This is a genomic window from Streptomyces morookaense, from assembly GCF_013030945.1.
Taxonomy (GTDB): Bacteria; Actinomycetota; Actinomycetes; order Streptomycetales; family Streptomycetaceae; genus Streptomyces; species Streptomyces morookaensis.
The window spans coordinates 115,344-228,216 of sequence record NZ_JABBXF010000010.1; the positions used below are offsets into that span (position 1 = coordinate 115,344).

The following is a 112,873-nucleotide window of genomic DNA, read 5'->3' on the forward strand; positions in this document are numbered from 1 at the left end:
GGCCAGCAGTTCGGCGAGACGGCACTCGAGAGCCTCTGGGCCGAGGAGGATTTCGAGGAAGTCGGGCAGATGATCGAGGAGGTTTCCGACAGATTCTTCCGACACCGCCACAAGTCAAGTCCTTGCCGAATCGCAGCTGTTCTCCGTGCGTGATGTTCTACCTACAGCACTCGGAACCTATTCGGCGGACAGCCGAGACCGGGCCAGATCTACGTCACCGGCAGACACTTCCGGTGCTGCCGGTTTCACCGGGGGCACCGTGAACAATGCACGGAAATAGCCTGCGGGCACCGATTCGTCCACGAGGCGGCCCTGTGCCTCCACCCAGGCGTGCGCACCGGGCGGCGGCAGCGCCCGCACCCCCACGCACCAGCTCGGCCAGGTGCCGCGCACCCTGCACACCAGGACCGTCGCCAGGGAGCGCGGCAGGCACCCCTTGGGGCCGCTGCACCGCAGGCTGGCCGCGAGGACGGCGTTGCGCGCGGCGCTCGCCTGCGCGTACGTGGCGGGACGGGCACCGTGCCGCAATGCGCCCAGGACAGACCGGAGACGGTACGGCGGTAACAGGGCCAGCAACCGGGCGGCCACCACCGCGACGCGCGCGAGCATCCTGGCCCGCCAGGGGACCGGGTCGGGGCGGAGCAGCGCCGCGGGCGAACTCACGAGGTCACCAGCCTGGCCTCGTGGAGGGCGGCCACCAGGGCGGCCACGTCGCTCCGCGCCTGCTCCGCGCCCACGTCGAACGTCGTGATCAGCGCCTCCGCGGCCTCCTCCGGATCATGCCCTTCGAGCAATATTCGGATCACCGTGGCCCCGGTGCGGTTGAGTTGCCAGTACGCACCGGTGCGCTCGTCGAGCAGCACCGTGCCGTATTCGGTGTCCACGGTGGAGAGGTGGGATCGGAAGTGCAGAGCCATCGGTTCCAGCCTCCTGCTCAGGATGTGCCGGCGGTCGGCAGTACGGCGGACGGTCGGTTGTCGAGGGTGCGCAGCCAGATCTCGCACGCGATCGTCGAGTAGAGGACGGACTCGCGCAGTTCGGGCGTGTCCGGCCGCAGCGCCAGGTCACGCAGCCGTCCGGCGTCGACCAGCCCCATCCGGGCCAGCCTCGACCCGCCCCACAGCGCCAGCAGGTCACCACGGTGCCGGCGCAGCCCCTCGGCTGCGTCCAGGGACGCGTGCGCCTTGGTGGAACGGGCCAGGCACTCGTCCGGGACGACCCCGCGCATCGCCGCCACCAGCAGCGGCTTGTACTCCCAGGGCGATACGCGGTCCTCCGGGCGGACCGCCAGGCACTCCCCGATCACCTGGTCGTCGAAGTACGGGTGGGAGGTCGGCAAGCCCTCCCGCACGCACGCCCAGTCCCACTGGCGGATGATCCGCGTGGTGCTCCTGATCTGCGAGATGTCCAGGTGCTCGCCGCGGGTGGGGGCCATGGGCTCGGCGGACCCGGCGGCCTCGCGGAGGAGTTCCCGGACCATCCGGTGCGCCTCGGGCGTCACCCAGGGGAAGAGCCGCGGCGGCATGCCCCAGCCCAGGGCCCCGGCCACCCCGGAGGGCCGGGCACTCCCCAGCTCGCCGGCGGCGTCCCGCAGATACCGGCGGTACGGGCGCGCATCGGCGAGTTCCCGCACCATGCCGGTCAGCGGCCAGGTCCACAGGGCGCGGAACCCGCGCAACTGCCGCAGCGCGAAAAGGGGTTTGCGCCGCAGCAGCGTATGGAAATGCGCCTCGGCCGACCAGGCCACGTGATCACCGCCGATGCCGGTGAGATGACGCCGGCTGCCGCGGGCGAGCAGGGCGGGGAAACGGGTGACCAGCCGGGCCCGGTCCATCACCCCGATCGTCGGCTCGTCGAGCGCGTCGTCGATCCTCAACAGGTCCTGGTAGACGAAGGGCTTGGCCTCGGGCGACCAGACCACGTGCTCCACGTCGGGCAGGTGGGTCATGGCGAGCCGCGCCCACGCCAGGTCGTCGTCCCCGGGGTCCCGGCCGGGCCGGGTGCCGGCCACGACACGGGCCTTGCCATGCGCGGCGAGGAAGGTGATGGAGGTGGAGTCGAGGCCGCCGGAGAGATCGCAGCTGACCACGCCGCCCGCATCGGTGCGCACCTGTACGGCCTCGGCGAGGACGTCGCGTATGGACTCGGCCTGCGCGGCCAGCGGCCGCACCGGCTCCGGCGGCGTCCACCAGCGCGTCCGCCGGTGGTCGCGCCCGCCGGGCGTGATCTCCAGCGCTTCGCCGGCCGGCACGGACTCGACGCCGCGCCAGAGGCACTGGTCGGGCAGCGGATGCGGCATCGGCCACAACAGCCGTGCCGCGACCTGCCGTTCGTCGACCTGCGCGCCGGTGAGCGCCGCCAGGGTGTCGGCCCGGTCGGCGGCGATCTCCATGCCGCGTATGCGGGTGTGGAACACCAGGCGGAGGCCGGAAGCGGGACCCTGGATCCGCGTCACCCCGTCGACCAGCGCCACCAGATGGAAGCAGCCCGGCAACCGCCCGGCCAGCGCGCCGAGTCGGGCGGTGTCGCGCAGCCGCACGGCCTCGGCCTCCAGCCACGCCTCGTCCACCGCATGGTCACCGATCACGACGAGCCGGGTGCCGCGGACGGCCGCGGCCACCAGCTCGCCCTCGGCCCACCGCCCCACCAGCCATGGCCGCCCCGAGGGGTGGCACAACCGTGGCGCTTTCGCGCCGCCCATGAGCGGAGCCACGGCGAGCGCGGCGGCACGGTCCGGCAGGACCGCGAAGCACGACTCGCCGTGGCCCGGCATGACGCTCGGTTCGGACATCGCAGTCCTCGGCGTCTCAGCCGTTCGTCCCGTCAGACGTGCTTGTCCAGGACGAGCTCGTCGTTGCCCCTGAGCCCGAGGAGACCGGTGATCTCGCGGAATTCGCCCATCGCGACGAGCATCGGGGGCTCGTAGGCCTGCTTCATGGTGTCCTCCTCTTTCCCGGTGGATCGGGCCGGCCGGCCCGAGAGCAGCGGTCCGGAGCGCTCAGCTCAGAAGGTACGAGGACGCCCGGTGCCTCCGGAAGGTTGAGAGGGCTTCCGGAACCGGCAACTGCCGGAAGCGGAGAAGCGCTTGGCAGGGGGCGCGTCCAGTGGGTACGGCGGTCGTGCGGCTGCGGGTTCGTCGTGGCCGGAGTCCCCACGCCCCGGCGGAGCCGCCCCCGTGTTTGGATGCACCATGCGTTTCATGTTCGTCGGCGACTCCATGACCATCGGCAGCGCCGGTGACCTCACCTGGCGGTACCGCATGTGGCAGCACCTGTGCGCCACCCACGGCCGGCCGTTCCGGATCGTCGGGCCGCGGAGTGCGCTCTACGAGCCCGCCGCCGACGCGGCCGTCTCGCACGCCTACGGGGCGCCCGAATTTCCCGAGCGGTACCGGGCGCATCTCGCCGGGTGGGGCGAGGGATGGTGTCATATGGCGCCCCTCATCCAGGACGCCGTGCGCACGCACCGGGCCGACACGCTGTTCGTCTCCCTCGGGCTCATAGACCTCGGCTTCTACACGAACCCCGAGCAGACGGCCGGCAATGTGCACCGCTTCGTCGCCGAGGCCCGCGCCGCCAATCCCCGTGTACAGGCCGTGCTGCTGCCCGTGCTCCCCAACGTGCGCATCCTCGGCGACCCGGCCTTCGCCGCGCAGTGCGAGCACTTCAACGAGCTTCTCGCCAAGGCCGTCGCCGACCTCGACCGGCCCGGGTCGCCGCTGCTGCTCGCCTCTCCCCCGCCCGGCTGGGACGTCACGCTCGACACCTACGACGGCACCCACCCCGGTCCGCACGGCGAACACCGCCTCGCCGCCGCCTTCGCGGACGCGATGCACCAGGCCTGGGGAATCGGCGGGCCCTACGCCCCCGCCTGACCCCGCCCGACCCGACCGTTCCGGGCACAGGATGTCGGGTCCGGCAGGACGCGTCCTCCGTAGCGTGAACGACCGTAGGAAGGAAGGAGGACCGGGGACATGCTGGAGCACCTGAACCGGGCCCTGGAGCACATCGAGGAGCACCTCGACCGGCAGATCGACGTGGCCGAACTGGCCCGTATCGCCGTGACGTCGGAGTACCACTTCCGCCGGATGTTCTCCGCGCTGGCCGGGATCCCGCTGTCCGAGTACATCCGGCGCAGGCGGCTCACCGTCGCCGGTGCCGAGGTGCTCGCCGGGGAACGGACCCTGCTCGACGTCGCCGTGCGCTACGGCTACACCTCGGGCGAGGCGTTCGCGCGGGCGTTCCGCGCCGTGCACGGCATCGGCCCGGGCGAGGCCCGGCGAACCGGTGCGGCCCTGTGTTCCCAGCCCCGGATGTCCTTCCGTCTCGTCGTCGAAGGGATCAGCAGCATGCAGTACCGAGTCGTGGAGAAGGACGAGTTCCGGATCGTCGGGCGGAAGGCCCGGGTCCCGCTCGTGCACCAGGGCGTGAACCCCGCCATCGCCGAGTTCGTCAAGGGGCTGGGGCAGGAGACCGTGCAGCGCATCACGGCACTGTCCGACGGTGAGCCCGGGGGGATCCTCGCCGTGAGCGACGACCTCGACCCCAGCCGTGCGGAGGGCACCGAACTCGACTACTGGCACGGCGTGGTGAGCAGCGCCGACGTGCCGGAGGACCTGGAGGCGCTCACCGTCCCGGCGGGCACCTGGGCCGTCTTCGAGAGCTCCGGCCCGTTCCCGCAGGCACTCCAGTTCCTGTGGCGGGACGTGTTCACCCAGTGGTTCCCGTCGAACCCGTACCGCAGCCGGCCGGGGCCGGAGATCCTGCGCGTGCGGGTCCTCCACGAGGGCCGGGCCGACGCCGAGCTGTGGATACCGGTGGAGCGGGAGTCCGACCGCTGACCATGAGCGGCCCATCCGGGTGTGCACACATACGTGCACACCCGGACAGCCTCTTGAATCGAGCGTACGCAAGGGCGTTGGCTAGGGGCCCATGGAGTACACGCAGCTCGGACGTACGGGACTCAAGGTCAGCCGGATCGTTCTCGGCACGATGAACTTCGGGCCCCGCACCGACGAGGCCGACAGCCACACCATCATGGACGCCGCGCTCGACGCGGGCGTCAACTTCTTCGACACCGCCAACGTCTACGGCTGGGGCGTCCACAAGGGCCGCACCGAGGAGATCATCGGCACCTGGTTCGCCCGCGGCGGCCACCGGCGGGACCGGGTCGTCCTGGCCACCAAGGTGTTCGGCGGCATGCAGCCCGAGGGCGAGCCATGGCCCAACGAGGACCGGCTCTCCGCGCTCAACATCCGGCGCGCCGTCGACGCCAGCCTGCAGCGGCTGCGGACGGACCACATCGACCTCTACCAGTTCCACCACGTCGACCGGGCCACGCCCTGGGACGAGATCTGGCAGGCCATGGACGTCCTCGTCCAGCAGGGCAAGATCCTCTACGTCGGCTCCTCCAACCACGCCGGCTGGCACATCGCCCAGGCCAACGAGGCCGCCCGGCGCCGCAGCACGCTCGGCCTGGTCAGCGAGCAGTGCCTGTACAACCTCGCCGAGCGGCGCGCCGAGATGGAGGTGCTCCCGGCGGCGGAGGCGTACGGGCTCGGGGTCATCCCCTGGTCACCGCTCGGCGGCGGCCTGCTGGGCGGCGCGATCCGCAGGGCGGCGGAGACCGGCAGGTCGGCGGACGCGCTGGCGAAGACGGGGATCCGGGAGCGGATCCAGGCCTACGAGGACGTGGTCGACAAGCACGGGCTGGAGCCGGGCGAGGTGGCGCTGGCGTGGCTGCTGACCCGGCCCGGGGTCACGGCGCCGATCATCGGGCCGCGAACCGGGGAGCAACTCGACTCGGCGCTGCGGGCCGTCGAACTGACCCTGCCCGAGGAGCTGCTGGCGTCCCTCGAAGAGATCTTCCCCGGGCCGGGGCCGGCGCCGGAGGCGTTCGCCTGGTGACATCGGGTGCGGGTTCGTCGTGGCTGGTCGCGCCCGCGCGGCGGAGCCGCATGGTGTAAGCGTCCCGCGCCCCTGACGGGGCGCGGACGCCGTCACTTCACGGCTGCCACCACGGCGACGACGACGAGTATCACGGCAAGCGCACCGGTCATGATCCGGTTCCTGGTCTTGGGGTCCACCCGACGAGCGTAACCGGCCGGACGGCCGACCCGTCATCGCCCCAGGTCCCAGGCCTCGACGAGCTCGTAGCGAGGCCGCTCGCCGGGCACGCCGCCGGCGGGCAGCCGGCTGCGGATCAGTTCCAGGCGCCCCGCCGTCCACGGGGTGCCCCGGAAGTCGGCGAGCCCTGCCGCGTACGGTGCCAGGGCCACCCGGCCCGTGGCCGAGCGGGCGAGGGTGAGGTGGGGGTGGAAGGGGCGCCTGTCGTCGACCGCCACCCCGGCCCGGCGTGCCCCCGCCGCGGCCGAGCGGGCCAGCCCGCGCAGGGTGTCCGTCTCGCCCTGCACCCCCGCCCACAGGATCCGGTCCCCGAACCGCCCGCCGCCGGCGAACCGCAGCTCGTGCGGCGGATGCCGGTGCGCGGCACGGGCGAGCCGCTCGGCGAGCTCCGGCAGCCGCTCCTCGTCGACCTCGCCGAGAAACGCGAGCGTGAAGTGCCAGGTGTCCGGCCCGGCCCAGCGCAGCCGCCCGGCCCCCGGCAACGAACGCAACGGCGCCACGGCGGCGGCCAGTTCCGCGACGGCGGAGGGGGGTGGGGTCACGGCGACGAACAGACGCATGGTGTCAGTGTGACGCGGATCCCCTGGAGGCGCGGTTCTTCGACTGCGGGTCGGCTTCGGTTGCTCGCGCAGTTCCCCGCGCCCCTACGGGGCACGGATGCCAGGCGCCCCGTAAGGGGCGCGGGGAACTGCGCGACCAGCCACAACGGGCCCGCACCCGAACTACCGGGCAAACGCCTCCGGCGCCACCGCCTGCCGGGGCACGAACGTCAGATGCGGCCGCCCCGGCCGAAGGTCCACCCTCAGCCGCAAGCCCCCGGCACGGGCGAGCGCAAACCCCACCCCACCGGCAGCCGCCAGCGAGATCACCCCGCCCGAGATGAACCCGACCCGCGGCCCGTACGCATCCGTCACCCACCCCACCAGCGGAGCGCCCAGCGGCGTGCCGCCCATGAAGACCATCATGAAGAGGCTCATGACCCGGCCCCGCAGCGCAGGGTCGGAGGCCAGCTGGATGCTCGAGTTCGCGGTGACGTTGATCGTCAGGCCGAACATCCCTATCGGGACCAGCAGCACGGCGAAGACCCAGAAGTCCGGCGCCAGCGCCGCCACGACCTCCAGCACGCCGAACGCCGCGGCCGCGCCGATCAGCAGCCGCTGCCGCGAGCTGCCGCGCCGCGCGGCGAGCAGCGCGCCCGCCAACGACCCTGCCGCCATGAGCGTGTTGAGCAGGCCGTACGTCCCGGCTCCCGCGTGGAAGACGTTGTTGACGAACGCCGTGAGCCAGATGGGGAAGTTGAAGCCGAAGGTGCCGATGAAGCCGACCAGCACGATCGGCCAGATCAGTTCGGGCCGTTCGGCGACGTGCCGCAGCCCCTCCCTCAACTGGCCCTTGCCGCGCGGGGCGCGCTCGACCTTGTGCAGCTCCGAGGAGCGCATCATCAGCAGCGCGGCGACGGGCGCGGCGAAGGAGAGCCCGTTGAGCAGGAACGCCCAGCCGCTGCCCACGGCGGTGATCAGCACACCGGCGACGGCGGGGCCGACGAGCCGGGCCGACTGGAAGTTGGCGGAGTTGAGGCTGACCGCGTTGCGCAGGTCGGCGGGACCGACCATCTCGGAGACGAAGGCCTGACGGGCGGGGTTGTCCACGACGGTCACCACGCCCAGCACGAAGGCGATGAGGTAGACATGCCAAACCTGGACATGTCCGGAGAGCGTCAGCACGGCGAGGGCGAGTCCGGTGGCGCCCATCGCGGCCTGCGTGACGACGAGCAGGCGCCGCTTGGGGAGCCGGTCGGCGATGACGCCGCCGTAGAGCCCGAACAGCAGCATGGGCAGGAACTGCAGGGCCGTGGTGATGCCCACGGCCGCGGAGGAGCCGGTCAGGCCGAGGACCAGCCAGTCCTGGGCGATGCGCTGCATCCACGTGCCGGCGTTGGAGACGACCTGTCCCCCGGCGTAGAGGCGGTAGTTGCGGATGCGCAGTGAGCTGAAGGTGCCCCCCTTGGCGGGCGCGACAGGCGCGGCGGGCGCAGCGGATGCGTCCTCGCCCTGCAGGGAGGTGGTGCGGGTGTCGTCGTCGTGGCGGTTCGGTGCGGGTGCGGAGTCTGCTCCGGGTCCCGTACTCAAGGTGGGTTCGCCTCTCTCTCCGTGCGGCGTACTCCGTGCGTCGTGCGGCAGGCCCCCGGCCCGGCCGGGTCCGAGGTCCCTACAGGTGTGCGAGCTTCTCCAGGACGGGTGCGGCGGCGCGCAGCGTCGCCCACTCGTCCTCGTCGAGCTTTCCGGCCAGTTCGGCGAGCCAGGCATTGCGCTTGCGCCGGCTCTCCTCGAGCATCGCCTCGGCCTGTTCGGTCTGCCGGACCACCTTCTGGCGGCGGTCCTCGGGGTGCGGTTCCAGCCGGACCAGGCCCTTGGCCTCCAGCAGCGCGACGATGCGCGTCATCGACGGAGGCTGTACATGCTCCTTGCGGGCGAGCTCGCCCGGGGTGGCGGAGCCGCAGCGGGCGAGGGTGCCCAGCACCGACATCTCGGTGGGACTGAGCGACTCGTCGACCCGCTGGTGCTTGAGCCTCCGGGAAAGGCGCATGACACCCGACCGCAGTGCGTTGACGGCGGCCGTGTCCTCGGAGCTGGTGCGGGATGAATCCGGCATGTTCATTAGATTAACTCATTACCTGGACTAAGGAAAGTGGGGCACGAAGGGCGCACCGGTGCAGGAGGAAAGCACATGGGCGGCCGGGCACGCGGCCCGGCCGCCCGTCGCGGCCTCGTACGCTGCTGAGCGCGGCTTGACTACTTCACGCCCAGCGCCTGCTCGATCGGGTCGAGCATGAAGTACACGAGGAAGCACAGCCCGACCGCGTTCAGCAGCCAGGGGATCTCCCGCGCCCGCCGGTCGGCGATCCGCAGCAGGATGAAGGCGAGGACGCCGATCCCGATCCCGTTGGTGATCGAGTACGTGAACGGCATGGAGATGACCGTCAGGAACGCCGGGATCGCGATGGTGAAGTCGCTCCAGTCGATCTCCCGGACGTTGGACGCCATGATCAGGAAGCCGACGACCAGCAGGGCCGGGGTCGCCGCCTGCGAGGGCACCACGGTGGCGAGCGGGGTGAAGACCAGGGCCAGCAGGAACAGGCCGCCGGTCATCAGGTTGGCCAGGCCCGTGCGGGCGCCCTCGCCGACGCCGGCCGTGGACTCCACGAAGCAGGTGTTCGCCGAGGACGAGCCGAGGCCGCCGGCCGCGACGGCGATGCCGTCGACCATGAGGATCCGGCCCATGTTCGGCAGCTGGCCCTTCTCGTCCATCAGCCCGGCCTCCTCGCCGACGCCGATGATCGTGCCCATCGCGTCGAAGAAGCCGGACAGCAGCACCGTGAAGACGAAGAGGCAGCCGGTCAGCAGCCCGACCTCGCGGAAGCCGCCGAAGAGGCTGATGTGGCCGATGAGCCCGAAGTCGGGCGCCCCGACGATGTGCGACGGCATCTTCGGCACGCTCAGGCCCCACGCGGTGTCCGGCAGCCCGGCGGCCGCGTTGACGACGATCGCGAGGACGGTCATGGCGACGATGCCGATGAGGATCGCGCCGCGCACCTTGCGGACGACGAGGACGAAGGTGAGCGCGAGCCCGAGCACGAAGACCAGCACCGGCCAGCCGTGCAGCTGACCACCCTGGCCGAGCGAGAGCGGGACGGTGGTGTGCGCGGCGTCCGGGTTGCGGGAGACGAAGCCGGAGTCGACCAGGCCGATCAGCGAGATGAACAGGCCGATGCCGATGGCGATCGCGCGGCGCAGCCCGCCCGGGATCGCGTCCATCACCCGCTGCCGCAGCCCCGAGGCCACCAGCAGCATCAGCACCAGACCGGCCAGCACGACCATGCCCATGGCGTCGGGCCAGCTCATCTTGGGGGCGAGCTGGAGCGAGACGACGGCGTTGATGCCGAGGCCCGCGGCGCAGGCGATCGGCACATTGCCGATCACGCCCATGAGGACCGTGGAGAGCCCGGCCATCAGGGCGGTGGCGGTGACGAGTTGGGCGTTGTCCAGCTGGTGACCGAACTTGTCGTGACCAGCCCCGAGGATGATCGGGTTCAGCACGACTATGTAGGCCATCGCAAAGAACGTGGCCAGACCGCCGCGGAGTTCACGGGAGACGCTGGAGCCGCGCTCGGTGATCCGGAAGTACCGGTCGAGGGCGTTCCGCGGCTCGGGGGCAGGGTCACCGGCCGGGCCGGTGGATATCTGGGACGGGGCGACCGCAGGGCTGGCCGAGGTGGTCATGCATGGACCTCAGTCGTTCGGGCCGGGGAGGGCCGGGACAGAAAGAAAAGGATCACGATTGGAGGATCAAACAAAACCACTCAATCAAATCCGGGCTTATTCAGTATGAACAAACAAAGCCTGGATGGCGAATCCCGTGCTCAGCGCCCCGCAAGGGGCGCTGGGGATACCCCAGCGGTGGCTGGGGGAGGAACTGCGCGACCGGCCACAGCGGACCCGCACCCGCAGAACCCCGTTTCCGGCGGAGCGCATAGGCTGAACGCCATGACGAAGTGGACTCCCCGGCACGAAGCGCCCGAGCCCCTGGAGGGCCCGGTCGTCGGCACGATCACCGGCGGCACGATCCTGTGGTTCGTCCTCTTCCTCGTACAGCTGCCCTTCTACGGCTGGTTCCGGGACCACGGACACCTGTGGTGGCTGTGGACGTGCCTGGCGGGCGGCGGGCTCGGCCTCATCGGCATCTGGTACGTCCGCAAGCGGGACGCCGCGATCAAGCGGCACCGGGCCGCGCAGGGCTGAGCGACCGCTCCAGCAGGTGAACGGGCCCGTCCGCCCGTACCGTCGGATCCATGAGCGATCCGGTTCACACCAGGACCCCCGCTCCCGGCCTCACCGCCCGCGAGGTCGCCGAGCGCGTCGCCCGGGGCGAGGTCAACGACGTGCCCGTCCGCTCCTCGCGCTCGACGGCGGACATCGTCCGCGCCAACGTCTTCACCCGGTTCAACGCGATCATCGGCGTGCTCTTCCTGATCATCCTGGTGGTCGGACCGATCCAGGACGGTCTCTTCGGGTTCGTGATCGTCGCCAACACCGCGATCGGCATCTTCCAGGAGCTGCGCGCCAAGAAGACCCTGGACTCCCTCGCCCTCATCGGCGAGGTCCGGCCCACCGTGCGCCGTGACGGCGCGCCCGTCGCGGTCCACACGGGCCAGATCGTCCTCGGCGACCTCATCGAACTGGGCCCGGGCGACAAGTGCGTCGTGGACGGCGAGGTCGCCGAGGCCGACGGGCTGGAGATCGACGAGTCGCTGCTGACCGGCGAGGCCGACCCCGTGCTGAAACGGCCCGGCGACCCCGTCATGTCCGGCTCCTTCGTCGTCGCCGGGAACGGTGCCTTCACCGCGACCAAGGTCGGGCGCCAGGCCTACGCCGCACAACTCGCCGAGGAGGCCTCCCGCTTCACGCTCGTCCACTCCGAACTGCGCACCGGCATCAGCCAGATCCTCAAGTTCGTGACCTGGATGATGGTCCCGGCCGCCCTCGGCCTCATCATCAGCCAGCTCGTGGTGCAGGGCCACGACTGGCGCGAGGCCGTGCGCCGCATGGTGGCCGGCATCGTCCCCATGGTCCCCGAGGGCCTCGTCCTGCTGACGTCCGTCGCCTTCGCCATCGGCGTCATCCGGCTCGGCAGGCAGCAGTGCCTCGTCCAGGAGCTGCCCGCGATCGAGGGGCTCGCCCGCGTCGACACCGTCTGCCTGGACAAGACCGGCACCCTCACCGAGGGCGGCATGGACGTCAGCGAACTGCGCGTGCTGCCCGGCGCCCGCGCCGACGAGACCTATGTGCGCCAGGTCCTCGGCGCCCTGGGCGAGTCCGACCCGCGCCCCAACGCCAGCCTCCAGGCCATCATCGACGCCTACCCCGACGGCTCCGGCTGGCGCTGCACCGCCGCACTGCCCTTTTCCTCCGCCCGCAAGTACAGCGGCGCGGCCCTCGACGGCCCCGGCGCGGAGAGCGGCAACTGGCTGCTGGGCGCCCCCGACGTGCTGCTCCCCGAGGGCGACACGGCGCTCACGGAGATCGAACAGCTCAACGCCCAGGGGCTACGGGTCCTCCTGCTGGCCCGCGCGGCAAGGGAGCTGGACGACCCCCAGGTGGCCCAGGGGGCCCACCCCACCGCCCTGGTCGTCCTGGAACAGCGGCTGCGCTCCGACGCGGCCGACACACTGCGCTACTTCGCGGAGCAGAACGTCGCCGCGAAGGTCATCTCCGGCGACAACGCGGTCTCCGTCGGCGCCGTCGCCGCCAAGCTGGCACTGCCGGGCGCCGACGCACCGGTGGACGCGCGACGGCTGCCCGCCGAGCGCGAGGCGATGGCCGAAGTCCTCGACCGGGGCGCGGTGTTCGGCCGCGTCACCCCGCAGCAGAAACGCGACATGGTGGGCGCCCTGCAGTCGCGCGGCCACACGGTGGCCATGACGGGCGACGGCGTCAACGACGTCCTCGCCCTCAAGGACGCCGACATCGGCGTGTCGATGGGCTCGGGCTCGGAGGCGACGCGGGCCGTGGCCCAGATCGTGCTGCTGAACAACAGCTTCGCGACCCTGCCGTCCGTGGTGGCGGAGGGCCGCAGGGTCATCGGCAACATCACACGCGTGGCAACCCTGTTCCTGACGAAAACGGTCTACTCGGTGCTGCTGGCGATCCTGGTGGTCTGCACGAGGGTCCCGTACCCCTTCCTCCCCAGGCACCTGACACTGCTCTCCACACTGACGATCGGCGTCCCGGCGTTCTTCCTGGCACTGGCGCCCAACAAGGAACGCGCGAAGCCGCACTTCGTGCGCCGGGTGATGCGGTACGCGATCCCGTCGGGCCTGATCGCGGGAACGGCGACGTTCGTCGCGTACGTGCTGGCCCGCGCCCATTACGCGGGCCAGGACGGGGCGTTGGCGGCGGAGACGAGCGCGGCGACGCTCACGCTCTTCCTCGTCTCCCTGTGGGTCCTCGCGATCATCGCGCGCCCGTACACGTGGTGGCGCGTCGCCCTGGTCCTGGCCATGGGCGCAGGCTTCCTGATCGTGCTCCTGACGCCGTGGCTGCAGCGTTTCTTCGCACTGCGGCTGGTAGGGGACACGATGCCGTGGGCCGCCGTGGGGATCGCGGTGGCGGCGGCCGGTGTGCTGGAGCTCGCGTGGCGATGGGTGAGCCGCCGCTGGCCGGCGTGAGCCGCCGCTGGGGTGGCACAAATCCTCACTTGACGCGGCGTGGCGTGAGGATTTGGGCTGGCGGAGCGGTGGGGCATATGGCGAGGCGGTCGACAGCCCCCCCCCCTCCAGCAGGTGCCGCAGCTGTCACCGGTGCGCCTCGGGGCCCCCGATCTGGTGGCGCAACACGGCTTCCTGGGTGATGAAGTTGAATGATGTTGCCGACTTCTGCAGAAGCGGCTGCCGAGCCGGCCTCCTTGGCCAGCTCTTCCCGTGTGAAGCCGGCGCCGGTCCGCCACAGCTTGATCTGGTTCCCGACGTACCGCCGGCCGAGCGGCGGCTGGGACGTCTCGTCCGTCACCGCACCCCACCTCCCCGGTGCCCGAGGGGAACGGGCCCGTCGCCCGTACCCACCTCGCTACCGCGGATCCTGCTCGACGACCAGCCCGTTTCAGCCCGAACGGCCGAACTCACTGCGCAAGGGTGACTCTCGGCGGGAGCTGTCATAGCCCCCTACTCGAACCACCGCAGCCGCCCCAGCTCCTCCCCCCGGTCCGGGTCCTCCAGCAGTGCCGCCACCTCGAAGCGGCGGGACCATGCGCCCGCCGACCAGGCCAGGCCCGCCGCCACGCCCTCCAGGGTGGACGCGTGGAGGATGCCGTCCGGGCCCAGGCGCCAGTCCAGTTCGACCCCGTCGACCACCAGCTCCTCGTGCTCCACGTACGTCGCCGGGGCGCCCGGCAGCAGCAGCCGCAGGCCCTCCGGGACCTCGCGGGGCTCGCCCGCGTCCGCGTCCGCCGTCGCCACGACGAACTCGCCGAGGCGGCGCACCTGGAGCAGGTCCGCCAGCTCCGCCGCCCAGGCCGGCGGGACCGGGAGCAGGGCGTGCCCGGACGCCAGGGGGAGCAGGTCGGGGGCGTCCGCGACCAGTGCCTCCGCCGCGTCCACGACGCGGACTTCGCCGTCGACGACGGCGCGCAGTTCGTCGGGGAGGGTGACCTCCTCCGGGTCCATCGCCGCCAACGCGCCGTACAGGCCGTGCAGTTGGGACGCGCTCACCTCGCGCTCCGGGTCCGCCAGGCGGGAGAGGAGTTCCGCCGCGCCGCCCGGTTCGTCCAGCAGGGACGCCACCGACGTGCGCACGCCCAGCGCGCGCAGCACCTGCTCGTCGGCCAGGCCCGCCGCGTCCGCGGCCTCGTACAGGCCCGCCAGCAGCGGGTCGCCGCCTGCCGCGCGCAGGCCGGCGGGGCGGCGGCCGTCCAGGACGGGGTGGCCGCGCAGCCACCACGCCGTGTACGGGCGTACGGACTCGGTCGTTCCGTCGGGCAGCAGGACGCGTACGGGGGCCGTCAGCGCGTCCCGCAGCGGGGGCTGTGCGAGCAGGGCCAGGGCCTGCGGCCAGGCGTCGTCGTCGACGAGGTCGAGGTCGCGCACGGCCACGATCTCGGTGGCGACGGGCGGCACGGGGGTGTCGGGGAGGCGGTCGAGCACGTCCTCGCACCACACGTCGACGGCGTCGAGCAGGCCCACGTCGTCCGGTTCGGCGAAGTCGCCGTCGCGGGGCTCCAGTTCGTCGGGGTCGAGGACGACGTCCGTCGCGCGTACGAGCGCGAAAGTGGCCAGCACGCCGACGGCCGTGAGGGGCTGTTCGCCCCAGCGTTCGGCCAGCTCGGCGTCGCATGCGGCGAGTTCGCCGGGGCGGATGACCTGCTCGAACGGGCTGCCGGGGAGGACGAGTTCGCCTGCCGGTGCCAGTTCGCCGTCCTCGTCGGGGAGGGCGAGGGCGGCGAGCCAGGGCTCGTCGCCGGGGGCGAGGTCCGCGTCGCGGACGAGGGTGAGGACGGTCTCGATCAGCGCGTCGGGGTCGAGCGCCTCGTCGTCCCAGATCTCCTCCGCGTCCAGGGAGGCCGCGACCGCCGCCCGGAGCTGAGGCGTCGTCAAGATGGCGCGGGGCGACGCCGGGGTCGCGCCCAGCTTCTCCAGCAGCGGGTGGGCCGCGTCGGGGTGGACGACCTTGAGGCCGAGCCGGGACAGGCGCTGCGACCCCGTCTCGTCCGCGAGGGGCAGCAGGACCTGACGGGGACCGACGGCGGTGCGTCCTCCCCCAGAGCCTTCGGCCTGGGAGGTCCCCCCAGCGAGCGGGACGGGCAGGCCCGTGAGCCGGTCCGGGTCGACGCCGGCGAGGCTGTCGTAGAGCCGCCACCACCACTCCGGGTCGCGCTCCACGCCGGCCAGCCGGTCGACGACCTCGCCGAGCGGGACGCGGGCCACGCCGAGCGCGCGCAGCTCCTGGCGGCGCTCCAGGCCCGCGGGCAGCAGGCTGGGGAACAGTTCGCCCAGGACGGCGACGGTCCCGGCGCCCGCGCCCTCGGCGATCTCGGCCTCCACGGGCCGCAGGGCGTGCGGCTCCTCAGCGGTCTTCCCGGTATCCCCGGTATCCCCCTCCTCCGGCTCCCGGGCCGTGCCCGCGCTCGGCAGGAACGCCACGCGGGGCAGCCGGTCCAGGATCCGGCGGCGCAGCTCGGCGTCCAGCGGGCTCGCCGCGAGCGGCGACGGGACGAGGTCGAGGGTGCCGGCGGAGACGGGGTGCCAGTCGGCCAGCAGCGCCGCGTACGTCTCGGCGGCGCGCTCGGTGAGGAAGTCCGTGAGCGGGCCGGGGGCCGTGCGGCGGCGGGTGGGCTCCAGCGGGAAGGTGGCGATCAGCAGCGCGGGCAGGCCCAGCGGCTCGTCGGTGGGGGTCGGGGCGTGCAGCACGGGCGCCGTGCCGGGACGGACCGGAGCGCCGTCCGGGCCGGCCGGGACGGCCCAGGTCAGCGACCAGGCGGGGCGCAGGCGTTCCTCGACGGGGCGGTCCGCGAGGAGGGCCGCGTCCAGCCGGCCCCCGGTGTGCTCCACGCGCCAGCGGGTGGCCGCGCCGCGGTCCGAGTCCTCGATCAGTACGTACGGGCCGTCCTGACCGCGCGTCAGGGTGCGGATCCGCCCGTCCTGGGTCTCCACGGCGACCTCGGCCAGACCGGGCAGGGCGAGCAGGAGCGCGTCGTCGACGTCGCTCAGCAGCCGCGCGGCGAGGTCCTCCGCGGCACCGTCGCGCAGCGGCATGACCACGACCGTGTCGTAGCCCTCGGGTGCGGCGCCCTCGGCGGGCAGCGGCAGGCGCAGCAGGGGGACGTGGCCGTCGCGGCGGCGGATCTCCTCGGCGAGCCCGGGGGTGTCCCCGGCGGCGGCCACGGCCAGGTCGCGCGCCTCCGACAGGGACCAGCGGACGCCGCCGGTACGGCTGATGACGGCGGGTTCGTCGGTGACGGAGAGGACGGCGGAGAAGCCGACGCCGAACCGGCCGACGGTCCCGGCGAGCTCCGCGTCGTCCCGCTTGGCGGAGGCGCGCAGCGTGGAGAGGGACTCGACGCCTGCTGCGTCGAGCGGGGCACCGGTGTTGGCCGCGGCCAGGACCGGCCGCCCGCCCGGTCCGCCGGCGCGCAGCGTCAGGCGCAGGCGGCCGGGGACGCCGGCCCGGGCGGCGGCGTCGGCGGCGTTCTGGGCGAGCTCCACCACGAGCCGGTCGCGGTAGCCGCCGAGGACGAGGTCCTCCTCGGCGTTGGCGTCCTCCCGGAACCGCGCGGGGGACGCGACCCACGCGTCCAGCACTCCGCGCCGCAGACGTCCGGTCCCGAAGAGGTCGGCGTCGGTCACGTTGGTGGTCTCCTAGCTGCTGAGCCGACTGATACCGCGCCCCGTCAGGGGCGCGGGGAACTGCGCGACAAGCCGCCGACGGCCCGCGGCCGAAGAACCGCGTCAGGAGTGCCCGAGGTCTTCCTCGCCCCCCGCGGCCTCCGGCCGCAACGGCATGAGATCGACGAGCGTCTCGTCGATGACCGGCGGCGCCGGCCGCGGCGGCTTCGGCATGACGGCCGCCTCGGAGTGCCCGCCGCAGCCGTAGGACAGGGACACCACATGGCCGTCCGCCGGACCGAACTCGTTGCCGCAGATGCCGAACGCCTGGCCGAGCGAGCCGCCGATGGGGATCAGGAAGCCGCAGCTGACACAGGACGCGGGCGCCGCCTGCGCCATCGGGGTCTTCGCACCGTGGGACTCGTCCCAGCGGTCGGCCGCGGTGTGCAGCCCGTAGCGGGACAGGACGCGGGCCCGGCGCATGCCGAGCTCCTCGGCCAGGGAGGCGATCGAGCCGCGCGCGGGCGCGGTCGGCTGCGCGGACGGCGGCCCGGCGGAGACCTCGGCGTCCTCCGCGTCGACCAGCTCGGTCATCTCCCGGGAAACGGCGGAGTTCGGCGGCGGCACGTCCTCGCCGGTCCAGCCCGGCTCCAGGCGCAGGTCCTCCGCGTCGGTGGGCAGCAGGTCGCCGGGGCCCATGTCGCCGGGGCGCAGGCGCTCGCTCCACGGCACCCATTCGGGGGCGAGGAGGGCGTCGGGGCCGGGCAGCAGCACCGTCTCGTCGACGGTGACGGCCTTGGCGCGGGAGGCGCGGGCGACGGTGACGGCCCAGCGCCAGCCGCGGTAGCCGGGGTCCTCACAGGCGAAGTAGTGCGTGACGACCCGGTCCCCGTCGGCGAGGGCCTCGACGTGCTCGCCGACCTTCCCCGGGCGCGCGGCCTCCTCGGCGGCCTCCCGGGCGAGTTCGACCGCCTCGGCGCACAGGCGGTCCGGGGTACGGCTTCGCATCGCAGCACTCACAAGAATCGATTCTCTCTTCCACGCCGTCTCACGAGTGCGCCTGCCGGACGAACGGGGCGGCGGACGGAGCGGACCGGGGGACCGCGTCGACGTCCGCGCCCGATCGGTTCGAGCGCACCTGGTCCTACCCATTCTGCGGGATCAGGGCCCGTAGTGCGGCCAACCAAGCGGCCGGCGACGGCGCGCTGTGCACGCTACCCCGCAAAGCCGCTCCGGGGATACCCGGGCTCCACCGAGCGCCCCCTTCGGCGTCCGGTACGCCCCGCAGGCGGGCGGAAAGCGCCGTACCCGGTTCCGGTTGGGGCAGTATGGCGTGGTGGCAGGCATCCGCCGTACGGTCCGGGACGCGGGCCGGGCGCTGCGCCGACCGGTCGCCGGGGCCGTGCGGGGCGTCCGGAAGGCCACGCACGCGCACGGCGCGGGCGAGTCGGGCCTCGCCAAGCTGATCGAGCTGCACGCGGTCAACTCCGCGGGCGACATGCTCATCACGGTGGCCCTGGCGTCCACGGTGTTCTTCTCGGTGCCCACGGACCAGGCCCGCGGGCGGGTCGCCCTGTACCTGGCGGTCACGATGGCGCCGTTCACCCTGCTGGCCCCGGTGATCGGGCCGCTGCTGGACCGGCTCCCGCACGGCCGCCGGGCGGCGATGGCGGGCGCGATGCTGACGCGTGCCGTCCTGGCCCTGATGATGTCCGGCGCCGTGGCGAGCGGCGGACTGGAGCTGTATCCGGCGGCGCTGGGCGTGCTGGTGGCGTCCAAGGCGTACGGGGTGGTGCGGTCGGCCGTGGTGCCCCGGCTGCTGCCGCCGCGGATCTCGCTCGTCAAGGCGAACTCCCGGGTCACCCTCGGGGGCCTGCTGGCCACGGGCCTGGCGGCCCCGCTCGGCGCGGGGCTGCACATGATGGGCCCGGCCTGGCCGCTGTACGGGGCGTGCGTCGTCTTCGCGGGCGGCACCTACCTCTCGCTCTCGCTCCCGCCCAAGGTCGACTCCGCGAAGGGCGAGGCCCGGGCCATGCTCGCCTCGCCCGACCACCAGCGCCGTACGACGCGGCGGACGAAGCCGGGGCTGCGCACGGTCGGCAGCTCCGTGCTGCACGGGCTGCAGGCCAACGGGGCCCTGCGGATGCTGTCCGGGTTCCTCACGTTCTTCCTGGCGTTCCTGCTGCGCGTCCACCCGCTGGGCGGGCTGGGCCCTGCCGTCTCGCTGGGCATCGTGGGGGTGGCGGCGGGCGCGGGCAACGCCCTGGGGACGGCCATCGGGGCGCTGCTGCGCTCGCGCGGCCCGGAGAAGACGATCGCCGCGGTGCTGACGGCCGCGCTGGGCATGACGGTGGCGACGGCCGTACTCTACAACCCGCTCTTCGTGGTGGCCGTGGCCGCCGTGGCCGGGATCTCGCAGGCGCTGGGCAAGCAGTCGCTGGACTCGCTGATCCAGCGGGACGTGCCGGAGCAGGTGCGCACCTCCGCCTTCGCCCGCTCCGAGACGCTGTTGCAGATGTGCTGGGTGGTGGGCGGCGGCATCGGGATCCTGCTGCCGCTCAACGGCGTGGTGGGCATGTCGGTCGCGTCCGCCTTCCTGGCCCTGGGCGCCGCCACAGCCGTCCGGGGCCTGCTGACGGCGGCCCGGCGCGGCTCGCCGCACCCGCGCGTGGCCTGACCGGGAGGGCCCGATAGCCTGCCCCCCATGACCGCTGCCATTTTCCAGGGAAGGCGCCGCCGCGCCGCTGCCGCTGCGGGCGTCGTGGCCCTCGGGCTCGTCGCCCTCTCCGCCTGCGACAAGCCGACGCCGCTGGCGACGGTGACCGTCGGTTCCACCACCGTGACGTCCGAGGCCGCCTGCTACGAGGGCGGCGACGCGATCGCCAACGACAAGCTGCCCGCCTGCTTCAAGTCCGAGGGCAAGACCGTCAAGGCGTCCATGGAGGACAAGGTCCGCTTCGGCGTCGACCCGAAGATCGCCGACGAGGGCTGGACGCTCTTCATCAACGGCCAGCCGGCCGAGCAGGAGCCGAACAAGAAGACCTTCCGGACCATCCCGGCCAGCGCCTTCTTCTCCTCCGGCCAGGGCGCCATGGTGAAGAACACCCAGGTCAGCATTGTCGAGGCGAGCTCCGGCAAGGCCCTGGGCATCTGGAACTTCACGCTCGAGAAGACCTCCTGACGATCCGTCCCATGCGCGTTCTGGTCGTCACCGCCGTGGCCGCCGAGGCGGACGCGGTCGTCCGTGCCCTGGCGGCGGAGCCCGTGGAGGTCTCCGTGCCGGGTGCGGTGCTGCGCCGGGCGGACGCCCCGTCCGCGGCCGTCGACGTGCTGGCGGCCGGGGTCGGCCCCGCCGCGGCCGCCGCCGCGGCCGGGTCCGCGCTGGCCGCCGCCGCGGCCGCCGGGCGTCCGTACGGCCTGGTGGTCTCGGCCGGGATCGGCGGCGGCTTCGCACCGGGGGCGCCGGTGGCGTCCCTCGTCGTCTCCGAGGCGATCGTGGCGGCCGACCTGGGCGCGGAGACCCCCGACGGTTTCGTGCCCGTCACCGAGCTGGGGTTCGGTGCCGTCGAACACACGCCGCCGGCGGCCCTGGTGGCCGCCGTGGCCGGCGCGACGGGTGCCGCGCGCGGTGCCGTGCTGACCGTGTCGACCGTGACCGGGTCCGCCGAGCGGGCCGCCGGGCTGACGGACCGCCATCCGCGGGCGCTGGCCGAGGCCATGGAGGGCTTCGGCGTCGCCGAGGCGGCGGCCGCGCACGGCGTGCCCGCCCTGGAGATCCGCGCGGTCTCCAACCCCGTCGGCCCGCGCGACCGTGCCGCCTGGCGCATCGGGGACGCGCTGGCCGCGCTCACGGACGCCTTCCGGGCGTTCCCGTTCGACCGGCTTCCGGCCGTCCTCCAGGAAGGGACCGTCTCCCCATGAGCGAGATGACCGACCCGATCCGCATCGCGTACTCGCCCTGCCCCAACGACACGTTCGTCTTCGACGCGTGGGCCCACGGCCGCGTCCCCGGGGCGCCCGCCCTGGACGTCACCTTCGCGGACATCGACGTCACGAACGGCATGGCCGAGCGCGGCGAGCTCGATGTGCTGAAGGTGTCCTACGCGGTCCTGCCCTGGGTGCTGGACGAGTACGCGCTGCTGCCCTGCGGCGGTGCGCTGGGCCGTGGCTGCGGCCCGCTGGTGCTCACCCGGGAGCCCGGGAAGCCCGCGGACCTGGCGGGGAAGACGGTGGCGGTGCCGAGCGAGCGCTCGACCGCGTATCTGCTGTTCCGCCTGTGGGCGGCCGCCGAGGTGCCGGGCGGCGTCGGCGAGGTCGTCGTGCTGCCGTTCCACGAGATCATGCCCGCGGTGCGCGACGGCAAGGTGGACGCGGGCCTGGTGATCCACGAGGCCCGCTTCACGTACCCGGACTACGGGCTGAGCTGCCTCGCCGACATGGGCAAACACTGGGAGGACACCACCGGCCTGCCCATCCCGCTCGGCGCGATCATCGCCAAGCGCTCGCTGGGCGAGGAGATGCTGCGGCGGCTGGCGGACGCCGCCAAGGCCTCCGTGCTCATGGCCTGGGACGACCCGGAGGCCTCCCGGCCGTATGTGCTCGCGCACGCGCAGGAGATGGACCCGGCGGTGACGGAGCAGCACATCGGGCTCTACGTCAACGAATTCACCGCCGGACTCGGGGAGGCAGGTTATGCCGCGGTGCGCGGGCTGCTGACCCGCGCGGCGGCCGAGGGGCTGGTGCCGCCCCTCGGCCCGGGCGCACTGGAGTTCGCCGGAAAGGCCTGACCGGCCCCGTCAGACGTCCAGCTGGTCGGCCACGGCGCGCAGCATGCCCGCGATCTTGGAGCCGTGGGCCTTGTCGGGGTAGCGGCCGCGCTCCAGCTGCTGCGTGACGTTCTCCAGGAGGGTCGTCAGGTCCTGGACGATCGAGGCCAGTTCGTCCGGCTTGCGGCGCTGGGCGGCCGCGACCGAGGGCGTCGGGTCGAGAAGGGTCACCGACAGCGCCTGGTCACCGCGCTGGCCCGCGACGACGCCGAACTCCACGCGCTGGCCGGGCTTCAGGGCGTCGACCCCGTCGGGGAGCACCGAGGAGTGGACGAAGACGTCTCCGCCGTCGTCGCGGGAGAGAAAGCCGAAGCCCTTCTCGCTGTTGAACCACTTGACCTTGCCGGTAGGCACGTCTGTCCTCGTCCTCGTGTCTCGTCGGAATTACGGAAACTTCTGCAATCAACAGAAAAACAGCTCTGGATAGCACTACAGCGGGTCGCAGGACCCGCCACCCCAAGGCTAATGGTCCCGCGCCCGGTGACAAGACGTCCCCGGGCCGTACCTCTGCGCGTCCGCTCCCGTCCCCGTCCATCCGGCCGTCACCCCACCGGTGAGGGATCTACCCTGGTCAGGTGAGCAACGAAACGCCCCGAGCCGGGGATCTGCTGGTACGCACCGGTGCCGTCGTGTTCCTGGTGGGCGCAGTGGCCACCCTGGCCACGGTGGCCCCGCTGTTTCTCGGTGCCGATCCGCTGCCGCCCGTCGCGTACTTCGTGTGCATGCTGATGGGCGTCGGCTTCCTGATCGCCGGGGCCGGGGTGCTGCGCTCGGTGGCCGAACAGCGGCGTCAGGCCCGCGAGGCCGCGTCGGGGACGGCGCCCGCCGCCCGGTAGCGGCGCAGCCAGGCGGGGAAGCCCGTGAGGTCCGGGAGGACCACGTCCGCGCCCTCCGCGCGCAGTTCGGCCGCGGTGCACGGTCCGGTGGCCACCGCCACCGACAGCGCACCGGCCGCCCGCGCACCGCGCACGTCGCCGACGTGGTCGCCCACGTAGACGCCCGCCCCGTGCTCGCGCAGGGCGGTCGCCTTGCCCTCCGCCCAGAGGCCGGCGCACAGTTCGTCGGGCCGGATGCCCAGGTGCTCCAGGTGCAGCCGGGCGTTGGTCGCGTACTTGGCCGTGACGACGATCGCCCGCCCGCCCAGCTCCTGCACGGCGGCGACGGATTCGCGGGCACCCGGCAGCGCGGCCGAGGGCTCGATGCCGTGGGCGGGGTACGAACCGAGGTAGATCTCCTCGGCCTTCGGCACCTCGTCCGCGGGGAACCAGTTGGCCAGCTCCCAGGTCAGCGGCGGGCCGATCCGGCTGACGACCAGGTCGACATCGATGGGCCGGCCGGTGGCCGCGGCCAGGGCCTCGTACGTGGCCCGGATGCCGGGGCGGGAGTCGACCAGGGTGAGGTCCAGGTCGAAGCCGACGGTGAACGGGGCTTCCGGCTGCGGGGTTTGGGGCTGCGGGGATTCCGGTTTCGGGTTCATGCCCCACATTGTGCTGCCGTCCCTGCCGGCCCTGTCGTCCCGGCCGCCTCTGTCATCCCGGCCGCCTCGCCCGCCACAGGACGAACGCGGCCGAGGCCACCGCCGCCACCCGCACCACCACGGGCCACGTCGCCGACAGGGCACCCGCCATCGCCCCCTGCGGTATCGGTTCTCCCCAGCGCCCGTCCATGCGGCCCCACAGCCACACGACGCCCCCCGCCACCACCAGCCCCGGCACCCCCATGACCGCCCACTTCGACTCGGCCTGGGTCAGCCGGCGCGTCACATACGCCAGCGCCCAGCCCGCGGCCAGCACCAGCAGGTTCCCCAGCACCGCGCCGGTGACGAGCAGCACCGCGACCAGCACCAGCAGCGGGCTCATCGGCACCGTCCCGCCGGGGCCGGGGCCCCGGCGGCGGCGCAGGCGGGCGAGGCCGCGGGCCGGGGGCTCGTCGGCCTCGACGGCGTCCTCCTGGCCCGGAACCGCACCCTCCGGATCCTGCTGCGCGGGCTGCACGCGCTGTGCCGGCACCTGCGCGGGCGTCCCCGGCGCACCCGGCGGCTTGAGCATGTCCGGGATCTCGATCCCGCCGACGAAGCCGTGCACCGCGTCCCCGGCCGTGAACGGCCCCGGCTCCACCCGCCACCAGTCCGGGCTGCCGCCCGTGCCCAGTTCCTCCTCCGTCGCCAGGTGCGGCGGCCGCGCCGCCCCCGGCGGCGTCCGCTGCGCCGGCACCTTCCCGGCCGGCTCCCCCGGCCGGCCCGCCGCCCCGGCGACCGCCTCCGACGGAGTCCCCAGCCCGTCGAGGATCCGCTGCACGGCGGCCGGCGTCTCCGCGCCCTCCACCGCTCTGCGCTGCTCGATCTCGGTGCGCAGCCGGGTGACCAGCCGCATCCGTTCGCCGGAGGTGAGCGACTGCCGCTGCGCCAGGTCCCCGACCCTGCTCAGGTAGTCGTACACAAGCTGATCACTCTCGATCCCCACCCGACCGACGGTACCGTCTCCCTCCCGCCCCCGGACCGGGAACGGACACCGCGCACCCCTCCCGGCGGAGCCGTTGCGCCGGGCACCCGAACGGAGCCGCGGCGACCCGGTACCGTAAGCAGAATGACCACTTCGCGGGAGACCGGCGCCCCGCGCACCCTCGCCGAGGAACTGCGCACCCGTCCCGACGACGCCCTGGCCGCCCTCCTGAGCGCCCGGCCCGACCTGCTGAACCCGGTGCCCGGCGACCTCACCCAGCTCGCCACCCGCGCCGCCACCCGGGCCTCGGTGGTCCGCGCCCTGGACCGGCTGGACCGCTTCACGCTGCAGGTCGCCGAGGCGCTCGCGGTGGCCCCGGACCCGTGCCCGTACCCGGTCCTGGCCGGGCTGATGACCGGATGGGGGCACATCCCAGGCCGTTCAGGCTCCGGGGGACTGCCGGAGGACCCCCGCATCGCCGAGGCCCTCCCCCGCGCCGTCGCCGCCCTGCGCGACCAGGCCCTCGTCTGGGGCGGCGAGGACCGGCTGCGCCTCGTGCGCACCGTCCGCGAACTGCTCGCGCCCAGCGCCGCGCGCCCCTCGCCCACCGGCCTCGGCCCCACCGTCGCGGAGGCCACCGCCGGGATGTCCCCCGGCAGGCTGCAGCAGATCATCGCCGCCGCGGGGCTGCCGGCCACCCACGATCCGGTGACCGCCGTCACCGCCCTGACCGCCCTGTTCGAGGACCGCACCCGCATGGCGGAGCTGCTCGCCACGGCACCCGAGGAGGCCCGTGCCGTCCTCGGCAAGCTGCTGTGGGGGCCGCCCTACGGCACCGTCACCGCCGAGCCCGCCCCGCATCTGCGCTGGCTGCTCGACCGCGGGCTGCTGCTGCCGACCGCACCCGGCAGCGTCGTCCTCCCCCGCGAGGCCGCCCTGCACCTGCGCGCCGGCCGCGCCCACCGAAACCCCGAACCCGCCGCCCCCGCGCTGGAACCCGTCACCGCGCACGCGGAACAGCTCGCCGACGCCACCGCCGCCGGGCAGGCGTTCACCGCCCTGGCCACCGTCGAGGAGCTGCTCCAGACCTGGGAGACCGACAGCCCCCTCGTCCTGCGCGCGGGCGGCCTGAGCGTACGGGACCTCAAGCGCACCGCCGCCGCCCTGGACACCACGGAGACCGCGGCCGCCTTCTGGACCGAACTCGCCCACGCCGCCGGGCTGCTCGCCTCCGACGGCGACGTCGACGAGCGCTACGCCCCCACCCCCGCCTCCGACGACTGGCTCGCCCTGCCCGCCGAGCACCGCTGGGCGCACCTGGCCGGCGCCTGGCTCGCAGCCACCCGCACCCCCGGCCTCGTCGGCGACAAGGACGCCAAGGGCCGCACCCTCGCCGCCCTCGGCCCGGACCTCGACCGCTCACCCGCCCCCGAGGTGCGCCGCCGCGTGCTGGAGCTGCTCGCCTCGCTGCCCGCCGGGGCGTCCGTCTCCCCCGACGCCCTCCTCGCCCGGCTGCAGTGGGAACGCCCGCCGCGCACCGCCACCGACGACCTGCGCGCCCGGCTGGCCCAGTGGACCCTGGACGAGGCCGAACTGCTCGGCGTCACCGGCCGCGGCGCCCTCTCCGCCCACGGCCGCGCGCTGCTGGACGGCTCTGAGGCGACGGCCGCGAACCTGCTCGCACCGCTGCTGCCCGAGCCCCTGGACCACGTCCTCCTCCAGGCCGACCTGACGGCCGTCGCCCCCGGCCCGCTCCGGCGGCCCCTCGCCCAGATGCTGGGCGTCCTCGCCGACGTCGAGTCCAAGGGCGGCGCCACCGTCTACCGCTTCACGCCGGATTCGGTGCGCCGCGCCCTGGACGCGGGCCGGACCGCCGGGGACGTCCTCGCCTTCCTGCAGGAACACTCGCGCACCCCCGTGCCGCAGCCCCTCGCCTACCTCGTCGAGGACGTGGCCCGCCGGCACGGCCGGCTCCGCGTCGGCGCCGCCTCCTCGTACCTGCGCTGCGACGACGAGGCCGTCCTCGCCGAACTCCTGGCCGACCGCCGCTCCGCACCGCTGCGCCTGCGCCGCCTCGCCCCCACCGTGCTGGCCTCCCAGGCCGCGCCCGACGCCCTGCTGGAGGGCCTGCGCGCCATGGGCTACGCGCCCGCGGCCGAGTCCGCCGAGGGCGACGTGCTCATCGCCCGCGCCGACATCCACCGCACCCCGCCGCGCACCGCCCCCGCCCCCGTGCCCGAAGGTCCGCCGGTCCCCGACGAGACCCTCCTCGGCGCCGCCGTCCGCGCCATCCGCGCCGGCGACATGGCGGCCACGGCCGAACGCAAACCGATCGCCGCCCCCGCCCCCGCGGACGGCGGCCTCCCCCGCACCACCTCCGCCGAAACCCTGGCCACCATGCAGGCGGCCGTCCTCACCGGCGCCGCCGTCTGGATCGGCTACGTCAACGCCGAGGGCGCCGCCAGCCAGCGCGTCATCGCCCCGGTCCGGGTGGAGGGCGGCTTCGTCACGGCGTACGACCACACGGCGGACGAGGTGCGGACGTATCCGCTGCACCGGATCACCGGCGTGGCCGAGTTGGCGGACGACCACGCGTAGGGAATCTCGCGCCCCGTCGGGGCGCCGGGGTGCGGCACACTTGAGGTTTGGGCCCGCGCGGAAGGGATGTACGTACGTGAACGGTCCACTGATCGTCCAGAGCGACAAGACGCTCCTGTTGGAGGTCGACCACGAGCAGGCCGAGGCCTGCCGGCGGGCCATCGCCTCCTTCGCGGAGCTGGAGCGTGCCCCCGAGCACATCCACACCTACCGGATCACCCCGCTCGGCCTGTGGAACGCCCGGGCCGCCGGGCACGACGCCGAGCAGGTCGTCGACGCGCTCGTCACCCACTCCCGCTATCCCGTGCCGCACGCGCTGCTCGTCGACATCGCCGAGACCATGGCCCGGTACGGGCGGCTGCGGCTGCTCAAGCACCCCGTGCACGGGCTGGTCCTGGAGACGAGCGACCGGCCGGTGCTGGAGGAGATCCTCCGGTCGAAGAAGATCCAGCCGCTCGTGGGCGCCCGCATCGACCCCGACACCGTCGCCGTGCACCCCTCCGAGCGCGGCCAGATCAAGCAGTCGCTGCTCAAGCTGGGCTGGCCCGCCGAGGATCTCGCCGGGTACGTGGACGGCGAGGCGCACCCCATCGAGCTGCGCGAGGACGGGTGGGCGCTGCGCCCCTACCAGCGGCAGGCCGTCGACGGGTTCTGGCACGGCGGGTCGGGTGTGGTCGTGCTGCCGTGCGGTGCGGGAAAGACGCTCGTCGGCGCCGGCGCCATGGCCGAGGCGAAGGCCACCACGCTGATCCTGGTCACCAACACCGTCTCCGCGCGGCAGTGGAAGCACGAGCTCGTGAAGCGGACGTCGCTGACCGAGGACGAGATCGGCGAGTACAGCGGGACGCGGAAGGAGATCCGCCCGGTCACCATCGCGACGTATCAGGTGCTGACCACCAAGCGGAAGGGGATCTATCCCCACCTGGAGCTGTTCGACTCCCGCGACTGGGGGCTCGTCGTCTACGACGAGGTGCACCTGCTGCCCGCGCCGGTCTTCAAGTTCACCGCCGACCTGCAGGCCCGGCGGCGGCTCGGGCTCACCGCGACGCTCGTGCGGGAGGACGGGCGGGAGTCGGATGTCTTCTCGCTCATCGGGCCCAAGCGGTTCGACGCGCCGTGGAAGGAGATCGAGGCGCAGGGGTACATCGCTCCCGCCGACTGTGTCGAGGTACGGGTCAATCTGACGGACTCGGAGCGGCTCGCGTACGCGACCGCCGAGACCGAGGAGAAGTACCGCTTCTGCGCCACCACCGCCACCAAGCGCAAGGTCACCGAGGCGCTCGTGCGCCGGCACCGCGGTGAGCAGACCCTGGTCATCGGCCAGTACATCGACCAGCTCGACGAGCTGGGCGAGCATCTGGGCGCGCCCGTGATCAAGGGCGAGACCAGCAACGCCCAGCGCGAGAAGCTCTTCGACGCCTTCCGGGAAGGCGAGTTGAGCGTGCTCGTCGTCTCCAAGGTCGCCAACTTCTCCATCGACCTGCCCGAGGCGACGGTCGCCATCCAGGTCTCGGGGACGTTCGGCTCCCGCCAGGAGGAGGCGCAGCGGCTGGGCCGCGTCCTGCGGCCGAAGGCGGACGGGCACGAGGCCCGCTTCTACTCCGTCGTCGCCCGCGACACCGTCGACCAGGACTTCGCCGCCCATCGGCAGCGGTTCCTCGCCGAGCAGGGGTACGCGTACCGGATCGTGGATGCGGATGCGCTGCTCGCGGAGGGTTTGGAGGGGGCGGACGAGGAGGCCGTCTGAGTCCGGGGGCGGACTCGGTCCCGGCTCAGGCGCGGCGCTTGTCCGCGTACTGGCCGAGGACCACGACGTCCACGGTCGCGCCCGCGAACGCCTTGATCACGCGGAGAGCGGTGGAGAGCGCCGACGGGGCGCTCGGGGCCGGGGTCATGGATGCGGTGGTCATGTCTTCCATGGTCCCGGCCCGGCCGCCCGCTCACATCGGCCTGCCGGTGTAAAGCCGTGCGCGCGACCGTACTACTCCAGGCCCATCGCGCCCCCTACGGGAGGTGGAGGGCGCCCCTGAGGGGCTCCGGGGTTCGGTTCGAAATTCGTTCGCGCCCGTATGGGGCGTTCACTAAAATCTCCCCCTTCCCCTGTCGCATGCCGCACGCCTGGAGGCTTCGCCGTGTCCGCACCGCACTCCGTCGGTCCCGTCGATCCTCTGGAGCGCGAGCGGGCCCATCTCGCCTCGTCCCGCGCCGCGTTGCGCGCCATGCGGGCCGACGTCGAGGCGCTCGACATCAAGGACGTCACCGCGAACTGGGTCAACGCCGCCGTCCTGGAGCGCCAGATCGAGGACCGCATCACCGCCCTCGCCGACCTCGCCCACACCCCGCTCTTCTTCGGCCGGCTCGACTATCTGCACGCCCCGGGTGCGGACCGCGCCGAGGGTGCCGAGGGCGAGCAGTTCTACATCGGGCGGCGGCACGTGCACGACGCCGACGGCGACCCCATGGTCATCGACTGGCGCGCCCCCGTCTCCCAGCCGTTCTACCGCGCCTCGAAGAAGGAGCCGATGGACGTGCGCCTCCGGCGCCGCTTCGGCTACACCGGCGGCGAGTTGACCGCCTACGAGGACGAGGACCTCACGGACGCGGCGGGGGCCGGGGCCGGCACCGCGAGCAAGCTGCTCCAGGACGAGATCGAGAGGCCGCGCGTCGGGCCCATGCGGGACATCGTCGCCACCATCCAGCCCGAGCAGGACGAGATCGTGCGCGCCGAAATCGGCGGCACCGTGTGCGTGCAGGGCGCGCCCGGCACCGGGAAGACGGCCGTGGGACTGCACCGGGTCGCCTACCTGCTGTACGCCCACCGTGAGCGGCTCGCGCGGACCGGGACGCTGGTCGTCGGGCCCAACCGGTCGTTCCTGCGGTACATCGAGCAAGTGCTGCCCGCTCTCGGCGAGTTGAATGTGGGGCAGGCCACTGTCGACGATCTGGTCGGGGGGCGCGTCGACGTGCGGGGCACCGACTCCGCCGAAGCCGCTCGCATCAAGGGCGACGCACGCATGGCCGAGGTGCTGCGGCGCGCCGTGCGGGCCGGGGTCACGATGCCCGTCGAGCCCGTCGTCGTCGTGCGCGGGTCCCGGCGGTGGCGGGTGCCCGCCCACGAGGTCGAGGAGATCGTGCGCGAGCTGCTCGGGCGCGACATCCGGTACGGGGCCGCGCGGGAGGCGCTGCCGCAGCGGATCGCCCATGCGGTGCTGGTGAGGATGGAGGCTGCGGGCGAGGCGCCGGACGACCGCGTGCAGGACGCGGTCGCGCGGAACGCGGCGGTGAAGGCGGCGGTGAAGACGCTGTGGCCGGTTGTCGACCCGGCGAAGCTGGTGCTGCGGCTGCTGTCCGATGCGGCGTTCCTTGCGGAGCATGCGGAGGGGGTGCTGACGAAGGAGGAGCAGGCGGTCCTCCTGTGGGCCAAGCCGGGGCGGAGCGTCAAGAGCGCCAAGTGGTCTGCCGCCGATGCGGTGTTGGTCGACGAGGCCGCCGATCTTGTGACGCGGACGCCGTCGCTCGGGCACGTGGTGCTCGATGAAGCGCAGGACCTCTCGCCCATGCAGTACCGGGCGGTCGGGCGGCGCTGCACGACCGGGTCGGCGACGGTGCTGGGGGACATTGCGCAGGGGACGACGCCGTGGGCCACGCCCGGTTGGGCCGAGGCGTTGGTGCATCTGGGGAAGCCCGACGCTGTTGTCGAGGAGTTGACGCAGGGGTTCCGTGTGCCGCGGGAGGTCATCGCGTACGCGTCGCGGCTGCTGCCGTCGATCGCGCCGGGGCTGGCGGAGGCCACGTCGGTGCGGGAGGCCGCCGGGGACTTCGCGGTGCGGGAGGTTCCGGCGGCGGAGCTGGACGCGGCGGTGGTGGCGGCGTGCGGGGCGGCGCTGCGGCGGGAGGGGTCGGTCGGGCTGATCGCTGCCGACGCGCGGGTGCCGGGGCTGGCGGCTGCGCTGGACGGGGCGGGGCTGGCGTACCTCGCGCCTGGTGAGGAGACCAGTGCGGAGGCTCGGTTGACGCTGGTGCCGGCGTCGTTGGCCAAGGGTCTGGAGTACGACTACGTGGTGCTGGACGAGCCGGCGGCGGTGGTGGCCGGCGAGCCGGATGAGCGGACCGGGTTGCGGCGGCTGTACGTGGCTCTGACGCGAGCCGTCTCCGGGTTGACCGTGCTGCACGCGGAACCGTTGCCGGCGGCGCTGGGTCGGGGGCGGTCCGGTTCGTGATCGCGCCCCGAAGGGGCGCTGGGGGTACCCCCAGCGGTAGCTGGGGGAGGAACTGCGCGACCGGCCACGCCGAGCCCGCACCCGACGTGCATCCCCCGGCGGTCAGCCGGAAACCGCCTCGCGCCAGACGCGCACCGCCCCCGCGTCGACGGGCGAAGCCCACCCGGCGGGGCGTGCCGCGCTGCCGATGTGGAAGGCGGCGATCCCCGCCGCCTTCAGCGCGGGTACGTGCTTCAGCTTGAGGCCTCCCCCGGCCATGATCCGCGGTTCGTACCCCGGTTCGTCCCCGCGTGCCGCCTCCGCGACGAGCGTCGTGAGCCCGTCGTCCACGCCGGACGCCGACCCGGCGGTCAGGTACGTGTCGAGTCCCGGCTGGTCGGCCAGCTGCTTGCGCAGCGCATCGCGGTCCGCGGCCCGGTCGATCGCCCGGTGGAACGTCCAGCGGGACTCGGGGCCGATCGCGTCCACCAGGGCCGCCACCGCCGCCAGGTCCGCCCGGCCGTCGTCCGTGAGGAAGCCCAGGACGAACTCCTCCGCGCCCTCGGCGCTGAGGGCGCGTGCGTCCGCGCAGAGTGTCTCCAGCGCTTTGGCGCCTCCCGCCGCGAAGCCGTCCGTCGCGCGGAGCATCACCCGGACCGGGATGTCCACCGCGTCCCGCACGGCCGCGAACGTGGCCGGGGTCGGGGTCAGGCCGTCCGCTGCCATGTCGGTGACCAGTTCGAGGCGGTCCGCCCCGCCGGCCTGCGCCGCCACCGCGTCCTCGGCGTCGAGCGCGATCACCTCAAGAATTGGTCTAGACATGTGTCCAGCCTGCCACATCCGGCGCCTCCGCCGGTAGCGGGCCTCCCCCCATGGCCCACAATTGGCCCATGAGCGGCGAGCTGCGTGATCAGTGGATTCGGACCGTGAGTCGTGTCCGGGGCGAGCCCGGGCCCGATCCCGGGCCCTACGCCGACGATCTCCTTGCCCGGTGGAGCGAGCCTCAGCGGCGCTATCACACGGTCACGCATCTGGCCGCGGTTCTCGATCGCCTCGATGATCTCGCTTCGTACGCCGACGACATCGACGTCGTCCGGCTCGCCGCCTGGTTCCACGACGCCGTCTACCGGCCCGACCGCTCGGAGAACGAGGAGCGCAGCGCCCATCTCGCCGAGCGGGCACTGCCCGAGCTCGGCATCGGCAACGCCGTCACGGAGGAAGTCGCGCGTCTCGTGCGGCTCACCTTCACGCACAACCCCGAGCCCGGCGACCGCAACGGCGAAGTGCTGTGCGACGCGGATCTGGCCGTGCTGGGCGGGCCGCCGGTCGTCTACGCCGCCTACGCCGCCGAGATCCGGCAGGAGTACGGGTTCGTGCCGGAGGCGGACTTCCGGGAAGGGCGGGCCGGGGTGCTGCGGGAGTTGCTGGATCTCCCCCGGCTCTTCCGTACCCCGCTCGGGCACGAGCGGTGGGAGCGGACCGCCCGGCACAACCTCCGCGGGGAGCTCGAACTGCTCACCCTGTGAGCGGGCGTTTGCGGCGCCTCAGGCCCGCCCCCGTCATCCTGCTCACCAGTTCCTTGCTGCTCACCTCGACCGCGCCCAGCCGCACCGCCGCCGCGTACGTGCCCTCCGGCACGTCGTAGTGGTCGCCGTCGAACGCCTTCGACGGCATCCCCAGGCGTGCCGCGAACGCGTGCAGTTCCTCGAAGCTCACGTCGCTCACCAGGTGGGACCACATCCGGCCGTGGCCCGGCCAGTTGGGCGGGTCGATGTAGAGCACTATCGCCGCACTGAGCTCAGCGACCCGACGGGTGCCACGAGTACTGCCTGCTTGGTGCAGGCCCAGTGCGGGTCCGGGCCGAGTTCGGGTTCGACCTCCAGCGCGTGCAGGTCGCCCGACTCCGTGCACACCGGGCACAGCGGCCACCGGCCGTACCGGTCCAGCAGCGCGTCCTGGACGTCCTGCGCGACGAGCCCCACGAGGAACTCCGCGCCCTCCGGCCACTGCTCCACCCACCAGCGGCGCTGCGCCACCGCGTCCTCGACGAGCGAGACGACGTCCGCCTCGGCCACGTCCCCCGCCGCCAGGTCCGCGAGGACGAGCGCCCGCGCCGCGTGCAGTGCCTGTTCGAGCTCCATGAGGCCATTGTCCGGGAGCAGGAGGGTTGACTGCGCGCCGACCCGAAAATAGCTTTCAAAAAGTGGACAGGAATGTGAAGGAAACTGCCCCGCCTCCTCCCTCACCCGGTGCCCTCGCGGCCAAGGTGCGCACTTTGGTTCCTTCCATGACCCGTTCCATGCAGCGCGTGGCGGAGGTGCTGGCCGCCGATCCCGCGGGATCCGCCGCCCTCACCGTCACCGGACTGGCCGAGCGCACCGGCACCAGCGAGGCCACCGTCGTGCGCACCGCCCGGCTGCTCGGCTACCCCGGCTACCGGGACCTGCGGCTCGCCCTCGCGGCGCTGGCCGCCGAACAGGCCGCGGGCCGCGCCCCGGCCGTCACCGCCGACATCGCCGTGGACGACCCGCTGGCGAGCGTCGTCGCCAAGCTCGCCCAGGAGGAGAGCCGGTGCCTGGCCGACACCGCGGCCGGCCTCGACACCGCCCAGCTGGAATCCGCGGTGGCCGCCCTCGCGGCCGCCCGCCGCATCGACGTCTACGGGATCGGCGCCTCCAACCTCGTCGGCCAGGACCTCGTGCAGAAGCTGCTGCGCATCGGGCTGATCGCGCATGCCCCGGCGGATCCTCATCTGGCCGTCACCAACGCCGTGCAGCTGCGCTCCGGCGACGTGGCCGTCGCGATCACCCACTCGGGCCGGACCACCGACGTCATCGAACCGCTGCGGGTCGCCTTCGAGAACGGCGCCACCACCGTCGCCGTCACCGGCCGCCCGCAGGGCGAGATCGCCCAGTACGCCGATCATGTGCTCACCACGTCCTCCGCACGGGAGAGCGAGCTGCGCCCCGCGGCCATGTCGAGCCGCACCAGCCAGCTCCTCGTGGTGGACTGCCTGTTCATCGGCGTCGCCCAGCGCACGTACGACGCCGCGGCGCCGGCCCTGTCCGCCTCGTACGAAGCCCTGGCCCACCGCCACTCCCCCCGCTGACCATCGGAACCCCTGTCAGGAACCCCCCAGGAAAAGAGCCTCCTCACCATGACGTCGCCCGCCGCTTCCGCCGCCCTGCGCGCCCAGCTGGCCTCGCTCACGACCGAGGCGTTCCGTCCCGATCTCGCGGAGATCGACCGGCTGCCGACCGACGCCATCGCGAAGATCATGAACGGCGAGGACGCCCGCGTCGCGGCCGCCGTCGCCGAACGGCTCCCGGAGATCGCCGCCGCCATCGACGCGACCGCCGCCCGGATGGCCCGCGGCGGACGGCTCGTCTACGCCGGCGCCGGCACCGCGGGCCGGCTGGGGGTGCTGGACGCCAGCGAGTGCCCGCCCACCTTCAACACCGAGCCGGCCCGCGTGGTCGGCCTGATCGCGGGCGGACCGGACGCCCTCGTGACGGCCGTCGAAGGCGCGGAGGACAGCCGCGAGCTGGCGGCCGGTGATCTGGACCGGCTCGGCATCGGGGCCGACGACACCGTCGTCGGCATCTCCGCCTCCGGCCGCACGCCCTATGCGGTCGGCGCCGTCGAACACGCCCGCGCCGCCGGCGCACTCACCATCGGGCTCTCCTGCAACGCCCGTTCCGCCCTGGGCGCCGCCTCCGAGCACCCCATCGAGGTCGTCGTCGGACCCGAACTCCTCACCGGCTCCACCCGGTTGAAGGCCGGCACGGCACAGAAGCTCGTCCTCAACATGCTCTCGACCATCACCATGATCCGCCTCGGCAAGACCTACGGAAACCTGATGGTCGACGTCCGCGCCTCGAACGAGAAGCTGCACGCCCGCTCGCGCCGCATCGTCGCCCTCGCAACGGGCGCCGCGGACGCGGAGATCGAGCAGGCCCTGGAGGCGACGGACGGCGAGGTGAAGAACGCGGTCCTCGTCCTCCTCGGCGGGGTCGACGGCCCCACGGCGGCCCGGCTGCTGCGGGAGTCGGACGGGCACCTGCGCGCGGCCCTGGACGCGGCCCGGGGCTGACATGGACGCCACCGACCTCCTCCCCCTTCTCGGCGGGCCCGGCAACATCCGCTCTGTTGCCGCTTGCATGACCCGCCTGCGGGTCGAGGTGTACGACCGCGACAGTGTGCGGACCACCGAACTGCGCACCCTTCCCGGCGTATTGGGCCTCGTCCAGGACGCCGACGCGCTCCAGATCGTCCTGGGTCCCGGCACCGTGACCCGCGTCGCCGCGGAACTGCAACGGCTGCTGGACCCGCTCGCCGCCCGTGGCGCCTCCCTCAAGGCAGCTCAACAGGCCCGCAACGCCACGCCGTTCAAGCGCTTCCTCCGCCGCATCGGCCAGATCTTCATCCCCCTCGTCCCCGCCCTCATCGGCTGCGGCCTGGTCGCCGGCCTGGCCGGGGTGCTCGCCGACCTGCACCTGCTGACCTCGCTCGTACCGGCCCTGTCGGCCGTCGCGGGCGGCTTCATGGCCCTGCTCGCGGTCTTCGTCGGACACGGCACGGCACGGGAGTTCGGCGGCACCCCCGTGCTGGGCGGCGCGGTGGCGGCCGTCGTCGTCCACCCGGGCGTGACACACGTGCACGCCTTCGGCCTGACGCTCACGCCCGGCCAGGGCGGGGTCCTGGGCGCCCTCGGCGCGGCGCTGCTGGCGGTGCAGGTGGAGAAGGCGTGCCGCAGGGTGCTGCCCGCGGCGCTGGACGTGCTGCTCACCCCGGCGCTCACGGTCCTGCTGCCCGGGCTGGTGACCCTCTACGGGCTGATGTACGCGGCCGGTCAAGTCTCCGCCGCGACCGGGCGGTTCACGCACGTCCTGCTGGCCGACGGCGGCGCCGCGGCCGGCTTCGTGCTGGGCGGGCTGTTCCTGCCGCTGGTGATGCTGGGCCTGCACCAGGCGCTGATCCCGGTGCACACCACGCTGATCGCCGAGCAGGGTTCGACGCTCCTGCTGCCCCTCCTCGCCATGGCGGGCGCGGGCCAGGTCGGGGCGGCGCTCGCGCTCTACGTCCGGCTGGCGCGCAACGGCCGGGTGCGCAGCACCATCAGATCGGCGCTGCCGGCGGGGCTCGTGGGCATCGGGGAGCCGCTGATCTACGGGGTGTCGCTGCCGCTGGGCCGCCCGTTCGTCACGGCCTGCGTGGGCGGCGCGTTCGGCGGCGGCTTCGTGGGCCTGCTCGGCCAGTTGGGCAGCACGGTCGGCGCCACGGCCATCGGCCCGTCCGGCTGGGCCCTCTTCCCTCTCCTGAAGGGCAGCCACGGCCCGGCGGAGGCGGCCGCGGTCTACGGCGCGGGGCTGCTGGTGGGGTACGCGACGGGCTTCGCGGCCACATATGTCTTCGGGCTGAGCCGGGAGGCACTGGCGGAGCTCAACACGCCGAAGGCGGCACCCCCTTCGCAGGAAGTGCCGCCTTCGGCGTACAGCGTTCAGGACAAGTGATCCCTTCGGGATCAGAAGTCCATGTCACCGCCGGGCATGCCGCCCGGAGCGGCCGCAGCGGCCTTCTCCGGCTTGTCGGCGATGACGGCCTCGGTGGTGAGGAACAGCGCCGCGATGGAGGCGGCGTTCTGCAGCGCGGAGCGGGTGACCTTGGCCGGGTCGATGATGCCCTCGGCGATCATGTCGACGTACTCGCCGGTCGCGGCGTTCAGACCGTGGCCGACTGCCAGGTTGCGCACCTTCTCCACGACGACGCCGCCCTCGAGACCACCGTTGACGGCGATCTGCTTCAGCGGGGCCTCCAGGGCCAGCTTGACGGCGTTGGCACCGGTGGCCTCGTCGCCCTCCAGGTCCAGCTTCTCGAAGACCGAGGAGGCCTGCAGCAGGGCCACGCCACCACCGGCGACGATGCCCTCCTCGACGGCGGCCTTCGCGTTGCGGACGGCGTCCTCGATGCGGTGCTTGCGCTCCTTGAGCTCCACCTCGGTGGCGGCACCGGCCTTGATGACGGCCACGCCGCCGGCCAGCTTCGCCAGACGCTCCTGCAGCTTCTCGCGGTCGTAGTCGGAGTCGCTGTTCTCGATCTCGGCGCGGATCTGGTTGACGCGGCCCTGGACCTGGTCGCTGTCACCGGCACCGTCGACGATGGTCGTCTCGTCCTTGGTGATGACGACCTTGCGGGCGCGGCCGAGCAGGTCGAGACCGGCGTTCTCCAGCTTGAGGCCGACCTCCTCGGAGATGACCGTGCCGCCCGTGAGGATGGCGATGTCGCCGAGCATGGCCTTGCGGCGGTCGCCGAAGCCCGGGGCCTTGACGGCGACGGACTTGAAGGTGCCGCGGATCTTGTTGACGACCAGGGTCGACAGGGCCTCGCCCTCGACGTCCTCGGCGATGATCAGCAGCGGCTTGCCCGACTGCATGACCTTCTCCAGCAGCGGGAGCAGGTCCTTGACCGAGGAGATCTTCGAGTTGACGATCAGGATGTACGGGTCCTCGAGGGAGGCCTCCATACGCTCCATGTCGGTGGCGAAGTACGCCGAGATGTAGCCCTTGTCGAAGCGCATGCCCTCGGTGAGCTCGAGCTCCAGACCGAAGGTCTGCGACTCCTCGACGGTGATGACGCCTTCCTTGCCGACCTTGTCCATGGCCTCGGCGATGAGCTCGCCGATCTGCGTGTCGGCGGCCGAGATGGAGGCGGTGGAGGCGATCTGCTCCTTGGTCTCCACCTCCTTGGCCTGGTCGAGCAGCGCACCGGAGACGGCCTCGACGGCCTTCTCGATGCCGCGCTTCAGGGCCATCGGGTTGGCACCGGCGGCGACGTTGCGCAGACCCTCGCGGACCAGCGCCTGGGCGAGGACGGTCGCGGTCGTCGTGCCGTCACCGGCGACGTCGTCCGTCTTCTTCGCGACCTCCTTGACCAGCTCGGCGCCGATCTTCTCGTACGGGTCCTCGAGCTCGATCTCCTTGGCGATGGAGACACCGTCGTTGGTGATCGTGGGGGCGCCCCACTTCTTCTCGAGGACGACGTTGCGGCCCTTGGGGCCGAGGGTGACCTTGACGGCGTCGGCGAGCTGGTTCATCCCGCGCTCGAGACCGCGCCGTGCCTCCTCGTCGAACGCGATGATCTTGGCCATGTGAAGTGGTCCTCCCAGGACGGGGTGGATTGCTCCGGACCGCGTAGGCGCCCGCGACGGACGGCCTGCGCGCCTCGCGGTTCCTTGCCCCGCTTGGCCCGCGGACCTCACCGACGGTCCAAATCTGTCACTCTCACCCGGAGAGTGCTAGCCCAATGATTAGCACTCGACCCCTGAGAGTGCAAGGTCGCCCCGAAGGGGTGTCGATGAGGGGTGGTGGTCGGGCGACGGGTGGGCGCAAGCGTGTAGAGCGCTACCCACGCGGACGAGCGCACATGCACGAGGGGCCCGCACTCCTGGGAGTGCGGGCCCCTCGGCAAGCCGATTGAGCCGGGTGACCGACGCGCGACCGTCAGGCCGTCACCTTGACCATGTCCGCCTGCGGACCCTTCTGGCCCTGCGAGATCTCGAACTCGACCCGCTGACCCTCCTCGAGGGTGCGGTAGCCGTCCATCTGGATCGCGCTGTAGTGGACGAATACATCCGCACCACCGTCGACCGCGATGAAGCCGTACCCCTTCTCCGCGTTGAACCACTTGACGGTGCCCTGAGCCATGCCTAACTCCCCTATTACTGGCCCTTGCACAGGACCGCACTTCGCGGACCCGGGTCAGACCTCACCCCCTGACAGGTGGGGGTGTGCGCCGGAACGCGTCGACCGCGGCTGAATGTATCTGCACGGATGCCGTCTGCAACAGGTCACTCGGACGAGAATTCCGGGCGCGGCCGATCGGAAATAAGCGCCGAATCGCGGGGATTATCGGGCAAGCCGGACCGGGCATAACCCAACCAACCCGACAATTCGTGCACGCGTTTCGTGCACAACTTGACGGGTTCTCATATGCGTTCGGCAGTGACACCGGAGGGGGAACGCCCCAACTGTATCGCGCTTCAACAGACGGAATCGCCCCGTCCGTTTTACGGGCGGAGCGATTCCGGGGCATTGTTCAGCAACCCTGTGTAAAGGTCAGCCCCCCGCAACGGCGGGAATCACGGAGACGGCGGAGCCGTCCGGGGTGGGCGTTTCGAGCCCCTGCTCGAAACGGACGTCGTCGTCGTTGACGTAGACGTTGACGAACCGGCGCAGCCGGCCGCTGTCGTCGAGCACGCGGGCGGCGATCCCGCTGTGCCGCGCTTCGAGGTCCGCGATGACCTCGGCGAGCGTGGCCCCGGCGGCCTGCACCTCGGCCTGGCCGGAGGTGTAGGTGCGCAGGATGGTGGGGATGCGGACGGTGACGGACATGGGTTCACCTTTCGGTAGGGGTTGGTCGGGTGGGTGGCCCTCAGAGGCCGGCCGCGCGGAACGCGTCCAGGCTCGGCCGGATCACGGCCGTCGGACCGGCCGCCACCGCATCCAGCGTCTTCAGCCCGTCCCCCGTGTTCAGGACGACCGTCGTCAGCGAGGGATCGAGCACCCCGTGCTCGACCAGCTTCCGGGTGACCCCGACCGTCACCCCGCCCGCCGTCTCGGCGAAGATCCCCTCCGTCCGCGCCAACAGCCGGATGGCGTCCACCACTTCCGCGTCCGTGACGTCCTCGACCGCCCCGCCCGTCCGCCGGGCGATGTCCAGCACATACGGCCCGTCCGCCGGGTTCCCGATCGCGAGGGACTTCGCGATCGTGTCCGGCTTCACCGGCCGCACCACGTCGTGGCCGCCCTTGAACGCCTGGGAGACCGGTGAGCACCCGGCCGCCTGCGCGCCGAAGATCCGGTAGGGCCGGTCCTCGACGAGCCCGAGGGCGATGAGCTCCTTCAGCCCCTTGTCGATCTTCGTGAGCTGCGAGCCGGAGGCGACCGGCACCACGATCTGGTCCGGGATCCGCCAGCCCAACTGCTCGCAGATCTCGTACGCGAGGGTCTTGGAGCCCTCCCCGTAGTACGGGCGCAGATTGACGTTGACGAAGCCCCAGCCCTCGCCGAGCGGGTCGCCGATCAGCTCGGAGCAGAAGCGGTTCACGTCGTCGTAGGTGCCCTCGATGCCGACCAGGTCGCCGCCGTAGACCGCGGCCATGACGACCTTGCCGGCCTCCAGGTCGTGCGGGATGAACACGCAGGAGCGGAAGCCCGCGCGGGCCGCCGCGGCGCCCACCGCGCCGGCCAGGTTGCCGGTGGACGAGCACGAGAGCGTCGTGAAGCCGAACGCACGCGCCGCCTCGACGGCGATGGCGACGACGCGGTCCTTGAAGGAGTGGGTCGGGTTGCCGGAGTCGTCCTTGACGTACAGCCCACCGGTGACGCCGAGTTCGCGGGCGAGGTTGTCCGCCCGGACGAGCTTGGTGAAGCCGGGGTTGAGGTTCGGGCTGTCCGCCACGTCCGCGGGTACGGGGAGCAGCGGGGCGTAGCGCCAGATGTTCGGCGGACCGGCCTCGATCCGCCGGCGCAGCGCCTCGGGGTCACCGGCGGGCAGGTCGAAGTCGTAGGCGACTTCGAGCGGACCGAAGCACACCGCACAGGCGAAGACGGGACCGAGCGGGACGCGCTCGCCGCACTCGCGGCAGGACAGCGCGACGGCGGGACCGAACACCGGACGGGTGATAGCACTTTCAACGGCTTGCACAGCCATGGAGGCGAGGCCCTTTCTCCTCATCTTCCTCGCGGCGAACCTCGCCACGAGACGGAATTGGCACCTTCCCCGCCGGGAGCCTCGCTGCGTAACGCGAGACCGGCTGGAGGGTTGCCGGGGCTTCAACGGGCCGTGTCCCTCTGCCCCTCTGGATGAGCGGTATGGCGCTGGGCGAGGCCCAGGCATTTGTACGCGTGACGACCCCGACATGCGACGGCCGTCCGCGTTGTTCAAGACTGTAACGGAAGGGGCGCGGCCGTGAGAGGGCCGTCCGCACCGCGAGATGCATCACATCGGACCCGCAACACACCGGACACACAGGGAGTCGTACACGTGCTGGAAGAGGTGGAGCGCTGGCTGGACCGCCGCTCCTGGACCGCAGCAGACCGTCCGCTCGACCAGCTGCTCGCCGCCAAACGCGAGGCCGGGACCACGGTCAGCGTGGTGCTGCCGGCGCTGAACGAGGAGGCGACGGTCGGCGCCATCGTCACGGCGATCCGCGAGGGGCTGATGACGGAGGCGGTGCCGCTGGTCGACGAGCTGGTGGTGCTCGACTCGGGCTCCACGGACCGCACCGGCGAGGTGGCGGCGGCGGCCGGGGCCCGGGTGGTGCACCGGGACGCGGTGCTGCCGCGGCTGCCCGCGCTGCCCGGCAAGGGCGAGGTGCTGTGGCGGTCGCTGCTCGTCACGGGCGGGGACGTGGTCTGCTTCGTGGACGCCGATCTGCGGGACTTCTCCGCGTCGTTCGTGTCCGGGATCGTGGGCCCGCTGCTGACGGACCCGGAGGTGCAGTTCGTCAAGGCGATGTACGACCGCCCGCTGGGCGAGGCCCCCGGGCGCGGCGGCCGGGTGACGGAGCTGGTGGCCCGCCCGCTGCTGAACCTGCACTGGCCCCAACTGGCCGGTTTCGTCCAGCCGCTGGGCGGCGAGTACGCGGCGCGGCGCTCGCTGCTGGAGCGGCTGCCCTTCCCCGTCGGCTACGGCGTGGAGCTCGGCCTGCTGGTGGACGCGCTGCACACCGTGGGCCTGGACGCGCTGGCCCAGGTGGACGTGGGCGTACGCAAGCACCGCCACCAGGACGAGCAGGCCCTGGGCCGGATGGCCGCCGCGATCTACCGCACCGCCCAGCTGCGGCTGGCCCGCGGCCACCTGGTGCGGCCCGCGCTCACCCAGTTCGAGCGCACCCCGGACGGCTTCGCCCCCAGGACGTACCCGGTGGACACGGAGGAGCGGCCTCCGATGGCCGGGATACCGGAGTACGTGCAGCGGCGGGCCGCGTAGGGCGTACGTTTGAGCGGTTCACCGGACGGCAAGGCTGCGGTCATGGTCGCTGAGCACATGCACATGCACATGCCGCGCGCGCAGGTGGTGGTCGCCTCCAACCGCGGCCCGGTCTCCTACGCGCTCCGGGCGGACGGCTCGCTGGCCGCGGGCCGGGGCGGCGGCGGCCTCGTCTCGGGCCTGAGCGCGATCGGGCAGCAGGGCGGCGGCGAGGGCGGGGCCGTCTGGGTGTGCGCGGCGCTCGGCGAGGGCGACCGGGAGGCGGTGCGCCGAGCAGGCCGAAGACTGGATCCGGGCGACACCGGGGGCCATCCGGTGCGGATGCTGGACATCCCGCCGGGCACCTTCGCCGCCGCGTACAACGGCGTGGCCAATTCGGTGCTGTGGTTCGTCCACCACCTGCTCTACCAGACGCCGCTGGAGCCCGTCTTCGACCTGGAGTTCCGCTCCCAGTGGGCGGCCTACGAGACGTACAACGCGACGTTCGCCGATGCCCTGGCCGAGGAGGCGGCGGAGGGGGCCTGTGTGCTCGTCCAGGACTACCACCTGGCCCTGGTCCCCGGGATGCTCCGCGAGCGGCGCCCCGACCTGCGCATCGGCCACTTCTCGCACACGCCGTGGGCTCCGCCGGACTACTACCGGCTGCTTCCGGACGACGTGGCCGAGCAGGTCCTGCGCGGCATCCTCGGCGGTGACCGCGCGGGCTTCCTCACCCACCGCTGGGCCGAGGCCTTCGCCGCGTGCTGCGCGGCCGTGCTCGGCGCGGAGGTGCTCGGGGCGGAGGAGGGCCGGGCCACGGCGGTGCGCTTCGAGGGGCGTACGACCCGGCTCGGGGTGCACGGCCTGGGCGCGGACGCGGACTTCCTGCGCGAGCGTGCGCACCGCCCCGACGTCGAGGAGCGGATGGCGGCCCTGCGCGCGCAGATCGGCCCCGGCCGCAAGACGATCGTGCGCGTCGACCGCACGGAACTGTCCAAGAACATCGTCCGCGGCCTGCGCGCCTACCGCCGCCTCCTGGAGGAACGCCCGCAGTGGCGCGGCCGGGTGGTGCACATCGCCTTCGCCTACCCCTCCCGCCAGGACCTGGCGGTCTACCGCGACTACACGGCCGAGGTCGAACGCATCGCGCGCGAGATCAACTCGGCCTTCGGCAGGGAGGACTGGCAGCCGGTGGCCCTCCATGTGAAGGACGACTTCGCCCGCTCGCTGGCCGCGTACCGCCTGGCGGACGTGGCCCTGGTGAACCCCATCCGCGACGGCATGAACCTGGTCGCGAAGGAGGTCCCGGTGGTCTCGGAACACGGCTGCGCCCTGGTCCTCTCGCGGGAGGCGGGCGCCGCGGCCGAGTTGGGCGACGAGGCGCTGCTGGTGAACCCGTACGACGTGGAGTCGACGGCGCAGGCCCTGCACGAGGCCCTGCTGATGGACACGGCCGAGCGCGCGGAGCGCACGAAGCGACTCGCGGCGGCGGCCACGGCGTTGCCGCCGGCGCGGTGGTTCCTCGACCAACTGCGGGCGCTGGAGCGTTGCTGACTGCGGGCCGGGGCGCCCCGTAAGGGGCGCTGGGGGTACCCCCAGCGGTAGCTGGGGGAGGAACTGCGCGAGCAACCACAGCGGACCCGCACCCGAAGAACCGCGCCCTCCCCGCACCCCGGGTGCACGCCCGCGCACACGAACCCCCTGTATGCCCCCCGCAGGGGCCAGGGTAGACATGGCCGCATGTCAATCGCCCCACGCTGGGCCGCACTTGCCGCGGCCACCGCAGCCCTGATCGCCGTCACGGCGACCGGCTGTTCGTCCTCCGACTCCAAGAAGTCGGACGCCAAGAGCTCACCCTCCGCCCCCGCCGCCTCCAGCGGCGGCGGCAGTACCGCCGCGATCCCTGTCGGCGCCGGTCCGCAGTCCTCGTACACCGCCCAGAAGCAACCCGCCCCCGGTACCTGCCATTACCAGTACACGGCGGACAAACAGCCTCTTCCCGACCCCAAGTGCACCCCGGGTGCGACCAATCCCAAGGTCACCCAGGCCACGCTCAAGGACACGATCTGCAAGAGCGGTTACACCGCGACGATCCGTCCGCCGGTGGGCGTCACCAACAAGGAGAAGACCGCCAACGCCGAGTCGTACGGCTACAAGGGCTCGCCCCGCGACGCCGAGTACGATCACCTCATCAGCCTCCAGCTCGGCGGCGACCCCAACGACCCGCGCAACCTGTGGGTCGAGCCGCCCTCCCCCGGGCACAAGGACGGCGCCGGCCCGAACAACCCCAAGGACGTGGTCGAGACCAAGCTCAAGACCGCGATCTGCTCGGGCAAGACGGACCTGGTCAAGGCCCAGCAGGCCATAGCGCACGACTGGACGACGGCGCTGAACACCCTCGGCATCAAGGACAGCGGCAAGGCGCCCGCGAAGGGCGTGAAGGAGACCAAGGACGCGGACGACGACTGACCGACTGGTCGACTGACCGGTCAGGCCCCCAGCCGCTCCGCGAGCGCGGCGAGCAGCTCCACGACCCCGCCGGGCCCGTCGACCACCAGGTCGGCGCGCCCGGCGAGTTCCGTCACCTCACCGCTCCCGCTGCACACCAGCGTCCCCGGCACCCCTTCCGTCCGCAGCTTCTCGACGGCTCCGAAGGCGGCGAGGTCGCCGAGGTCGTCCCCGGCGTAGAGCACGGATCCGGCGCCCGTCTCGCGGACGTAGTCGGCGAGGGCGACGCCCTTGTCCATGCCGGGCGGGCGCAGTTCCAGCACCAGGCGGCCCGGTTCGACGATCAGGCCGTGCCGCTCGGCGAGTTCGGCGAGCGGGGCGCGCAGCGCCTCGAAGGCGGCCTGGGGGTCGGGGGCGCGGCGGGTGTGGACGGCGACGGCGCGGCCGCCCTTGTTCTCGATGTGCGCCGTCTCGATCCAGGTGCCGCGCCAGGCGCCGGACCGGTCGAGCACGCCGGGGAGCTCGGCCTGGACGGCCGCGACGCCGGGGTGCGGGGCGGGTGCGTGGACGGTGCCGGTGACGGCGTCCCAGCGCTCGGCGCCGTAGTGGCCGAGGACGACGAGGCGCTCCAGGCCGGGGACGCCGGCGAACCCGCCGTAGCGGACGGCGACGCCGGCCGGGCGGCCGGTGACCACGGCGACCGAGCCCAGGTGCGGGGCGAGCCGGGCGAGGGCCGGCACGGCTCCGGGGTGGGCGCGGGCCTGTTCGGGGTCGGGCACGATCGGTGCGAGCGTGCCGTCGAAGTCGAGCGCGACGACTGCCCGTTCGGGCCGTGCCAGCAGTGCGGCCAGGCCGTCGCGGCCGGCGGACGTCACGGGTTCCGGGAGGGGATGGCTGCCCATACGGCGACCCTACCGGTGCGCCCGCCGCCGGGGAGTGCGGTTGCCGCGCCCCGTACGGATCAGCCGGATCACCGGATCAGCGCCGTTCGCGCCGCGCGTCCCGCAGCCGGCGCAGCCGGTTGACGGTCACGGGGTCGTGCGCGAGCGCCCGCGGATCGTCGATGAGGGCGTTGACCAGCTGGTAGTAGCGGGCCGGGGTGATCCCCAGCCGCTCCCGCACGGCACGCTCCTTGGCGCCCGGGCCGGACCAGGCCGCCCGCTCGATGGCGAGCACGGCCCGGTCCTGCTCGGAGAGCTCGTGCGCGTCGTCCACGGTGTCCACCGTAGTGCCCTAGCCGTCCGCGTTCTCCGTGGCGTCGGCCAGCCGCTGGATCTCGGACAGGACCGAGGCCGGGTCGCCGCCCTTGCGGACGACCGCGCCGATCTTCTCCTTGATCGCCACGCTCACCTTGGCCCAGGAGACCTTGTCGGCGGGGTAGAACGAGGCGTCCTGGAGCTGGTCCAGGAACGGCCAGAGCTCGCCGTGCGCGCGGTCGTCGTGCATCGCACCGGACGCGGCGGTGGTCACCGGCAGCAGGTTGTACTGGCCGGTGAAGGACAGCACGTTGTCGCGCGAGTAGACGAAGTCGAGGAAGGGGCCGATGCTGTCGCGGTTGTTGTTCTGCTTGAACGCCATCATCCAGTCGGCGACGCCCATGGTGGAGCGGGCCTTGCCCTTGATGCCGGGCAGCGGCGTCATGTCGAAGTCGAGGCCCTTGGCCTTGGCCTGCTGGATCAGCGTGGGGTGGCCGTTGAGCATGCCGACGTCGCCGGCCCCGAAGGCGTCGAAGACGTCCTGGCGGTTGGTGCGCCCGGGGTCGTTGGGGCCGACGAGGTCCTTGCCGACGAGCTCGTCGCGCACCCACTCGAACGCCTTGACGTTCTCGGCGGAGTCGATCGTGTAGGCGCCGTTCTTGTCGGTGTAACCGCCGCCGCCCGCGAGCATCCACATCATGGTCTCGGCCGGGGCCTCCTCGGGACCGAGGGGCAGACCGTAGGGGATCTTCACGCCCGCGGCCTTGAGCTTGATCGCGGCGGCCTGCAGCTCGTCCCAGCTCTCGGGGGCCTTGGTGACGCCGGCCTTGGCGAAGAGCTTCTTGTTGAAGAAGAGCAGGCGGGTACTGGCGACGAACGGCAGGCCGTACTGCACCCGGTGCACCTCGCCCGCGGCGGCGATCGAGGAGATGAAGTCCGCCTGGGTGGGTATGGAGAGCAGCTGGTCGGCCGGGTAGAGCTTGCCCGCGGCGGCGAAGTCGGCGTAGGCGCCGATCTGCGCGATGTCGGGCGCCTTGCCGGCCGCGACCATGTCGGCGACCTTCTTGTCGACCTCGGTCCAGCTGTAGACCTCGACGTCGATCTTGATGCCCTTGTTCTTCGACTCGTAGTCGCGAGCGAGGGAATCCCAGTATTTCTTGGAGCTGTTGTCCTTTTTGTCGCCGTAGTCCGCTGCGACGAGCTTGAGGTGTTTGCTCCCGCCGGGACCCGAGCTGCCGCACGCCGTCAGCGCGGGCGCCAACGCCGCAGTGGCGGCACCCGCCGCCGTCAGACCCAAGAACCGCCGCCGCTGCACTACTGCTTCCCACCTTTGTGTGGATGGTGTGTGTTCGATGGAGACCGCGAGTCTCTCCCGCGCGCCACCTTACGGTCTAGCTCGACGGGGTCTCGCTTCGGTATCGCCCTTCCGCGAAGATCGCACCCGGATCGCACCCCGATCGCACCTCGCAAGGAGGAGCAGCACATGACGCCGATGTCCTCTACTCCCGTTTCCCGTACGGCCGTTGAGCTGGCGACACAGCCGGCCTGCTGGCGCAGGGCCGCGGCACACATCTCGTTCTCACCGGATCCCGGCGAACGGATCGCCGTGACCGGGTGCGGCACTTCGTGGTTCATGGCACAGGCGTACGCGGCCCTGCGGGAGTCCTCCGGACGGGGCGAGACGGACGCGTTCCCGTCGTCGGAGTTCCCGGCCGGGCGGCGGTACGACCGAGTTGTCGCAATCACCCGCTCCGGGACGACGACGGAGGTGCTGCGCGTCCTGGACGCGGTACGCGGCCGGATACCCACCGTGGCGATCACGGCGGACGCGGCGACGCCGGTGCGTGATGCCGCGGACGAGGCGGTGGTGCTGGACTGGGCGGACGAGCAGTCCGTCGTCCAGACCCGCTTCGCGACGACGGCCCTGGCATACCTGCGCGCGGGCCTCGGCCCCGGGGACGACGTGACCGCCGCCGCGGCCGACGCGGAGGCGGCGCTGAGGGCGCCGCTGCCGGCGGCGGCCGTGGAGGCCGAGCAGTGGACGTTCCTGGGGGCGGGCTGGACGTACGGCCTGGCGCAGGAGGCGGCACTGAAGATGCGGGAGGCGGCGGGGGCGTGGACGGAGGCGTACCCGGCGATGGAGTACCGCCACGGCCCGATCGCCGTCGCCCGTCCGGGGCGCGTGGTGTGGGCCTTCGGCCCGATGCCGGAGGGTCTGGCGGAGGACGTCGCGGGCACGGGGGCACTCCTGATCACCGGCGCCGGGGACCCGATGGCGGACCTGGTCCGCGTCCACCGGCTCGCGGTGGCGGTGGCGGAGCGGCGCGGCTTGTCGCCGGATGCGCCGCGAGGGCTGACGCGGAGCGTGATCCTCGCCCCGTAGGGGCGCGGGGCTGTACACATATGCGGCTCCGCCGCGGGGGCGCGACCACGGCGCCCCGTCAGGGGCGCTGGGGGCACCTCCCAGCGGTAGCTGGGGGAGGAACTGCGCGACCAGCCCCCACCGGCCCGAAGGCAGGGCGCCACCCCAGGGGGTCCGGGGCGCAGCCCCGGGTACCTCGGCTGTCGGCGCGTCGTGGTCGCTCGCGCAGTTCCCCGCGCCCCTGACGGGGCGCCGTGGTGGGCGCATAACGCGTCGGCACCGGCGGCGGGGCGCCGTGGTGGCCGCAGACCACATGGGCGCCCCGCGAGTGGACTAGACCTTTCGGGTCCACCCGCGCGAAACTGTCCCCGTGAAACACGTCATCGCGCTCGACGTGGGCGGCACCGCCATCAAGGCCGCCCTCGTCGGAGCGGACCACGTCCTGCTGCACGAGACCCGGCGGCCCACCGGCCGCGACCAGGGCCCCGACGCAGTCGTGACCGGCATCCTCGACCTCGCAGCAGACCTCCGCGACCTCGGCGAGCGCCGCTACGGCGAGCCGCCCGCCGCCACCGGCATAGCGGTGCCCGGCATCGTCGACACCGCCGGCGGCACCGCGGTCTACGCCGCCAACCTCGGCTGGCGCGACGTCCCCCTGCGCGCCCTCCTCGCCGACCGCGTCGGCGGCCCGGTGGCCCTCGGCCACGACGTGCGCACCGGCGGCCTCGCCGAGGGCCGCATCGGCGCCGGCCGCGGCGCCGACCGCTTCCTGTTCGTGCCCCTCGGCACCGGCATCGCCGGCGCCATCGGCATCGACGGCCGCGTCGAGGAGGGCGCCAACGGCTGCGCGGGCGAGATCGGCCACGTCGCCGTCCGCCCCGGCCCCGGCGGCGAGCCGTGCGGCTGCGGCGCCCGCGGCTGCCTGGAGACGGTCGCCTCGGCGAGCGCCGTCAGCCGCGCCTGGGCCCGCGTCAGCGGCGACCCGCAGGCCGACGCCGCGGACTGTGCGAAGGCCGTCGCCGCGGGCGACCCGCGCGCGACGGCGGTCTGGGCCGAGGCCGTGAACGCCCTCGCGGACGGCCTCGTCATGGCCGTCACCCTGCTGGACCCCGGCACCCTGATCATCGGTGGCGGGCTGGCCGAGGCCGGGGAAACGTTGTTCGCACCGCTGCGTGCGGCGGTCGCGGAGCGCGTCACGTTCCAGAAGCTCCCCCACATCGTTCCGGCGGCCCTCGGGGACACCGCCGGCTGCCTGGGCGCGGGCCTGCTCGCCTGGGACCTCATCACTCAGCACGCCACGGATGCCACGGAGGTAACCGCCTGATGGCCGAACGCACAGTTCTCACGGGAGCCGGGCTGGTCCTGCCCACGGGCGTGGCGGAGGAGGGGACGGCCCTCGCGGTCGAGGGCGGCCGCATCGCGGAGATCGCACCCCGGACCACGGGCGACCGGACCCTCGACCTGTCCGGCCACTGGATCGTCCCCGGCTTCGTGGACATGCACGTCCACGGCGGCGGCGGCGCGTCCTTCTCCGCGGGCAGCGCCGAGGAGGCGCTCACCGCGATCCGCACGCACCGCGCGCACGGCACGACCACGATGGTCGCCTCCACCGTCACCGGCGACCTGGACGACCTGGCCCGGCAGGCCGCGGTCCTCTCCGAGCTCACCGAGCAGGGCGACCTGGCGGGCATCCACTTCGAGGGCCCGTTCATCTCCCCGCACCGCTGCGGCGCGCACCAGCCGGACCTGCTGCGCGACCCCGACCCGTCGGACGTGCGCAAGCTCGTCGACGCGGCGCGCGGCGCGGCGCGGATGATGACGCTCGCGCCCGAACTACCGGGCGGCCTGGAGTCCGTCCGACTGCTCGCCGACCACGGCGTGATCGCGGCGGTCGGCCACACGGACTCCACGTACGAGGCGACGCTGGAGGCGATCGACGCGGGCGCGACCGTCGCCACGCACCTCTTCAACGCGATGCCCTCGCTGCTGCACCGCGCGCCGGGTCCGATCGCCGCGCTGCTGGAGGACGAGCGGATCACCGTCGAGCTGATCAACGACGGTACGCATCTGCACCCGTCCGTCCTGGAGCTGGCGTTCGCCCGCGCGGGCGCGGAGCGGGTCGCGTTCATCACGGACGCGATGGGCGCGGCCGGCATGAACGACGGCATGTACCCGCTCGGCCCGATGCGCGTGGAGGTCAAGGACGGCGTGGCCCGGATCGCGGACGGCCCGACGGCGGGCTCGATCGCGGGCTCGACGCTGACGCTCGACACGGCCTTCAAGCGCGCGGTGACGATCGACGAACTCCCGGTGGAGGCCGCGGTGCAGGCCCTGTCCGCAAACCCCGCCCGCCTGCTGGGCGTTGCCGACCGGGTCGGCTCGCTGGAGCCGGGCAAGGACGCGGACCTGGTGGTGTTCGACGAGGCGTACGAGCTCGTGGGCGTGATGCGCAAGGGCACTTGGGTGGTCGCTCCCGAAGTGCGCTGATTGTCGCCCCACTTCGGCAGCGGCGGCGGGCCCGGGGGGACTGGGCCTGCCGCCGCTGTTTTGGCATGATCGCTCGCGCAACTGACGCAACTGACGCAACGACGCACCGGTGCGAGAGATGTGAGAGAGACGCAGATGATCCTCACGGTCACGCTCAACGCCGCGCTCGACCTGACGTACCGCGTCCCGCGGCTGCTCCCGCACACCGAGCACCGCGTCGACCGGTCCGCCGAACGGCCCGGCGGCAAGGGCCTGAACGTGGCGCGTGTGCTGGCCGCGCTGGGCCACGACGCGGTGGTCACCGGCTTCGCCGGCGGTCCGACGGGCGAGACCCTGCGGCGCCTTCTCGCGGAGACGGCGCCCGGCGTGACCGATGCCCTCGCCTCCATATCCGGGACCACCCGCCGCACGGTCGCCGTCGTCGACGAGTCGACGGGTGACACGACACAGCTCAACGAGGCGGGCCCGGAGGTGACCCAGGAGGAGTGGATCGCCTTCGAGGACCGCTATGTGCGGCTGCTGGCCGGTGCGGAGGCGGTCGCGCTGTGCGGCAGTCTGCCGCCCGGCGTGCCGGTGGGGGCGTACGCGCACCTGGTGCGGCAGGCGCGGGCGCGGCAGGTGCCGGTGGTGCTGGACACCAGCGGCGAACCGCTCCGCCGCGGCATCGCCGCCCGGCCCGACCTGGTCAAGCCGAACGCGGCCGAACTGGCCGCGCTCACCGGCTCGACGGCCCCCCTGGAGGCGGCCCGCGACGCCCGCCGCCGGGGCGCCCACGCGGTGGCCGCTTCGCTGGGATCCGAGGGCATGGTGGCCGTCACCCCCGACGGCACCTGGCGGGCGACCCCGCCCCGCCCCGTGCGCGGCAACCCGACGGGCGCGGGCGACGCGGCGGTGGCCGCCCTCCTCGCGGCGTGGCACCTGCCCTGGCCGGACCGCCTGGCACGGGCGGTGGCCCTGTCGGCGGCGACGGTGAACGCCCCGGTGGCGGGCGAGTTCGACGCGGCGCTGTACGAGGAGTTGCTGCCGAAGGTCAGGGTCACCATGGCGTGACCAGAACGGAAAGGGAACCGCATGCCCCTCGTCCGCACCGCAGACCTCATGACCGCAGGCGGAGCCGTAACCGCCTTCAACGTCATCACCGTCGAACACGCCGAAGCGATCGCGGCCGGAGCCGAGGCGGCGGGCGCCCCCGCCATCCTCCAGATCTCCGAGAACGCCGTGAAGTTCCACGGCAACCGGCTGACCCCCATCGCCGCCGCCACCGCGGCCGTGGCCCGCGCCTCGACCGCGCGCCTGGCCCTGCACCTCGACCACGTCGAGAGCACGGACCTCCTGCACGCCGCCCACACGCACGACTTCAGCTCGGTCATGTTCGACGCGTCGAAGCTCCCCTACGCCGACAACGTCAAATCAACGGCGGCCGCGGCCCGTTGGGCGCACGACCGCGGCCTGTGGCTGGAAGCGGAACTGGGCCGCATCGGCGGCAAGGCGGGGGACGCCCACACCCCCGGCATCCGCACCGACCCCACGGAGGCGGCCGCATACGCGGCGGAGACGGGCATCGACGCCCTGGCGGTAGCGGTAGGCAGCACCCACGCGATGACGACCCGCACGGCCACCCTCGACCACACCCTGATCACCGAACTCCGCACAGCGGTCCCGGTCCCCCTGGTCCTCCACGGCTCCTCCGGCGTACCGGACCACGAACTCCGCCGCGCGGTGGCCTCAGGCATGACGAAAATCAACGTGGGCACGGCCCTCAACACGGCCTTCACGGGCGCGATCCGCGCCTTCCTGGAGGCCCACCCGTCGACGGTCGACCCGCGCGGGTACCTCGCCGACGCCCGCAAGGCGATGGCGACGACGGTGGCGAACTTCCTGCGGGCGGTCAGTTGCCCCACCAGCACATACTGAAGGGCCCGACGTCCGGTCGGGCCCTCGGCTTCGTCACCGCTACCCGTTCACATGCCCCGGCTTCAGCCACAGCTGGTCAAGGTTGAAGTTGCACTGATTGCCCTGCTCGCAGGACACCTTGATGGTGTTCGTCCCCTTGTTGAGGTCGATCCAGGCGAACGTGCGCGTCCAGCCCTTGTCCCATTCGCCGTTCTTCGCCTGGGCGAAGTTCTTCATGTTCAGCTGCCGGCTGCTCGCCTGGCCGTTGACCGTGAGCGTCGAGTTGGCGTCCGTGCCCGGCACGCCGTACCCCACGAAGACCGTGTACTCGCCGGCCTGCGGCACTTCCAGGGTCCATTCGACCGCGGCACCCGGCTTGTTCATGCCGGTGATGTATGTACCGCCGTCGGCCTTGGCGCCCTGCACGTCCTTGGCCGTCGTGGCGCCGCCGCTGAGGCGCAGGCTTGCCGCGTCCCGCTTCAGCATCCCGGCCGCGGACGGGTTCTGGGGCTCGTCGCTCGCCTTCTTCGAATCGTCGCCCGACTTGCCGTCCTTGCCGGACTTCTGCTCACCCGCAGAGTTCTGCTTGTCGTCCTTCGTCGACGACGTCTCGTTCGTCAGCATCGCCACCCCGATGCCGCCCGCGACAACCACGACAACCGCTATCGCCGCTATCAGCGGCCCCCGCCGCTTCGGACGTGCCGGGGCGGCCGGACCCGCCGCGTACCCCGTCGGAGCCTGGGGCGCAGCCCCGCCCGGCAGGGTTTCCGGGGCCGCGTAGTGCGGGTGCGGCCGCTGGGCGGACGCGGGCTGGCCGTACTGGCGGGAGCCGACGGGCCGTACCTGGTTGTACGAGGTGCGGGGCACCCCGGGCCGGCGCTCGGCGGACGCGTCCGTGCCGGCCTCGCCGCCCTCAGAGCGGTAGAGGTAGCCGAACGGGTCGTCGTTCTCCGGCGTCCCGGTGTCGTTGCCGTTGTTGCCGGCCGTCATCCCCTGTCACTCCCCACATGGTGTGCCCATCGGCGCCCACGCTCTGTACGCGCTCGCTCGTACGACGCTCGGCGGCTGCGCCGCATCGGCGCAGCCTACCCCGAGCGGGCCGGATCACGCCGTGCGCCACCTATCCTGCCCGTCGGCCGGCCTTGGCGCGGGACCGTTTCTCGATGTACATCCGCTGGTCAGCGGAGTGCAACACTTCGTCGGCGGACATTCCGCAGCCCGCCCAGCCGATGCCGAAGCTCGCTCCGACGCGCACCGCGCGCCCGTCGACCCTTATGGGCGGAATGATCGCGTTGCGCAGCCGCACCGCGAGGTCCTCCGCGTCCGCGGGCCCCAGCCCGTCCGCGAGGACGACGAACTCGTCGCCGCCGAGCCGGGCGACGGTGTCGCCCTCGCGCACGCCGTTGCTCAGCCGCTGGGCGACCTCGATGAGGACGGCGTCGCCGGTGTGGTGCCCGTAGCGGTCGTTGATGGCCTTGAAGCCGTCGAGGTCGCAGAACAGAACGGCCAGTCCTCTGGCGTCGCCGTCCCCGCCCGCCCCGTCCACGCCGTCCTCGTCCGGCGCGAACGTGTGCACGTGATGGTGGTCGTGGTGGTGGGCGTAGCCGCCGTGCGCATAGTCCCCGTGCGCGTACTCCCCGTGCGCATAACCCCCGTCCGCGTACTCGTCCGGCACGAAGTCCGGCGCCGTGTCCGAGCCGAAGCCGTGCCCGTACGGGTCGGTGCTCGCGACGCTCTCGACCTCGGCGAAGCCGTCCAGGCAGCCGTACGGCGCGACGTCCGCCGCGGCGTGCGTCTCGCTGCCCGGCGGTCTCCCGCACAGCCGGGCGCTGAGCCGGGCGCGCAGCTCGGCGCTGTTGGGCAGGCCGGTCAGCGAGTCGTGGCTGGCCCGGTGGGCGAGCTGCAGCTCGTGCCGCTTGCGCTCCTCGATGTCCTCGACGTGCGTGAGCAGGAAGCGCGGCCCGTCGGCCGCATCGGCGACCACCGAGTTGCGCAGGGACACCCACACATACGTGCCGTCGCGCCGGGCCAGGCGCAGCTCGGCGCGGCCGCCCTCGGCGGAGGTGCGGAGCAGGGTGCCTATGTCCTCGGGGTGGACGAGGTCGGAGAAGGAGTACCGGCGCATCTGGGAGGCGGAGCGCCCGAGCAGCCGGCACAGGGCGTCGTTGGTGCGGTGCAGCCGCCCGTGCTGGTCGCCGCCGAGCTCGGCGATGGCCATTCCGCTGGGCGCGTACTCGAAGGCCTGCCGGAAGCTCTCCTCGCTGGCGCGCAGGGCCTGCTGCTCACGTTCGAGCCGGACCAGGGCGCGCTGCATATTTGCGCGTAGACGAGCGTTGCTGATCGCAATGGCGGCTTGCGATGCGTACATCTGGAGCGCCTCGCGCCCCCAGGCGCCCGGGCGCCGCCCGTTGCGCGGCTTGTCCACCGAGATGACGCCCAGGAGCTCGCCCCCGGAGGGCCCCGTCGTGTACATCGGGGCGAAGAGGCGGTCCATGGGATGCCACTCGTCGGCGAACCGCGGGGAGGGCCCGGCGGTGTGCCACTGAGGGACGTCGTCCTCGTCGAGGACCCACCCCTCGGTGTACGGGATGAACCGCAGGTCCCCCCACTGGTCGCCCATGGTCAGCCGCCGCTCCCACGACACGCGTGAGCCGACCCGGCCGGACAGCAGCGCCTCCGCGCTGGCGCTCCCGGCCACCGCGGCCACCACCAGATCCCCGTCCGGCCGGACGAGGTTGACGGCTGCGAGCTCGTACCCGAGCCCGGCGACGATGCCGTCCGCGACGGTCTGCAAGGTGTCCGCGAGACTTCGCGCGGTGTTCAGCTCCGCGACGACCTGATGCACCTGCCGCAAGGTGGCCAGGCGGACATATGGCTCCGACTCGGTCTCCATAGCTCGCTCTCCCCCGAGACCTAAACAGCAACTCCAGGATTCTTTGTCGTCCGCTTACCACGGCCACTGAATCACAGCGAGCTGACTGCTCGGTACACAGGGTCAACAATTAGCGCTTCATGTGACTCATGTCACAAACGAGGGGGCCGTCCGGGCACTGGCGTTCGGAGGTTCCTTGTGCCACACGAAACGCCTTACGAACGCAAATACGCGATCGGATGGATGTGCCACCGGCCTAGGTCCAGGGCCTGGTCCCGCAGCCCGATGCGCCCTTCGGGGAAAGGCCGCTAGCGTGCACATCGTGTTGCAGACGACCTCCGCCACCCCGCCCGCCGCGTCCGGCATAGCCCATCCTGAAGGGGTGAGCGCCGACGAATTCCGTGCCGCCCTCGCCCGCCTCGCCGCCGGCGTGGTGCTGGTGACCGCGCACGACCCCGACGACGGCCCGCGCGGCGAGGACGTCGGCATGACGGCGACGGCGTTCCTGTCCGTCTCGCTGGAGCCGCCGCTGGTCATGGTCAGCGTGCGCAACGACTCCCGGATGGACGACCTGCTGGCCCGCCAGCCCCTCTGGGCGGTCTCCGTGCTGGCCGAGGACCAGCGGCAGGTGGCGGCACGTTTCGCCATGAAGGGCCGCATCAGCGACCGGCTGCTGTTCGCGGACGTCCCGCACGGGCACGGCGCGGCGACGGGCGCCCCGCTGATCGACGGAGCTCTGTCGGTACTGGAATGCCGTACGGAGCAGCGCGTGCCGGCCGGGGACCACACGCTCGTCATCGGCCGCGTCCTCACGGCGACGGCACCGAGCACGGACGCCGGACCGCTCACATACTTCCGGGGCCGCTACCGCCAACTGGGCTGAGCGAGGCGGGGCTCAGCATCCTTACACCCCTTACGCCCTTACGCCCTTACACCCCTTACGTCCAATCACGCCCGGTACGCCCGCGTTTGGTCTCGCCACGCTGCTTCTTCTCGCGCAGCCGCCGCTCGTTGATTCCGCGCGGGATCTTCGTGGCCCGGCGCTGCTTGGGCGGCGGCGCCGTCGCCTCGGCGAGCAGGGACGCCAGCCGGACGGCGGCGGTCTCCCGGTTGCGCCACTGCGAACGGTGCTCGGAGGCGCGGACGACGACCACGCCCCCGTCGACGAGCCGGCCGGCGAGCCGCTCCAGCGCCCGCTCCTTCCACACCTGCGGCAGCGCGTCCGTGCGCGCGAGGTCGAAGCGCAGTTCCACTTGGCTGTCACTGGTGTTGACGTGCTGCCCGCCCGGCCCCGAGGACCGGGAGAAACGCCACATGAGCTCGGCCTCCGGGAGGGAGACGGAGCCGCGGATGACGTGGGGACCGGACATGTGTCCCATGATTCCGCATGGCCCGCCGCACCGTCACATCGTTTTGCACCAGAACCATGACCGGGCAAAGAAAGTAAAGAAACCCCGGAACCCCACGGCCCCCACCGAGCGTTCTCCCGGATGACGCACCAGTCGATCTCGATCAGCTCGATCCGAAGGGACCCATCCCATGGCTGTAAGCCTGTCCAAGGGCGGCAACGTCTCCCTCACCAAGGAGGCCCCGGGCCTGACCGCCGTCACGGTCGGCCTCGGCTGGGACGTCCGTACCACCACAGGCACGGACTTCGACCTCGACGCGAGCGCCATCGCCGTGAACGCGGGCGGCCGCGTCTACTCGGACGGGCACTTCGTGTTCTTCAACAACAAGTCCACCCCGGACCAGTCGATCGTCCACACCGGCGACAACACGACGGGCGCGGGCGAGGGCGACGACGAGCAGATCAACGTCAACCTGGCCGCCCTCCCGGCCGACGTCGACAAGATCGTCTTCCCGGTCTCCATCTACGACGCCGAGACGCGCGCCCAGAACTTCGGCCAGGTGCGCAACGCGTACATCCGCATCGTCAACCAGGCCGGCGGCCAGGAGATAGCCCGCTACGACCTCAGCGAGGACGCGGCGACGGAGACGGCGATGCTCTTCGGCGAGCTGTACCGCAACGGCGCGGAGTGGAAGTTCCGCGCGGTGGGCCAGGGTTACGCGTCGGGCCTGGTGGGCATCGCGCGCGACTTCGGCGTCAACGTCTGACGGACGGGCAGGGCCGTCCCGGACGGGGGCGCATCATCGCGCCGACCCGTCGGGGGCGGGGAGTTCGGCACGGACCATCCAGGAACGGTCCAGGAACGCCTCGGCCACCCGGCGCGGCTCCGCGGGCGCCCACGGGCAGCGGCCGGCGAGCACGTCCTGGCGGCTGTAGGCGGCGGCCCGCCATCCGTGCCGGGCGATCCAGCGGTCCGGCTCGTCCTGGGGCGGCCCCAGCAGGGTGCCGCGCTCGGCGAAGGCGGCGTTCCAGCCGGCGAAGGCCGGTGCGTCGAAGGCCCCTTCGCCGTAGGCGTCGAAGACCAGGACGCTGCCCGGGGCCGAGTGCCGGGTGATCGCGGCCGCCACGGATTCGGCCGTCGCGGCGTCCAGATAGAGGAAGACCCCTTCGACGAGCCAGACGGTGGGCAGACCGGTGTCCAGGCCGGCGCCCAGCAGCTCCTCCTCCCAGGGGTCGGCCAGGTCCGCGTGCACCGTGACCGTACGGCACGCGGCGCGGGCGCCGGCCCGTTCCAGCACGGCGCGTTTGTAGTCCAGCGGCTCGGCCCGGTCGAGTTCCCACAGCGCCAGGTCCGCGGGGAGCGGCAGCCGGTAGGCGCGCGTGTCCATCCCCGCGCCGAGCATGACCACTTGGCGGATTCCGCGGCCGACCGCATCCGTCAGGACCGCGTCGCTGAACCGGGTGCGCAGCACGACCGGACTGAGGGCGTATCCCTCGTCGGCACCGGTGAGCCGGTGGGCGTTGTGGAACTCCGTTCCGGCGAGGTCGCGCGCATAGGGGTCGGCGAAGACCCGGTCCGGGCGCTCGGACTCCAGGGCACGCAGCCCGGCGACCCACAGGCCGGTGACACTGACGGCGGCTTCCCGCGTCTCCTCGGTGGTGTCCATCCCACTCCCTCTCCCGGCATGCCCAAGGCCGCCAATTCGCTTACTGCCGGGTGAATTTATGTCGGCGCACACACCCTTCACCACATACGTGCCTCCTTGGAAACATGGCCGATTTCCCTAAGGGGCAAGCACCTTGAGCGCTTCCGCCGGACGGCCGTAGCGTCTCGCCCCGTACAGCGGAACAGGCAATCCGAAGGGGAATACGATGACCATCGCCGACATCATCAAGGACATCCTCGTCACCAAGCTCTACGTCGAGTCGAGCCCGGACGAGATCGCGCTCGACGACCACTTCCACCGCGATCTGGGCGTGGATTCCCTCGGGTTCGTCGAACTGCGCTACCAGGTCGAGGAAAAGTTCGGAATCAGCGTCTCCGACGACGACTTCAACCCCGAGAACTTCATGTCCATCGGCACCCTGGTCGCCTACATCGAGAAGGCGCAGACGGCCGCTGTCCCCGCCGTGAAATGACCCACGGAATACATGTCACCGGCCTCGGCTGGTCGACCCCGCTCGGCGACGGCATCGAGGACGTCTGGCAGCAACTGCTGGCGGGCCACGACGGTTTCGCACCTCTCGGCGCGCCGTTCCCGCTGCGGAACGAGCTGGCAGCCTCCGTGCCGTCGGTGCCGCCCGGGCCGGACCACGGCGCGCGCCTGACCGCACTCGCCGCGAAGGGCCTGCGCGCGGCCTTCGCCGACGCCGGCCTGGACCCGGCGGAGGACGGAGTGGCGCTCGTGCTCGGCACCAGCTACGGGGCCCACCTCGACGAGGAGGCGGAGTCGCTGTACGACTGGGCCGGGCGCTGCGCCGAGGCGGTCGCCTTCCCCGGCGCCCCGGTCTGCGTCTCGACGGCGTGCTCGGCGGCGTCCGACGCGCTGCTCGTCGGCGCGGAACTGGTGCGGTCGGGACGGTACCGGGCGGTCGTGTGCGGCGGTGCCGACATCCTCACGCCCGCCAAACGCCTCGCGCACTCCATGCTCGGCACGATGACCGGCGAGCGCCTCCGGGCGTTCGACACCGGGCACTCCGGCATGCTGCTCGGCGAGGGTGCCGGGTTCCTCGTGCTGGAACCGGACGCCTCGCGTGCGGGCCGCTCGTACGCGGTCCTGCGGGGCGTCGGCGCGTCGAACGACGCAGTCGGACTGACCGCCCCCGCCGCGGACGGCCGCACCGTGCGGACGGCCGTCGAACGCGCCCTGGCCGACAGCGGCCTCGGTGCGACGGACATCGCAGCCGTCAGCGCGCACGGCACGGGCACCGTCCTCAACGACGAGGCGGAGGCCCGGGGCCTGGCGATGGTGTTCGGCGAACAGCCGGACGCACCCGCGGTGTTCGGCACGAAGGGGGCCCTGGGGCACTCCCTCGGCGCCTGCGGTGCCGTCGAAGCAATCACCTTGGTCCTCGCGCTGCGCGACCGGACCGCGCCGCCCGTCGCCGGGCTGCGGACCCCGATCGGCGAGGCGGCCGGCCTGGTCCGGCCCGGGCGCCGGACGGTGCACGGCACCGCGGGCGTCAGCCTCACGCTCGGGTTCGGCGGCTTCAACACCGCACTTGTCTTCACTGTGGACGGAGGTACGTCGTGAACCCCGCAGCCGTTCCCTTCGTGGCACCACCGGAATCCGTGCTGGCCCGCGCCGAGGTGACGAGCACCGACCCGGAGGAATTCAGCCGGAACGCACCGTCGACGTACGCCGATCCGGTCGCCTGGCTGGCCGTCGAGGCGGCACGCCGGGCCCTGGCCGACGTGCCGGAGGTGCTGGCGGCACGCGAGGACACCGCCGTGCTGGCCGTCAGCGCCCACGCCACGATCGGCACGATGCACGGCATCGTCCGGCGCATCCGGGCGGGCCGGGTCTCCCCCCTGCACTTCGCCGGGGCCAACCCCGGACTGCTGGCCGGCGCCGTCTGCCGCGAGTGGCAGCTGAAGGGGCCGTCACTGACGCTGACCATGCCGCCCGCCCACGGCACCGACGCGGCACTCACGGTGGCCCGCGGCCTGCTCGGCCGGGCCCTGGCACCGTACGTCCTGCTGCTCACCCACGAGGCGGACGAGGCCGGACACACCGCCGTCTGCACCGTATGGGGAAGGCAGTCATGACAACTTCGCTGCTCGCCGGGCCCGTTGTCTCCTTCGAGGAGGCCGACGCCTTCCTGCGGGACACCGTGGACCTGGCCCCGCCCGGGGCGCCGCACTGCACGCTGGCCGGGACGATGGAGGACTACCGGCGAGCCGGACTGCCGCCCGGCACCCTGGTGGCGATCGGGCTCCCGAACGGCAGGGACCTGCTGACCCAGTTCTTCGCCGCCGTGCTGACCGGCCTCGTCCCCCTGCTCGTCAACCCGTCCACCCCCGCCGGCAGGGTCACCGAGCTCGCCCGGCACCTCAACATCGGCGCCTATGTGACGACGGAACGGCGCGCGCACGCCTTCGGCGCGGACCGGACGTACCCGGCCGGGACGCACCGGCTGGTCCGGACGGCCACCCGCGAGGACCACCCCGAACAGTACGAGCCGGGTGACGTGGTGATGCTGACCTCCGGCACGTCCGGCATGTTCAGCGCGTGCGTGAACCGGCTGGACGCGCTCCTGCGCAACGCACGGCGACACAACCTGGCCACCGGCGTGCGGGGCGGCGACACCGTGCTGGTCATCCTGCCGCTGTACTACTCGTACGCACTGGTGGCCCAGGCACTCAGCGCGCTCGCCGTCGGGGCGCGACTGGTGATCGGCGGGCCGCCGTTCCACGCCGAGGGCTACCGCGCCGCGATCGCCGCGCACGGCATCGACGTCTCGTCCATCACGCCGACACTGGCCCGGCAGCTCGTCGACGACGCCGTACCGCTGCCCGGCCGGCTGCGCACGCTGACCGTGGGCGGCGACCGTCTCGCCGGCGCTCAGGTCGGTGAGCTGCTCGCCCTGCACGACGGAGACCTCTACCTGACGTACGGGCTCACCGAGGCCGGGCCGCGGGTCGCCACGCTCGCGGCGCATCACGAGCCGCCCGAGCGCTGGGAGTCCGCCGGTCTGCCGCTGCCCGGCGTGCACGTCGGTCTGCGCGACGTCCGCGAGGACGGCGTCGGCGAGCTGGTGGTGGAGTCCGACACGGTCATCCGGCGCAAGGCCGGCCAGGTGCGCGGCCGGCCGCTGCCGGCTCCCGGCCGGCTCGCGACGGGCGACCTGTTCTCCATCGATGCCGCGGGCTACCTCCACTTCGCGGGCCGGCTGCGGGACTTCGTCGTCGTACGCGGCGAGAAGGTGTCGCTGCACTCCATGAAGCGGGCCGCGGAGTCCCTGCCCGGCGTCGTCCGGGCACACACCGTGGTGACGGACGGCGAAGGCGGCGACGGCCCGGCCGTCGAGCTGGTCGTCGAGGCCGTCGACCCCGCGGGGACCACCGCCGACGCCGTGACCGGCAGGCTCGGCCGCCTCCTCATGCCCGGTGAACGGCCGCACCGGGTACGCGTGGTGGCCACGGACACCTCGCACTTCCACAAGTAACCACGTCACGGCAGGCAAGGAGAAGGTGCGATGCACGATCAGGACGTGCAGGTGTTCTGCGTCCCCCACGCGGGCGGGACGTCCGGCGCGTTCCGGCGCTGGAACAGCCGGATCGGACCGGGACTCACCGTCGTCCCGCTGGAACTGGCGGGCCGTGGCCCCCGTGCCAGGGACGCGTTCTCGCCGACGGTTCCCGCCGCCGTGACCGACCTCGTCGAGCAGATGGAGAGCAAGCGCAACGGGGCGCCCTTCGTGCTCTTCGGTCACTGCATGGGTGCGGTCATCGCCTTCGAGATGGCCCGGCACCTGCGCCGGACGGGCGCCGAGGAGCCCGTGCTGCTCGTCGTCTCCGGACGCAACCCGCCCTATCTGCCGAACGAGTGGTCGCAGAAGGTGGCGCCCCTGCCGGACGACGAGCTGTTCGCCGAACTCCAGTCGGTCGGCGGCGTGCCGGCCGGGCTCAGCCGTGCCATGGCCGGGGCGTTCATGCCGGTCTTCCGCGCCGACCAGACCATGGTCCGCAGCTATTCCGTCGGCGGCACCGACCCGCTGATCGGCCCGCCGGTCCTCGCCCTCGCCGGCGACGACGACTTCATGACCAGCGACGACCTGCTTCCCCAATGGGCGGACTACACCGAGGGCTCCTGCACCCTGCGCAAGCTCCCGGGCAACCACTACTTCGTCTACAACTGGCCTGCGGAAGTGGGCGGGTTCATCACCGAGCAGCTCGGCTCGGTCCTCGGCACGGAGGCCTCACGATGAAATACCGATACCTCGGCGGAACGGGCGTCAAGGTCAGCACGCTGTGCCTGGGCACACTGATGCTGAGTTCCTGGGGACGCAACTCCCCCGACGAGTCGGTCGCCGTCATCGAACGCGCCCTCGACGCCGGGATCAACTACATCGACACCGCCGATTCGTACGCGGGCGGCGAGTCCGAGGAGATCGTGGGCAAGGCGCTCGCCAAGTCCGGCAAACGGGACCGGGTGGTCCTGGCGACCAAGGTGTTCTGGAACATGAGCGTCGACCCGAACGCCCGTGGCCTGTCGCGCCGGTGGATCGTGCACGAGGTGGAGCAGAGCCTGCGCCGCCTCGGCACGGACCACATCGACCTGTACCAGGTGCACCGCCCCGACCCGAACACCGACATCGAGGAGACCCTGGAGGCCCTGTCCGACCTGGTGACGGCGGGCAAGGTGCGGTACATCGGCACGTCCAACTTCCCGGCGCACCGCATCGTCGAGGCCCAGTGGGCGGCGAGCGCCTCCGGGCTGCGCCGCTTCGTCAGCGAACAGCCGCAGTATTCGGTGCTGGCCCGCGAGGCCGAGGCGGATGTGCTGCCCACCTGCCGGAAGCACCGGCTCGGGGTGACCACGTGGAGCCCGCTCGCGGGCGGCTGGCTGACCGGCCGCCACCGCGCGGACGGCGTCCAGGGGGCGACGCCGCGGGCGGGCCGCTGGCCCAAGCGCTACGACCCGGCCGTCCCGGCCAACCAGCGCAAGCTCGCCGCGGTCGAGCAACTGGCGCTGTTGGCCGAGGAGTCGGGCATCACCCTGGTCGAGCTGGCCCTGGCGTTCGCCCTCAACCACCCGGACGTCACGTCGGTCGCCGTGGGCCCGCGCACGCGGGAACAGCTGGAGAGCCAGCTCAAGGCACCGCACATCACCCTCCCCGAGGAGGTGCTGGACAGGATCGACGAGATCGTCCCGCCCGGCGAGATGCTGGTGAGCCGGGAGGACGGGAGCTGGATCCCGCCGGAGCTCACGGATCCGGCACTGCGCAGGCGCACGGGCTGACGGACGCGTGCGGGGCACCCCGGCGGTGCGGGGTGCCCCGGGCCGTCGGGCTCGCGCCGGCCGAGGTACCTATGTCACTCCGGAGGATGGACCTGTCCCTCCGGGTTGTCGGAGAGGTGCACGTCAGCGCCTTGGGCGGCTGAGCGCGACCTTGTACCGGCCCCGCGTGCCGTGCTACCCCCTTGAAAGAGCTTGAACGAGAAGGCCGAGAGCAGCGCCAAGTCGGGTCCCCGTGGACGGAGTTCAGGATGACGGCAGCAATCCCAGACACCACCGACGTCTCGACGGCTGCTGCCGGCCCGCTCCGTTCGCTGGCACAACTGCTGTCCGGACCGAGCGGGCTCGGGACGCATTCCCTGCGCCTGGCGGCCGCCGCCGTGACGGAGGCGGTTCCCGAGGCGGTGCCGGACGAGCCACCAGCCGTGGAACGGCCGTCGTCACCGCGCATCGAAGGCCTCTACTGCCCGCCCGCCGTACGGGACGACCGCGCACTGGCCGACGAGGTCAACGACCGGCTCGTCGAGTGGGCCGAGAAGGAAGTGGACCTCTACCCGGACACCTCCCTGAGGGACGGGCTCCTCGCGTTCGACGCGGGGCGGTCGGTGGTCCTGTGCCATCCGGACGCGCCCAGCATCGACCATCTCATGGCCGCGGCCCGCCTGCTGATCGCCGAGAACGCCGTGGACGACTACTTCTGCGAAGCGGAGTACGGCGGCACGGCGGACCGCCGCGGTGCGGCCCTGGCCGTGGCACAGTCCGCGATCGATCCGGCCCACAACACGCCGCGCTACGAGGCCGATTGGCGGGCCGGCCTCGACGCCCACCCGGCCCTGCGCTCGATGCGGTCGGCCATGGACCACTTCTACACCCTGTCCACCCCGGCCCAGGCCCACCGCTTCCGGCACGACATCGTCAACCTCTACCTCGGCTACGGCGCCGAGGGCGACTGCATCAGCCAGCGCCGCACTCCGCCGGTGTGGGAATACCTGGTGCAGCGCCAGTTCAACAGCTTCCGCCCCTGCCTCACCCTCACCGACTCCGTGGGCGGCTACGAACTCCCGGCCCACCTCTTCGCGGAGCCGGCGGTACAGCGGGCCGTCGCCCTGTCCTCCAACGCGGCGACCATCTGCAACGACCTCTACTCCCTGCGCAAGGAGCAGGCGAGCGAGCGCTTCCACTACAGCCTGCCCACGGTGATCGCCGCGGAGGAGGACTGCTCCATCCACGAGGCCTTCCAGAAGGCGATCGAGGTCCACAACGAGATCGTCCACCTCTTCGAGGAACAGGCCGCCGTCCTGTCCGCCACGAACCCCCTCGTGGCCCGCTTCGTGACCGGCCTGCACAACTGGGTGACGGGCAACCACGAATGGCACGCGGGGAACGTGGGGACGCGGTACGCGACGTCGCCGTGAGGGGACCGGCAACAACGCCAAGCCTGGGCGAGCTTCGCCGTGCCGGGTTCACCCGCCGGCTCCCTTTTGAGCTCTCGGAACTCCATGGCCCTGCACACGGCACCGTCAGCCTGCCGTTGCACCTCGCGTGGTCCGGCCTGACCGAGTTCGATCTCGGCCGGCCTCGGTTGCGCATGAGCTGCTACAGGATCCTGTTGGCCGAAGGGCAGCACGACGACCTGGTCCACTACCTGAACCGGGAGCGACTCATCGCCATCTGGCCGGTGCTGCGTACCCTCATCAGCCGGGACATCCGCGACGTCTGGGAGAGCGCCTTCGGCGAGCTGACTCCTTCGCTTACCGCACAGGCGACATGAGGGGCGTCCCGGTCCGAACCGCTTCGGCCTCACGATCCACCCTGCCGGGCAGCGCACTTGGCTGGACGAACCCAACTTTCCCGTAATGCCCTGATCTTTCAAAGATCACAGGACAACCAGCGAGTTGCAGGCCATATTCGGTAGATCATCTTCCGGTCCATGGCGGTCAGCCGCCCCCTTCCTGCCCTCCAGAACTACGGAGTTGGCGCGAAACCGTTCTGGGCTCCAGGCCTGTCTGCCAGAGTACCGATGCGATCGCTGAGAGATCCGGCTGGTCATCAACCCAGCCTGTCGGCAAGGTGATCCGAGGCGGGACATGTGCAGTTACTCTTTGCGCCAAATGGCGTGGACGACGTTTGCTACGTGCCGTAGTAACGAGGCACGTCCAAAGCGGCTCAAGTCAACGGGGAGGGCAGATGCAGGCTGAGGCCTTGCACTACTGGATCATGGTGCTGGACGTGGAGAGTTTCAGCCCGCGCAAGAATCCCGTACAGCGAGCCGTACGCCGTGCGATGTACGAGGTCGTCGAGGAGTCGCTGTCCCGAGCCGGCATTGCCGGGCAGGACGTCGTCATGGAGGACCGCGGAGACGGCATCCTGATCCTGGTGCCGTCCACCATCCCGCCGGTGCTGCTCGCCGGCGACTTCATCCGTGAACTGCACGACAATCTTCGAGAGAGGGCTGTACTCACCAGCACCGCCGCTGCGATGCGGTTCCGCGTGGCACTGCACCAAGGGCTGGCGTCCAGGGACGAGCACGGCTGGTCGGGGGATGCCATCAACACGACGTTCCGACTGGTGGATGCCAAGCCGTTGCGGGATGTGCTGACCGCAGCCCACCATGCCCATCTGGTCTTCAGCGTGTCCTCCGATGTCTATCGGGATGTCGTGCAGCACGGATATCGTCCGCTCGATCCTGCCGCGTACCTGCCAGTGCGGTTCGAGGCCAAGCACGGGCAGCCGATCGAGGCCTGGGTGACCGTTCCTGGCTACAGCGCCCCACCCGGGCTCCCGCCGTTGGAAGTCGCAGCCCGGCCGGTCCCGACAGGCACGTCATCGCCGGCCGCGCAGGCATCGACCGCGCAGGCCCCGGCCACCGGGACGATCAGCATCACCGGCAACACCGTGCAAGGCGACGTGGTTGCCGGTGACAAGACCGTGTACGTCGACGGCGCCTACCCGGGGCTTCGGTAGAGCTGTGACAACCCCTCAACCACAGGCACCGGGCGACAGCGCCGCGCCCGCACACGATGCACCGCCAGCCCCCTCGGACGTCCCCGCTGAAACCGACAGCAAAGCGGGCAGCGACACACCCGCCGACACGACGGAGCCACAAGGTGGCGAAGGCGATGAGCACATCGGCTCCGGGAACGACGCGTCCGAGGCCACCGCTCAACTCGGCCAGGGCACCCAGCGCCACGGTCATCTGCGTCATGCCTCCGCCAACATCGGCGCCGATTACGTCGGTGGGAACAAATACGTCTTCCTCCTCGGCGGGCGCCGCGAACGCCTGCGCCCGGTCTCGCCGCTCCTGATCGAGCGGGTGCGCTTCGCGTTCGAGGCACCACCCCGGTGGGACGAAATCCGGGAGTGCCTACGCCTGCACCGCGTCATTCTGTTGCGCAGTGCAGCCGGACACGGCAAGACCGCGGCAGCCGTCCGGCTGCTGATCGGTGCGGGCGACGGGCCCATCTACCACCTGGAACGATCCGTGGACTTCAGCTCGCTCATCGAGCGGTTGGAGAACGGCTTCGGCGAGGCGGGCATCGAGCCAGGCGCGGGGTTCCTGTTGGACAAGCCGGACGACATCGCCAACCTGCACGGCGAGCTGCTTCAAAGCCTGGAAACCGCGCTGCTGGGCGCCCAGGCGACCATGGTGGTCACCGTCCCCGCCACCGAACTCTCCGACAGCGAGTTGCTGTCGCACGTGAAGGATCTGCCCGCGCCGGAACGTATCCAGGGCATTGTGTCCCGCTACCTCGACTGGAAGCTGGGTGGCCCCGCGAGTACGGAGTTGCAGGCGCAGCCCGATGTCAGAACCCTTGTTGATTCCTTTCTAGTGGCCTCTCCCACGTGCAAGGCAGCCGCTGAGCTGGCCTCCGCCCTCTGCGACGAATACCAGTCCGGCAAGTTGTCCGTGGACCGGATCAGGGCCCGGCTCGACCGTCTGGAGGCGGAGAACTTCGAAATCTGGGCCGAGGGCCTCACCGACCCCGCGTTGCGCTGCTTCGCCATCGCGCTCGCTGCCCTGAACGGCCTGCCCCACGAGGACATTGCCGAAGCGGCCCGGGCACTCCTTGCCCGGCTGGACGCCGACGCCAGATCGCGTGAGCAGAACGCCGCACGCAGCGCACCGACCCGCGACCCGTTCGCGTGGCCCCGCCGCAAGCTCCTCACGAGGTTGCGGGCCCATCGCCCGGTCAACGGCCCCGAAGACGACACCGAAAACCTCGAATATCTCGACCCCGAGTATCCCAAGCTCGTGCTGCGGCACGCTTGGTACGAGTACGCGATCCAGCATGTCCTGCTCGACTGGTTCCGCGACCTGGCCAGGAACCCGGCCGCCCAGGTGCGGATCTATGCCGCCATGGCGCTCGGCGGTCTGCTGCCGAAGTCCTGGGGATATCTCCAGGACCGCGTCCTCAGGCGCTGGTCATGGGACAGGGACGCGCGCCTGCGTGCCGCGGTCGCCTACGCCTTGGTCGCCGCTGGCGGTACCGACCGGCTGCAGCCGCAGATCAATGCCCTGACAACCGCTTTGTACGCCGATCCTTCCCGCCCGCTGGGGCAGGCGACGGCGGCCCGGATCCACGGCCTGTGCCCCGGTGGCATGGAGACCGATGACAGCGTACGGGCCCTCATGCGGCTGGCGACCGTGGACCATGTCAAGGTCGCCGTGGCAGTCGGCGACGCCTTCGCCGACCTGGTGGCCGACGACCGCCGGCTGGCGCCGACGGTGCTGACCGCTCTATGGGACGGAATCGCCGACAGCCGCACCCGTCCCACCTCCCTCCTCGCCTTCCTGATCGTCGCCGCCTCGCTGGTAGTGGAGACCGCCGCAGACGGACCGGAGGGATGGCCGGTCCTGCTCCACCTGGCGACCGTCATCGAACCCGTGCAGCAGCCCTTGGTGCTTCTGTGGCGTGAGGCTCTCGGCGATGCCTCTCTCAACCGCGAGGCCCAACAGGTGCTACGTGGCTGGGCCGGGATCGCGGAACGCAACACCGGGCTGCAGCGGGTCCTCCTGGACCTGCTCGCCGGCGTGGTTCACGGCGACATGCGTTGCGGACGCATCGTCCGGCGCTGTGTGCAGGACTGGACCGACCGCGACAACCTTGCCCCGCTCACGACGGTCGCCGGGTCCGTCCATCACATGTTGCTTCGAGAAGGGGTCTGACATGACGTCCGTGCTTCCGCTGATCCTCGGCGTGGAGCCGGTGCCACGCAGCCAGTGGGGGCCGGTACGGGCCCGCAACCGGAATGTCGCCGTGGTGTACGCCACCGCCGCCGGTGAACTGGACCTCGCCGGTTCTACCACGCTCACCTGGAAAGACAAGATCCTCGGCAAGTATCTGACCCGCTTCGAGGTCAGCGTGGGCGACCACCGCCGCAAGGCCCAGCTCGTCACTTCCCCGCTCACTTGCAGTGACGGCTCGCACCGGTTCGATGCCACGCTCGACCTCGGGTTCCGTGTGCACGACCCGCTCGAGATCGTACGGCGCAACGTCACCGACGCCCTGCCCGTCGTCTACAGCCACCTGATTCCCCGGCTCCGGGCGGAAGCTCGCAGGTTCGGCATCGAGGATGCGGCCGGGGCCGAGGATCACCTGAACCGGCTTTTCGCTCACGGCATATCGTTGCCCGAGGGCATCACCATCTACCACTGTTCAGTAGTGATCGAGCCCGACGAGGCGGCTCGCAGCCACATCGCGGCCCTGACAACGGCTCGCCGACAGGCCGCCATAGCCCGTGGCGCCCACGAGGCACAGGTTGCCGCGGCCCGCACGGATCAGGCGTTGCTGGACATCCAGCAAGACGGCGAACTGGCCCGGCAAGCCCAACGGAAGGCGGCGTTGGGAAATATGAGTGTCGACCTCGAGGGCGTACTCAAACAGCACTTGGTCATGCACCCTGAGGACACCGCACAGGTGGCCGAGCTGCTGGCGCGCGCCGAGGCGGAGCACACGGCACGAACCGATCTCCAGGCGCAGCGGTGGGACCAGATGTTCCGCTTCATGGTGGAGAAGGACATGATCCGTCCCGCCGATCTCCCGATGCTGGGCGGCACGGTACCCGCAGGGCTCCAAGCGCTTGCCCCGAAACAACTCGCCGATCCCCCTGGCCTGCCGAGCACAGCGGCGCCGATGCCGACTGCTCCCCAGCCTCCGAAGCCCGTGATCTGGGGCGGCCTGGCCGCGCAGCACGGCAACCCGTCCGGCGGTGCCCCGGACGCCCCCGTCCGGCAGCTGCCGGTCTATCTGTTGATCGACACCTCGGCCGATGCCCAGCCGTTCATGGACGGTCTGAACGCCGCACTGTACGACCTGCACTCGGCGCTCATCGCAGACCAGGATGCCTCCGCCGGTATCCGACTGGCCGCACTCGCCTTCAACGAACAGTCGCACGTTCTGACGCAGTTGTCGCCGGTCGCCTCGGTCGATCACCTCACCCGCCTGACTGCTTCCGGCCGCGCCCGCTACAGCGCCGCCTTCGACGGACTGACGGCCTTGCTGTCGGCCGACGTCGACGCGCTCAAGACATCCGGTCACCGGGTCCAACGGCCCGTCGCGTTCTTCCTCGGCACAAGCGGCCCGAGCGACGATACGGCGGTCTGGGGCAGCGCCCGGGACCGGTTGGCCGGTCACCGCTACGCGCCCACCGTCATTGCGTGCGGCCTGGGCAGCACGACGCCAAGCGCAGTGCTGCGGATTGCAGAGCAGCCCGAGATCGCGTTTCGGGGGAAGTCGAACGCCTCCGTCGCCGATCAGGTCAGGGGCTTTTCCCGCCTGCTGTGCAACACCGTGCTGGGCCTCGGCCGCGGGCTGCGTTTCGGCGGATGGGACCTCGTCGTGGAATGCCCGGCCGGCCTGCTGCCCGCCTCTCCGACGCACAACTGACCCCCTCATCCACCTGGGCCGCCGCTAGGGCCGTGCGGCCTCCGACATGAAGGACTCATCAGTGTCCGGAAACAGCGGAACTCTCCTGCCGATCTACGTCATGGCGGACGAATCAGGTTCCATGAACGGGAACATGCCGGCCCTCAACGCGGGCTTGGCGCACCTGCACCTCAAGCTGCTCGCCGCGCCGATGGCCGCGGCCAAGGTGCGCTTCTCGGTGCTCGGCTTCGCCGACGACGCAGTGCAGCGCATGCCTCTGGTCGATCTCCGGCAGCAGAGTGAGATCCCACAGCTCATTGCCCGCGGCACGACGAGCTACGAGGCAGCCTTCCAAGAACTGCTGAACCGCATCCCACAGGACGTCGACCGGTTGAAGGCCGATGGCTACAAGGTGCACCGGCCCGCCGTGTTCTTCATGACCGACGGCCTGCCCAACAGCGATGAGGACTGGATCAGCACCCATCGGCGCCTGACCGACCGGTCCGTCACCAAGGCAGCGCCCAACATCATCTCGTGCGGAATCGGCGACGCCGATGCACAGACCATCCAGCTGATCGCCACCAACCCGAATTTCGCGTTCGTCTCGGACGGCGACCGGGTCGGCGACGCCATCTCCTCGTTCTGCGCCGCGCTCACCCAGAGCGTCATCAACTCCGGCACCGCCATGGCCAACGGTCAGGCCGAACTGATCGTGGAGCCGCCCACCGGCTTCCGCATGGTCGTCGACGAGATCTGACATGGAGCCGACTCACCACACATCGCCCGAACGCCACAGCGCAACCACGGACGAATGGATGCAGCCGTACCTCCTCGGCGGCCTGGACCCGACCGTCGAACCACAACCCCAGCCCCAGCCCCAGCCCCAGCCCCAGCCCCAGCCCCAGCCGGTGAACGACCTCGCACCGCGCGGCCTGCTCCAGCTGCCGGCGCCGTACCGGCCCGCGCCCGTGACGGGACCGTCACGGGACCCGGCGAACGGTACGGACTGGCAGCCGATCACCGTGGGCACCCCTTGCCTCCAGTTCGAGCCACGCCCCCCGAGGACCATCTCCTATCGGCCCGACGCCGTCTGCGACGGCTGGTCCACGGAGCACCTGACGGTGCGCCTTGCATCGGTGCGCGGGTACGCCCATCGCCACGACGGTCGTCCACGCGAGGACGACGCGGCGGTCGCCTACCACGAGCCCACCGGGACCGTTCTGTTTGCCGTCGCCGACGGGGTGTCGTCAGCGACTGAGCCGTACATCGGTGCAACTTTGGCCTGCCGAACGGCCATTGACGACCTCACCTACCAGCTCGACGAAGGGCACGGGGTAGACCTGGTCCGCACCGTCCGGGCGGCGGCCTGGCAACTGGCCGCCCGCGTCGCAGGTGCCGGACGACAGGCCACCGCGGAGCACAGCCAGGAGGCCGAGCGACGGTACGCCACAACGCTGGTGGCAGGCACAGTCAGCACGGGACAGCATGGTGTTCCCGAGGTGTCGCTTGTACAGGCGGGGGACTCCGGTGCCTGGCTGCTCCACAGAGGCAGCGGGTATTTCGAACGGCTGCTGACGACGAAGGATTCCACCGGAGAAGATGTGCTCTCGTCCGCCGTGACTCCGTTGCCCCGCGTATCGGCAACACTCCAGCCCATACACGTGAGGTTGCTCCCGGACAGCGTGCTGCTGGTCGGCAGCGACGGCTTCGGTGACCCGCTGGGCGACGGCACGGGTGACGTAGCCCATTTGTTCGCGCATCACTTGCGAACTCCTCCGCCTACTCACGGTGTGGCCCACCTGCTCGACTTCTCCCGGGAGACCTTCGACGACGACCGCACCCTGCTGGCCGTCTGGCCGCGGCATCTGTTGCCCGGCGAGTGAGGGGAGTCCATGACGAACTACATCGACCAGGACCTGCTCACCCTCGGGGACGAGCCGCTCGGCAAGGGCGGGCAAGGCAAGGTATGGGAGGTCAAGGGACGACTCATCAATGGCACCTGGCCTGTGGCCTTCAAGGAGTACTCATCGCCGCAGAGCATCAACGTCGCCGCTCTGGAAAAGATGGTGGACTTCGTCCCAACGCTGCCTTCGGCCATGGGTCGGTGGTGGTGCGAGCGCAGTTCATGGCCGGTGGCCGTGGTGGCGCGAGACGGCCGACCAGCAGGGTTCCTGATGCGTCAGCTCCCCGCGAACTACTACATACAGCCCGCTTTCGACCCGGATAACCGCAGACCGGCCGGGTTCGAGTTCTTGCTCAATTCCCCGAACTACCTGCAACGGGCCGGGATATTCCTCTCAGACCGGCAACGCGTACAGCTGCTGAAGGACTTGGCCCACGTGCTGGGACGTCTGCACCACCACGGGGTGGTGGTCGGCGATCTGTCCCCGACCAACGTGATGTTCAGCCTTGCCGGAACTCCCTCGTGCTATTTCATCGACTGCGACGCGATGCGGCTGCGTGGCCGCGACGTCCTGCCTCAGGTAGAGAGCCCCGACTGGAACGTTCCGGACGACATGGAGAAGGCCACCGTCGTCGGCGACTCCTACAAGTTCGCGCTGATGGCTGTCCGCCTGTTCGCGGGCGACCAGCACACCAAGGACATCGAGGCGCTCACCGGATTCTCCGCGGAGCTGGGCCAGATCGCCCACCACGCCCTGACCGACAACCCCGACCACCGTCCCACCACGCATGATTGGTTGGGCGCCCTGGACCGGGCCCTCGGTCATGCAGTCGCATCACCGGACCCGAAGACAACGGGGCCAAAGGCGACACCCACGCAGCCACGACCGCAAACCACTGCTCCCAGGTCGACACCGAGCGCGGCTGCCCCGCTGGGGACACCGAGCCGACCACCGATGGCACCCCCACGGGCGACGCCGTCGGGCAACTCGTCGGGCAAGCGGGCTGTGGTGTCTCTGACTGTCATGGCCGTCCTGATTCTCATCGCATACCTGGTGCACAAGAGCGGCGCGAATGCGTCCGGGGGCGGATCCAGCCCCAGCGCCCCGGCCACGTCATCCACGTCGAGCGACACGGAGGCCACCGCCCAAGAGATCGACTCCCTGCTGGCCCAGGCAAAAGGCACCCGAAGCACGGTCGACGACGCCGTGCAGGACGCCTTGAACTGTGGCGCACCTGGCGACGACGCCTCGGCCTTCGCCGCGGCGGCCACCGCGCGCCGCAATCTCCTCAGTCGACTGTCAGACGTGAAGGCCGACGCGCTGGACGGCGGGGACGTGGCGCTGCCGACGCTGAAGGAGGCGTGGGAGGCGTCCGCCGACGCCGACGACTCCTTCCAGCAGTGGGCGAACTCTCTCGCCAGTGACACCTGCTCGCCCGGCACCACGACATCCGACTACAACGCAGCCTTGCTTCAGGGACAGAAGGCGAGGGATGCCAAGGAGAAGTTCCTGGTCAACTGGAGGCCCATCGCTCGGCGGTACGACCTGCCGGACTACTCCTGGGATGAGCTGTGACCGGGCCGCTTGGCCATCGCCCCCGCGCATCTGCCCAACTCCACAGGCGCGATGACCACGATGGCCTGGCGGCCGGTGGCCACCAAGCCCTGACTTCGCCACTCCTCCAGGATGCGGCTCACCGTGCGACGCGATGTCAGCACGAGGCCGGCCATGTCGTCCTGGGTCAGCGGCAGATCGATCCGCACGGAACCGCCGTCCACCGGACATCCGTACAGCTCCCCCAGTTCGAGGAGGAGTGCCGCCAACCTTGCCTCCACGCGCTCCGCCCCGGCAGCTGTCCTCAGCCGGTCGGCATCCCGCAACCGGTTCGAAAGCACCAGCCTTACCGCGTTGGCGACGGCGGGAAGCGAACTGGTCAACGCACTGAATCGCGCGGAGGAAATGATCAAAGCCTCCACATCGGTGAGGGCGTACAGCGACGCCGAGCGAGGCCTGCCGTCGAGGCCTGCCTGCTCGCCCAGCAGGTCGCCGGCACTGCGGATGGCCAGGACAGCCTGGTAGCCGGTTTCGGAGTCCGTGTAGACCTTCACACACCCGTCGCGAAGCACGATGACATGGCCAGACGACTCGTGCTGCCGGACCAGATGGGTCCGGGCAGGGAACGAAGAAACGTGGCCCACGGCCATCAATGCAGCGCGACTCGGTTCGTCCAGTAGTGACCAGAAGCTGTGAGCCGCGGGGTTCCAATCGTCCATCCGACATAGCCTGCCACGGTCTCAGGCGGCGTCAGCTGCTGATGCCGACGACGGCCAGCACAACGGCACCCGCTACCGCCAGGAGCAGGGACTGCTGCACCCGACGGTGCTTGACCCAGGCGATCCGGCTAATGGTGACGAGTTGACGGGAGAGCGCAGGCAACAGGTCATCGTCAGCCAACCGCACGGCAAGGTTCTCCGGCGACCAGTGTCGCAGGTGGCCGTAGAAGATGAAGTCACCACTGGACGAAACTGGTTCACCACCGGCCTGGCTGCGCGGGGTGACCACTGTCACGGCCACGACGGCCGCGAGCCCGAGCAGGACCACGCCGAGCCAGAAACCGCCAACAGCCCAGAAGCCACTGAGGTGGGCGAAGCAGTGGCCTCTGCTCGTCAGAGCCGCCACGCCGGCCAGTGCGGCCGATTCGATGGACAGGGCGAACGATGCCTTGGAGTCGATCCTTCCGATCCAGTCTGACAATGAAGCGTGTATGCGCCATGCCGTATCAACGCCGTCGTGCAAACCGCCGTCTTGTGCCACCAGCCCTCATCCCCCCATGCCGCGCTGTAATAGGCAGTTACCCCTATCGATACGCCTTCACCCGCTCTGCCACAGGAACCTGCCCTCCCTCCGGTCCGGGCTGATGAAGGCGTAGCCGACGCCGAGGTCGCCAAAGTTGACTACTACGTCGCACAGTTGCATCGAATCGAGCTGGAGGAGGAACGTCCAGCCCTCCGGCGTCTCGTCACCCTGGAGCCAGTTCGGCTGTCTGCCGATGTGTTGTATGTAGTCCTCCCCGACCGTGCCCGGAGTGAGGCGGACCTCATGGCACACCGCGCGGCCGTCCGCGCCGCGCAGCAGCGGGCCGTTGACGACCGGTGCCTGCCTGCCCCAGGGCGGGACCCGGCCGTCCGGCATGAGGATCAGGGCGTCCTGGCCGCCGTCCGGCTGCCAGGTGTACGCGCCCTCCATGTTCATGAACAGGTACGCCATCGCCATGGCGGGTCCCTCCGGGACGCGGAACTGCGCCAGGAACGTCATCGGCCCCGCATCCCGCGACGACAGCGACCACTGCGGTTCGTCCAGCCAGACGGGCTCACCGCCCAGGCGGCTCACGGCACTTCGCCGGTCACCCCGTTCCGGGGCGAAGTCGAGCGCGTAGGCCTTCACCGCAGCCCGGAATGCACGGCGAAGGCACCGAGGGCTGCCAGGCCGACACCGGCGCTGTTGATCTGCTGCTGCAGATCTGCCGTGACCTGCTGTAGATACGTGCGGTTCTCCGGTTCGGCCTGCTGGCCGGTGATGCGGTTGAGCACGCGCACGGCGTCGGCGCGATTCCGCGTGTTGTCCTGCGCCTGGAGCGCCTCACCCAGCTCGTCCGCCTGCTCGTTGGTGTCGACGACGAACCTCACCCGGGCGTTGTTCGGCCACCTGACATTGGCGGGGTTGGACCCGTCCGGGGCATTCGCAATTGCCGACCCGAGAGAGTCGACCCGGAGCTCGCCCGGCGCGCCGCCGGCGCGCTGGGCGGTGCCGCCTGCGTGGTCACCGCGGACGGCGCACAGGGGTGGGCGCCCGGAGCCCCGTACGACCACGTGATCGCCACATGCGCCGTCAGCGCCGTCCCGGCGGCATGGATCCGGCAGACGCGCCCCGGCGGCACCGTCCTCACCCCGCGGGCTGCTCCACCTCACCGTCCACGCCAACGGAACGGCCCAGGGCCGCTTTTCGCCGTACTCCGCGTTCATGCTCATGCGCGGGCAGCGCCGCAACCTCCGCATCTTCCGCGATGTCGTCCGCGACGGCCACCGGCCCGAGGAGTCGTCCACGGCCCTCTCCCCCTGGACCGTCGCCGACGACGACTGGGATCTCCAGTTCGCCCTCGGGCTGCGCTGCCCGGACCTCTGGTACGCGTGGCACGACGCACCGGCCGTGGACGGCGTGGCCACCCGCCTGTGGATCGCGACAACCGACGCCACGGCATGGGCGGCAGTGGATCACGACGGGCGATGCAACGACCGGTTCACGGTGTGGCAGCACGGCACCCGCCGCCTGTGGGACGAGGTCGAGGCGGCGCACGACTGGTACGTACGCCACGGCCGCCCCGGCCCGAACCGCTTCGGCATCACCGTCCACCCTGCCGGGCAGCGCACATGGCTGGACGATCCGGCCCGTCCCGTCACACGCTGAGCCAGGCCCCCGCCGCGCGCCGCCGCATCTGCATCGCGGTGAGCCGGCCCGGCGACGTAGCCGGTGGCGACCCACGGCACCGGGGCCTCCGTGTCGGCGTCCAGCACGGGCGCCGTGCAGGCGCCTCCGACCTTCCGTGCCGCCTCGACCTCCAGCCGGAACCGGCGGCGGAACTCGGGCTCGTGCGCGACCTCCGGCCGGATCACCTTCACGGCCACCGTGCGCCCGCCCTCCGACCGGGCGAGGAAGACCTGGCCCATGCCGCCCTCGCCCAGCTTCCGCAGTACCCGGTACCGGCCGACCCACTGCGGTTCCCCCGGCGATATTTCGCCCATCGAGCCCGATTTCCTCTCGTGATCGCGTCATGATCGCGCCGTGATCGCGTCGCGTGTGCGGAGAGAGCATAAGGAGCCGCTGTGACGGGAGTTCCGCGAGAGCGCTCCGCCCGCACGGCCGATCCGGCCACGCCGACGCGTATCCTCCACTTCCGGTTCCGTGATAACCGCCACGCCGCCTCTTCGCGCCCTGTGTCGACCGGATGCCCCGCACCGGGCGTATGTCCCGTGAAGCGAGAGACCCGGGAGTGGAGTGGCTGTTGACCGTCGAGGAGTTCGAAGAGTTCTACGCGCACACGGTTGCGCGTCTCACGGGACAGCTGTACGTGATGCTCGGTGACCTGCACGAGGCCCAAGACGTCGTGCAGGAGGCGTTCGTCAGGGGCTGGAGCCGCCGGCGGCAGCTCGACCGCGCGGGGCAGCCCGAGGCATGGATCCGCACGGTCGCCTGGCGCCTGGCGGTGAGCCGGTGGCGGTTCCGGCGGCGCAGCGCGGAGGCGTGGCGGCGCAGTGGTGCCCCGCCGGACGTCGAAGGGCCCGGGCCGGAGCAGGTGGCGCTGGTGGAGGCGCTGCGCGCACTGCCGCCGCAGCAGCGCCGCACGCTGACCCTGCACTACCTGTGCGACCTCACCGTGGACCAGATCACCGGTGAGACCGGTCTCTCCGCCAGCACCGTCAAAACACATCTGGTCCGGGGACGGGCCGCGCTCGCCCACCGCCTGCAGGACCCGCGCCGTGAGGAGGCTCCCCGGTGACTGAGCACCACGACCCGTTGCGGTCGCTGTTCCAGCAGGCCGCCGACTACGGGCAGGCCCGCGCCGGCGCGGTACCCGTCGCGCGCATTGCCGAGCGGGGGAAGCGGGCACACCGGCGCCGGGTCGCCGTGGCCGCGGCGGGGGCATGTCTGGTCCTGGCCGGCGGCGGGGCGGCCGCGGCCGTGCTGCTGCCGCAGAAGCCGCCGTCCATCGGTCCGGCCACCGGCCCTTCCCCCGCACCGGCCACGAGCCCTTCTCCCACACCGACCGTCGGGCCGTCGCCCACACCGACCGTCGAGCCGTCTCCCACACCGACCGTCGGGCCGCCGGAGAGCAGCACTCCCGTACCCGGCGGCACGTCCGTCCCGCCTCCCCCGCGCTCGACACCGACGGACCTGCCCCCGACGCCGCCCTCAACCCCGTCACGGCCTCCCGCCCCGTGACCCGGCGGGCCGCCACCGGGCGAGCCCGCACACCCAAGCGCGCCCGAAAGATCCCCATATGACCGTTACATGGCCCGAGTTGCGCCGCCCCCAGCACTCTCCCGTCCCGGCGCGACTCCCTGTGTGGGGCCCCGCCGACCGTGACGTGCTGTGGCTGTACCTGCTGACCCGGACAAGCCTGTGGGTCACCGCCTACTGCGCCCGGTGGCTCTTCCCCCGCACCCCGGACACCCACACGGCCGACTCCGTCTTCGCCCCCTTCCAGCAGTGGGACTGGACCCACTACCTGCACATCGCGCGCGACGGCTACTTCCCCGGCCGGGCCGGGCCATGGCTGAGCAACTGGGACAACCGGGAAGCGTTCTTCCCCGGCTTCCCGCTCCTGCTGCGCGCCGTGCACAACGTCGTCCCGCACTGGACCGCGGCAGGGCTGCTCATATCCTTCGCCGCCGGGGCCGTCGCCGTCGTAGCGCTGGCCCGGATCGCCCGGCTGCACCTGCCCGACACGCACGCGGGCCGGCGCACCGTCCTGTTCTTCCTGCTCTCCCCCTGCGCGATATTCCTGGCCGCCGGCTACACCGAAGCGCTTTTCCTCGCGCTCGCCCTGCCCGCCTGGCTTGCCGCCCGGCGCGGCAACTGGCCCCTCGCCGCCACACTCACCGCTCTGGCCACCGCCGTTCGCGTCAGCGGTCTCTTCCTCGCCGTCGCCGTCGCCGTGCAGTTCGTCGTCACCGTCGGACCCCAACACACCTTCCGCCACTGGCGGGCGCTGCTCTGGCAGGCGCTGCCCGCCGTACCCGCCGTCCTGTACTCCTGGTACCTGCATGCGCACACCGGCGACTGGATGGCGTGGAAGCACGCCGAGGAGCGCGGATGGGACCGCGCCTTCCACGCGCCCTGGGAAGCCTGGTCGCACACCTGGAGCGGAGCCTTCGACGGCACCCAGGCCACCGGGTACGCCTTCATGTTCCAGGCCGAACTGGCGGCCATGCTCGCCGGGTTCCTCCTGCTCGCTCTGCTGCTCCGGCAGCGCCGCTGGCCCGAAGCGGTCTACATCGGGCTCAACCTGTGGGCCCTCGGAACCTCCTACTGGTACGTGTCCGTTCCCCGCGCCACGCTCCTGTGGTGGCCCCTGTGGATCGCCTTGGCCGCCTGGAGCCTGCGCAGACCACGCTTCACAACTCTCTACCTCTGTCTCGCCGCACCCCTGACCACCGTCTTCGCCCTCACATATCTGACGGGACGATGGACCGGCTGAGGTCCCGAGATGGTCAGTGATCCTTCACGGCGAGGCCGACCTGCACAACTGGATGCCTGCACAACTGGATGCCTGCACAACTGGATGGCGGGCAACCACGAATGGCACGCGGGGAACGTGGGGACGCGGTACGCGACGTCGCCGTGACCCCGGGCCTGCCCTCGGCGGACGGCAACGCTCAGGGAGCGGTCGAGGTCTCCGCCGGGGCGGCCGGTGCCGTGACCGGTGCGGGGCGCCGGCGCAGGGCCGCGAACGAGTAGAGGCCGGCAGCCACCGTGGAGACTCCGCCCGCCAGGAAGATGACGTCGATCCGGCCGAAGTCCAGGCCCGCCCAGTGCCCGTGGAATCCGTCCAGCACCGTGCCCGCGATCACGCCGGAGAGGGCGACGGAGACCAGCGAGGCGAGTTGGGAGATCGGGTCGAAGACCGCCATGACCCGGCCCAGATGGTCGCGGGGCGTCTCCTGGAGGATCAGCGGGGAGCATGCCGTGTTCAGCGCGCCCAGCGCCAGGCCGAAAAGGACGGAGACGACCAGGGCGGCCGGGATGTCGGTGGTCCGTGAGTAGGCGATCAACAGGAAACCGAAGAGCAGCAGGCTGCCCCGGAAGACCCGGGTGTGCCCGGCTCGGTCGCCCAGACGTCCGCTGAGCAGGGCCCCGCCGATCGTCCCGGCGCCGAAGACGGCTTCGAGCGTCCCGTACCAGCCCGGCGAGGCGTGCAGGTTCTCCGGGACGAAATACACCTCCAGCGTGTTCAGCGCCCCCGTTCCCACAGCGGTGAGCACGGCTGCGGTCAGAATGACCCGGAGTGTGCTGCTTCCGGTCAACAGCCTTACCGCTCCAAGGAATTCGCGTCGCTCCGGGAGCCGTCCCCGTGGTGCCGTCCCGCCGTTTTCCATGTCGCGGTCCGGCGCGGCGTATCGCACCCGTCGGATCGCCAGGTACGACACCAGGAACGAGAGCGTGTCGAAGGCGAGCATCCAGCGCACTCCGAGCGTGAACACCAGCGGCGCGGCCGCCATCGGCCCGATGATCGTGGCCAGGGCCGCGGCGGTCTGCGTATAGCCGAACGCGCGGCCGTGCTGCTCGGGTGGCACCACATCGCTGATCGCGACGAACCGCGACAGGCGGAAGAAGGGGGCCGCCGCATAGATCAGCGCTTCGGCGACGCCGACGCACAGCAGCAGCGCCAGAGGCGGAACGTATCCGGAGGGCAGGAACGCCAGCAGGGTCACCAGGCCGATCACGGCAGCCCGGAAGAGCTCGGAGCGCAGCATGGTCTGCTGCTTGTCCCACCGGTCGACCAGGGCGCCGGCGACCGGTGCGACCAGGATGGGAACGACGGAGACGGCCACCGTCAGCGCGGCTGTGACACTCGGCGCATACGGCTTGCCGCGCAGGAGGTCGGTGCTCGCCCACAGCAGCACGGCGGTGCCGCAGGCGTAGTCGCCGACCAGCGAGAGGGCTTGCCCGAACCAGAGGAGCGTGAAGTTCTTGTTGATCAACATGGCGCGGGCGTGAGCCCGTTCATCTCGGCCACGAGATCGAAGCGCTCCTGGAGCGTGAACTTGTAGGGCGGGCAGGGCGTGTTGCCCTCGCGCCATTGCTTCGGACAGGCGCCGCCGCAGACCGGGAAGAAGTAGCAGGTATGGCATGGTGTCTCGCCTGCGGCGACGGCATCGTGCCAGTCGTCGAAGGGGCCGAGCGGGCGTATCGCATGCACGGGAATCGTCTCGATCGATCCCAGCCCGCCGGTTGCCTCCTGTTGCGGCACCAGCGGATATTCCGAGCAGGAGAACATCGCCCCGCTGCTGCTGTGGATCTCCACCGACTGCGAGACGGCAGCGCACAGAACGTGCTCCGGTTCTGTCGGCAGTGCCACGAAATGCAGTCCGAGTTCGTGCATGTGGCGCATCCACTCGACTTCCCGCTGCGCGTAGTGACGCCGGTCGAGCTCTATACGCGATACATCGTTGCCCCAGGAGTAGACCGGGGCGAGGTTGAAGAAGACCCGGCCGTCGGCGAAGCCGAGTTCCGCCATGGTGTCCAGGTACTCGGTCACCCAATCCGCATTGGCCACATCGATGTTGGTGCGCAGAACGAAGCCCACATCGGCGAGGGCGTCGTCCTGCAGGGCCTCCAGCAGAAGGCGGGTGATCCGGTCGAACGACCTGCGTCCGTCGCGCAGGGGCCGGTGGGCGTCATGGATGCGGGCCGGGCCGTCCAAGGTGATGTCGTATCGGGTGACATGGCATTCCTGTCGCAGGACGCGCAGCTTCTCACGTGTGAGGAGGGTGCCGTTGGTGACCATGCGCGAGACGTATCCGACACCTCTGTCCTGTGCTGCCGCGGTGAAACGGGCGCTCAGGTCCAGGATCATCGGGTAGCCGATCATCGGTTCCGCGCCGAACCAGCTCACCGTCACCGTGCGTGTGGTCTTCCTCTCGATCCCCGCCAGCACGCGGCGGGCGACGGCATCACGGTGCCGCCCGGAGAGCCGGCCACGCGTGTGCTGCTGGCCGCAGTAGGAGCAGCCCATGTTGCAGTACGTCGTGGGCAGCAGCACATACCGCGGGCTGCCGAGGTCGGCACTGGCTGCACGCTGACGGTCCAGAACGGTGTCCAGCTCCCCCTGCCCGCCCGTGACGACGGGGACGACGGCCTCGATCTCGCGGAGCCCGTCGAGCAGTTCGGGGCCGATCCCCTCCAGTGTTCCCCGCGCCAGCCGCCGGCCGTCCTCCTCGGGCACGGCGACCATCGATCCGGTGCGCGTCGCGTACACCATGCACACGCGCTGGTGGCCGGCGTGGAGATAGGCCCGGTCGCTGACCCGGACGTAGTCGCTCACCCGCTCCTGCGGGAGGGGTGAGACGGGATCGGTGCGCTCGGTGTCCTTTGCAGGCATGACTGACATGGTTCTCCCCGCCGACTTGGGTGCCGTGTGACGGCCCCGCACGGTGCACAGGATTCGGGGCCGTCACACGGCGGATCGAGCTGGATGGGCGAATCAACAACCGTTTCCGCAGACGCCGTTCTTCTCCGGCGGCAGAGGCATGACGCCGGTTGCAGGAGTGGCCGTCGACAACTTGATCACAGGATTCCCCTCACTCTTCGACGTTCGGGTCGCCCCATCGTGGCGAGGCGGCGTCCTGCGCGCCAGCTGTTCGACGCAGTGCCTAATAGTCGCGAAACCGTCCTGGACAGTCGCACCCACGGCGCTATCGTGAGTCCGGGTTCATCAGGCCAACGGGGGGTCACGGTGCTGGAACTTCACTTCGGTGTGGCCGATATGGCGAGAATCCGGTTCGGCATCTCGCCCCTGGATCACGTACTCAGCGCCGTGGCACGGGCGGAGCACCCCTACTTTCGGCGCCTCGGTCAACCGTGAACTCTGGTGGCGCCAGGAGAGACGGCATGTGCCACTCCGGGCCGCCCCGGTGTTCGAGCTGGTCAACGCCGGATTCGAAGGCGTGCCGGACGTCCTCGGGGAGGCCGCCGGCCGGCGGCTGACCGACGAGCTCGACTCCATCCTCGCCGTTCCCGACGCCGCCTTCGTCGCGGAGTCGTGCGGCGCGGACACGCGAGAGCTGCGACGGTTCGCCGACGGCGCCTGGGCGCTGTTCCGGGCCTGCATCGCCCCGCACTGGCCCGACATCCAGCGTCACCTGCAGGCCGACATCGCACACCGCGCACGCACTGCGGCCGAAGCCGGTGTCGGCACCGTCCTGAACCAGCTGCATCCGCAGTGCGTCTGGCACGAAGAGGGCATCCTCCGATACGCCGGACCCAAGTGGGACGGCACCTTCGGCCTGGGCGGGCGCGGGCTCGCACTCCGCCCCAACTTCTTCCTCCAGAGCGGAGTCATGGTGATTCCTGCGGAGCACCGTGCGACGGTGCTGGGCTACCCGATCGCCGCGCGGCCGTACGGTTACGCCGCGGCCCGGCAGGCGGACGGACTGGCCTCGCTGATCGGCTCCGCGCGGGCCCGGGCACTCCGTGCGATCGGCCAGGGTTCCTGCACGACCGGGCAGTTGGCGGACCGCCTCCGCATCACCTCTCCGTCAGCCTCGTCCCACGCCGCCACCTTGCGCGCGGCGGGCGTGATCACGACCGAGCGCGAAGGGCGCCAGGTCCGGCACGCCCTCACGCCACTTGGCCATGACCTGCTGCACGGCGGCGGTATCCCTGCGGGGCGTCAGAGGATCGCGCGCCGGTAGCCGGCGGCGCGGGCATGGCCCGCGACGAATGCGGCCCAGGCCGCGGCGGGGAACGCCAGGGCTGGGCCGTGGGGGTTCTTGGAGTCCCGCACGGGGACGGTGCCGGGTATGTTGTCGGCAACTTCGAGGCAGTTGTCGCCACCTTTCTCGTCTCCGGCACCGCTGTAGCTGCTCTTGCGCCAAACTTCACCGCTCATCGGCGTACTCCTCCGCCACCGAGTCGATCAAGGACAAGGACGCTTCCGGCGACAAAGCCGCGGCCCGGACAAGATCGTAGGACCGCTGGCAATGGGCCACCACGGCCGGGTCGTCCAGCAGGTTGCCCGTCCTGTGACCTTCGCAGTAGGCCACAGGAGGCGCGTCGTCGAACGCCATCAAGGTGAGCGACCCGCCCACCGCCGGAGCTCCCGCGTCGAACGGGAGAACCTGTACCCCCATGCGGCGCTCGTGTGCCACGGACGCGACGCGCATCAGTTGCTCGTGCATCACCGCAGCGCCTCCGATCTTGCGCCGCAGGACATTCTCGTCAAGCACCACCCACAACAACGGAGTTGTTGGGTCCTGCAGAATGCGCTGGCGTTCGAGGCGCGCAGCCACGCGCTTCTCGATCTCACTGTCCGGCGCGAAGGGGAAGCCCCCCAGGAAGACCGCACGGGCGTACGCCGCCGTCTGCAACAGGCCTGGCACGAAAACCGGTGCGTACTCGCAAATGCTGGTAGCCAGGCCTTGCAGGTACGCGGCCTCCGTGAACCACTCGGCATAGGGCGAGCTGTTGAACAGCTCCTCCCACACCCGCTCGAAGAACCCGTCCGTCTCCAGCACGACATCGATCCGCTGCGCCACATCCAACTGCGGCTTGCGAATAGCCGTTTCGAACTGCCCGATGTACGAACCAGAGCAGAACACCCGCATCCCCAGTTCCTGCTGCGTCAGCCCGGCCGCCTCGCGGCGCCGCTTCAGCTCCCTGCCGAAGAAGCCCCAGCCGATGCGGGACTGCCCGAGCCATCCACCCTTGGCCACAGGGTAACTCCCCTCCTCTACACGCGCGTTGCACGGCGCGCCCCTCTCCCGACCATAGCCCCGCCCCACCACCCTGTGAGGACACCCGGCACACACAACCCGAAGGAGGCGTTCCGTGACCTACCGCGTAGGGGCTTACGTCGTCGACCAGCGCACCGGCACGCTCGCGCAAGTGATGGGGCACATCGGACCCCGCGTACAGGTCAGACGTCCCGACGGCGGCCGTGAATGGGAAGCGCCCCCGCACGCCCTGCGGCTCGCCACCCGCGACGAGTGCGCCGCCGCGGGGGTGCGCCCATGACACAGCAGGCCACCGAAGTGCGCGGTGACACCGTGCGACTGGTCGCACGAGCCGCCCCCGGCACGGTGATCGTCACGCCCTGGGGGACACCGTTCAGCGAGCACGGTGCGCTCGCCCGGCTCACCGTGAGCGGGTACGGCGCGCACCGGCGCGCAGACGGCCGGTTCACAGGACCGGTTGCGCTCCCCCCGTCGCCGTGCCCCACGCAGCCGCGCAACGTAGTCGCCGAGGGCGATGTGTCCATGACGGCGGTCACGGAGGCGGAGTTCTGCGACCGCACCGCGCTCGCGTTCGTGCTCGGCGTCCGGCTGCCGCGCTGCCGTCAGGAGGTGGCGTACAAGCGGCGCGGCGCCCGGCCGGTCTGGCTGCACGGGCTGGGTGACGCCGAGGAAGCACACTCCTGGGCCTGTGTGATGTTCCGTGACGACAGGCCGGAGGCCCTCGTCTGGCAGGGCGGCCCGCGTCGCCTGTGGGACGAGGCGGAGGAGGTCTACGCCTGGTGGGCCCGCCAGGGCGAACCGCGGCACGACCGCTTCGGTCTGACCATCACCCGGACCGGACACTCCGTCTGGCTCGACTCCCCCGGAAACGTGGTCGGTCCGCTCGCCCGTTGAGCGAAGATGGGTCCATGGGCAAAGACGCGACCGAGGCGCTCCGGAGGATCGCGGAGGCAGTGGAGCGGGAGCGTGACGACAGCACCCGCCACTGTCCGAAGTGCGGTGCGCAGACGCAGGTCGTTGCCACGGAGGAAGCGACGACGGGAAGCAGCAGCCCGCCGCCCGTCAATGTGAGAGCGGAGTGTGATCGGAAGTGCGTGAGCCCGACATAGCCCGGCCACTGGGCATCACCTGCCCCAACGGGGAGTGCGGCGGGACGATGACCAGACACGGTGATGTGTACATCTGCCCCAAGTGCGGTTACCAGCTCTGAGACAAGACGAACGGCCCCCATGACAGACCGCAAGTCCTCCCCCGCGCCCCGCGGTGCGTACGCCTGCCAGTGGTGCCAGGGCACCGGCTTCGCCGCGCGGGCGGCGGCGTACGTCTCCGGCATCGACCCCTTCGGCGGCCCGGCCGAGACCGTGCGGCGCGCGGGGCAGTGCCGGCACTGCCGGGGCACGGGGGTGTACGACTCCGCGCTCGACCCCACGCTGCACGACCCCGAGTGACCCGTGCCCGGGATGCGGCGCGCCGCGTACCCGGTGATCCTGGAGGAGTCATCCACTCCTGAGGAGGACGGCCATGTCCATGCTCGACAAGCTCAAGAGTCTGCTGCAGGGCCACGAGGACCAGGCCCGGCAGGGGGTCGGCAAGGCGGGCGACGCCTTCAACGAGCGCACGCAGAACAAGTACCAGAGCCAGGTCGACACGGCACAGCAGAAGATCGACGAGCAGCTCGGCAACCGGCCCCCCACCGACGATCAGCCGTAGGCGGCACGGCGCTCACCACAGCTTGTCGATCACGCCCGGGTGGAGCGCGATGCGGCTGTTGCGGAAGGAGTCCGCGTTCCGCCGCGCCCTCTCCGTGAAGAAGGCGCCCAGGGTGATCATGTCGAACTCCGGGGCGTCGCTGGGCAGTGGATCCTCCGGCGTCCCGCCGATGAGCACGGTTCCCTCCAGCACGTCCCACCCCGCGCTCCCATAGAACCCGCGTAGCGAGCGGTCGCAGGTGAACAGTCCTACGTCCGCGCCGCGCGCGGCCATCTCCGCACGGGCGGCGGCCACGAGCTGCCGCCCGTGACCCTTGCCCCGCTGTGCCGCGCCGGTGACGACCGCGCTGAGACCGGACGCGCGGTAGGTGCGGCCGTCGTGGACGATGTCCTTGCTGAGGATGTCGAGCGTGGCCGGCACGGTCCCGTCCGGCGCGACGAGCAGCATCGCGACGGGCCGCAGGGCCGGGTCGTGCGGCCCACCGCCGGGCCAGGCCTGTTCGCGCAGCGCCTCGGCCTGCGCGAAGAGTTCCGCCGGTATCGCACCGTCCTCGTAGACGTGGATGCGTACGTCGGTCACCGTCGATCCCCTCCTATCGATCGTCGATGTCGATTGTCGACCGGAGAGTAACCGAAATCCCCGGCTCCGCCCATGAGTTGTGACCGTCCGTAGTGGTCGCTCGTTGACCGGGCATGCGAGGCCAATGGCGTTGGGCGGTCACGTGGACGGTCTGCGCCGTCGCGGCCGCCGGGCTGTTGCTGGTGTGGCGGCGGGGGTCGGGGAGCACGGAGGCCGTCACGTCGATGACGGGTACGGTCACCGGCCTGTTCGGCGCCCTCGCCGCCTGGGCCTGGCGTGGTGACGCCCGCCGCAGGCGCTCCGGCGAGGAGCAGGTCGCCGCGGCCGCCGAGGTGCTGGCCCGGCTGGTGCGGCGGCAGTGGGAGGAAGAGGCCGTCCTGCGGCAGCTGTTCGACCCGGCGCCGCTGCCGGTGGTGTGGGCGGACTGCGCCCTGCCCGGCGTCGGGGACCACCGGGAGCTCGTGGGCGACGCGGTGACGTGCCGGGCCGACCGGCCCGAGGAGTTGGCGGCGGCGTTCCGCGGCCTGGCCCGCCGCCGGCTGGTGGTGCTGGGTCCGGCGGGGTCGGGCAAGACGACGTTCGCGGTGCTGCTCGTCCTCGCGCTGCTGCGCACCCGCGGCCCCGGCGATCCCGTGCCGGTCCTGTGCTCGCCCGCCTCCTTCGACCCGGAGCGCGAGAGCGTACGGGACTGGCTGCGGCGGCGGATCACCGCGGAGTACCCGGCGCTGGCGGACACGGAGACGTACGGTGCGACGGCCGTCGACGACCTGATCGCCGAGCGCCGCGTGGTGCCCGTGCTCGACGGCCTGGACGAACTGCCGCCCCCGGGGCGGACGTCGGTGCTCGCCGCGCTGGACGACACCCTGCCCGCGGGCGCACCGCTGGTGCTGACGTGCCGCACGGACGAGTACCGCAAGGCGGTGACGGACATCGGCGTGCTGTCGGGCGCCGCGGTCGTCGAGCCGGCGCCCGTCCGGATCGCGGACGCCCTCGCCCTGCTCCGGCTGGCCACGCCGCCCGGCGCACGCCAGCAGCGCTGGGACGCGCTGGCCGGGCGCCTGGCCCGGCATCCGCGGGGGCCCGCCGCCCGGGCGCTCTCCAGTCCGCTGATGGTGGCACTGGCCAGGGCCGTGTACGCGGACGACGGCGGGGATCCGGCCGAACTCGCCGACGCGCGGCGCTTCCCCACGCCCTCGGACGTCGAACACCATTTGCTGGACGCGCTCGTTCCGGCCCTGTACGGGCGCGCCCGTCGGCGGGACCCGGCGGGCGCCTTGGATCCGGAGCGGGCGCACGGCTGGCTGGCACGGCTCGCGGGCGGCCTGTGCCGGCGCGGCACGTACGACCTCGCCTGGTGGCAGCTGTACGGGTGGGTGCCGGCACTGGCCGGACCCTGGCGGCGCGCTGCCGTTTGGGGGTTGGTCACCGTCGTCTTTCTGTTGCCCTCCGCCGTGGGCGGGTTGCTGGTCCCGGGTGGCAATGCCTGGTGGCCGGTGCCCGCCGTCCTCCCGAGAGCCCTGGTCGTCATCGTGGTGCTGGGCATCGGCGGATCGTTCGTGGCCCGCAGCAGAATCGCCGGCCACCCGGTCGCCACGGCTTCGGTCCTCGCCCTGTGCGGCGGGCTGACGGCGGCACCGGCGGTTCTCAACGGCACCACCATGCGTCCTGCAGTGCTGGAGGTGTGCTTTCTGGCGTTCTGCCTGTGGCTCCCCCTCCTCGGCACGGGGCTGCCCGTACCTCCGCGGATGCCCAGCAGGAGCGCCGCCTCCTGGCGGCACACGCGCCGATGGCTGCCCGGCGCGGTCACCATGGTGACCGGCGTTGCGGTCATCAGCGGTGCTGCTTACACCGTGTACGCCACCGCGCTGGCCCACACGCCGGTTGCCTCGACGCGAACGTGGGCGTACGGCACCGGGGTGGGAGCGATTCTCGGCTCCGTGCTGGCGGCCCTGAGCTGGGTGCGCCGTCCGGTCAGTGCCGACGATCCCGCCACGGCCGCCTCGTCCGTACGGGCGGACCGGCTCATCTCGCTGATCAGCGGGGTCGCATGTGCTGCCGCGTTCGTGCTGCCGAGTGCCTGCATCTGGGCATACGTCCCGCAGCACACCCCTGCGGGCACCCGCTCGCCCGGGGGCGGGCTCGCGGACATCGCGGCCATTGCCACGACGGGCCTCCTGAGTGGCGGCCTCATCGCCCTGGTCTTCGCCTTCGCCGCCCGCGCCTGGCCGCATTACACCCTGGCCCGGATCATGCTGGCGGCCCGCGGCCGACTCCCATGGCGATTGCAGACATTCCTCGCCGACGCCCACCGGCTCGGCATCCTGCGCCAAGTGGGCCCCGTCCACCAATTCCGCCACGCACGGCTGCAACACCGTCTCGCGGAATGGGACGCACGGCTGCCGCGGCCGCGTTTCCAACCGGAACCGTCCGATTCACTTACTCCCGCGGCGCACGACCGTAACCTCTGACTCACCCCCCGTCATCTCCGGCCCGGACCGTCCCGGTAGATACCCGAACATCGGGGCCAAACGGACTGTCCGGCACTTGAACAGTCGATGACATTTCAAGTCATCGCCATTACGGCCAAGTTCACCGCATAACGGATTCCTCGCCCCGCCCTTCGGATAACGGCGGATCACATCCTTGTTGCGCCCCTGCCAATGACGGGCAATCGATGGCACGCTCGAATCAATTCGCTCCTGCACCACTCCTGCATCAGGGCAGCCGACGTGGGCTGCCCCAACCCCCCTCATAGGAGACAGAGTTGAGAAGCGTCACCATCGCCTCCCGCAAGAACTCCCTGCGCGCCGCCGCGCTCGTCGCCTCCGCCGCCATGGTCGTCGTGGGCGTCCAGGCCGGCTCGGCCGGTGCCGCCTCCGGGAACCATGACAGCGGCGGGCTGCCGCTCGCGCTGTCCGCGGGACAGAAGGCCTCGGCCGTCAAGGACGCACAGAGCTCGGCCTCCACGACCGCGGCGAAGATCGGCCTCGGCAGCAAGGAGAAGCTGATCGTCCGCGATGTCGTCAAGGACACGGACGGCACGGTGCACACGCGCTACGAGCGCACCTACGACGGCCTGCCGGTGCTCGGCGGCGACCTGGTCGTGCACGAGACGAAGAACGGCGCGCGCAGCGTGACCAAGGCGACCGACGCCGAGATATCCGTGCCCACCACGGACCCCCGGGTGGCGCCCTCCACGGCGAAGAAGAGCGCGCTGAGCGTCGCCGCCGACGCGCAGAACAGCAAGACCGACTCGCAGGCGCCGCGCAAGGTCGTCTGGGCCGCCCAGGGCAAGCCGGTCCTGGCGTACGAGACCGTGGTCAAGGGCGTCCAGAAGGACGGCACCCCGAGCAAGCTGCACGTCGTCACCGACGCGGCCACCGGCGAGAAGCTCTACCAGCACGAGTCCATCGAGACCGGCGAGGGCACCAGCACCTACAGCGGCAAGGTCCCGCTGACCACCACCAAGACCGCCTCCGGTTACGAGCTCACCGACGGCTCCCGCGGCGGCCACAAGACGTACAACCTGGCGCAGGGCACCGACGGCCAGGGCACGCTCTTCACCAGCTCCAGCGACGTGTGGGGCGGCGGCGCCCAGTCGGCGGCCGTGGACGCGCACTACGGTGCCGCGGTCACCTGGGACTTCTACAAGAACGTGCTCGGCCGCTCCGGCATCAAGGGCGACGGCAAGGGCGCCTACTCCCGCGTCCACTACGGCGACAACTACGTCAACGCCTTCTGGGACGACGACTGCTTCTGCATGACCTACGGCGACGGTGAGGGCAACTCCCACCCGCTGACCGCGCTCGACGTCGCCGCCCACGAGATGACCCACGGCGTCACCTCCGCCACCGCGGGTCTCGAGTACAGCGGCGAGTCCGGCGGCCTCAACGAGGCGACCAGCGACATCTTCGGCAAGGCCGTCGAGTTCTACGCGAACAACAAGTCCGTCCCGGCCAACTACTTCGTCGGCCAGCAGATCAACATCAACGGCGACGGCAAGCCGCTGCGCTACATGGACCAGCCCAGCAAGGACGGCCGTTCCAAGGACTACTGGTCCTCCAGCCTCGGCGGCCTGGACCCGCACTTCTCCTCCGGCCCCGCCAACCACTTCTTCTACCTGCTGTCCGAGGGCAGCGGCGCGAAGAAGATCAACGGCTTCAGCTACAACAGCCCCACCGCCGACAAGTCCAAGATCACGGGTATCGGCCGCGACAAGGCCATCAAGATCTGGTACAAGGCGCTGACCACGTACTTCACCTCCACCACCAACTACAAGGCGGCCCGCACCGGCACCCTGAAGGCCGCTGCCGACCTCTACGGCTCGGGCAGCACCGAGTACAAGACGGTCGCCGCCACCTGGACCGCGATCAACGTCAAGTAACCCCGCACCTCCTCACGAACGTCTGCGACACCCCCCACCCCGGCGCCCGTGCCCGCGCCGCCATCCAGGCGGCGCGAGCACGGGCGGCGCGTTTCGTACGTACCATCGGAAGCGTGATCGACCTCGGCTACTCCCTCTCCCGCCGCTTCCCGGACCCCCCGCAGACGGACTACCGCACCGCCGGCGTGCACACCCTGCGGCACGACCTCTTCTGCGGCGACGTCTACCTGGCCGACGTCAAGGCCGACCGGGAACTGTCCACAGCCTGGGGATGGGTGCCCGTGCTCGACTTCGCCTGGGCCCTGTGCGACATCGTCGAGCAGCTCGACCAGGACCCCCGCGGCAACCGCTCCGCCAAGACCCAGTTCGCCGAGCTGGACTTCACCGAGTCCACCGACTGCCTCGTCTTCGAGCGCCGCTTCGGCTGGGTCGACGTCACCGCCGACTGGGCCCCGGACGAGCCCCCGCTGACCTTCAACCACCGCGTCCTGCGCCGCGAGGCCCGCGACTTCCTGCACGACCTCACCGCCGACCTGACCGACATGCACGAGGGCCTCGCCGACAACCCCGCCGTCTGGGACCTGCTGGCCCGCTTCCCCCGGGTGTGACAGCCCCCGCTACCCCTCCACCCGCACCCCGAGGTGCGCCGCGAACGCCGGTGCCAGGTCGAGGAGTTGGGCGGGGCTGACGACCGCCCCGGACAGCCCCTCGATCCCCCGCGCGATGTCCAGCTCGCCGACCTCGCGCAGATCCACGTCCGTCATCCGCGCCCCCGTGAGATCCACGCGGCGCAGCACGCAGTCGCGGAAGACGACCCGCTCCAGCCGGGCCCCGGCGAAATCCGCCTCGGAGAGCACGCAGCCCTCGAAGAGGACGTCCTTCAGCACGGCCTCGCGGAAGTTCACATAGTCGATCTTGCCGCCGCGTATCGCCACCCGCTCCAGGACCGCGCCGTGCAGCTGCGCCCCGCCGAGCCGGGCTTCGCGCACCTCCACGTCGCGCAGCGACGCGCCGGCGAGCTCCGTGCCGACGCCGCGCACCGACTCCAGCACGCAGTCCATGAACCGCGCCCGGCCGAGGCGCGTCCCGTCCAGCACACAGCGGACCAGCGCGCAGTCCATGAAGCGGGCGCCCCGCCCGTCCTCCCCGCCGAGCCCCGTCTCCGCGAACTCGGTGCCTTCGTAGTCCCCTTCGGGCTCCAGCCCCACGCCCTCGTACGGCTGCAGCGCAGGCAGCCGCACGTCGGGAAGCCGGGGACCGGTCTTCTTCGCGCTCATGCCTCCACGGTGACACGGGCCACTGACAACGGCCTTGACCTCGATCTTGCTTGAGGTTGAACACTCGTGATCACCGGATCACCCGGCCCCCCTCCCGAGGAGCAACCCGACATGCGCGCTGTCCGCCTCCACGCCTTCGGCCCCGCCGAGAACCTCGTGTACGAGGAGACCGACACCCCCGAACCCGGCCCCGGCCAGGTCCGCATCGCCGTCGCCGCCTGCGGCGTCCACCTGCTCGACACCAGCCTGCGCGCGGGGGACGCGGGCGGCAGCCCCGTCCCGCTGCCCGAGCTGCCCACCGTCCCCGGCCGCGAGGTCGCCGGCACCGTGGACGCCCTGGGCGAGGGCACCGACCCGCGGTGGCTGGGCCGCCGCGTCGTCACCCACCTGGGCACCGCCCCCGGCGGCTACGCGGAGGCCGCCGTCGCCGACGCGGAGCGGCTGCACGAGATCCCGGACGGGCTGGACGCCGACCGGGCCGTCGCCATGATCGGTACCGGGCGGACGGCGCTCGGCATCCTCGGCTTCACCGAGCTGTCCGCGGACGACGTCGTCGTCGTGACGGCCGCGGCCGGCGGGATCGGCTCGCTGCTGGTGCAGCACGCGAGGAACGCCGGAGCCACGGTCGTCGGACTGGCGGGCGGCCCGGCCAAGGTCGCGCGGGTCCGTGCACTGGGCGCCGGCATCGCCCTCGACTACACCGACGGCGGATGGGCCGAGCAGGCCCGTACGGCCCTGGGCGGGCGCGCCGCGACGGTCGTCTTCGACGGGGTCGGCGGAGCGGCCGCCCGGGCGGCGGTCGGCCTGCTCGGCGAGGGCGGGCTCCACCTCGTCTTCGGCTGGTCCGCGGGCGACGGACCGGCCGGGCCGGACCCCGAGGCGGACGCGCGGGGCATCGTGTCGCGCAGCGCCCTGGGTCCCGCGATGCTCGAACGGTTCGGCGGGGGCATGGCCGGAATGCGGCAGCTGGAAACCCTGTCCCTGGCCCAGGCGGCGGCCGGTGCCGTGGTGCCGCTGGTGCAGTGGTTCCCGCTGCGCGAGGCGGCCGAGGCGCACCGGGCGCTGGAGACCAGGGGAACCGTGGGCAAGGTGGTGCTCCGCCCCTGAAAGAACGGGTCAGGGAGGGGAAAAGGCCGCACCAAACCCGACAGGCACGGCACCTCCACCCGGCCTAGCCTGAAAGGCACGCACGTTTTCGGCCACCCAGGGGGTCGTATGCGCGACACGGACCCGCCCTTCATACCCGAGCCCTCGTCCGCCCCCGGCCGTTGGTGGGCCCTGGTGATCATCGCCATGGCCCAGCTGATGGTCGTCCTCGACGCCACGATCGTCAACATCGCCCTCCCCTCCGCCCAGCGCGCCCTCGGCATGTCCGACACCAGCCGGCAGTGGGTGATCACCGCCTACACCCTCGCCTTCGGCGGCCTGCTCCTCCTCGGCGGCCGCGTCGCCGACCTCGTCGGCCGCAAGCGCACGTTCATGACCGGACTCATCGGCTTCGCCGCCGCGTCCGCGCTCGGCGGGGCCGCGCACACCCCCGGCATGCTCTTCACGGCGCGCGCCCTCCAGGGCTCCTTCGCCGCGGTCCTCGCGCCGTCCGCGCTGTCCCTGCTGACGACCACGTTCACGGATCTCAGGGAACGCAGCAAGGCCTTCGGCATCTACGGCGCCATCGCCGGCGGCGGCGCCGCCATCGGACTGATCACCGGCGGCCTGCTCACCGAGTACCTCGACTGGCGCTGGTGCCTCTACGTCAACGTCCCCATCGCGCTCGTCGCCTTCACCGGTGCCGGCTGGCTGCTGCACGACCACCGGCCCTCCCGCGACGCCCGCCCGTCCCTCGACCTCCGCGGCGTCCTGCTCGGCTGCGGCGGCCTCGTCGCCCTCGTCTATGCCTGCAGCGAGGCCGAACCCCGCGGCTGGCGCAGCCCGTTGGTCCTCGGGCTGCTGAGCTGCGGCGCACTGCTGCTGACGGCGTTCGCGTGGTGGCAGACCCGGGCACCGAGCCCGCTGCTGCCGCTGCACGTGATCCGCAACCGGAACCGGGCCGGGGCGTTCCTGACCATGGCGCTCACCGTCGTCGGCATGTTCGGCATGTTCCTGTTCATGACCTACTACCTGCAGGTCGTCCTCGGCTACTCCCCGGTCCGCACCGGCCTGGGCTTCCTGCCGCTGACCGGCGCCCTCGTCGTGTCCTCCACCCAGCTCTCGGCCCGGCTGCTGCACCACCTGCCGCCGCGCATGCTGATGGTCCCCGGCACCCTGCTCGTCGCCGCCGGGCTCTTCCTGCTCGTCTTCCTGCCGGTCGAGCCCGCGTACGTCACCCACGTCCTGCCGTCCGAGATCCTCGTCGGCCTCGGCATGGGTCTGGTCTTCATGCCCGTCATCGCCACCGCCACCGCGGGCGTGCCGCCGCGCGACTCGGGCGTCACCTCGGCGACCGTCAACACCTCGCAGCAGGTGGGCGGTTCGATCGGCACGGCACTGCTCAACACCATCGCGACATCCGCCAGTGCCTCGTACGGCGGCACCGTGAGACAGGGCATCGTGCACGGCTTCAACGTCGCCATCGGCTGGGGCTCCGGCATCATGCTGCTGGCCGCCCTCGTCGCCGGGCTGATGGTCACGGCACCGGCCCCGAAACACCAGGTCGCGGTGCGCAGCGCGGCGAAATCCAGTGGCATGTGCGACTGCCCGCCGCCATCCTGACGCCATGCAGATCCGGATAAGAGACGCGCACGACGAGGACTGGGCGGCCATCTGGCCGTTCTTCCGGGCCATCACGGCGGCCGGGGAGACGTACACGTATCCCCGGGACATCGACAGCGGGACGGGGCGCGCACTCTGGATGCCGGGCCCGCCCGGGCACACGGTCGTGGCGGTCGCCGAGGACGGCACCGTCCTCGGCTCGGCGAAGACGGGGCCCAACCAGATGGGCCCCGGTGCGCACATCGCGACCGCCAGCTTCATGGTGTCGCCGGCGGCCGCCGGCCGGGGCGTGGGGCGGGCGCTCGGCGAGTACGTCCTCGCCCGGGCGAAGGCGGAGGGGTACCGGGCGATGCAGTTCAACGCCGTTGTGCAGAGCAATGTGCGGGCGGTGGCGCTGTGGAAGTCGCTCGGCTTCGAGGTGGTGGGTACGGTGCCGGAGGCGTACCGGTTGCCTGACGGCAGCTTCACGGGGCTGCACGTGATGCACCGGGTGCTGTAGCCCCCTTACCGAACCACCCGCAACTCCCGCCCCGTATTGTTCAGCCTCCGCGCACCGGACTCGGTGCACACCACGATGTCCTCGATCCGTACCCCGAACCGCCCGGGCAGGTAGACCCCCGGTTCGATCGAGAAGGCCATCCCCGGCACCAGCGGCAGGTGCTCCCCCTCCACCAGGTACGGCGGCTCGTGCGTCGTGACGCCGATCCCGTGTCCCGTCCGGTGGATGAAGTATTCGCCGTAACCGGCCCGCCGGATCACCTGGCGGGCCACGCGGTCCACGTCCTGGCAGGCGGTGCCGGGACGTACCGCCTCGAAGGCCGCCTGCTGGGCCTCCCGGACCAGGTCGTGGACCTTGCGCTCCTCCGCGGTCGGCTCGCCCACGTGCACCGTGCGGGTGGTGTCGGAGCCGTAGCCGTCCAGCAGGCCGCCGAAGTCGAGGACGACCATGTCGCCGTCCTGGATCACCCGGTCGCCCGCCTCGTGGTGCGGGTTGGCACCGTTCGGCCCGGAGCCCACGATCGTGAAGTCGACCTGGCTGTGGCCGTGTTCGCGGAGCAGCCGGTCGAGGTCGGCGGCCACCTCGCGTTCGCGCCGTCCGGCGAACGGCAGCTCCGCGATCCGTTCGAACGTGGCGTCCGCCGCTGCTCCCGCCGCGGCCAGCTTGTCGGTCTCGAACGCGTCCTTGACCGCCCGCAGCATGGGCAGCGCCTCGGTGAGCGCCTCGTAGGCCGTCCCCGGGCAGGCGCGCTGGAAGGCCAGCAGGTGCAGCGCCCAGGCGTTGTCGGAGACCCCGTAACGGCCCTGCGGCTCCAGCAGTTCGGCGGCGGCCGCGTACGGGTCCTCGCCGTCCGTCCAGCCGCTGATGTCCATCGCCCCTGCGCCCGCCGCGTGTTCGGCGTCAGGACGCTCCAATTCCGGTACGAACAGGCGGGGTTTGCGGCCGGGAAGGAGCAGAAGGGCGGTCAGCCGCTCCGTGTCCGCCGGGACCCGGTAGCCGCTGAGCCAGACCAGGTCGGGCCCCGGGGCGACGAGCAGGCCCGCCAGCCCCTCCTGGGCGGCGGCCACGGCCGCCCGTTCCATGCGCGCGCGGTACACCTCGACATCCGTCATGGGGGCAGCGTAATCCGCCCGCAGGCGGTCGGCAGAGCGGTCTCTACCCCACGGGTGAGGCGCTCTCCTCCCCCCGGAGGAGGGGGCAGCCCGACCCAGGACCGACTTTCCGCGCCCCTCCCCCTGATTCACCCGGAATCCGTTGTTTCCGGGGAACCCGGCTCCCTAGCGTGAACACGCCCGGGCCGCACGTCCGTGCGACGTCCGTACGACGTCCGCACGGGTCCCCCGGCCGCGTTGCCCACACCCGTGAAGGAGCACCATGTTCCAACGAGTCGGGCGGTTCGCCGTCCACCGGCCCTGGCTCACGATCCTGGGCTGGGTCGTCGCAGCCGTGGCCCTCGCCGTGCTGGCCCCGGGGCTCAAGTCCACGACGGACGAGGCGGAGTTCCTGCCGAAGCACTACGAGTCCGTGCAGGTGGCCAACCTGCAGAAGAGCGCGTTCCCGCAGACCGAACAGCCCGCGTCCATCGTCGTGTTCCAGCGTTCCGACCACGAGCGGCTCACCGCGGACGACCGGCGCGACGTGATCAAGGTCGCGGAGGGGCTCCAGGCGAAGCACCGCCCGGAGATAGCGAAGGTGGAGACGGGCCCGCGGGCCGTCTCCCCCAACGGCGAGATCGCGCTCGCGAACATCGTCGCGACCACCAAGGACACCTACGACAAGAAGCTCGCCGACTCCGTCAAACAGCTCCGCGAGGACGCCAAACCCCTGCTGGGCGGCACCCACTTGACGATGGGCATCACCGGCCAGGTGGCCACCAACGTGGACTCGCAGGAGTCGTCGGGCAACACCGACGCCATGGTGATGAGCGCGACCCTGCTCCTGATCATCGTCCTGCTGCTGGTGATCTTCCGCAGCCCGCTGATCGCCCTGCTGCCGGTGATCATCATCGGCGTCGTCTTCATGGTCGCCATCGGCCTCATCGGCACCGCGGCCTCGCTCGGCGACCTGAAGGCCGACAGCTCGATCTCCCCGATCCTCATCGTCGTCCTCTTCGGCGTCGGCACCGACTACCTGCTCTTCCTCCTCTTCCGCTACCGCGAGCACCTGCGGGCCGGACAGGAGCCCAAGGAGGCCCTCGTCGCCGCCGTGGCCCGGGTCGGCGAGACCATCGCCTCCGCGGCGGGCGCCGTCATCGTGGCCTTCCTCGCCCTGCTGCTGTCCACGATGGGCATGATGCGGGCGATGGGCCCGTCACTGGCGATCGCCGTCGCCGTGACCCTGGTCGCCGCCCTCACGTTCGTCCCCGCGGTCTTCTCGCTGCTGGGCTCCAAGGCCTTCTGGCCGTCCAAGGCATGGCGGAAGCAGCCGCGGAACCGGTTCGCGAACACCGTCGGCGGCCTCGTCTCCCGCCGCCCGGGCCTCGTCGCCCTGGTCTCCGCCGGCGTCCTGGCCGCCCTCGCCGTGGGGGCGCTGTCCTTCCGGCCCGAGTTCGACACCTCCAGCCAGATGTCCCAGAAGCTGGAGTCCGTCCAGGCCATGAAGGACCTGCAACGCGGCTTCTCGGCCGGCCAGTCCGACCCGGCAATGGTCTACCTGAAGTCCACCGGCGGCACACGCCTCGACAAAGCCGCCATGGAATCCTTCCGCACCCGCCTCGCCGGCATCGAGGGCGTCGGACAGGCCGCCCCGGGCGTCCCGAACTCCGACGGCACGGTCGCCCAGTACAGCGTCGTCCTGAAGTACGCGCCCACCAGCGACAAGGCCATCGAGCTCGCCGGCGGCACCCTGCGCGACCAGGCCCACAAGGCCGCGCCCGCGGGCACCCGGGCGCTCGTCGGCGGCACCTCGGCCGTCCTCGCGGACGTCAAGAACGCCGTGGACCACGACTACACGGTCGTCTTCCCCGTCGCCGGCATCGCGATCATGGTCATCCTGGGCCTGCTGCTGCGCAGCCTCGTCGCCCCCTGGTACCTGATGGCCGCCGTCGCACTCGGCTTCGGCGCCACGCTCGGCTCGACGGTCTGGCTCTTCCAGGACCTCCAGGGCAAACACGGCCTGCTGTTCATGCTGCCGGTGATCATGTACCTCTTCGTGGTCGCCATCGGCACCGACTACAACATCCTCATGGTCGCCCGGCTCCGCGAGGAGGCCCGCCGCGGCACGGCCCCGCGCGAGGCCATCCGCACCGCGGTCGCCCGCTCGGCACCCACCATCGCCTCCGCGGCGGTCATCCTCGCCGGCACCTTCGGCGTCCTGATGCTCGCCGACAACTCGATGCTCCAGCAGATGGGCTTCGCGGTGGCGTTCGGCATCCTGTTGACCGCCTTCATCATGGCGATGCTGCTCGTCCCGACGGTCACGTCGCTGCTCGGCCACAAGGCCTGGTGGCCGGGCCACCAGGACGAGCCCGTCACCCCCGCCCCGGCCGACCGCACGGGCGAGCTGGAGGGAGTACGGCCGTGAACGACCAGAGCCGCAGGTCCCCGAGGGGGCCTGCGGCTCTGTCGTACGGTGCGCAAGCCGCCTGTCGGATTCGAACCGACGACCTTCGCTTTACAAGAGCGGTGCTCTACCAGCTGAGCTAAGGCGGCATGTGCGATGCAGTCTACCCACAACGTTTTGGTGCACCGCGACCTGCTGACAACCGGCCACCGCCCCGGTAGCGTCCTCGGCAGCCGGTCCAATTGGACTGGACCACTCCCTCTACTCGGATCGTCCGGCACGTTCCTGCCGGTGAAGGGACTGCATCACCATGGCCACGGTCACGTACGACAAGGCGACCCGCATCTATCCGGGCGCCGACAAACCCGCCGTCGATCAGCTGGACATCACCATCGAGGATGGCGAATTCCTGGTGCTCGTCGGACCCTCCGGCTGCGGCAAGTCCACCTCGCTGCGGATGCTCGCCGGGCTCGAGGACGTCAACGGCGGCGCGATCCGGATCGGCGACAGGGACGTCACCCATCTCCCGCCCAAGGACCGGGACATCGCCATGGTGTTCCAGAACTACGCGCTCTACCCGCACATGACCGTCGCCGACAACATGGGCTTCGCCCTGAAGATCGCGGGCGTGCCGAAGTCCGAGATCCGGCAGAAGGTCGAGGACGCGGCCCGGATCCTGGACCTCACCGAGTACCTGGGGCGCAAGCCCAAGGCGCTCTCCGGCGGACAGCGCCAGCGCGTCGCGATGGGGCGCGCGATCGTGCGCGAGCCCCAGGTGTTCCTCATGGACGAGCCGCTGTCGAACCTCGACGCCAAGCTGCGCGTGCAGACCCGCACCCAGATCGCCGGCCTGCAGCGGCGGCTGGGCATCACCACCGTCTACGTCACCCACGACCAGGTCGAGGCCATGACCATGGGCGACCGGGTCGCGGTGCTCAAGGACGGCCTGCTGCAGCAGGTGGACTCCCCGCGCAACATGTACGACCGTCCGGCGAACCTCTTCGTCGCCGGATTCATCGGCTCCCCCGCCATGAACCTCGTCGAGGTGCCGATCACCGACGGCGGCGTGAAGTTCGGCAACAGCGTCGTGCCCGTCCCGCGCGAGGCCCTGACGGCCGCGGCCGACCGGGGCGACCGCGCGGTGACCGTCGGCGTGCGGCCCGAGCACTTCGACGTGGTCGAGCAGAACGGCGAGGCGGCCCGCTCGCTGGGCAAGGAGGCCGCGGACGCACCGGCCGGCCTCCCGGTCACGGTGAACGTGGTCGAGGAACTCGGCGCCGACGGCTATGTGTACGGCACCGCCGAGGTCGGCGGCGAGCCGAAGGACCTCGTGGTGCGCGTCAACGGGCGCCGCGTGCCGGAGAAGGGCTCCGTGCTGCACGTCGTGCCGCGGCCCGGCGAGGTGCATGTGTTCTCGACGTCCTCGGGCGAGCGCATCGGCGACTGAGCGTGAGCGGTGCGGACGGCCGTGACGACGGCCGTCCGCACCGCCCGCCTGTCGAGACATGCCCTGACACTCCTCGCTTTTCGACCCCCGTACGTCAACACGGCGAACAAACGGCAGCCCATGACGTCGCTCGACCGGGTGACTAAATGTCGCCGCGACATTACCCCTCGCTACCATCTGCGGCATGAACCAGGCCGCCCGCCGCATCGGCAGAACTCTCGCTCTCGTCCTTCCCGTCGTTCTGGTGCTCTCCGGGACCCTCGCGGTCACCCGTGTCCCGTGGGCGGCCCCGAACGCCGAGTCGCAGGTGCTCACTGCGTCGTCCGGCACCGCCTCGACCCAGGCCAAGGCCCGCGCGCCGCACGAGGTGCTGCGCGACCGGCTGCTGACCGAGCTGCAGCAGAAGAACCCCGGGGCCGCGCTCACCGACCTCCAGCGCGAGACGGAGAGCCGTCCCTCGCTGGCCCAGTACTGCGGGCAGATCGCCCGCGCCCTCGGGCGCGCGGCCGTCGCCAAGTACGGCGCGAAGAAGGCCCAGAGCTACTCGAGGCCCGTCTGCGACACCTCCTTCGCCTCCGGAGTCGTCGCCCAGGGCCACTGAGCGCCCTCGGACCGAGCCCCCGGACCGGAACGCACCGGTCCGGGGCTCAGCGCATATCGTGCGGGACATGACCGGCACCCACGTCTCCTCGTACCCCGCGCAAGCCGTGATCCTGGCCGGCGGCCAGGGGTCACGGCTTCGCCCGTACACCGACGACCGCCCCAAGCCGATGGTGGAGATCCCCGGCACGGGCGTCCCGATCATCGGCCACCAACTGGCCTGGCTCGCCTCCGAAGGCGTCACCGACGCCGTCGTCTCATGCGGCCATCTGGCCGAAGTCCTGCAGGACTGGCTCGTGTCGGCCGAACTCCCGCTCCGCGTCACGACGGTGGTCGAGAAGGAACCCCTCGGCCGCGGCGGCGGACTGAAGCACGCGGCCGCCTCGCTCCCCCGCCCCGACCAGCCCTGGTACGCCACCAACGGGGACATCTGGACGCGCTTCTCGCTGCGCGAGATGGCCGCCTTCCACCAAGAGCGCGACGCCACGGCCACGTTGGCGCTGGCGCGGCCGCGGATCCCCTGGGGAGCCGTGGAGACCGACGAGTTCGGACACGTCCTGGACTTCATCGAGGCACCTCCGTCGCCTTATCTGATCAACGCCGGCGTCTACGTCTTCGCGGCCGGCTTCCGGGAGTTGCTGCCGGAGCGCGGCGACCACGAGCGCACGACCTTCCCCCGCCTGGCCCGCGAACGCCGCCTGGCCGGCTTCCCGCTGCCGCACGGCGCGTACTGGCGGGCCATCGACACGGCGAAGGATCTGACGGAGGCTGCACGGGAGTTGCGCGGCGCGTAAACAAATCCCCGCGCCCCGTAAGGGGCGCGGGGCGCAGCCGAAACACCTAGCCCAGGAGGCCCCCGAGCGCACCCCCGCCGTGGCCACCGCCCGAGCCGCCCGACGAGCTGCCGGAGGACTCACCGGTGCTGCCGCCGGAACCGCCCGCGGAGGACGAGCTGCTGCGCGGCGCCGCCGGAGCGGGCTGCTGGTGCGGCGTCTGGGGCGCCGTGTGGGCACCGCCGTGCATACCGGGCGTGCCGCCCGGCGTCCCCGCAGGGCTGTGCGACGTGCCCGGAGCACTCGGCGTCGCCGACGGACCGGACTGCTTGTGCCCGGTGGGGCTCGGCTTGACGGCACCCGGCGTGGTGGCGCCGTGCGACCCGGGAGTGGTGGACGAGGAACCGGGCCGCTGCGGCAGGTGCGTACCGGGCAGGCTGTTGGTGGGCGGAGCGGCCGGGAGGCCGGGGGTCTGGACGGACCGCGAGGAGCGCACGGCCCCGCCCAGCATCGAACCGGTCAGCAGGGTCAGGCCGATGAGCACGGTGGCCATGACCGTGCCGCGGCGCAGCACCCGCCGCCGCAGCGCCCAGAGTTCGGCGCGCGGGCCGAGCCGCCGCCAGGCCTCCCCGGCGAGCCGGCCGTCGACGGAGTAGAACGGCGCCCCGGCGATGACCAGCGGGCTCCAGGCGGCCAGGCAGATGATGTCGGGCGCCTGGTAGACGGGGGCGCTGCGCCAGCTGACGGTGACGAGCAGGACGGCCGACAGCAGCATCCCGATGGCCGCGGCGAGCCGCTGCCAGAGGCCGAAGATGGTGAGGATGCCGACGATGATCTGCAGGAAGGCGACGGTCAGCCCGGACCCCACGGGGTGGCTCAGGGCGAGCGACCGCAGCGGCGCGGCAACGGCCCAGGGGTGCAGGGACGTGAGCCAGGCGACCATCGAGCCGCGCTTGCCGCCGTCGAAGTAGACGGGGTCGCACAGCTTGCCCATGCCCGCGTAGACGGAGATCAGGCCGAGGAAGACGCGCAGGGGCAGCAGGACGACGCCGAGGTTCATCCGGCGGTCGGGATAGTAGGCGTGCCGGGCGGAGTCGCCCGGGCGCTGCCTGCGGGGGGTGTCCTCGTCGTCCTCGGTCTCGTAGTCCGAACCGGGTTCGTCGAACTGGGAGTATCCGTACGGGTCTTCGTCGCACGCGTCGCCGTTCGGGCGGACGCGGGGCAGGAGTCGGGTGGCGTCGGCGCCGGCCGGGCCGGTGGGCTCGGCGGGACCGCGGGGCCCGATGACGGTGGTCGGGGGGTCGTCGACGGTGATGCGCGGCAGCACCTGGGTGGCGGCGTCCCCGCCTCCGGCCGTCCGGGCGGGGCCGGTGAGCCCGGACTCCCGTACGGCGTCGAGGAGTTGGGTGGATGCCGAATCGCCGGGCCCGGTCCGCCCGCTCCACACCACGGGGGCGCGGCGCCGGGCCGCGCTCTTGAGGGTGGGCAGCCCGTCCGTCCGGTCTGCGCCCGCGAACTGCCGGACGGCGCGCGGGGGACGCGCGAGCTGCACGCGGAAACTCAGGTGGTTGACGGAGACCTGCGCCGGGTCCGACGGGACCTTCACCGTACTCAGCGCGGGCTGGTCGTCGTACCCCGAAGAGCTTCCCCCCGTAGGCGTGCGGGGTGTTCTGGTGTCCACACTCATCTAACCGAGTGACTTGAGATTAGGACACTGCCTTGACCGCCCCGATGTGTCCGAGACCCGTCAAGATCATCAACTCCCGCGCCCCTTCCGGCGGATCAGCGCTCGCGCGGCTGACCCGCCGGGGCACGGATCAGGCGCGCCGGCGCGCGGCCTCGTACAGCACGACACCGGCGGCGACACCGGCGTTGAGCGACTCGGCGCCGCCCGGCATCGGGATCCGCACGCGGAAGTCGCAGGTCTCGCCGACGAGACGGGAGAGGCCCTTGCCCTCGCTGCCGACGACGATCACGACGGGGCCCTCCAGGGCGTCGAGTTCGTGCAGCTCGGTGTCGCCGTCCGCCGCGAGGCCGACGACCATGAGGCCTTCCTTCTGGTAGGCCTCCAGGGCGCGCGTCATGTTGGTGGCGCGGGCCACCGGCGTGCGGGCGGCGGTGCCGGCGGAGGTCTTCCAGGCACTGGCGGTCATGCCGGCCGCGCGGCGCTCGGGGACGACCACGCCGTGGCCGCCGAAGGCGGAGACGGAGCGGACGACGGCGCCGAGGTTGCGCGGGTCGGTGATGCCGTCGAGCGCGACGATCAGCGGGTCCTCGCCGTTGTCGTAGGCCACGGCGGAGAGGTCCTCGGGGTGCGCGTAGTCGTACGGCGGCACGGACAGGACCAGGCCCTGGTGGTTGAGCCCGTTGGTCATCCGGTCGAGCTCCGGACGCGGGGCCTCCATGAGGTTGAGGCCCTTCTCCGTGGCGAGCTGGATCGCCTCGCGCACGCGCTCGTCGCTGTCCACGAACTGCTGGACGTACAGCGTCGTCGCGGGCACGCCCTCGCGCAGCGCCTCGACCACGGAGTTACGGCCGACGACGAGCTCGTTGGCCCCCTTGGGGCCGCCGCGGCGCGGGGCCGGGCGGCGGGCCGCCTGCTTGGCCTGGGCGTTGGCCACGCGGTTCTTCTTGTGCCCCTTGCGCATATGCGCAGGCGGCGTGGGGCCCTTGCCCTCCAGGCCTCGGCGCCGCTGGCCGCCGCTGCCGACCTGCGCGCCCTTCTTGTTGGACGTGCGGCGGTTCCTGCGCTGGCTGTTGCCGGCCATGGGTCACCTGTTTCTGTTACTGCGGTTACTGCTGTGAACGTTCTTACGAAAAGTGTCGCTCAGCCGAGCGTCCAGCGCGGGCCCGCCGGAGTGTCCTCGATGACGAGGCCGGACTGCTGGAGCTGATCGCGGATGGCGTCGGCGCTCGCCCAGTCCTTGCGGCCGCGGGCCGCCTCGCGCTGTTCGAGCACCAGCCTGACCAGCGAGTCCACCACACCGTGCAGATCCTCGCCACGGCCGTCGCCGGCGGCCCACTGCTCGTCCAGCGGGTCCAGGCCCAGCACCCCGAGCATCGCCCGGACCTCGGCCAGGCGGGCGACCGCGGACTCCTTGTCGTCCGCGCCCAGCGCCGAGTTGCCCTGTCGCACCGCGGTGTGGACGATCGCGAGCGCCTGCGGGACGCCCAGGTCGTCGTCCATCGCCTCGGCGAAGGCGGGCGGCACCTCGGCCGCGGGCTCCACGGTCCCGGCCTTCTCCACCACGCGCTGCATGAAGCCCTCGATGCGGGCGAACGCCGCCTCGGCCTCGCGCAGCGCGTCCTCGCTGTACTCGATCATCGAGCGGTAGTGCGGGGTGCCCAGGTAGTAGCGCAGCACGATCGGGCGCCAGTGCTTGACCATCTCGGAGACCAGCACCGAGTTGCCCAGCGACTTGGACATCTTCTCGCCGCTCATGGTCACCCAGGCGTTGTGCACCCAGTACCGGGCGAAGGCGTCGCCGAAGGCCTTGGCCTGGGCGATCTCGTTCTCGTGGTGCGGGAAGATCAGGTCGATGCCGCCGCCGTGGATGTCGAAGGCCTCGCCCAGGTACTTGTGCGCCATCGCCGAGCACTCCAGGTGCCAGCCCGGCCGGCCGCGGCCCCAGGGGGTCTCCCAGCTGGGCTCGCCCTCCTTGGCCGCCTTCCACATCGCGAAGTCGCGCGGGTCGCGCTTGCCGGTCTCGCCCTCGCCGGACGGCTGCAGCAGATTGTCCAGCTCCTGGTTGGACAGCTCCAGGTAGCCCGGGAAGGAGCGCACGTCGAAGTACACGTTGCCGTCGGCGGCGTAGGCGTGACCGCGCTCGATCAGCCCGCGCATCATCTCGATCATCTCGGGCACGTGCCCGGTCGCCCGCGGCTCGACGGTCGGGCGCAGGCAGCCCAGCGCGTCGTACGCGGCGTTGAACGCGCACTCGTTCTCGTAGCCGATCGACCACCACGGGCGGCCCTGGGCCGCGGCCTTCGCGATGATCTTGTCGTCGATGTCCGTCACGTTGCGGACGAACGTCACGTCGTAGCCGCGATAGGCGAACCAGCGGCGCATGATGTCGAAGTTCAGGCCGGACCGGATGTGGCCGATGTGCGGTGCAGCCTGCACGGTGGCGCCACAGAGGTAGATCGAGACACAGCCCGGTGCGATCGGGGTGAAGTCACGGATCTGCCGGGCGCTGGTGTCGTACAGGCGAATAGTCACGGAACCAGGGTAGTGGGCCCCGGACAGTGCCTCGCTCCCCCGGGAGGAAGCGGGATGCAATCCGGCAACTCGACCACCGGTCTTTGACCTCTATTTACGATCTGCACATCATAAGGAGCCGCACGGCAACTTCCGCGGGGACCCAGGAGGGACGTTGCACTCCACCGTGCACTCCACCGTCATCATCCAGCAGGAACGCTCGCCCGTTCCCAGCCCGCCCCCGGCCCGCAGAAGACCGCAGGACCGGCTCGCCGCACTGGACGGTCTGCGGCTGCTGGCCGCTCTGATGGTCGTCGCCTATCACTACATCGCCTTCAGCAGCGGAGCCTGGCCGGAGCCCTCGGAGAAACTCTTCCCCACCGCATACGTGCCCGCCTCCTACGGCTGGCTGGGCGTTCAGCTGTTCTTCCTCATCAGCGGCTTCGTCATCTGCATGAGCGCCTGGGGAAAGAGCATCGGGGATTTCGCCGTATCGCGCGCGGCACGGCTGTATCCCGCGTACTGGTTCGCCGTTCTCACCGTGTCGCTCGCCGTCGCCCTCTTCCCGGTCGTCAACAGCGCACCCCGGCTGAGCAATGTCGCCGTCAACCTCACGATGCTCCAGGACCCCTTCGGGGTGGCTCCGGTCGACGGCGTCTACTGGACCCTGTGGGTGGAGGTCCGCTTCTACCTGCTCTTCGCACTCGTCGTCGCCTGGCGCGGGCTGACCTACCGGCGGGCCGTGGCCTTCTGCCTGCTGTGGGGCGCCGCCGCGGCCGTCGCCGCCACGGCCGGCAGCCCGCTGCTCACCACCCTGCTGATGCCCGGCGACGCCTGGTACTTCATCGCCGGCGTCGCCTTCTATCTGATGCACCGGTTCCGCCCCAACCTGCTGCTCTGGCTGATCGTCGGCGGCTGTTTCCTGGCCGGCCAGCACTTCCTGCTGGAGGCGCACCGCAACGCCGAGCACTACATGGGCCACCGCGTCCCGCAGTGGCCCAGCGTGCTGCTCCTCGCCCTCTTCTTCGCCGCCCTCGCCGCCGTGGCCCTCGGCCTGACCCGGCGCATCACCTGGGGCCGGCTCTCCACGGCGGGAGTGCTGACGTACCCGCTGTACCTGCTGCACGAGCGGATGGGCTGGATCGTCATCAAGTACGCCGACGGCCTGCTGCCCAGGCCGCTGCTGCTCGTGACGCTGGTCACGGTCATGCTGGCGGCCGCCTGGCTGGTCCACCGCCTGGTGGAACGGCCCCTGGCCCGCCTCGTACGGCAGGGACTGCGGCGCGCTCTGGCGGAGATCCGGGCCGGGCACGCGCAGGCGTGAACCGGCCCCGGGGCCGCGAGTCTGTCGCGGCACGCGGGACGGCGGGTGTGTCAGCATGCTCGGGACGGGCCCGCCGCGGCGGGCCGACACCTCTACCGGAGAGGACGACATGCGTTTCGCCAACCGCGGCGAAATCGATGGCGGCCGACCCGCCGCCCCCGGGAAGACACCGAGGCTCTACGCCCTGGACGGGCTGCGCCTCGTCGCCGCCCTCATGGTCGTGCTGTACCACTACACGTACCTGACCGGCGGCTGGGGCACCCGGGACACCAGACGGATGTTCTCCGCCATCGAACCGATAACCCGCTACGGCTGGCTGGGCGTGGAAGTCTTCTTCCTCATCAGCGGCTTCGTCATCTGCATGAGCGCCTGGGGGCGCTCCCTGGGCGACTTCGTCGTCTCCCGCGCCTCCCGCATCTACCCGGCCTACTGGGTCGCGGTGGCGGTCACCGGGACCGTGGTGATGACCTGGCCGCAGGTGCGCTCCCTGGCCGGCTGGGAGACCGTCGTCACGAACTTCAGCATGCTGCAGCACGGGCTGGGCGTCTGGGACGTGGACGGCGTCTACTGGACGCTCTTCGTCGAGCTGAAGTTCTACGTGCTCTTCGCACTGGTCGTCGCCAGAGGCGTCACCTACCGCAGATGCGTGCTCTTCTGCGGCATCTGGACGGTGGCCGCCGCCACGGCCCCCGCGGTGAACAACAAGCTGCTCGACATGTGGGCGATGCCGCTGTACGCGCCCTACTTCATCGCGGGCATCGCGTTCTATCTGATGCACCGGTTCAAGCCGACCGCCCTGCTGTGGGGCATCGTCGTCGTCTCGTACCTGCTCGCCAACCACCATGTGGCCAAGCGGGTGCACGACAACGCCAACCATGTGATGGCGCTGTTCCCCGCCCAGCTGGGCGTGCTGGCGGCGTTCGCCGTCATGTCGCTGGTGGCGCTGCGCAAGTTCGACCGCGTGCAGTGGCCCTGGCTGGCCACCGCGGGCGCGCTCACGTTCCCGCTGTACCTGCTGCACCAGTACATCGGAATGACGGTCGTCTACGGGCTGCGCGAGAAGGTGGCGCCGCCGCTGCTGGTGACCGGGCTCATCGCGGTGATGCTGGGCGCCGCCTGGCTGATGCACCGGTACGTCGAGCGCCCCCTCGGCAAGTGGCTGCGCACGGCGCTGCTGAAGGGCATGGAGGAGGTCCGGCGCAACACGCCGGAGCGGGGGCCGCGCCCCGCCGCGCAGGAGCCTGCGCAGGAGCCGGTGGCCGCGCCGCGGCAGGCGTACGGCTACGCGGAGGTGCCGCGCGCCGCGGCGGACCGCTGACCGGCAGGGCCCGCTCCCCTCGGGGGCGGGCCCTGCGGTTCACAGGGAGCCGACCACCTTGCGCGGGCTGATCCGCACGACGACCCGCTGGGCGTCGTCCTTGGCGGCCGGGTTGAAGTCCGCGTAGTCCTTGCCGGTGTACTTCCGGGACAACTCGTCGATCAGCTCCTGGCCGCCCTCGGTGGTGAGCGTGGCCGTGCCGCGGACCTCGGCGTAGGTGTAGGGCGCGTTCGGCGGGTTGATCATGACGGTGACGCGGGGGTCGCGGCGGAGGTTCTTCTCCTTGCGGCGGCCGACGGTCGTGGAGACGAGCAGGTCGTCGCCGTCGCGCTTGACCCAGGTCACGGAGAGCTGGGGGCTGCCGTCGGGCTGGACCGTGGCGACGACGGCGAAGACGGGGTTGTCGTCGACGTACTTCTTGAGGTCGTCGGAGAGCACGGGGGCTCCTTCCGGAGGAGGCGGGCGGGCGAGGGGTGATCTTTTCTTCCCCTGTCCCGCCCCTTCCCGAAACCGGACCCGTCAGCCCGCCGGTACGACCAGGGCCGTCGCCACCGCCGCCAGGCCCTCGGCGCGGCCCGTCAGGCCGAGGCCGTCCGTCGTCGTGCCGGACACCGAGACGGGCGCCCCGACAGCGGCGGACAGCGCCTTCTGCGCCTCGTCCCGCCGCTTGCCGATCTTCGGGCGCACGCCGATCACCTGGATGGCGACGTTCCCGATGTCGAACCCTGCCTCGCGCACGATCCGCGCCGCCTCCGTCAGCAGGGCCACACCGGAGGCACCCGACCACTCCGGCCGGTCCGTGCCGAAGTGCGCACCGAGATCACCGATCCCGGCGGCGGAGAAGAGCGCGTCGCACGCGGCGTGCGCGGCGACATCGGCGTCGGAGTGGCCGGCGAGGCCCGTCTCGCCCTCCCACAGCAGGCCCGCGCACCACAGCTCGCGGCCCTCCTCGAAGGCGTGCACATCCGTGCCGATGCCCACCAGGGGCATCAGGACCCCGGGGGATCCTTGGGGGGACTCAGAAGCCATCGTTGGCCCTCCTGCGGGCGAGTACGGCCTCGGCCAGGACGAGGTCCAGCGGGCGGGTCACCTTGAAGGCCTCCTCGTGGCCGGGGACGACCACGACCTCGACGCCCAGCCGCTCGACCATGCCGGCGTCGTCCGTGGCGCCCTCGCCGTCGAAGACGGTCTTGTCGTGGGCCTCCTGCAGCGTCGCGCGGTCGAACCCCTGCGGGGTCTGGACGGCACGCAGCAGCGCGCGGTCGGGCGTGGCCACGACGGGCTCGGGCCCGTCCTCGCGCGGCTCGACCTGCTTGACGGTGTCCGCGAGGGGCAGCGCGGGGACGACGGCGGGCGCGCCGTCGCGCACGGCCGCGGCGACGGCGTCGACGGTGTCGACGGGCACCAGCGGGCGGGCGGCGTCGTGGACCAGGACGGCGGTGACGTCGTCGGGGAGGGCCGCGAGGCCCAGCCGGACGGACTCCTGGCGGGTGGCGCCGCCGGGGACGACCAGGACCTCGGTGCGCTCGCCGAGCGGGAACTCGTCCAGCAGGCTGCGCACCTCGGCCGCACCCTCGGGCGGGGCGACGACGACGACGAGGGAGACCGCGCGGGAGGCCGCCATGGCCCGTACCGCATGGACCAGCATCGGAGTGCCGCTGAGGGCACGCAGCGCCTTGGGCGCGCCGGGGCCCAGCCGGATGCCCCGGCCGGCCGCCGGGATGACGGCGGCCGTGCGCGCGGGGGCTGCCGGAGTGGCTCGGTCGGACATGGCGATGGCGTTCAGGTTTGCTTCCTCGGCTGAATTGGGTATGGCCTCACCGTGCCGGGCACGATGCCCCGACCAGCCCCTTCCGTGACACTGGTCGGGCCGGCTGCCCGGGCCCGGCACACCGAGTGCGGCGCATCCGGAGCCGGAGATGCCGCAGCGCCCGTCGGGATGATGTTCGTCATCACGCGGGCACCGCGGCATTTCACAGCATCCGGCAGGTCGCCGAACCGTCTGGCGTCAAGCTGTGCGTCGGATCGAGTGTCGAACCGTGCGTCAGGACGCGAGGACCTCGTCGAGCAGGGCCTCGGCCTTGTCCTCGTTGGTGTTCTCCGCGAGAGCGAGCTCGCTGACCAGGATCTGTCGCGCCTTGGCGAGCATCCGCTTCTCACCTGCGGAAAGACCGCGCTCGCGCTCCCGGCGCCACAGGTCGCGCACAACCTCGGCGACCTTGATCACGTCACCGGACGCGAGCTTCTCGAGATTCGCCTTGTAGCGACGGGACCAGTTCGTCGGCTCTTCCGCGTAGGGCGCGCGGAGCACCTCGAAGACCCGGTCGAGCCCGTCCTGGCCGACCACATCGCGTACGCCGACGAACTCGGCATTGTCCGCCGGCACCCGAACCGTCAGGTCACCCTGGGCGACCTTCAGCACCAAGTAGGTCTTGTCCACGCCTTTGATCTGGCGAGTTTCGATGGCCTCGATCAGCGCGGCCCCGTGATGGGGATAGACCACGGTGTCGCCAACCTTGAACGTCATGTGACAGGTACCCCTTCCGTGGCTATCCAGTCTAACACGGGAACTGCCCGTTCTGAATGGCGTTTCCGCAGGTCAGGGCATATCTCGGGGCTTGACAACAGCAACCGGGACGTGCTGCGGAGGGGTTCCGGAAGCGGGTATTCGCAGGTCGGAGCCGGTCTCCGGGCGGGACGAAACACGCGCGTCACCCGCTCCGGGCGGGGCTCGCGGGCGGCCGAACGTCCCGTTTTGCCGGGGTCCGGTCGGCCGAGTTCCGGTACTCCGTTCGGGGCGCACCCGCCCTTCCGGGCACCGATTCCGGAATTGATCAAGCCGTACTTGATCAATTCCGGAAGTTCTTCCCGGCCGTCTTCGCATTCTGCGCCGATAATCCGCGCGAGCGCCCCCGCGTACTCCATCGACGACTTCCCGGCCGCCGCACCGGCGATATTCGGCCGCGGCCTGCCCGGGGCCCGGCAAGCAGCATGCGGGAGGGGGCGGCCGGGCACCGGAGTGGACCATGGGGCGGGTCGGGTGCGGCGGCCCCACGGCGGCTCGGTAACCTAAGCGCGCTGACACACCCTTTATCTCGTCTACCTCGTCCAAGGAGATGCCGCCGCCGTGAGCAGCAGCCTTCGACGCGGCGCTCTCGCCGCTACCGCCCTCGTGCTCTCGATCGCCCCGCTCTCCGCCTGTGCGGCGGGCAACAGCGCGCAGACGCTGCAGGTCAAGCCGGACAACGCCGAGACCTCGGTCGGCGACATCAAGCTGCAGAACATCAACGTCATCACCCAGCCGGAGCAGTCCGCCAACGGCCCGGCCGTGGTCACCGGCAAGATCTTCAACAACGGCCGCACGGACCAGCAGCTGCGCTCGATCAGCTTCCCGGGCAAGAACGTCACGGTGAACCTGAGCCCCGCCAAGGGCGCCGGCGCGCTGGTGGTGCCCGCGGGCGGTTCGCTGACCCTGGGCGGCAAGGACAACGCCTCCGCCGTGCTCCCGAAGGGCCGTGAGGGCTTCAAGGACGGCGACTCCCAGCAGGTGGCGTTCGACTTCAGCAACACGGGCGAGGTCAAGGTCGGCGCCTTCGTCTACCCGGCGAAGAGCTTCTTCAAGGACTGGGGCCCGAGCAACCCGGCCCCGGCTGCCTCCCAGTCCTCCCAGC

General features: G+C 71.7%; 111 protein-coding genes, 1 tRNA gene, 1 pseudogene and 1 riboswitch (2 of these 114 only partly in view). Of the genes and pseudogenes, 63 read left to right on the forward strand and 50 right to left on the reverse strand.

The window, feature by feature from the left end; genetic code table 11:
- From HG542_RS35915 to HG542_RS06115, 5 genes are all read right to left on the reverse strand, one after another.
- A protein-coding gene (locus tag HG542_RS35915) for a helix-turn-helix transcriptional regulator (protein ID WP_171079016.1) crosses the window boundary here: on the reverse strand, positions 1–105 show its 5' portion. 639 nt of this gene lie to the left of the window's left edge; only the first 105 of its 744 coding nucleotides appear in the window; it begins with the start codon at positions 103–105; its stop codon lies beyond the left edge, outside the window.
- Positions 106–177: 72 nt separating this feature from the next.
- A complete protein-coding gene (locus HG542_RS06100) occupies positions 178–663 on the reverse strand; it encodes a lasso peptide biosynthesis B2 protein (protein ID WP_171079017.1) in 486 nt (161 codons plus the stop codon).
- Entirely contained in the window at positions 660–917 is a 258-nt protein-coding gene (locus HG542_RS06105; protein ID WP_171079018.1) for a lasso peptide biosynthesis PqqD family chaperone, read from the reverse strand. The genes HG542_RS06100 and HG542_RS06105 overlap by 4 nt, the downstream gene beginning before the upstream one ends.
- Before the next feature lie 17 nt (positions 918–934).
- Positions 935–2,791, reverse strand: a complete 1,857-nt coding sequence (locus HG542_RS06110; protein WP_171079019.1) for an asparagine synthase-related protein — start codon at positions 2,789–2,791, stop codon at positions 935–937.
- Positions 2,792–2,823: 32 nt separating this feature from the next.
- Complete coding sequence (locus HG542_RS06115) at positions 2,824–2,937, reverse strand: keywimysin-related RiPP (RefSeq protein ID WP_171079020.1); 114 nt, start codon at positions 2,935–2,937, stop codon at positions 2,824–2,826.
- A 262-nt stretch (positions 2,938–3,199) separates the two neighbouring features.
- On the opposite strand from HG542_RS06115, the gene HG542_RS06120 reads away from it, so the two are divergent.
- The 3 genes from HG542_RS06120 to HG542_RS06130 all read left to right on the forward strand — a co-directional run bounded on the left by HG542_RS06120 (position 3,200) and on the right by HG542_RS06130 (position 5,906).
- On the forward strand, positions 3,200–3,874 hold the full coding sequence (locus tag HG542_RS06120; RefSeq protein ID WP_171079021.1) for a GDSL-type esterase/lipase family protein: 675 nt from the start codon (positions 3,200–3,202) through the stop codon (positions 3,872–3,874).
- A gap of 99 nt (positions 3,875–3,973) precedes the next feature.
- Entirely contained in the window at positions 3,974–4,840 is an 867-nt protein-coding gene (locus HG542_RS06125) for an AraC family transcriptional regulator (protein ID WP_171079022.1), read from the forward strand.
- Between the two features lie 91 nt (positions 4,841–4,931).
- Positions 4,932–5,906 carry an aldo/keto reductase gene (locus HG542_RS06130; protein ID WP_171079023.1) on the forward strand — a complete coding sequence of 325 codons (975 nt, stop codon included), beginning with the start codon at positions 4,932–4,934 and terminating at the stop codon, positions 5,904–5,906.
- Positions 5,907–6,118: 212 nt separating this feature from the next.
- Here HG542_RS06130 and thpR read toward each other — a convergent pair whose 3' ends face one another.
- The 4 genes from thpR to HG542_RS06150 form a co-directional block, all read right to left on the reverse strand.
- Complete coding sequence (thpR, locus tag HG542_RS06135; protein ID WP_171079024.1) at positions 6,119–6,685, reverse strand: RNA 2',3'-cyclic phosphodiesterase; 567 nt, start codon at positions 6,683–6,685, stop codon at positions 6,119–6,121.
- 162 nt (positions 6,686–6,847) lie between these two features.
- Entirely contained in the window at positions 6,848–8,254 is a 1,407-nt protein-coding gene (locus HG542_RS06140) for an MFS transporter (protein WP_171079025.1), read from the reverse strand.
- A gap of 79 nt (positions 8,255–8,333) precedes the next feature.
- Positions 8,334–8,783: a MarR family winged helix-turn-helix transcriptional regulator gene (locus HG542_RS06145; protein WP_373313105.1), complete on the reverse strand. Its 450-nt coding sequence runs from the start codon at positions 8,781–8,783 to the stop codon at positions 8,334–8,336.
- Positions 8,784–8,917: 134 nt separating this feature from the next.
- Positions 8,918–10,405, reverse strand: coding sequence for an NCS2 family permease (locus HG542_RS06150; protein WP_171079027.1), 1,488 nt, complete (start codon positions 10,403–10,405; stop codon positions 8,918–8,920).
- 264 nt (positions 10,406–10,669) lie between these two features.
- Here HG542_RS06150 and HG542_RS06155 point away from each other — a divergent pair, with 264 nt between their 5' ends.
- Positions 10,670–10,924: a DUF2530 domain-containing protein gene (locus HG542_RS06155; RefSeq protein ID WP_171079028.1), complete on the forward strand. Its 255-nt coding sequence runs from the start codon at positions 10,670–10,672 to the stop codon at positions 10,922–10,924.
- Positions 10,925–10,974: 50 nt separating this feature from the next.
- Complete coding sequence (locus tag HG542_RS06160) at positions 10,975–13,350, forward strand: HAD-IC family P-type ATPase (RefSeq protein ID WP_171079029.1); 2,376 nt, start codon at positions 10,975–10,977, stop codon at positions 13,348–13,350.
- Between the two features lie 126 nt (positions 13,351–13,476).
- On the opposite strand, the gene HG542_RS36015 is transcribed toward HG542_RS06160, so the two are convergent.
- From HG542_RS36015 to HG542_RS06170, 3 genes are all read right to left on the reverse strand, one after another.
- Entirely contained in the window at positions 13,477–13,563 is an 87-nt protein-coding gene (locus HG542_RS36015) for a hypothetical protein (RefSeq protein WP_368857181.1), read from the reverse strand.
- 279 nt (positions 13,564–13,842) lie between these two features.
- Positions 13,843–17,019, reverse strand: a complete 3,177-nt coding sequence (locus HG542_RS06165; RefSeq protein ID WP_171079030.1) for a sacsin N-terminal ATP-binding-like domain-containing protein — start codon at positions 17,017–17,019, stop codon at positions 13,843–13,845.
- Between the two features lie 102 nt (positions 17,020–17,121).
- Positions 17,122–18,006 carry a DUF3027 domain-containing protein gene (locus HG542_RS06170; protein WP_171079031.1) on the reverse strand — a complete coding sequence of 295 codons (885 nt, stop codon included), beginning with the start codon at positions 18,004–18,006 and terminating at the stop codon, positions 17,122–17,124.
- A gap of 325 nt (positions 18,007–18,331) precedes the next feature.
- Between HG542_RS06170 and HG542_RS06175 the strand changes: the two genes are divergently transcribed.
- The 4 genes from HG542_RS06175 to HG542_RS06190 are packed head-to-tail and all read left to right on the forward strand — an operon-like array spanning position 18,332 to position 21,785.
- Complete coding sequence (locus HG542_RS06175; protein ID WP_373313106.1) at positions 18,332–19,675, forward strand: MFS transporter; 1,344 nt, start codon at positions 18,332–18,334, stop codon at positions 19,673–19,675.
- A gap of 27 nt (positions 19,676–19,702) precedes the next feature.
- Positions 19,703–20,179, forward strand: coding sequence for a DUF2771 domain-containing protein (locus HG542_RS06180; RefSeq protein ID WP_171079033.1), 477 nt, complete (start codon positions 19,703–19,705; stop codon positions 20,177–20,179).
- Between the two features lie 11 nt (positions 20,180–20,190).
- The gene (locus tag HG542_RS06185) at positions 20,191–20,919 is read left to right on the forward strand and encodes a futalosine hydrolase (RefSeq protein ID WP_171079034.1); all 729 of its coding nucleotides are present in this window, start codon (positions 20,191–20,193) and stop codon (positions 20,917–20,919) included.
- Between the two features lie 5 nt (positions 20,920–20,924).
- Complete coding sequence (locus HG542_RS06190; protein ID WP_171079141.1) at positions 20,925–21,785, forward strand: 1,4-dihydroxy-6-naphtoate synthase; 861 nt, start codon at positions 20,925–20,927, stop codon at positions 21,783–21,785.
- 9 nt (positions 21,786–21,794) lie between these two features.
- On the opposite strand, the gene HG542_RS35635 is transcribed toward HG542_RS06190, so the two are convergent.
- A complete protein-coding gene (locus HG542_RS35635) occupies positions 21,795–22,178 on the reverse strand; it encodes a cold-shock protein (protein WP_171079035.1) in 384 nt (127 codons plus the stop codon).
- 221 nt (positions 22,179–22,399) lie between these two features.
- Here HG542_RS35635 and HG542_RS06200 point away from each other — a divergent pair, with 221 nt between their 5' ends.
- On the forward strand, positions 22,400–22,660 hold the full coding sequence (locus HG542_RS06200; protein ID WP_171079036.1) for a hypothetical protein: 261 nt from the start codon (positions 22,400–22,402) through the stop codon (positions 22,658–22,660).
- On the opposite strand, the gene HG542_RS06205 is transcribed toward HG542_RS06200, so the two are convergent.
- The gene (locus HG542_RS06205; RefSeq protein WP_171079037.1) at positions 22,615–23,301 is read right to left on the reverse strand and encodes an HAD family hydrolase; all 687 of its coding nucleotides are present in this window, start codon (positions 23,299–23,301) and stop codon (positions 22,615–22,617) included. The two genes, HG542_RS06200 and HG542_RS06205, sit on opposite strands and share 46 nt — an antisense overlap.
- 52 nt (positions 23,302–23,353) lie before the next feature.
- Entirely contained in the window at positions 23,354–24,286 is a 933-nt protein-coding gene (locus HG542_RS06210; RefSeq protein ID WP_171079038.1) for a cyclin family protein, read from the reverse strand.
- A gap of 123 nt (positions 24,287–24,409) precedes the next feature.
- On the opposite strand from HG542_RS06210, the gene HG542_RS06215 reads away from it, so the two are divergent.
- Positions 24,410–26,863 carry a helicase-associated domain-containing protein gene (locus HG542_RS06215; protein WP_171079039.1) on the forward strand — a complete coding sequence of 818 codons (2,454 nt, stop codon included), beginning with the start codon at positions 24,410–24,412 and terminating at the stop codon, positions 26,861–26,863.
- 76 nt (positions 26,864–26,939) lie between these two features.
- On the forward strand, positions 26,940–28,610 hold the full coding sequence (locus HG542_RS06220; protein ID WP_171079040.1) for a DNA repair helicase XPB: 1,671 nt from the start codon (positions 26,940–26,942) through the stop codon (positions 28,608–28,610).
- A 25-nt stretch (positions 28,611–28,635) separates the two neighbouring features.
- Here HG542_RS06220 and HG542_RS06225 read toward each other — a convergent pair whose 3' ends face one another.
- Entirely contained in the window at positions 28,636–28,773 is a 138-nt protein-coding gene (locus tag HG542_RS06225) for a hypothetical protein (RefSeq protein ID WP_171079041.1), read from the reverse strand.
- A 159-nt stretch (positions 28,774–28,932) separates the two neighbouring features.
- On the opposite strand from HG542_RS06225, the gene HG542_RS06230 reads away from it, so the two are divergent.
- Positions 28,933–31,083, forward strand: coding sequence for a HelD family protein (locus HG542_RS06230; RefSeq protein ID WP_171079042.1), 2,151 nt, complete (start codon positions 28,933–28,935; stop codon positions 31,081–31,083).
- Positions 31,084–31,185: 102 nt separating this feature from the next.
- On the opposite strand, the gene HG542_RS06235 is transcribed toward HG542_RS06230, so the two are convergent.
- A complete protein-coding gene (locus HG542_RS06235) occupies positions 31,186–31,884 on the reverse strand; it encodes a copper homeostasis protein CutC (RefSeq protein WP_171079043.1) in 699 nt (232 codons plus the stop codon).
- Between the two features lie 68 nt (positions 31,885–31,952).
- On the opposite strand from HG542_RS06235, the gene HG542_RS06240 reads away from it, so the two are divergent.
- Positions 31,953–32,588 (forward strand): HD domain-containing protein, encoded by a 636-nt coding sequence (locus tag HG542_RS06240; RefSeq protein WP_229922544.1) that lies wholly within the window; start codon positions 31,953–31,955, stop codon positions 32,586–32,588.
- On the opposite strand, the gene HG542_RS06245 is transcribed toward HG542_RS06240, so the two are convergent.
- A complete protein-coding gene (locus HG542_RS06245) occupies positions 32,578–32,847 on the reverse strand; it encodes a DUF4031 domain-containing protein (RefSeq protein WP_171079142.1) in 270 nt (89 codons plus the stop codon). The genes HG542_RS06240 and HG542_RS06245 overlap by 11 nt on opposite strands.
- The gene (locus HG542_RS06250) at positions 32,844–33,203 is read right to left on the reverse strand and encodes a DUF8819 family protein (protein ID WP_171079045.1); all 360 of its coding nucleotides are present in this window, start codon (positions 33,201–33,203) and stop codon (positions 32,844–32,846) included. Before HG542_RS06250 ends, HG542_RS06245 begins: the two co-directional genes overlap by 4 nt.
- Positions 33,204–33,265: 62 nt before the next feature.
- Here HG542_RS06250 and HG542_RS06255 point away from each other — a divergent pair, with 62 nt between their 5' ends.
- Genes HG542_RS06255 through HG542_RS06265 form a run of 3 tightly spaced genes read left to right on the forward strand, consistent with a single transcriptional unit; the run spans position 33,266 to position 36,575 of the window.
- A complete protein-coding gene (locus HG542_RS06255; protein ID WP_171079046.1) occupies positions 33,266–34,171 on the forward strand; it encodes a MurR/RpiR family transcriptional regulator in 906 nt (301 codons plus the stop codon).
- 48 nt (positions 34,172–34,219) lie between these two features.
- The gene (murQ, locus tag HG542_RS06260) at positions 34,220–35,155 is read left to right on the forward strand and encodes an N-acetylmuramic acid 6-phosphate etherase (RefSeq protein ID WP_171079047.1); all 936 of its coding nucleotides are present in this window, start codon (positions 34,220–34,222) and stop codon (positions 35,153–35,155) included.
- A gap of 1 nt (position 35,156) precedes the next feature.
- Positions 35,157–36,575, forward strand: a complete 1,419-nt coding sequence (locus tag HG542_RS06265) for a PTS transporter subunit EIIC (RefSeq protein ID WP_171079048.1) — start codon at positions 35,157–35,159, stop codon at positions 36,573–36,575.
- A gap of 11 nt (positions 36,576–36,586) precedes the next feature.
- On the opposite strand, the gene groL is transcribed toward HG542_RS06265, so the two are convergent.
- From groL to thrC, 4 genes are all read right to left on the reverse strand, one after another.
- Positions 36,587–38,209 carry a chaperonin GroEL gene (gene groL, locus HG542_RS06270; protein ID WP_171079049.1) on the reverse strand — a complete coding sequence of 541 codons (1,623 nt, stop codon included), beginning with the start codon at positions 38,207–38,209 and terminating at the stop codon, positions 36,587–36,589.
- A 352-nt stretch (positions 38,210–38,561) separates the two neighbouring features.
- The gene (locus HG542_RS06275) at positions 38,562–38,765 is read right to left on the reverse strand and encodes a cold-shock protein (RefSeq protein ID WP_004954158.1); all 204 of its coding nucleotides are present in this window, start codon (positions 38,763–38,765) and stop codon (positions 38,562–38,564) included.
- Positions 38,766–39,176: 411 nt separating this feature from the next.
- Positions 39,177–39,452, reverse strand: a complete 276-nt coding sequence (locus HG542_RS06280) for a MoaD/ThiS family protein (RefSeq protein ID WP_171079050.1) — start codon at positions 39,450–39,452, stop codon at positions 39,177–39,179.
- Positions 39,453–39,492: 40 nt separating this feature from the next.
- Positions 39,493–40,773, reverse strand: a complete 1,281-nt coding sequence (gene thrC, locus HG542_RS06285; RefSeq protein WP_171079051.1) for a threonine synthase — start codon at positions 40,771–40,773, stop codon at positions 39,493–39,495.
- Between the two features lie 17 nt (positions 40,774–40,790).
- Positions 40,791–40,932, reverse strand: a riboswitch (SAM riboswitch).
- Between the two features lie 174 nt (positions 40,933–41,106).
- Here thrC and HG542_RS06290 point away from each other — a divergent pair.
- The 3 genes from HG542_RS06290 to HG542_RS06300 all read left to right on the forward strand — a co-directional run bounded on the left by HG542_RS06290 (position 41,107) and on the right by HG542_RS06300 (position 44,502).
- On the forward strand, positions 41,107–42,054 hold the full coding sequence (locus HG542_RS06290) for a glucosyl-3-phosphoglycerate synthase (RefSeq protein WP_171079052.1): 948 nt from the start codon (positions 41,107–41,109) through the stop codon (positions 42,052–42,054).
- 42 nt (positions 42,055–42,096) lie between these two features.
- A complete protein-coding gene (locus HG542_RS06295) occupies positions 42,097–43,587 on the forward strand; it encodes an alpha,alpha-trehalose-phosphate synthase (UDP-forming) (protein WP_229922545.1) in 1,491 nt (496 codons plus the stop codon).
- Between the two features lie 186 nt (positions 43,588–43,773).
- Positions 43,774–44,502 carry a hypothetical protein gene (locus HG542_RS06300; protein WP_171079053.1) on the forward strand — a complete coding sequence of 243 codons (729 nt, stop codon included), beginning with the start codon at positions 43,774–43,776 and terminating at the stop codon, positions 44,500–44,502.
- Between the two features lie 20 nt (positions 44,503–44,522).
- Here the strand turns inward: HG542_RS06300 and otsB are convergent, their stop codons facing one another.
- The 3 genes from otsB to HG542_RS06315 all read right to left on the reverse strand — a co-directional run bounded on the left by otsB (position 44,523) and on the right by HG542_RS06315 (position 46,992).
- Positions 44,523–45,383 (reverse strand): trehalose-phosphatase, encoded by an 861-nt coding sequence (gene otsB / locus HG542_RS06305; protein WP_171079054.1) that lies wholly within the window; start codon positions 45,381–45,383, stop codon positions 44,523–44,525.
- A 76-nt stretch (positions 45,384–45,459) separates the two neighbouring features.
- Positions 45,460–45,696, reverse strand: a complete 237-nt coding sequence (locus HG542_RS06310; RefSeq protein ID WP_171079055.1) for a DUF3263 domain-containing protein — start codon at positions 45,694–45,696, stop codon at positions 45,460–45,462.
- Positions 45,697–45,714: 18 nt separating this feature from the next.
- Positions 45,715–46,992 carry an extracellular solute-binding protein gene (locus HG542_RS06315; RefSeq protein ID WP_171079056.1) on the reverse strand — a complete coding sequence of 426 codons (1,278 nt, stop codon included), beginning with the start codon at positions 46,990–46,992 and terminating at the stop codon, positions 45,715–45,717.
- Positions 46,993–47,169: 177 nt separating this feature from the next.
- On the opposite strand from HG542_RS06315, the gene HG542_RS06320 reads away from it, so the two are divergent.
- The 5 genes from HG542_RS06320 (at position 47,170) to HG542_RS06340 (ending at position 52,440) form a co-directional block, all read left to right on the forward strand.
- Positions 47,170–48,060: an SIS domain-containing protein gene (locus HG542_RS06320; protein ID WP_171079144.1), complete on the forward strand. Its 891-nt coding sequence runs from the start codon at positions 47,170–47,172 to the stop codon at positions 48,058–48,060.
- Positions 48,061–48,409: 349 nt separating this feature from the next.
- Positions 48,410–49,363, forward strand: a complete 954-nt coding sequence (locus HG542_RS06325; RefSeq protein WP_171079057.1) for an ROK family protein — start codon at positions 48,410–48,412, stop codon at positions 49,361–49,363.
- Positions 49,363–50,526 (forward strand): N-acetylglucosamine-6-phosphate deacetylase, encoded by a 1,164-nt coding sequence (gene nagA, locus HG542_RS06330; protein ID WP_171079058.1) that lies wholly within the window; start codon positions 49,363–49,365, stop codon positions 50,524–50,526. Before HG542_RS06325 ends, nagA begins: the two co-directional genes overlap by 1 nt.
- A gap of 135 nt (positions 50,527–50,661) precedes the next feature.
- Entirely contained in the window at positions 50,662–51,576 is a 915-nt protein-coding gene (locus tag HG542_RS06335; protein WP_171079059.1) for a 1-phosphofructokinase family hexose kinase, read from the forward strand.
- 21 nt (positions 51,577–51,597) lie between these two features.
- Positions 51,598–52,440: a class II fructose-bisphosphate aldolase gene (locus HG542_RS06340; RefSeq protein ID WP_171079060.1), complete on the forward strand. Its 843-nt coding sequence runs from the start codon at positions 51,598–51,600 to the stop codon at positions 52,438–52,440.
- Positions 52,441–52,479: 39 nt separating this feature from the next.
- On the opposite strand, the gene HG542_RS06345 is transcribed toward HG542_RS06340, so the two are convergent.
- Complete coding sequence (locus HG542_RS06345) at positions 52,480–53,409, reverse strand: CBM35 domain-containing protein (RefSeq protein WP_171079061.1); 930 nt, start codon at positions 53,407–53,409, stop codon at positions 52,480–52,482.
- A gap of 130 nt (positions 53,410–53,539) precedes the next feature.
- Positions 53,540–55,312 carry a diguanylate cyclase CdgB gene (gene cdgB / locus HG542_RS06350; protein WP_171079062.1) on the reverse strand — a complete coding sequence of 591 codons (1,773 nt, stop codon included), beginning with the start codon at positions 55,310–55,312 and terminating at the stop codon, positions 53,540–53,542.
- Between the two features lie 301 nt (positions 55,313–55,613).
- Here cdgB and HG542_RS06355 point away from each other — a divergent pair, with 301 nt between their 5' ends.
- Complete coding sequence (locus tag HG542_RS06355; RefSeq protein ID WP_171079063.1) at positions 55,614–56,174, forward strand: flavin reductase family protein; 561 nt, start codon at positions 55,614–55,616, stop codon at positions 56,172–56,174.
- Between the two features lie 55 nt (positions 56,175–56,229).
- Here the strand turns inward: HG542_RS06355 and arfB are convergent, their stop codons facing one another.
- Positions 56,230–56,661 carry an alternative ribosome rescue aminoacyl-tRNA hydrolase ArfB gene (gene arfB / locus HG542_RS06360; RefSeq protein WP_171079064.1) on the reverse strand — a complete coding sequence of 144 codons (432 nt, stop codon included), beginning with the start codon at positions 56,659–56,661 and terminating at the stop codon, positions 56,230–56,232.
- A gap of 169 nt (positions 56,662–56,830) precedes the next feature.
- On the opposite strand from arfB, the gene HG542_RS06365 reads away from it, so the two are divergent.
- Entirely contained in the window at positions 56,831–57,406 is a 576-nt protein-coding gene (locus tag HG542_RS06365) for a TerD family protein (RefSeq protein ID WP_171079065.1), read from the forward strand.
- 33 nt (positions 57,407–57,439) lie between these two features.
- Here HG542_RS06365 and HG542_RS06370 read toward each other — a convergent pair whose 3' ends face one another.
- A complete protein-coding gene (locus tag HG542_RS06370) occupies positions 57,440–58,306 on the reverse strand; it encodes an SAM-dependent methyltransferase (protein WP_171079066.1) in 867 nt (288 codons plus the stop codon).
- A gap of 205 nt (positions 58,307–58,511) precedes the next feature.
- Between HG542_RS06370 and amcB the strand changes: the two genes are divergently transcribed.
- The 14 genes from amcB to HG542_RS06440 all read left to right on the forward strand — a co-directional run bounded on the left by amcB (position 58,512) and on the right by HG542_RS06440 (position 73,946).
- Positions 58,512–58,778: a cispentacin biosynthesis acyl carrier protein AmcB gene (amcB, locus tag HG542_RS06375; protein WP_171079067.1), complete on the forward strand. Its 267-nt coding sequence runs from the start codon at positions 58,512–58,514 to the stop codon at positions 58,776–58,778.
- The gene (gene amcF, locus HG542_RS06380) at positions 58,775–59,893 is read left to right on the forward strand and encodes a cispentacin biosynthesis acyltransferase subunit AmcF (protein ID WP_171079068.1); all 1,119 of its coding nucleotides are present in this window, start codon (positions 58,775–58,777) and stop codon (positions 59,891–59,893) included. The genes amcB and amcF overlap by 4 nt, the downstream gene beginning before the upstream one ends.
- Positions 59,890–60,408 (forward strand): cispentacin moiety biosynthesis protein AmcG, encoded by a 519-nt coding sequence (gene amcG, locus HG542_RS06385; RefSeq protein WP_171079069.1) that lies wholly within the window; start codon positions 59,890–59,892, stop codon positions 60,406–60,408. Before amcF ends, amcG begins: the two co-directional genes overlap by 4 nt.
- Positions 60,405–61,808, forward strand: a complete 1,404-nt coding sequence (gene amcH, locus HG542_RS06390) for an adenylate-forming 2-oxoglutaryl-ACP ligase AmcH (RefSeq protein ID WP_171079070.1) — start codon at positions 60,405–60,407, stop codon at positions 61,806–61,808. The genes amcG and amcH overlap by 4 nt, the downstream gene beginning before the upstream one ends.
- A gap of 30 nt (positions 61,809–61,838) precedes the next feature.
- On the forward strand, positions 61,839–62,570 hold the full coding sequence (locus HG542_RS06395) for a thioesterase II family protein (protein ID WP_171079071.1): 732 nt from the start codon (positions 61,839–61,841) through the stop codon (positions 62,568–62,570).
- A complete protein-coding gene (locus HG542_RS06400) occupies positions 62,567–63,604 on the forward strand; it encodes an aldo/keto reductase (protein ID WP_171079072.1) in 1,038 nt (345 codons plus the stop codon). The genes HG542_RS06395 and HG542_RS06400 overlap by 4 nt, the downstream gene beginning before the upstream one ends.
- 248 nt (positions 63,605–63,852) lie before the next feature.
- Positions 63,853–65,016 (forward strand): family 2 encapsulin nanocompartment cargo protein terpene cyclase, encoded by a 1,164-nt coding sequence (locus HG542_RS06405; protein ID WP_171079073.1) that lies wholly within the window; start codon positions 63,853–63,855, stop codon positions 65,014–65,016.
- Positions 64,971–65,372: a transcriptional regulator gene (locus tag HG542_RS06410; protein WP_229922546.1), complete on the forward strand. Its 402-nt coding sequence runs from the start codon at positions 64,971–64,973 to the stop codon at positions 65,370–65,372. The genes HG542_RS06405 and HG542_RS06410 overlap by 46 nt, the downstream gene beginning before the upstream one ends.
- A 416-nt stretch (positions 65,373–65,788) precedes the next feature.
- The gene (locus HG542_RS06415; RefSeq protein WP_171079074.1) at positions 65,789–66,565 is read left to right on the forward strand and encodes a hypothetical protein; all 777 of its coding nucleotides are present in this window, start codon (positions 65,789–65,791) and stop codon (positions 66,563–66,565) included.
- A gap of 4 nt (positions 66,566–66,569) precedes the next feature.
- Positions 66,570–68,768 carry a hypothetical protein gene (locus HG542_RS06420; protein ID WP_171079075.1) on the forward strand — a complete coding sequence of 733 codons (2,199 nt, stop codon included), beginning with the start codon at positions 66,570–66,572 and terminating at the stop codon, positions 68,766–68,768.
- Between the two features lies 1 nt (position 68,769).
- Entirely contained in the window at positions 68,770–70,488 is a 1,719-nt protein-coding gene (locus HG542_RS06425; protein ID WP_171079076.1) for a vWA domain-containing protein, read from the forward strand.
- 61 nt (positions 70,489–70,549) lie between these two features.
- Positions 70,550–71,224 (forward strand): vWA domain-containing protein, encoded by a 675-nt coding sequence (locus HG542_RS06430; protein ID WP_171079077.1) that lies wholly within the window; start codon positions 70,550–70,552, stop codon positions 71,222–71,224.
- Between the two features lie 151 nt (positions 71,225–71,375).
- Positions 71,376–72,350: a protein phosphatase 2C domain-containing protein gene (locus HG542_RS06435; protein WP_171079078.1), complete on the forward strand. Its 975-nt coding sequence runs from the start codon at positions 71,376–71,378 to the stop codon at positions 72,348–72,350.
- A gap of 9 nt (positions 72,351–72,359) precedes the next feature.
- A complete protein-coding gene (locus HG542_RS06440) occupies positions 72,360–73,946 on the forward strand; it encodes a hypothetical protein (protein ID WP_171079079.1) in 1,587 nt (528 codons plus the stop codon).
- On the opposite strand, the gene HG542_RS06445 is transcribed toward HG542_RS06440, so the two are convergent.
- Genes HG542_RS06445 through HG542_RS34765 form a run of 4 tightly spaced genes read right to left on the reverse strand, consistent with a single transcriptional unit; the run spans position 73,925 to position 76,057 of the window.
- The gene (locus HG542_RS06445) at positions 73,925–74,644 is read right to left on the reverse strand and encodes a Crp/Fnr family transcriptional regulator (protein ID WP_171079080.1); all 720 of its coding nucleotides are present in this window, start codon (positions 74,642–74,644) and stop codon (positions 73,925–73,927) included. The two genes, HG542_RS06440 and HG542_RS06445, sit on opposite strands and share 22 nt — an antisense overlap.
- Before the next feature lie 31 nt (positions 74,645–74,675).
- The gene (locus HG542_RS06450; protein WP_218039004.1) at positions 74,676–75,185 is read right to left on the reverse strand and encodes a Pycsar system effector family protein; all 510 of its coding nucleotides are present in this window, start codon (positions 75,183–75,185) and stop codon (positions 74,676–74,678) included.
- A gap of 57 nt (positions 75,186–75,242) precedes the next feature.
- Entirely contained in the window at positions 75,243–75,815 is a 573-nt protein-coding gene (locus tag HG542_RS06455) for a YwqG family protein (protein WP_171079081.1), read from the reverse strand.
- Positions 75,812–76,057, reverse strand: a complete 246-nt coding sequence (locus tag HG542_RS34765; protein WP_229922547.1) for a hypothetical protein — start codon at positions 76,055–76,057, stop codon at positions 75,812–75,814. The genes HG542_RS06455 and HG542_RS34765 overlap by 4 nt, the downstream gene beginning before the upstream one ends.
- 334 nt (positions 76,058–76,391) lie before the next feature.
- Here HG542_RS34765 and HG542_RS34775 point away from each other — a divergent pair, with 334 nt between their 5' ends.
- Positions 76,392–76,835, forward strand: a complete 444-nt coding sequence (locus tag HG542_RS34775) for a hypothetical protein (protein ID WP_229922571.1) — start codon at positions 76,392–76,394, stop codon at positions 76,833–76,835.
- Positions 76,836–76,876: 41 nt separating this feature from the next.
- Here HG542_RS34775 and HG542_RS34780 read toward each other — a convergent pair.
- Positions 76,877–77,170, reverse strand: a pseudogene (locus HG542_RS34780) (serine/threonine protein kinase); the annotation flags it as partial.
- A 260-nt stretch (positions 77,171–77,430) separates the two neighbouring features.
- On the opposite strand from HG542_RS34780, the gene HG542_RS06470 reads away from it, so the two are divergent.
- The 3 genes from HG542_RS06470 to HG542_RS06480 are packed head-to-tail and all read left to right on the forward strand — an operon-like array spanning position 77,431 to position 79,626.
- Positions 77,431–77,925: a SigE family RNA polymerase sigma factor gene (locus HG542_RS06470; protein ID WP_171079083.1), complete on the forward strand. Its 495-nt coding sequence runs from the start codon at positions 77,431–77,433 to the stop codon at positions 77,923–77,925.
- Positions 77,922–78,368 (forward strand): hypothetical protein, encoded by a 447-nt coding sequence (locus HG542_RS06475; RefSeq protein ID WP_171079084.1) that lies wholly within the window; start codon positions 77,922–77,924, stop codon positions 78,366–78,368. Before HG542_RS06470 ends, HG542_RS06475 begins: the two co-directional genes overlap by 4 nt.
- A 58-nt stretch (positions 78,369–78,426) precedes the next feature.
- On the forward strand, positions 78,427–79,626 hold the full coding sequence (locus HG542_RS06480) for a mannosyltransferase family protein (RefSeq protein ID WP_171079085.1): 1,200 nt from the start codon (positions 78,427–78,429) through the stop codon (positions 79,624–79,626).
- A gap of 178 nt (positions 79,627–79,804) precedes the next feature.
- Here the strand turns inward: HG542_RS06480 and HG542_RS06485 are convergent, their stop codons facing one another.
- Both HG542_RS06485 and HG542_RS06490 read right to left on the reverse strand, forming a co-directional pair.
- A complete protein-coding gene (locus HG542_RS06485) occupies positions 79,805–81,133 on the reverse strand; it encodes an MFS transporter (RefSeq protein WP_171079086.1) in 1,329 nt (442 codons plus the stop codon).
- Positions 81,127–82,530, reverse strand: coding sequence for a radical SAM/SPASM domain-containing protein (locus HG542_RS06490; RefSeq protein WP_171079087.1), 1,404 nt, complete (start codon positions 82,528–82,530; stop codon positions 81,127–81,129). Before HG542_RS06490 ends, HG542_RS06485 begins: the two co-directional genes overlap by 7 nt.
- A gap of 511 nt (positions 82,531–83,041) precedes the next feature.
- On the opposite strand from HG542_RS06490, the gene HG542_RS35920 reads away from it, so the two are divergent.
- Positions 83,042–83,842 (forward strand): ArsR/SmtB family transcription factor, encoded by an 801-nt coding sequence (locus HG542_RS35920; protein WP_171079088.1) that lies wholly within the window; start codon positions 83,042–83,044, stop codon positions 83,840–83,842.
- On the opposite strand, the gene HG542_RS06500 is transcribed toward HG542_RS35920, so the two are convergent.
- Both HG542_RS06500 and HG542_RS06505 read right to left on the reverse strand, forming a co-directional pair.
- The gene (locus tag HG542_RS06500; protein WP_171079089.1) at positions 83,821–84,039 is read right to left on the reverse strand and encodes a DUF397 domain-containing protein; all 219 of its coding nucleotides are present in this window, start codon (positions 84,037–84,039) and stop codon (positions 83,821–83,823) included. The genes HG542_RS35920 and HG542_RS06500 overlap by 22 nt on opposite strands.
- A complete protein-coding gene (locus HG542_RS06505) occupies positions 84,029–84,862 on the reverse strand; it encodes a helix-turn-helix domain-containing protein (protein ID WP_229922548.1) in 834 nt (277 codons plus the stop codon). The genes HG542_RS06500 and HG542_RS06505 overlap by 11 nt, the downstream gene beginning before the upstream one ends.
- Positions 84,863–84,977: 115 nt before the next feature.
- On the opposite strand from HG542_RS06505, the gene HG542_RS06510 reads away from it, so the two are divergent.
- The 4 genes from HG542_RS06510 (at position 84,978) to HG542_RS06525 (ending at position 86,593) form a co-directional block, all read left to right on the forward strand.
- On the forward strand, positions 84,978–85,163 hold the full coding sequence (locus HG542_RS06510) for a hypothetical protein (protein WP_171079090.1): 186 nt from the start codon (positions 84,978–84,980) through the stop codon (positions 85,161–85,163).
- Positions 85,160–85,777 (forward strand): methyltransferase domain-containing protein, encoded by a 618-nt coding sequence (locus HG542_RS06515; protein WP_171079091.1) that lies wholly within the window; start codon positions 85,160–85,162, stop codon positions 85,775–85,777. Before HG542_RS06510 ends, HG542_RS06515 begins: the two co-directional genes overlap by 4 nt.
- Positions 85,778–86,112: 335 nt before the next feature.
- The gene (locus tag HG542_RS06520) at positions 86,113–86,331 is read left to right on the forward strand and encodes a hypothetical protein (RefSeq protein ID WP_171079092.1); all 219 of its coding nucleotides are present in this window, start codon (positions 86,113–86,115) and stop codon (positions 86,329–86,331) included.
- 73 nt (positions 86,332–86,404) lie between these two features.
- Positions 86,405–86,593: an antitoxin gene (locus HG542_RS06525; protein ID WP_171079093.1), complete on the forward strand. Its 189-nt coding sequence runs from the start codon at positions 86,405–86,407 to the stop codon at positions 86,591–86,593.
- A gap of 12 nt (positions 86,594–86,605) precedes the next feature.
- Here HG542_RS06525 and HG542_RS06530 read toward each other — a convergent pair whose 3' ends face one another.
- Positions 86,606–87,172, reverse strand: a complete 567-nt coding sequence (locus HG542_RS06530) for a GNAT family N-acetyltransferase (protein ID WP_171079094.1) — start codon at positions 87,170–87,172, stop codon at positions 86,606–86,608.
- Between the two features lie 113 nt (positions 87,173–87,285).
- Between HG542_RS06530 and HG542_RS06535 the strand changes: the two genes are divergently transcribed.
- The 3 genes from HG542_RS06535 (at position 87,286) to HG542_RS06545 (ending at position 92,164) form a co-directional block, all read left to right on the forward strand.
- On the forward strand, positions 87,286–89,640 hold the full coding sequence (locus HG542_RS06535) for an NACHT domain-containing protein (protein ID WP_171079095.1): 2,355 nt from the start codon (positions 87,286–87,288) through the stop codon (positions 89,638–89,640).
- 296 nt (positions 89,641–89,936) lie between these two features.
- Complete coding sequence (locus HG542_RS06540) at positions 89,937–91,556, forward strand: M4 family metallopeptidase (RefSeq protein ID WP_373313107.1); 1,620 nt, start codon at positions 89,937–89,939, stop codon at positions 91,554–91,556.
- Positions 91,557–91,669: 113 nt separating this feature from the next.
- Positions 91,670–92,164, forward strand: a complete 495-nt coding sequence (locus HG542_RS06545) for a hypothetical protein (RefSeq protein ID WP_171079096.1) — start codon at positions 91,670–91,672, stop codon at positions 92,162–92,164.
- Positions 92,165–92,173: 9 nt separating this feature from the next.
- Here the strand turns inward: HG542_RS06545 and HG542_RS06550 are convergent, their stop codons facing one another.
- A complete protein-coding gene (locus tag HG542_RS06550) occupies positions 92,174–92,833 on the reverse strand; it encodes a pentapeptide repeat-containing protein (protein WP_171079097.1) in 660 nt (219 codons plus the stop codon).
- A 111-nt stretch (positions 92,834–92,944) separates the two neighbouring features.
- Between HG542_RS06550 and HG542_RS06555 the strand changes: the two genes are divergently transcribed.
- From HG542_RS06555 to HG542_RS06565, 3 genes are all read left to right on the forward strand, one after another.
- Positions 92,945–93,940: a zinc-binding dehydrogenase gene (locus HG542_RS06555; RefSeq protein ID WP_171079098.1), complete on the forward strand. Its 996-nt coding sequence runs from the start codon at positions 92,945–92,947 to the stop codon at positions 93,938–93,940.
- A gap of 108 nt (positions 93,941–94,048) precedes the next feature.
- Positions 94,049–95,542: an MFS transporter gene (locus tag HG542_RS06560; protein ID WP_171079099.1), complete on the forward strand. Its 1,494-nt coding sequence runs from the start codon at positions 94,049–94,051 to the stop codon at positions 95,540–95,542.
- A 4-nt stretch (positions 95,543–95,546) separates the two neighbouring features.
- Positions 95,547–96,041 carry a GNAT family N-acetyltransferase gene (locus HG542_RS06565; protein WP_171079100.1) on the forward strand — a complete coding sequence of 165 codons (495 nt, stop codon included), beginning with the start codon at positions 95,547–95,549 and terminating at the stop codon, positions 96,039–96,041.
- A gap of 5 nt (positions 96,042–96,046) precedes the next feature.
- Here the strand turns inward: HG542_RS06565 and HG542_RS06570 are convergent, their stop codons facing one another.
- Positions 96,047–97,153: an aminopeptidase P family protein gene (locus HG542_RS06570; RefSeq protein ID WP_171079101.1), complete on the reverse strand. Its 1,107-nt coding sequence runs from the start codon at positions 97,151–97,153 to the stop codon at positions 96,047–96,049.
- 262 nt (positions 97,154–97,415) lie between these two features.
- Here HG542_RS06570 and HG542_RS06575 point away from each other — a divergent pair, with 262 nt between their 5' ends.
- Entirely contained in the window at positions 97,416–99,563 is a 2,148-nt protein-coding gene (locus HG542_RS06575) for an MMPL family transporter (RefSeq protein ID WP_171079102.1), read from the forward strand.
- Between the two features lie 55 nt (positions 99,564–99,618).
- Here the strand turns inward: HG542_RS06575 and HG542_RS06580 are convergent.
- Positions 99,619–99,691, reverse strand: a tRNA-Thr gene (locus tag HG542_RS06580).
- A 161-nt stretch (positions 99,692–99,852) separates the two neighbouring features.
- Between HG542_RS06580 and HG542_RS06585 the strand changes: the two genes are divergently transcribed.
- From HG542_RS06585 to HG542_RS06595, 3 genes are all read left to right on the forward strand, one after another.
- Positions 99,853–100,989 (forward strand): ABC transporter ATP-binding protein, encoded by a 1,137-nt coding sequence (locus HG542_RS06585; RefSeq protein WP_171079103.1) that lies wholly within the window; start codon positions 99,853–99,855, stop codon positions 100,987–100,989.
- Between the two features lie 184 nt (positions 100,990–101,173).
- On the forward strand, positions 101,174–101,590 hold the full coding sequence (locus HG542_RS06590) for a hypothetical protein (RefSeq protein WP_171079104.1): 417 nt from the start codon (positions 101,174–101,176) through the stop codon (positions 101,588–101,590).
- Positions 101,591–101,657: 67 nt separating this feature from the next.
- On the forward strand, positions 101,658–102,383 hold the full coding sequence (locus tag HG542_RS06595) for a nucleotidyltransferase family protein (RefSeq protein ID WP_171079105.1): 726 nt from the start codon (positions 101,658–101,660) through the stop codon (positions 102,381–102,383).
- A gap of 46 nt (positions 102,384–102,429) precedes the next feature.
- Here HG542_RS06595 and HG542_RS06600 read toward each other — a convergent pair whose 3' ends face one another.
- The 3 genes from HG542_RS06600 to cysS all read right to left on the reverse strand — a co-directional run bounded on the left by HG542_RS06600 (position 102,430) and on the right by cysS (position 106,581).
- On the reverse strand, positions 102,430–104,049 hold the full coding sequence (locus HG542_RS06600; protein ID WP_171079106.1) for a DoxX family protein: 1,620 nt from the start codon (positions 104,047–104,049) through the stop codon (positions 102,430–102,432).
- Positions 104,050–104,179: 130 nt separating this feature from the next.
- Positions 104,180–105,130 (reverse strand): 23S rRNA (guanosine(2251)-2'-O)-methyltransferase RlmB, encoded by a 951-nt coding sequence (rlmB, locus tag HG542_RS06605; protein ID WP_171079107.1) that lies wholly within the window; start codon positions 105,128–105,130, stop codon positions 104,180–104,182.
- A 59-nt stretch (positions 105,131–105,189) separates the two neighbouring features.
- A complete protein-coding gene (cysS, locus tag HG542_RS06610) occupies positions 105,190–106,581 on the reverse strand; it encodes a cysteine--tRNA ligase (RefSeq protein WP_171079108.1) in 1,392 nt (463 codons plus the stop codon).
- Between the two features lie 154 nt (positions 106,582–106,735).
- On the opposite strand from cysS, the gene HG542_RS06615 reads away from it, so the two are divergent.
- Complete coding sequence (locus HG542_RS06615) at positions 106,736–107,884, forward strand: acyltransferase family protein (RefSeq protein WP_176606271.1); 1,149 nt, start codon at positions 106,736–106,738, stop codon at positions 107,882–107,884.
- Between the two features lie 109 nt (positions 107,885–107,993).
- Positions 107,994–109,202: an acyltransferase family protein gene (locus HG542_RS06620; protein ID WP_171079109.1), complete on the forward strand. Its 1,209-nt coding sequence runs from the start codon at positions 107,994–107,996 to the stop codon at positions 109,200–109,202.
- 39 nt (positions 109,203–109,241) lie between these two features.
- Here HG542_RS06620 and HG542_RS06625 read toward each other — a convergent pair whose 3' ends face one another.
- From HG542_RS06625 to HG542_RS06640, 4 genes are all read right to left on the reverse strand, one after another.
- A complete protein-coding gene (locus HG542_RS06625) occupies positions 109,242–109,640 on the reverse strand; it encodes a PPOX class F420-dependent oxidoreductase (RefSeq protein ID WP_171079110.1) in 399 nt (132 codons plus the stop codon).
- Positions 109,641–109,721: 81 nt separating this feature from the next.
- Positions 109,722–110,231: a 2-C-methyl-D-erythritol 2,4-cyclodiphosphate synthase gene (gene ispF, locus HG542_RS06630; protein ID WP_171079111.1), complete on the reverse strand. Its 510-nt coding sequence runs from the start codon at positions 110,229–110,231 to the stop codon at positions 109,722–109,724.
- Entirely contained in the window at positions 110,221–110,973 is a 753-nt protein-coding gene (gene ispD / locus HG542_RS06635; protein ID WP_171079112.1) for a 2-C-methyl-D-erythritol 4-phosphate cytidylyltransferase, read from the reverse strand. The genes ispF and ispD overlap by 11 nt, the downstream gene beginning before the upstream one ends.
- Before the next feature lie 273 nt (positions 110,974–111,246).
- Complete coding sequence (locus HG542_RS06640; protein WP_003953493.1) at positions 111,247–111,729, reverse strand: CarD family transcriptional regulator; 483 nt, start codon at positions 111,727–111,729, stop codon at positions 111,247–111,249.
- Between the two features lie 600 nt (positions 111,730–112,329).
- Here HG542_RS06640 and HG542_RS06645 point away from each other — a divergent pair.
- On the forward strand, positions 112,330–112,873 hold the 5' portion of the coding sequence (locus HG542_RS06645; protein ID WP_171079113.1) for a copper chaperone PCu(A)C domain-containing protein. The gene runs 119 nt beyond the window's last position; 544 of the gene's 663 nt are visible here — the first part of the coding sequence; its start codon is at positions 112,330–112,332; its stop codon lies off the right edge, out of view.

Coding starts and splice junctions, on each gene's coding strand:
- ispD (WP_171079112.1), bottom strand. CDS start 110,973: ATGTCCGACCGAGCCACTCCGGCAGCCCCCGCGCGCACGGCCGCCGTC.
- HG542_RS06575 (WP_171079102.1), top strand. CDS start 97,416: ATGTTCCAACGAGTCGGGCGGTTCGCCGTCCACCGGCCCTGGCTCACG.
- ispF (WP_171079111.1), bottom strand. CDS start 110,231: ATGGCTTCTGAGTCCCCCCAAGGATCCCCCGGGGTCCTGATGCCCCTG.
- murQ (WP_171079047.1), top strand. CDS start 34,220: ATGACGTCGCCCGCCGCTTCCGCCGCCCTGCGCGCCCAGCTGGCCTCG.
- HG542_RS06410 (WP_229922546.1), top strand. CDS start 64,971: ATGGCACGCGGGGAACGTGGGGACGCGGTACGCGACGTCGCCGTGAGG.
- HG542_RS34775 (WP_229922571.1), top strand. CDS start 76,392: ATGCTCATGCGCGGGCAGCGCCGCAACCTCCGCATCTTCCGCGATGTC.
- HG542_RS06295 (WP_229922545.1), top strand. CDS start 42,097: ATGGTCGCTGAGCACATGCACATGCACATGCCGCGCGCGCAGGTGGTG.
- HG542_RS06515 (WP_171079091.1), top strand. CDS start 85,160: ATGACACAGCAGGCCACCGAAGTGCGCGGTGACACCGTGCGACTGGTC.
- HG542_RS06150 (WP_171079027.1), bottom strand. CDS start 10,405: ATGACCACCTCGGCCAGCCCTGCGGTCGCCCCGTCCCAGATATCCACC.
- HG542_RS06560 (WP_171079099.1), top strand. CDS start 94,049: ATGCGCGACACGGACCCGCCCTTCATACCCGAGCCCTCGTCCGCCCCC.
- cdgB (WP_171079062.1), bottom strand. CDS start 55,312: ATGGAGACCGAGTCGGAGCCATATGTCCGCCTGGCCACCTTGCGGCAG.
- HG542_RS06585 (WP_171079103.1), top strand. CDS start 99,853: ATGGCCACGGTCACGTACGACAAGGCGACCCGCATCTATCCGGGCGCC.
- amcF (WP_171079068.1), top strand. CDS start 58,775: ATGACCCACGGAATACATGTCACCGGCCTCGGCTGGTCGACCCCGCTC.
- HG542_RS06525 (WP_171079093.1), top strand. CDS start 86,405: ATGTCCATGCTCGACAAGCTCAAGAGTCTGCTGCAGGGCCACGAGGAC.
- HG542_RS06340 (WP_171079060.1), top strand. CDS start 51,598: ATGCCCCTCGTCCGCACCGCAGACCTCATGACCGCAGGCGGAGCCGTA.
- HG542_RS06240 (WP_229922544.1), top strand. CDS start 31,953: ATGAGCGGCGAGCTGCGTGATCAGTGGATTCGGACCGTGAGTCGTGTC.
- arfB (WP_171079064.1), bottom strand. CDS start 56,661: ATGTCCGGTCCCCACGTCATCCGCGGCTCCGTCTCCCTCCCGGAGGCC.
- HG542_RS06480 (WP_171079085.1), top strand. CDS start 78,427: ATGACCGTTACATGGCCCGAGTTGCGCCGCCCCCAGCACTCTCCCGTC.
- thrC (WP_171079051.1), bottom strand. CDS start 40,773: ATGGCTGTGCAAGCCGTTGAAAGTGCTATCACCCGTCCGGTGTTCGGT.
- amcB (WP_171079067.1), top strand. CDS start 58,512: ATGACCATCGCCGACATCATCAAGGACATCCTCGTCACCAAGCTCTAC.
- HG542_RS06130 (WP_171079023.1), top strand. CDS start 4,932: ATGGAGTACACGCAGCTCGGACGTACGGGACTCAAGGTCAGCCGGATC.
- HG542_RS06535 (WP_171079095.1), top strand. CDS start 87,286: ATGCGAGGCCAATGGCGTTGGGCGGTCACGTGGACGGTCTGCGCCGTC.
- HG542_RS06570 (WP_171079101.1), bottom strand. CDS start 97,153: ATGACGGATGTCGAGGTGTACCGCGCGCGCATGGAACGGGCGGCCGTG.
- HG542_RS06415 (WP_171079074.1), top strand. CDS start 65,789: ATGCAGGCTGAGGCCTTGCACTACTGGATCATGGTGCTGGACGTGGAG.
- HG542_RS06335 (WP_171079059.1), top strand. CDS start 50,662: ATGATCCTCACGGTCACGCTCAACGCCGCGCTCGACCTGACGTACCGC.
- HG542_RS06235 (WP_171079043.1), bottom strand. CDS start 31,884: ATGTCTAGACCAATTCTTGAGGTGATCGCGCTCGACGCCGAGGACGCG.
- HG542_RS06590 (WP_171079104.1), top strand. CDS start 101,174: ATGAACCAGGCCGCCCGCCGCATCGGCAGAACTCTCGCTCTCGTCCTT.
- HG542_RS06400 (WP_171079072.1), top strand. CDS start 62,567: ATGAAATACCGATACCTCGGCGGAACGGGCGTCAAGGTCAGCACGCTG.
- HG542_RS06225 (WP_171079041.1), bottom strand. CDS start 28,773: ATGACCACCGCATCCATGACCCCGGCCCCGAGCGCCCCGTCGGCGCTC.
- HG542_RS06160 (WP_171079029.1), top strand. CDS start 10,975: ATGAGCGATCCGGTTCACACCAGGACCCCCGCTCCCGGCCTCACCGCC.
- HG542_RS06300 (WP_171079053.1), top strand. CDS start 43,774: ATGTCAATCGCCCCACGCTGGGCCGCACTTGCCGCGGCCACCGCAGCC.
- HG542_RS06265 (WP_171079048.1), top strand. CDS start 35,157: ATGGACGCCACCGACCTCCTCCCCCTTCTCGGCGGGCCCGGCAACATC.
- HG542_RS06640 (WP_003953493.1), bottom strand. CDS start 111,729: ATGACGTTCAAGGTTGGCGACACCGTGGTCTATCCCCATCACGGGGCC.
- HG542_RS06155 (WP_171079028.1), top strand. CDS start 10,670: ATGACGAAGTGGACTCCCCGGCACGAAGCGCCCGAGCCCCTGGAGGGC.
- HG542_RS06110 (WP_171079019.1), bottom strand. CDS start 2,791: ATGTCCGAACCGAGCGTCATGCCGGGCCACGGCGAGTCGTGCTTCGCG.
- HG542_RS06205 (WP_171079037.1), bottom strand. CDS start 23,301: ATGAACCCGAAACCGGAATCCCCGCAGCCCCAAACCCCGCAGCCGGAA.
- HG542_RS06145 (WP_373313105.1), bottom strand. CDS start 8,783: ATGAACATGCCGGATTCATCCCGCACCAGCTCCGAGGACACGGCCGCC.
- otsB (WP_171079054.1), bottom strand. CDS start 45,383: ATGGGCAGCCATCCCCTCCCGGAACCCGTGACGTCCGCCGGCCGCGAC.
- HG542_RS06500 (WP_171079089.1), bottom strand. CDS start 84,039: ATGAGCGGTGAAGTTTGGCGCAAGAGCAGCTACAGCGGTGCCGGAGAC.
- HG542_RS06215 (WP_171079039.1), top strand. CDS start 24,410: ATGACCACTTCGCGGGAGACCGGCGCCCCGCGCACCCTCGCCGAGGAA.
- HG542_RS06490 (WP_171079087.1), bottom strand. CDS start 82,530: ATGCCTGCAAAGGACACCGAGCGCACCGATCCCGTCTCACCCCTCCCG.
- HG542_RS06320 (WP_171079144.1), top strand. CDS start 47,170: ATGTCCTCTACTCCCGTTTCCCGTACGGCCGTTGAGCTGGCGACACAG.
- HG542_RS06445 (WP_171079080.1), bottom strand. CDS start 74,644: ATGGACGATTGGAACCCCGCGGCTCACAGCTTCTGGTCACTACTGGAC.
- HG542_RS06620 (WP_171079109.1), top strand. CDS start 107,994: ATGCGTTTCGCCAACCGCGGCGAAATCGATGGCGGCCGACCCGCCGCC.
- rlmB (WP_171079107.1), bottom strand. CDS start 105,130: ATGGCCGGCAACAGCCAGCGCAGGAACCGCCGCACGTCCAACAAGAAG.
- HG542_RS06365 (WP_171079065.1), top strand. CDS start 56,831: ATGGCTGTAAGCCTGTCCAAGGGCGGCAACGTCTCCCTCACCAAGGAG.
- HG542_RS06180 (WP_171079033.1), top strand. CDS start 19,703: ATGACCGCTGCCATTTTCCAGGGAAGGCGCCGCCGCGCCGCTGCCGCT.
- thpR (WP_171079024.1), bottom strand. CDS start 6,685: ATGCGTCTGTTCGTCGCCGTGACCCCACCCCCCTCCGCCGTCGCGGAA.
- groL (WP_171079049.1), bottom strand. CDS start 38,209: ATGGCCAAGATCATCGCGTTCGACGAGGAGGCACGGCGCGGTCTCGAG.
- HG542_RS06125 (WP_171079022.1), top strand. CDS start 3,974: ATGCTGGAGCACCTGAACCGGGCCCTGGAGCACATCGAGGAGCACCTC.
- HG542_RS06345 (WP_171079061.1), bottom strand. CDS start 53,409: ATGACGGCCGGCAACAACGGCAACGACACCGGGACGCCGGAGAACGAC.
- HG542_RS06120 (WP_171079021.1), top strand. CDS start 3,200: ATGTTCGTCGGCGACTCCATGACCATCGGCAGCGCCGGTGACCTCACC.
- HG542_RS06550 (WP_171079097.1), bottom strand. CDS start 92,833: ATGAGCGCGAAGAAGACCGGTCCCCGGCTTCCCGACGTGCGGCTGCCT.
- HG542_RS06185 (WP_171079034.1), top strand. CDS start 20,191: ATGCGCGTTCTGGTCGTCACCGCCGTGGCCGCCGAGGCGGACGCGGTC.
- HG542_RS06280 (WP_171079050.1), bottom strand. CDS start 39,452: ATGTCCGTCACCGTCCGCATCCCCACCATCCTGCGCACCTACACCTCC.
- nagA (WP_171079058.1), top strand. CDS start 49,363: ATGGCCGAACGCACAGTTCTCACGGGAGCCGGGCTGGTCCTGCCCACG.
- HG542_RS06425 (WP_171079076.1), top strand. CDS start 68,770: ATGACGTCCGTGCTTCCGCTGATCCTCGGCGTGGAGCCGGTGCCACGC.
- HG542_RS06190 (WP_171079141.1), top strand. CDS start 20,925: ATGACCGACCCGATCCGCATCGCGTACTCGCCCTGCCCCAACGACACG.
- HG542_RS06170 (WP_171079031.1), bottom strand. CDS start 18,006: ATGCGAAGCCGTACCCCGGACCGCCTGTGCGCCGAGGCGGTCGAACTC.
- HG542_RS06440 (WP_171079079.1), top strand. CDS start 72,360: ATGACGAACTACATCGACCAGGACCTGCTCACCCTCGGGGACGAGCCG.
- HG542_RS06370 (WP_171079066.1), bottom strand. CDS start 58,306: ATGGACACCACCGAGGAGACGCGGGAAGCCGCCGTCAGTGTCACCGGC.
- HG542_RS06105 (WP_171079018.1), bottom strand. CDS start 917: ATGGCTCTGCACTTCCGATCCCACCTCTCCACCGTGGACACCGAATAC.
- HG542_RS06520 (WP_171079092.1), top strand. CDS start 86,113: ATGACAGACCGCAAGTCCTCCCCCGCGCCCCGCGGTGCGTACGCCTGC.
- HG542_RS06275 (WP_004954158.1), bottom strand. CDS start 38,765: ATGGCTCAGGGCACCGTCAAGTGGTTCAACGCGGAGAAGGGGTACGGC.
- HG542_RS06555 (WP_171079098.1), top strand. CDS start 92,945: ATGCGCGCTGTCCGCCTCCACGCCTTCGGCCCCGCCGAGAACCTCGTG.
- HG542_RS06485 (WP_171079086.1), bottom strand. CDS start 81,133: ATGTTGATCAACAAGAACTTCACGCTCCTCTGGTTCGGGCAAGCCCTC.
- HG542_RS06250 (WP_171079045.1), bottom strand. CDS start 33,203: ATGGAGCTCGAACAGGCACTGCACGCGGCGCGGGCGCTCGTCCTCGCG.
- HG542_RS06230 (WP_171079042.1), top strand. CDS start 28,933: ATGGGGCGTTCACTAAAATCTCCCCCTTCCCCTGTCGCATGCCGCACG.
- HG542_RS06395 (WP_171079071.1), top strand. CDS start 61,839: ATGCACGATCAGGACGTGCAGGTGTTCTGCGTCCCCCACGCGGGCGGG.
- HG542_RS06595 (WP_171079105.1), top strand. CDS start 101,658: ATGACCGGCACCCACGTCTCCTCGTACCCCGCGCAAGCCGTGATCCTG.
- HG542_RS06565 (WP_171079100.1), top strand. CDS start 95,547: ATGCAGATCCGGATAAGAGACGCGCACGACGAGGACTGGGCGGCCATC.
- HG542_RS06600 (WP_171079106.1), bottom strand. CDS start 104,049: ATGAGTGTGGACACCAGAACACCCCGCACGCCTACGGGGGGAAGCTCT.
- amcH (WP_171079070.1), top strand. CDS start 60,405: ATGACAACTTCGCTGCTCGCCGGGCCCGTTGTCTCCTTCGAGGAGGCC.
- HG542_RS06115 (WP_171079020.1), bottom strand. CDS start 2,937: ATGAAGCAGGCCTACGAGCCCCCGATGCTCGTCGCGATGGGCGAATTC.
- HG542_RS06405 (WP_171079073.1), top strand. CDS start 63,853: ATGACGGCAGCAATCCCAGACACCACCGACGTCTCGACGGCTGCTGCC.